Here is a 109,840-nt window from a genome sequence, read left to right as displayed (position 1 = left end):
ATGTACCCATCATGCCCCTGCGGAACCCGAAGGAAGTGACCGCCGGGGGGTGGAGCCCTATTCTGTCGCCGTGCGGCTCGCGGTCTTCGGGGACATTCACGGGAACCCTCCAGCACTCCGGGCCGCGCTGGCGGACATGCGGGCGCAGGGTGCGGAGGCCTTCGTCTGCCTGGGCGACGTGGCGCTGGGCGGAGCGTGGCCGCGCGAGTGCGTGGCGGAGGTGGCGGCGCTGGGCTGCCCGGTGGTGCGGGGAAACGCCGACCGGGCAATGCTGGAGCCGTCTGATTCCTCCACATCGCGCGACGTTCCCCATGAGTGGGCAGTTCAAGAGGTCGGAACCTGGAGCCGCGAGCAACTGACGGACGGCGACCGGGACATGCTGCGAACCTACCTGCCAACGAGCCGACTTCCCAGGCTTCTGTGCTTCCACGGCAGCCCGGAGCGGGACGACGAGGAGCTGACAGCCGAGACGCCCGCCGAGCGGCTGTGGGAGTTACGCGCCTCTCATGGGCGGCAGCCCACATGGGTCGGCGGCCACACCCACAAACCGCTTCTGCGGACCCTGGACGGCTGGACGCTCCTCAACCCCGGCAGCGTGGGCCTGCCCTTCGAACGGCGGAGCAAGTGGTATGTCAATGTCTCCCGGGCCGAATACCTCCTGCTCGATTGGACACTGCGGGGCTCTCAGCCCACCTTCCGTGCCGTCCCCTATGACGTGGAGGAGGTGCGGCGCGGCATCCTCGCCTCGGGCATACCCCACGCCGACTGGCTCGCCGCCGAGTGGGTGAGCGCCTGACCCCTGCTAGCCTGTCCCCCATGAGCGTCCACCTGAGTGCCGAGCCCGGCCAGATCGCCGAAACCGTCCTGCTGCCGGGCGACCCCCTGCGCGCCCGCCACATCGCCGAGACGTTCTTCGAGAATCCCGTCCAGCACAACACCGTGCGCGGGATGCTGGGCTACACCGGCACCTACAAGGGCCAGCGCGTCAGCGTGCAGGGCACGGGCATGGGCATTCCCAGCGCGATGATCTACGTCTCCGAACTCATCCGCGACTACGGCTGCCGGAAGCTGATCCGGGTGGGCACCTGCGGCTCCTACCAGGAGGGCGTGCATGTGCGCGACCTCGTGCTGGCACAGGCGGCCTGCACCGACTCGAACATCAACAACGTCCGCTTCGGGCCCCGCAACTTCGCCCCCATCGCCGACTTCGGCCTGCTGCTGCGGGCGTACCAGATTGCTCAGGAACGCGGCTTCACCACCCACGTCGGCAACGTCATGTCCACAGATTCCTTCTACCAGGACGACCCCCGGGGGTTCAGAGACTGGGCGTCTTTCGGTGTCCTCGCCGCCGAGATGGAGGCCGCCGGGCTCTACACCCTCGCCGCCCAGCACGGGGTGAGGGCCCTGACCGTCCTCACCGTCTCCGACCATCTCGTCACCCGCGAGGAGACGACCGCCGAGGAACGGCAGCAGACCTTCAACCAGATGATCGAGGTCGCGTTGGACGCCGCGCTGGGCGGGTAGCGCCGCCTCCTACCCGTCCTTCTGGACGACGCAGAAGCGGTTGCCGTCTGGGTCGGCCAGAACGACGTAGTCCGCGCCTTGCTCGTAGCGCCAGTCCACCTGCTCCGCACCGAGTCTCAGCAGGCGCTCGACCTCCGCCGCCTGGTCCGTGGCGTAGAGGTCGAGATGGTGCCGGGTGTGGTTGTGCGCCTCCGAGGAGACGAGCTTGAGGGCGAGTTGCGGCCCCTTCCCCTCCCGGGGAACCAGGATGGCCCAGTCCTCCTCCGGTTCGCGGAGTGGCCGGTAATCCAGGGCCTCCGACCAGAAACGGATGGCGCGCGGTTAAGCTGCTCGCGCGCCCCCTCACCCCGGCCCTCCCCCACCAGGGGAGAGGGAGAAATACTCTTGCTACACGCTGATCAGCCCCAACTGTACGCCCCTTGTCACCGCTCCGGCGCGGCTTTGCACGCCCAGTTTGGAGTACACGGCCTGGACGTGGAACTTGACGGTGCTCTCGCTGACGCCGAGTTCGCGGGCGGCGCGCTTGTTGCTCAGGCCCTCGGCGAGGAGGGCGAGCACGTCGCGCTCGCGGGGGGTAAGGGTGATGTCGGCGGGGGAGGGCCCCGGGTCGTCGGGCTCGTCCCGGGCGGGCAGGACTTCCTCGGGGGGAAGGGCGGCCAGGCCCGCCGCCGCCGCGAGCACGCCCGCGAGGAGTTCGGCGGGGGTGGCGTCGGTGCCCAGGGCCGCCCAGCCGCCCGGGGCCGCCTCGTGGAGCGTGCTCACCCAGGCCGGGGAGCCGAGGGCCACGACGCCCGCCACCCCCTCGACCTCCGCCGCCAGCGCCTCCGGGTCGGAGAGCCAGGGGTCGTCCACGACGAGCACGTCCGCCTCCGCGCCTTCCGCGAGGGTCAGCCCGAAGCCTTGCAGAAGGGCCGCCACCCCCGCCGCCAGCGCGGGCGAGCGCAGGGCCACGCGCACCGAGGGCAGGGGGGCGGAGAGCATACCGGATGGTAAGGGGGCGCCCGGCCTCAGCGTTCGCCGACCGTGAGCGTCACGTCGGTTTCCTCGCCGCCGCGCAGGACGCGGGCCGTGACGGTCTGCCCGGCGAGGTCCCGGACACGTTCCAGAAGCTCGCGCGGGTGGCGCACGCCCTCACCGTCCAGCGCGAGGAGGATGTCCCCTACCCGCATCCCGGCCTCCTGCGCGGGGCTGCCGTCCTCGACCTGCACGACAGTCAGACCCAGCCGTCCCCGCAGGCCGCCGCGCCCCCAGCGTCCGCGCCCACCGGGGCCCCGGCCCCCGAAGTCCCGCCCGCGCCCTTCCCGGCGCTCGCGGCCCCGGTCGTCCGGCTCACCCTCCTCCGGGTGCTGCTGGTCGGGCAGGTGCACGGGCTGGGTGGCGACCCCCAGGTAGCCGCGCGGTACCCGGCCGGTGGTGCCCAGGAGTTCGGTCACCCGCAGCGCGCGTTCGGCGGGAACGGCGAGCAGGGTGCCGCGCATCTCCCCCGCGTTCAGCACGCCGACCAGACCGCCCCGGGCGTCCACCAGGGCGCCTCCGCTCACACCCGCGAAGGGCGCCGCCCCGGTGGTGAGCCAGCCCCGGGAGAGGGCCGCGCGGTCGAGGAGGCCCAGGGTCGCCTGGACTCCGTGCGGCGGTCGCCCCACCCCGAGGAGCAGTTCGCCCACCCGCACCCCCGTGCCCGGCGTAAGGGGCGGCACGTTCAGCCCCGGCACCTTCAGCAGGGCGAGGTTGCTGCCCGGGTCGCGGCCCACGACCGTGCCCGTGAGGGTCCCGCCGTCCGGCGTGCGGACGCTGAGTTCGTCGGCGTGGAGCACGTGCGCGACCGTGAGGACCTGCTCGGGCCCGACGACCGTGCCGCTGATGGGCCGCGCCCCGTGGACGGTGACGATGCTGGCGGCGGCTTTCTCTACGGTGTCCGCCATCTGGTTGGAAAGTTCCTGAAAGGTTGTCATGCCCCCAGGGTGCGCTCCCGAGCGCAACTTCTCCTCAGGCGAACGGTGAGGGCCCCTCCCCCCCCGAACGGACAGGGGTCACGTTCCACTCCTCCCGGGTCAGCGCGTACCGCACGACCTCCACCACCTCGCCCCGGTACGGCTCGGGCTCGCCGCGCCCGGCCTCCCGGAAGCCCAGGCGGCGCATCAGGGCGTGCGAGCGGAGGTTGGGGGCGTACACCTGCGCGGTCACGGTCTTCAACCCCAGCGTTCCGAAAGCGCCCGCGAGCAGCAGCCGTCCCGCCTCCCGCCCCACCCCCCTGCCCCACAGCGCCCGCTCCCCGATCCCGATGCCGAACTGGCCCGAGGTGGGGGTTAGCTCCGCCAGGTCCACGTACCCGACGAACCGCCCGCCCACCTCCACCCCCAGCCGCAGGAAGTCCGGCCACGAGCCCGCCACGATGGGCCGCCAGTGGTCGCGGACCAGGCGCGGCGCGAGGCCCGGCGTCCATCCCGCCGCGAGGCAGAACTCGGGGTCGGCGGCCCAGCGCACGGCGGCCTCCTCGTCGCCGGGACGCAGGGGGCGGAGGGTGACCGTCAGGGCCACAGGCTCTCCAGAATCTCCGCCGCCGTGCCGTCCCACGCGAGATGAACGCCCTCGCCCGCCCAGAGGCTCAGAAACTCGGGACGGCCTGCCCGCGTGGCGGCGGAGCGCATCTCGCGGGTCAGCGCGTTCTGGAAGGGGTAGGGAAGGGGCCGTTCGACTTCCGCCGTCACCCGGTTGGCGAGGCCGCGCGCCGCCCTGCCGCTGAAGGCCCGGGTCAGGGTGGTGTCTCCCGGCCCCGCCGCCGCAAGTGCTGTCCGGTATGGGGCGGAGGTGCCCGCCTCGGCGGCCCGGAGAAAGACGGTGCCACACTGGGCGAGGCTGGCCCCTGCCCCCAGCGCCGCCCGCACCCCCGCCGCGTCCATCAGGCCGCCCGCCGCGATGACCGGGACCTGGACCGCGCCCACGACCGCCCGGGTCAGACTCAGCGTGTCCGCCAGTTCATCATGCCCCCACCCGCCCCGGTGCCCGCCCCCCGCGCCCCCCTGCGCGACCACCGCGTCCACCCCGTCCGCCGCGAGCGCGCGGGCCTCCTCCACCCCGGTCGCCGTGCCGACGGCGAGGATGCCCCTCTCCCGCAGGGCCGCGAGTTCCACTGCCCCCAGCCGCCCGAATACGAAGGAGAACGCGGCGGGACGCAGGTCCAGCACGACCCGGAACTGGGCAGCGAAGTCCTCCCGCACGCGCCCGGGGAGAGTGGGTGGTGGAAGGTCCAACTCCACATGGAGTGGCGCGAGTTCGGCGACCGCCGCCTCCACCTCGGACTCCGACACGTCGGGGAGGGGTTCGGGAATGAAGAGGTTGACCGCGAAGGGCCGATTCGTCCGCGCCCGCACCGCCGTGCCCGCCGCCGCGATCTGCCTCGGCGTCAGGTAGGCTGCGCCGAGGCTGCCCAGCCCGCCCGCCTCCGACACCGCCGCGACGAGTTCGGGGGTGGTCGGCCCCCCCGCCATGGGGGCCTGCACGACGGGGACGCGCAGGCCGAGCCGTTTCATCAAGCCGCTCACCCCGCCAGCTTAGCCGCACGCCTTAGCCTGTGGCCGTGACCCCGCCCGTTCACAGCGACTGGCCCCACGCCTGGACCGCCTTTCGCCGGGCGGCGTACGCGGGCAGCCCGCCGCCCCGCAGACAGTTCCTCCCCCGCGAGTTCCTGGAGCGCCTGCTCGCCGGGGCCGCCGAACGCCTGCCCCTGCTGGACGCTCCCCTCCTCGACTGGGCGCTGGCTGAGCGCGTCCACGACCCCGCCTATCTCGCCCGCTGGCGGCGCGGGGAGGTGACGCGGGCAGAGGAACGTGCCCTCGGCTTTCCCTGGAACCCGGCGGTCGTGGAGCGTGGTCTGGCGAGCAGCGGCGCCACCCTCGCCGCCACCCGGGACGCCCTGGCCCACGGCTTCGGCCTGAACCTCGGCGGCGGGACGCATCACGCCTACCGCGACCACGCGGAAGGCTTCTCCTTCCTCAACGACGTGGTGATCTGCGCGCGCTGGCTCCTGGGTGGCGGGCACGCCGCGCGCCTCCTGATCCTCGACCTCGACGTGCATCAGGGGAACGGCACGGCCTCGCTGCTCGCGGGCGAGGCGCGAACCCTGACCGTCAGCGTCCACGGGGCGAACAACTACCCTTTTCAAAAGGAGCGGAGTGATCTGGATGTGGCCCTGCCCGACGGGACCGGGGACGCCGCCTACCTCGCCGCGCTGGACGGTGAAGTCGCCCCCGCCGTGGCCGCCTTCCGCCCCGACTTCGCCTTCTACCTCGCGGGGGCGGACGTGCTGGAGGGAGATCAACTGGGGCGCCTCGCCCTCACGCCCGCCGGGGTGCGGGAGCGGGATGAGCGGGTGTTCCGCTGGGCTGCCCGGGCGTGCATTCCCCTCGTGACGGTCATGGCGGGCGGGTACAGCCGCGACCCGGAAAGGCTCATCGAGACGCGGTTGGGAACGCTGGACGCGCTGCTCGCGGCGTTCGGGCAACGGCGAGCGGTAGGCGGTATCATAGAGGGATGACGCTCCTCCTCCCGCCCCCGTAAGCGTGAGTCGCAGGTGCGCGCAGTCTTTCCCCCTTGTTTCGTCCGGGCCGCGCTCCTCCGCCGCCCGCAGGAGTCCCCACCATGACCACCCCTGAACTCATGAACGAGATCGCACGTCGCCGGACGTTCGCGATCATCTCCCACCCCGACGCGGGCAAGACCACCATCACCGAGAAGCTGCTCCTGTACGGAGGCGCCATCCAGGAGGCCGGGTCCGTCACCGCCAAGGAGGGCCGCTCGCACACGAGGTCCGACTGGATGAGCATCGAGCAGCAGCGCGGCATCTCTATCTCAAGCTCCGCGCTGACCTTCGAGTACGACGGGCGCCACATCAACCTCCTCGACACGCCGGGCCACCAGGACTTCTCGGAGGACACCTACCGGACGCTGACCGCCGCCGACTCCGCCCTGATGGTCCTCGACGCGGCGCGCGGGGTGCAGTCGCAGACGGAAAAGCTCTTCGCCGTGTGCCGCAACCGCCGTCTCCCCATCCTGACCTTCGTGAACAAGATGGACCGCCCGGCGCTCGACCCCTTCGACCTGCTCTCGCAGGTGGAGGGGACGCTCAAGATCACCGCCGTCCCCCTGACCTGGCCCATCGGCGACGGCCCCGACTTCAAGGGCGTGTACGACCTCCAGACCGGGCAGGTCCTCACCTTCGAGCGCACCTCGGGCGGCAAGCACCGCGCGCCCGTGCAGACGGCGGGCCTGAACGACCCCAAGCTCGTCGAACTCGTGGGGCCCGACCTCGCCGCCAAGCTGCGCGAGGACGTGGAACTCATCCAGGGCGCCATGCCCGAGTTCGATCCCGCCGACTTCCTGGCGGGCGAACTCACCCCCGTCTTCTTCGGCTCGGCGATGAACAACTTCGGGGTGGAGCACTTTTTGAGCAACTTCGTGGACCTCGCGCCGCCGCCCGGCCCGGTGGAGACGAACGTGGGCGAGCGTGACCCGGACGCGCCTTTTGCGGGTTTCGTCTTCAAGCTCCAGGCCAACATGAGCCGGGCACACCGCGACCGCACCGCCTTCATGCGGGTGATGAGCGGCCACTTCGAGCGCGGCATGGACGTGACCCACACCCGCACCGGGCGCAAGCTGCGGCTCTCCCAGGCGCACACCCTCTTCGCCCAGGACCGCGAGAAGGTGGAGGAGGCGTACCCGGGCGACATCGTGGGACTCGTCAACCCCGGCGTCTTCCAGATCGGCGACGTGGTGAGCGTGGACCCCAAGGTGCAGCTCCCCTCCTTCCCGCGCTTCACGCCGGAGACCTTCGCCACCATCAGCCTCAAGGACGTGGGCAAGCGCAAGGCGTTCATGAAGGGCCTGACCCAGCTCGCCGAGGAGGGCGTCGTGCAGGTCTTCTACCCGACGGACGGGGCGCGCGACCCGTACCTGGGGGCGGTCGGTCCCCTCCAGTTCGAGGTCTTTCAAGCCCGCCTCGCGGAGGAGTACGGGGTGGAGGTGGAGATGCACGTCACGTCCTACGGGCTTGTGCGCTGGCTCGCCGGGGACGCGGGGAGCGTGGCCCGCTTTGCCCGGCACGTGGAGGACGACCAGGGGCGCCCGGTGATGCTCTTCCGCAGCAGGTACGACCTCGAATACACCGCCGAGCAGCACCCGGAGATCGAGTTCCTGCCGCTGCCGAAGGACCTCACGCGGGTCTGAGGGCATGAACCTGGAACGGGTGCCGCCCGCCTTCTTCAGCCTGCCCGCCGTGAGTGCGGCGCTGAAGATGAACGTCCGGGACGTGACGGAGCTGAACCTGAGCCGCACGGCCCTCGGCTTTCAGGGGAGCGCCCAGGTCCGGGACAAGGGGCGGCTCTACCGCTCGACCTTCACCCTCAACCCGGCGGGCATCTTCACGGGGGGTGAGTGCGGGTGCGGGAGGAAGGGCTGCCCGCACCTCGCCCGCGCCCTGCTCAGCCCAGCCCTGGAACGCGAGTTGGAGCGGGTGGGGGGGACGGCGGCCCCGCCCCCGGAACAGGCTCCCGCCCCGCCGGACCTCCCCGACGAGGAGGTCCCCGCCGTCCCCCTCGCCAGCCCGCTGCGGCAGTGGTTGACGGCGGCCTCCGAGTTGACGGGGGAGGGGCCGGGCGAGCGGAGCCCCCTCACCCTCAGGTACGACCTCAGCGTCACCCTGCGGCCCCGCACGGCGCGCGAGACGCTGACCCTGAAGGTGCGGCGGGCGACCCGCGAACTCGAACGGAGGGCCCTGCACGCCCTCTCCGTCTTCCCCCTCCCGCACGCCCTGCGCTGGAACCGGGGTGAGGGGGACGGCCTGCCCCGCTTCGCCGCCCCCGACCGCGACGTGCTCACCGTCCTCGCCCTGGGCGGCGAGAGCGGCGTCGTGGGCGGGGACGAGGCGTGGTACCTGGGCGACCACCCGCTCACCGACACCCTGCTCGCTCGCCTGTTGGACACGGGCCGCCTGTACTGGAACGGGGCGGCGAGGCCCCTTGCCCCCGGCCCGGAGCGGCCCACCGTCCTCGGCTGGCAGATGGACGCGGGTGGGGTGCAGCGGCCCACGCTGAGCCTTCCGCCCGGCGTGCGTGTGCTGCCCGTCTCGCCGCGCTGGTACGTGGACGAACGGGCGACGGAACTGGGCCGGGTCACCTCCGCCCTGCCCGCCGCCCTGGAAAACGCCTTCCTGCACGTCCCGCCCGTGCCGCCCGCGCAGGCCGCTAGTTTTGCGGGGGCCCTGCGGGAGAGCTTCCCGGCGCTGGGGGACGCCCTGCCCTTACCCCAGCCCGTCCAGGTGCGGCGCGTGCCCGCCGAGTACCAGCCGCTCCTGACCCTGCGCGAGGAGCGGGTGACCGTGAGCCGCCGCAAGGGCTGGCGCACCCAGACGGAGGAGCGGGCCCTCGGCGTCGCCCATCTCACCCACCTCTACGACGGCGAGCCCCTGCCGGTCGAGCGGCAGAACTACGTGGACGGGGTGCTCTACCTGCGCGGGCGCGATCCCGCCGCCGAGAAGCGCAGCGCGGGGCAACTCACCCGCACGGGCCTGAAGCGCCTCCAGAGCCTCCAGCCGCGCGGCGACCATGTGGAGCACCCCGAGGCCGCCAGCCTCTACGCCTTCGCGGGCGAGGCCGACTGGCAACGCTTCCTGACCGCCGAGGTCCCGAAGCTGGAGGCCAGGGGTTTTCGGGTGGAGGTCGCCCCAGACTTCCCCTACCGCTACGTCGAGGTCGAGGACTGGTACGGCGAGGCCGGAGACGAGGGCGGCTGGTTCACCCTCGAACTCGGGGTGATCGTGGACGGGGAGCGCCTGAGCCTCATCCCCATCCTGGTCTCCCTAATCGCCGAACGCCCGGAACTGTTCACGCCCGAAGCTCTCGCCGCCCTGAAAGACGACGACGTGATCGCGGCCCGCCTCCCCGACGGACGCCGCCTCGCGCTCCCTGCCGGACGGGTGCGGGCGATCCTCAGCGTGCTCGTCGAACTCCATCTGCGTGAGCTGCCCGAGGGACCGCTGAAACTGCCCCTCCTCGACGCGGCCCGCCTTGCCGCCTTGGACGAGGCCTTGAATGCCCGCTGGCTGGGGGCCGACCGCCTGCTCGACCTCGGCCGCCGCCTGCGCTCCTTCCGGGGAGTGGCCGACGTTGAACCGCCCGAGGGGCTGAACGCCGAACTGCGCACCTACCAGCGCCAGGGCCTCTCCTGGCTGCAATTCCTGCGCGAGTACGACCTGGGGGGGATTCTGGCGGACGACATGGGGCTGGGGAAGACGCTCCAGACCCTCGCCCACCTTCAGACCGAGAAGGTCGCGGGACGCGCCGACCGCCCCAGCCTCGTGATCGCACCCACCAGCGTCCTCGGCAACTGGCGCGCGGAAGCGGCCCGCTTCACGCCGGGGCTGAGGGTGCTCACCCTGCACGGCCCGCACCGCAAGGAGGACTTCGGGCGCGTCCCCGACCACGACCTCGTGCTCAGCACCTACCCCCTGCTGCCGCGCGACATCGACTCGCTCCGGGAACACGACTTCCACCTCCTCGTTCTCGACGAGGCGCAGAACATCAAGAATCCCAGGAGCGCCGCCGCGAAGGCCGCCGGAGCCCTCAAAGCCCGCCACCGCCTCGCCCTCACCGGCACGCCCCTCGAAAATCACCTCGGCGAGCTGTGGTCACAGTTCAACTTCCTGACGCCGGGCCTGCTGTACGACGAGAAGACCTTCCGCGAGCTGTACCGCACACCCATCGAGAAGCAGGGGGACCGGGCGCGGCAGGTCGCCCTCGCCGCCCGGGTGAGGCCCTTCATCCTGCGGCGCGAGAAGCGGGATGTGGCCTCCGAACTCCCGCCCAAGACCGAGATCCCCGTGCGCGTCACCCTCGACGGCGACCAGCGCGACCTGTACGAGACGGTGCGGGTGACCATGCTCGAACGGGTGCGGGAAGAACTCGACGCCCGGGGCCTGGCCCGCTCCACCGTCGCCATCCTCGACGCCCTGCTCAAGCTGCGGCAGGCCGCCACCGATCCCCGCCTCGTAAGGCTGGACGCCGCCCGCAAGGTGAGGGGCAGCGCCAAGCTCGACTGGCTGACGGGAAACCTCCCGCAGATGGTCGAGGAGGGCCGCCGCGTCCTGATCTTCTCCCAGTTCGCCACCCTGCTCGGCCTGCTGGAGGACACCCTCGCCGACCTGGGCATCGGGTACGCCAAGCTGACCGGGCAGACGAAGAACCGGGCGGCGCAGATCGAACGCTTCCAGCGCGGCGAGGTGCCCGTCTTCCTGATCAGCCTGAAGGCGGGGGGCGTGGGCCTGAACCTCACCGCCGCCGACACCGTGGTCCACCTCGACCCGTGGTGGAACCCCGCCGCCGAGAATCAGGCCACCGACCGCGCCTACCGCATCGGGCAGGACAAACCTGTCTTCGTGTACAAGCTGATCGCGGCGGGCAGCGTGGAGGAGCGGATTCTCGACCTCCAGCAGAGGAAGGCCGCTCTCGCCCAGGGGGTGCTCGACGGCGGGCTGACAAGCGCGACCCAACTGACGACGGGCGACCTGGAGCGGCTGTTCGCGCCACTGGAGGAGGAAGCCGAGCCGGTCGGCCGAGGCGGGTGAGGGTTCGGTCAGAGGGGCTGAGTCATGCTGCGCGCGTGCGCTTCCTGCTTCCCCTCCTCCTTGCCTCCCTGTTTGGCGGCGCCCAGGCGGCCTCGACCTCCGCCCCACCCACCCCGGCAGGCTACGTCCTCTCCGGGATGCCGCTCGTCCACCAGACCTACAACGCCTGTGGCCCGGCGAGCATCACGCAGGTGCTGGGGTACTTCGGCATCAACGTCTCCCTCGCGGACGTGAGCCGCCTGACCCGTCCCACCGAGCGGTCCTACATGACGGCCCAGGCCATCGTGGACTTCGCGCCGAAGGTGGGGCTGGAGGCCCGGCTGTACCGGGGCGGCTCGCTCCAGACCGTGCGCGCGGCGGTTCGCGCCCGGTTGCCCCTCATCGCCCTGCAATCGCACGTCACCGCCACGGCGGTCATCCCCCACTGGCGGGTGGTGACCGGGTACGACGACGCCCGCGAGCAGGTCTACCTGATGGACCCCCTGCTGGGCTACGTCCTGATGAGTTACGCCGACTTCAACCGCGTCTGGGCCGACCACCGGGGGGAGTTCGCGGTGATGTACCCGCCGGGGTGGAGGGAGACGGTGCGGAAGGTGATCGGGTAGGCGGATTACCCCTGGGCGTTTCGAGTCGTCAGGGCCAGGAGCCGGTCTGCGACCTCTGCCACCGTCAGCGCCGACGTGTCCAACTCCAGGGTCGCCCGGTGCCGGAGCAGCGGTTCGACGAAACGGACGTGCTGGAGGATGCGGTCACGTTCCTCTGCGCTTTTACCGTAAGGGTTGTTCGTGCGGCCCTTGATGCGCTCCAGCATGACTTCGGGCAGGGCGCTCAGCAGGACGACGTGATCGAAGCGGTCGTAGAACTTTCCCTGGTTGGTCTTGCAGCCCGAGACGAAGAGGGGCGCCTCCCGGGGCTCGGAGAGGAGGTGCCACATCCTGTCCTCCCTCCACACCCAATCGGGCTCGGACGTTTCGCTGCCGACCTCATGCCCGACCGTCCACTCGCACCATTCGTCCGAGTCTGTGTCGATGGCAGTAAATCCGCGACGTGACAGCTCCTCGATCACGGAGGTCTTCCCCGTGCCGGACATCCCTGTGATCAGGATTCGCTTCACCCGGAGACTCCTCATCGCCCGTTCTCGTAGGCCCGTGCCGGAACAAACAGCTCGTGCCCCGTCCAGAAGGAGAATCGGACCCCGGCGGGCGTCCAGTTCACCCGGCTTTCCTGCCATTTCGGGCCGTCTTCCCCATACAGGTCGGGAAGCTCGGGCAGGCTGACGAAATGGCCGTAGCTCGGTGTCTGCGCGTCGCGCCCCAGGTACAGCCGCCAGCGGTGGAGGGAGCCCAGGAGCGCGGTGGGGCTCGGGCCGTCGTCCACGATCAGGGCGTGGTAGACATCACCCGGAGCGTCCCAGCGGGCCACGACGCGGTTTTTCGGTGCGAGCAGCACGGCGAGGAGGACGCAGGCGACGAGCAGCCCGGCCAGAAAACCCAGCCCCACCGCGAGCAGACCCCCGCCCCGGCGTCTCATTCCACGAACCGCCCCCCCTCCTGCACGGCTTCCCCGTCCAGGCTCAGCCGCCCGCCCGTCCGCAGGTCGGTGATGAGGTCCCAGTGGATCGCGCTTTTGTTCGTGCCGCCCGTCTCGGGGTAGGCGCGGCCCAGGGCGAGGTGGACGGTGCCGCCGATCTTCTCGTCGAAGAGGATGTTGCCGGTGGGCGTCTGGATGCCGTCGTTCGTGCCGATGCCGAGTTCCCCCAGCCGCCGCGCCCCGGGGTCGGTGGCGAGGGCCGCCCGCAGCACGTCCTCGCCCTCCTCCGCGCTCGCCTCCACGACCTCGCCCGCGCGGAAGACGAGCCGGGCCCCGCGCACCATCCGCCCGCCGTAGCCTGCTGGAATGGTGAAGGTGACCACGCCCTCCGCGCTGTCCTCAATCGGCCCGGTGAAGACCTCGCCGCTGGGCATGTTGCGCTTGCCGTCGCTGTTGGCCCAGGTCCGGCTTTCCACGCGCAGCGTGAGGTCGGTGCCCGGCGCCTCGATCCGCACCCGGTCGGCGCGGGTCAGCCGCTCGATCAGGCGGGCCTGCCGCTCGCGCACCTCGCCCCAGGCGGCCACCGGGTCGGGGCGGTCGAGGAACATCGCGCGCATGACGAAAGCGCCGAACTCCTCCCCGGTCATCCCCGCCTGGGAGGCGGCATGGGCGGTGGGGTAGAGGGTGAGGCTCCACTTCTTCCTCGCCCGGGCGGCAGCGATGGGGGCGCGGGCGGCGATCAGGCGGGCGAGCCCGGCGGCGTTCCCGTCGCTGCCCGGCTCCGGCGTCAGAATCCGCAGGCTGCCGTCGAGCGCCTCCACGTCCGCGAGGTCTGCCGGATGGATGTCGTCCAACACGTCATCCGGGGCGAAGGCCGCCAAGTCGTCGTCCTGGCCAGGGTAGTCGAGACGCACCACGGGCCGGGCACCGCGTCTCAGAACGGCCCGCGTCACCTCCCGCACGAGGGGGACGGCCTCGGTGCCCCCCGCGACGAGGAGCCGTTCGCCCGGGGCTGCCGTGAGGCAGTAGTCGGCGAGCAGGGCGGCGTGACGCTCGGGGTCGTACTGGAGGAGAGAACCCGCATCAGAGGTCTGCACGCGCCCGAGCGTACCACCGAGGCCGCCCGTTATCCTGGCCCGGACATGACGGCCGCGCCCAACTCCACAGAGCACAGCCCCCAGAAGCCCAGCCCCCCGAGGCTCGACCCGCTGAACACCGCCACCCTGACCATCACCTGCCCGGACCGGGGGGGAATCGTGGCCGCCGTCTCGCAGTTCCTGCACAACCACGGGGCGAATATCATCCACAGTGACCAGCACTCCACCGACCCCGCAGGCGGGATCTTCTTCATGCGGATGGAGTTCCATCTCGACGGCCTCGACCTCGCCCGTGGCCCCTTCGAGCGGGCCTTTTCCAGCGTCGTCGCCGAGCCCTTCGGGATGGACTGGCGCCTGAGCTACACCACCCAGCCCAAGCGCATGGCGATCCTGGTGAGCAAGTACGACCACTGCTTCCTCGACCTGCTGTGGCGCAAGCGGCGGGGGGAACTCAACGTCGACCTGCCCCTCGTCCTCTCCAACCACGAGGACCTGCGCCGGGACGCAGAGATGTTCGGCATCCCCTTCCACGTCGTGCCCGTGACGAAGGAGAACAAGGCGGAGGCGGAGGCCGAGCAGGTGCGACTCCTAAGGGAGGCCGACGTCGACTTCGCCGTCCTCGCCCGCTACATGCAGATTCTCTCGGGCGACTTCCTGAGCGGGTTCGGGCGCCCCGTCATCAACATCCACCATTCCTTCCTGCCCGCCTTTATCGGCGCCAACCCCTACCGCGCGGCCTTCAACCGGGGCGTCAAGCTGATCGGCGCGACGAGCCACTACGTCACCGAAGAACTCGACGCCGGGCCGATCATCGCCCAGGACGTGGTTCCCGTGACCCACCGCGAGACGCCCGACACCCTGATGCGCCTGGGCCGCGACGTGGAGCGCCAGGTCCTCGCCCGGGCGGTGAAGGCCCATGTCGAGGACCGGGTGCTGGTGTACGGGAACAAGACGGTGGTGTTCTGAAGCGGTTGACGCGGGAAGCACGGTCAGCCTGAGGGAGGCCAGGGGGCTCCTCTTCGTAACAGAGCTCTTTCGCCAAGCCTGACAGGACAAGCTTCTTGATGCTCTGACGGGCGTTACTTCAGGCTCTTCATCGCCTCGTCGAGCTGAGCGGCGTACTTGGGATACAGCGCCTTGGTCACGTTGGCGGTGACGAGGAGCGTCCTGTCCCCCTCCCGGGAGGCGCGCAGGTGATTGTAGATCGGCTGATCCAGGCCGTTCACCCAGAAGCGCAGCACGATCCAGTCCCGGTTCCCGACTCGTTCGATCCCGTGCCCCACCCAGCGCAGGCCTGGCGTCCCCTGCACCGACCGTTCCAGCGCAGCCCGCACGGGGGCCAGGTCGCCGGGCGGCAACTCGACGTTCCGCACGGCGAAGGCGATGTTGACCGCCCAGCTCGGGCCGGGGGTGGAGTAGACGTAGGCCGGGGGGGTGCCACCGCGCGAATACTTGAGGGCGATAACGTCCGGGGGCATGGGCACGAAGCCCGCTGGGAGGGCGAGGCTGACGCTCGTGCCGGGAACGGTGACGCGGGTATCTGTTGCCTGCGAGGCGAGGAGCAGGGCCAGGGCGCCGGGAAGCAACGGGTTCATGGCTGGACCTCGGGGAGGGGAGAGGCGGAATGAGGAGACGGCCCGTTCACTGTACGGGCAGAGTTCCCGGGCCGAGGCATTCCGGTCCAGACGGCCCCGGCCCGCCTCGGTTCGGCTAGTTCAACTCCCGCGCCTCCGTCGGCACGAAGCCCAGCAGCGCCTCCAGGCGGCCCTTGAGGGTCGGGGCCCCCAGCGCCTCCTCCCGCTGCTCGGGGGTGAGGGGGAGCAGGGCGGCGGCGAAGCTGGCGATCAGCAGGGGGGCCTCGGGGGCGTTGTCGAGGATCGCCTCGGCATTGTCGGGGTAGAGACGCACCACACCCGACAGCAGGTGCCGGGCGAGGGCGTCCACGGCAGACTCCTCCAGGGGACCGGGCTCCAGGGGCGCGAGGGCCACGTCGGCGCTGAGGTAGGTGTGAGACAGGTCGAAGTCCTGCACGGTGAAACGTTCGCCGCCCACGACCAGGATGCTGCTCGTGCCGTCCTCGTGGCGCTGGGCGCGGGTGACGTGCGCCAGCGTCCCCACCCGCGACACCCGCTGGTGGAAGGGAAGGGGCGAGGCCTCGCTCGACCAGCGGATGCGGACGATCCCGAAAGGCTCCCCGTTTTCCAGCACGCGGGCGAGCAACTCCCGGTAGCGGGGCTCGAACACGTACAGCGGCAGCACCTGTCCCGGAAACAGGACCAGGTTGGGAAGGGGAAAGAGGGGCACCTGCATCTCAGTTCCCATGCTGCGCCCATCCGGGAAAGCCGAACTAGGCGCGGATCACAGAAGCTCGACTACAAGCGCAAATTCCCGCCTCCTCGACCATCAACCCCGGACGCGGGACCGGCGCTCAACTTTCTGAGCGGTCCTCCGAGTCGGCGGTGGTCACGGCGCGCGGTCGGCGTTTGACCCGCTTCGGGGCGGGAGGTGGGGGCGCCCCCCACTCCGCCAGTTGCTCCATTGTGACCCCCAGCGCCAGGAGGTGGGCGCTGTCCTGCGGGGTCAGCCCCGCCGTGGGCAGGAGGTCGGGCCGCCTTGAGAGCGTCCGCGCCAGGGCCTGCCCCCGCCGCCAGGCGGCCACCGCGCCGTGGTGGCCGCCCTTCAGGACCTCCGGCACGCCCTGCCCGCTCCACTCGGGGGGCCGGGTGTATTCCGGGTAGTCCAGCAGCCCGCTCGAAAAGGAGTCGGCCCGGTGCGAGTCCTCGTCGCCCAGCACTCCGGGCCGCAGCCGCGCGACCGCCTCCAGCACACAGGCGGCCGCCGCCTCGCCCCCCATGGTCACGAAGTCGCCGATGCTCAGCTCGCGCGTGACGAGCCCCTCCACCCGCGCGTCGAAGCCCTCGTAGCGCCCGCACAGGAAGGCGAGGTGCGTCCTGGTCGAGAGTTCCTCCGCCGTCCGCTGGGTGAACCGCTCCCCGGCGGGCGTGAAGAGGATCACCTCGTCGGCGGGGGGGAGGCTGCTCAAAGCCCGCTCCGCCACGTCCACCCGGATCACCATGCCCGCGCCGCCGCCGTAGGGCGTGTCGTCCACCTTCGCGTGCCTGTTCCCCGCGAAGTCGCGCATGTTCACGAGGTTCACGTGGATCAGCCCCCGCGCCGCCGCCTTGCCCAGAATCGCCTCCGAGGCGAAGGGCGCGAGCAGTTCGGGAAAGAGGGTGAGGAAGGAGAAGGTCAGCATGGGAGGGAATGGAGGCTCAGCGTGCCTCCTCCGCCCCCTCCCCCAGCAGTCCCCCCGGCGCGTCCTCAGTGAGGGCGATGGCGGCGGGCCTGCCCGTCTCCCCCGATTGCACGACCACGTACGGCGCCTGCAAGGGCACGAAGTCCTCCCCCCGTTCGTGCGTGACGACGAGGAGGTCCTGGTGCCCGCCGTCCGTCACGTCCCGCACCTCGCCCAGCCGCGCGCCGTCCGCCCCCAGCACCGGGAGGCCGCGCAACTCGTGGTAGTAGTAGCTCCCCTCCTCCAACTCGGGCAGGTCGCTGTCGGCGGCGAAGACGTTGAGGTCCCGCAGCGCCTCCGCCCCCTCGCGCGTGGTGACTCCGGCGAGGTGCAGGGCCACGCCGGGCGGGACGGACTCGGCCCGGCGCACCCGCAACCAGCCCCGGCCCTCCACCCACACACGGGGCAGGTCCAGAAGTTGCGCGGGGTCGCCCAGCACGTATACCTTGACCCCGCCCTGAACGCCGTGCGGGCCCAGGAAGTACCCCAGGCGGGTGGTGTCTTCCGGCGCGGTCACGACTTGCGCGGCGCGTCGAGGTCCACGTTCACGCGCTCGCGGGGGTCACTCGCCGCGCGCACGAGGGTACGGATGGCCTGGATCACGCGCCCCTGCCGCCCGATCAGCCGCCCCTCCTCGCCGGGCCCGACGCGCACGATCACGGTCGGCCCGCGCTTGGAGGCGCGCACCAGCGAGGGCTGGTCCACCACGCTCTGCGCCAGAAAGAGCGTCAGTTCCACGGGGTCGGTCTTCATGGGGCGCATTGTAGAGGGTGAGTGGTGCGTGGTTAGTGGTGAGTGGGGGCCGGAAGCCAGAGCTTCAGGCTCCCGCCTCGCTTTCCCCACTGACCACGTACCACTTCCCACTCACCAAAAAAGAGGCCCCCGCAGGAGCCCCTTTCTCGTTTGTGTGGTCGCCTCAGCCGAGCTTGACGCCCTGCGACTTGAGCAGGCGGCGGGCGGTGTCGGTGGGCTGGGCGCCCTGGGCGAGCCAGTAGGCGGCGCGCTCGGCGTCGATCTTCAGGTAGGTCTCGGTCCTCTTGCGGGGGTCGTAGTGACCCAGGCTCTCGATGTAGCCACCGTCGCGAGGACGGCGGGAGTCCGCGACCACGATGCGGTAGTGGGGGTTGTGGGTAGAGCCGAAACGGGACAGGCGAATCTTGACCATGTTGGGAAGTACCTCTGGAGGCCAGGCCTCGGGTTGGGGTGGTGAGGGTGGTCTCCCGCCTAGGTCGCGGGGATCATGCGCCCGCAGCAGCCAACCGGAAGCGCACCGAAGGAGAGTATCAGAGAAGAGGGGGGAGGGGCAAGGGGGTATGGTGGCCGGGTGTTTGAAGTCGAGACCATTCGCTTCGCGTCGGGCCGTAGGCTTGAGAACCTCAACCTCAAGAATGCAAAGGAAGTCCTTGAGGCCATCCAACCAGTGGGTGACCTGCCTGTCTTTTACACTGTCGAGCATGTAAAAGGCCGTGTAAGTCTCGGCTGCTTTAAGGTTTGGTTCAGCGGTAGTCGAGCTTTGGTGAGACTCCATGAGCATGGGGAGCATTACGTGACCGACCCTGCCCTCCTAACCGTGCAAGCCGATGAGGTTGTTTTCGATGACGATACAGAGGTTTTTACCCGGAGGTGGAGTGAAACGGTAACGCGCGGACAAGCGCAAGCTGCCTTCAGCCATTGGCTGGCGACTGGTGGTCGGCTTGAAAGCCTTGCTTGGTCGTAGGTTTGAACGGAGGTAGATAGCTCTTGCGCTTTTCCCTCAAAACGGCGGCGCCACCGGCCTCCGGCTCCCCCCGCTCACGCTGTTGACCTGAAAGGCCATCCGCCCCGGCCCGAAGATGGGGCTGCCGCCCACCGAGCCGAGGGGGGTGCCGCGCGCGACCCGTTCGCCGACGCCGACCCGGGAGTCTTGCAGGCCGAAGTAGGCGGTGACGGTGGGGCCGTGGTCGAGCAGGACGACCCAGCCCAGGCTGGCGTAGTAGGTCGTGGCGATCACGTTGCCGTCGAGGGCGGCGACGGCGGGGGTGCCGTCGGGGGCACCGAGGACCACCCACTGCGCCCCGTTCGCCCCGTAGGGCTGGGTGACACTCCCCCCGGGGAGGGGAAAGCCGACCGGGCCACCGCTCAGGGGCAGGGGAGAAAGCTGCCGCTCGACCTGCGCCGCCTCCTGCTGCACCTGGCTCTGACGCTGGCTGAGGGCCGCCTGCTCGCTGCGGAGTTGCGCTTCCCGCTGGCGCTGGGCGGCGAGGGCGGCTTCGCGTGCCGCCTGCGCTCTTGCCTCGGCCTGCGCGCGGGCACGGGCTTCGGCCTCGGCCTGGGCGCGCTCCCGGGCGAGGCGGGCTTGCCGCTCCTGCTCGGCGCGGAGGCGGGCCAGGCGCAACGCCTCCTGCCGGGCGCGTTCCTGGGCCTCGCGGATGCGGCGCAACTCGGCCTCGCGGCGCTGTCGTTCTTCCTCCAGGCGGCGGCGGCGCTCGGCCTCCAGCCGGACACGTTCCCTCACCACGGCGCCCACCAGCCCGTCGATGGTCCGGGCGGTGAGCGCCTGCTCGGCCTGCGTCTGCGCGGCGAGGGTGCGCTGACTCCGCTCGCTGCGGCGCAGGGAGGCGAGCAGGGTTTGCTGCTCGGCGCGGCGGTCGCGCAACTCCTCCAGCCGGGCGAGGCGCTGGGTTTGCAGCCCCTGGAGGGTTGCCGCCTGCTGCCGTTCCTGCGCCTGCTGCGCCGTGAGCGTCTGCACCGCTCCCCGCAGCGTCTCGATCACCTCGACGTTGTGCTGCCCGGCGAGGTTGGCGTACCGCAGCCGGATCAGGAGGTCCGAGAGGTTGGCCGACTGCGAGAGAAGCTGGAGATACCGCCCGCTCCGTTCGCGGTAGAGGGCGCCCAGCAGTCCGCGCACGTCCCCCTGGAGGCGGACCACCCGCTTCTCGGTGAGGTCGCGCTGGGCCGTCGTGTCGGCGAGTTGCCGCTCGGCGAGGGCCACCCGCGCGGCCAGGGTCGCCGCCTGGTTCTCCAGGTCGGCAACGTTTCCCGCCAGCGCGTCGAGCCGGGCGAGGGTCTGCCGCTGCTGCGCCGTCAAGTTCTCGATGTTCGCGCGCAGGCGTTCGAGTTCCTGGCGCTGCCCGGTGCTGAGTTGCCGCTGCTGCCCCAACTCGCGCTGCAAGCTCTCCAGCCGCTCGCTCGTCGTCTGGGCGCCCGCCAGCAGGGCCGCCGAGAGGAGCGTGGGCAGGACCCAGCGGCGCCTCATTCGAGTTCCCGCAGGTAGCGGCGGGACGCGAAGAGGCTGCCGAAAAAGCCGATGACGACGCCCAGCCCCCCCACCGCCCCCAGGATGGGGAGCAGCGTGGGCAGGTCGCGCACGACGGGAAAGACGGGCGCGAACAGCCCCACCCGCTCGGCGAGTTCGAGGTACGTCGGCGTCAGCAGCGCCAGGGCGAGCGCCGACGCCGTGACCCCCAGGATCAGCCCCTCGATGACGTGCGGCATCCGGATGAAGCCGCGCGTCGCTCCGAGGAGCCGCATCACGCTGATCTCTTGCCGCCGGGCGTACATGGCGACCCGCACGGCGTTGAGGATGTTGAATAAGGTCCCGAGCAGCAGCAGCCCCACGAGCGCGTACCCCGCCCCGCGCACGGCGGTCAGGGTCCGCACCGTCTGGTCCACGTACCCGGCCCCGTACTCCACGTCCTCCACCCCGGCGAGGGTCTCGACCGCCCGGGCGACGGCGCGCGAGTCCTCCACCCGGGAGACTCGCATCCGCAGCGTGTCGGGGAAGGGGTTCCCGGCGAGTTCGGCAGCGTCGCGCGCGTACGGGTAGTCGCGCGTCATCTCGCCGAGCACCTGTTCACTCGTGACGAGGGTCGCTTCGCGCACCTGGGGCAGCGCCCTCACCTGGGTCAGGAGCCTTTGCCCGTCCGCCCCGTCCCGCAGGAAGGCCGCCACCTCCACCTGCGATTCGAGCTGCGCGAGGGTCCGGTTCACGTTCAGGGTGAGGAGCAGCACGAAGCCCAGCATCAGCAGCGTGAGGGTCATCGTCATCAGCGTGGCGAAGGTCGCCGTGAGGTTCCCGCGCATGGCGAGGAGGGCCTGGCGGAGGTGGTAGGTCACGCCCTGCCTCCACGGTGCGGTGCCCTCACAGCGCGTAGCCCCCGTAGGGATCGTCCCGCACCAGCTTCCCCTTGCGCAGGGTCAGCGTGCGGTGGCGGAAGGTCTCCACGAGTTCGCGGGCGTGTGTGGCGACGATGACGGTCGTTCCCCGCAGGTTGACGTTCTGGAGGACCTTGAGCACCTCGCGCCCGTTCTCGGGGTCGAGGTTGCCGGTGGGCTCGTCGGCCAGCAGCAGGGGCGGGTCGCTCACGATGGCGCGGGCGATGGCGACGCGCTGCTGCTCGCCCTGGGAGAGCTGGAGGGGGAGGGCGTGCTTCTTGTGCTCCAGGCCCACGGTCCGCAGGGCCGCGTTCACCCGGGCGGGCCACTCGCGTTGCGGTACGCCCGTGACCCGCAGGGTGAAGGCCACGTTGTCCTGGGTGTTCAGGTGTTCCAGCAGCAGGTTTTCCTGGAAGACGGTGCCGATACGGCGGCGCAGCAGGGCGGTGCGGCGGCCCCGGTAGCGGGTCAGCGGCTCGCCGACGACCCGGATTTCGCCCCGGGTGGGCAGGGCCCGCTTGAGCACCAGATTCATGAAGCTGCTCTTGCCCGCCCCCGAGTGGCCGACGAGGTACACGAACTCCCCCTTGCCCACCGACATGGTCAGGTCGTCGAGTGCGAGGGTGCGGGTCACCGGGTACTCCAGGGTCACGTTGCGGAACTCGATCATGCCCGCCTCGCTTGGGGGGCGGTCCGGGGGCAGAGCAGGGGGAACGGTCGCGTCATGCTCGCGGCCCAGGATAGCCCAGAGGGTTCAGGAAACCATGAAGAGTCCCTCATGACGGCGGCCCCCGGCAGGGGGAAGCGGGCTGGTGACAAGAGACTCAAACTTCCATCACCCGCCCGCCCTATCTTGTTCCGGTGAACCGCAAACGCATGACGCTCGTGGCCGGGGCGCTCGCCGCCACCGCCGCCGTGGGATACGCCCAGCTCGGCGGCTATACCGAATCGGAACTGACGAAGTCCAAGACGGGCCAGGCGCTCCTTCAGGTGCTGGGCGGCCTCGACCGCTTCTATCTCTACAAGGTGGACGACGAGAAGGTGCTGCGCGGCGCGATCAACGGGGCGCTCGGCAGCCTGGACGACGAGTTCACATACTACTCCGAGCCCGCTGACAACGCCATCGACGCCGAGAACCTCGCCGGGGAGTTCTACGGCATCGGGGTGACGCTGGTGGGCGCCAACCCCGACGGCACGGGCGGCAAGGTGGACAACGTCTTCAAGGGCGGGGCCGCCGCGAATGCCGGAGTGCAGATCGGCGACGTGTTCGTGAAGATCGGCGACACCGAGGTCCTGACGAGCAAGCTCAACGAGATCGTGCGCCTCGTGCGCGGCCAGCGGGGCACCACCGTGGGCGTGACCTTTGCTCGGAACGGCAAGCCGTACACCGTGAAGATGGAGCGCCAGCCCGTGACGGTGGTCAGCGTCGAGAAGACGGTGCTGCCGGGAAATATCGGCTATATCGCCCTGAACACCTTCTACAACGAGAAGGTGATCGAGCAGTTCAACGCGGCGGTCGCCGACATGAAGAAGCGGAACGTGCAAAAGCTCATCCTCGACCTGCGCGACAACGGCGGCGGGCTGCTGAACGCGGGCACCGACGTGGCCGACCAGTTCCTCCCGAAGGGCACCATCGTCAGCCTGCGCGACCGCAGCGGCCGCACCGAGGTCTATGACCCCGCCACCACGAGCGCCAGCGACTACACGGGCAAGCTCGTCGTCCTCGTGAACAAGAACAGCGCTTCGGCGAGTGAGGTCGTCGCGGGCGCCCTCCAGGACACCAAGCGCGCGAGCATCGTGGGTGAGCAGACCTTCGGCAAGGGCGTGGCGCAGCTTCCCTTCGAGACGGCGGACGGCGGCAAGGTCGCCATCGTGAACAGCGAGTGGCTGACGCCGGGGGGCCGCCAGATCCACAAGAAGGGCATCACGCCCGACGTGGTGGTGAAAGACACCCGTTACACCACGCCCCTGAACTTCAGCGGCAGCGGCCTGACGGCGGGCGCGAAGCTCACCGTGACGGTGGACGGCAAGCCCGTGACCGTGACCGCCGACAAGGACGGCAAGTTCACCTACACCGCCGAGGTCAAGCGCCCCACCCGCTCGACCACCCAGGGCGAGGCCGTGGTGGACACCCAGGGCGACGCGATCCTGAAGAAGGGGATCGAGCTGCTTCAGTAAGCGGTCAACTTTCAGCAGTCGGCAGGGCGCCTCCGCGACACAGAGGCGCCCTCTTCGTTCTGGGATCAGGTGGGGTCGGCGGAGGCCATCCGGGGCACGTCCGTCCGCCACAGCCACAGCCAGGCGGTGAGCCCGATCAGCCCCGCCGCGAGCAGGGCGGTCTGGGTTCCGTACCGCTGTCCCACCAGCCCGCCGATCAATGCGCCGAGCGGCACCACCCCTCCGGCGAAGAAGCGCACGCTGGCGTGCATCCGGCCCTGCAACTCACGCGGGGTGATCGCCTGGCGCAGGCTGACATGTCCCACCGAGAACACCACAGCCCCGAATCCGAAGAGCAGACGGGCCAGGATCAGGCCGGGAATGGCGAAGGGCCCGAACGCCCCCGACACCGGCACCAGCAGGAGTCCCACGCCCGCGACGAGCGCGGCCCCGAGGGCGGCACGCCCCAACCCCAGCCGGGCGGCGACCCACCCGGAGAGCAGGGCGCCCAGCAGGAATCCCACGTTGCCGCCCATGTACACCAGGCCGATCTGGGCCGGGGTCAACCCCAGATCACGGCTGAGGTGCAGGACCAGCAGGGCGTCCAGCAGGCCCTGGGCGAGATTGAGGGTGCTCGCACACAGCACCAGCGGACGGATGAGCGGGTGAGACCAGACGTACCCCAGGCCCTCCCGCAGCCCCGTCAGAAGCGGTCCCGAGGTCTGCCGGGGAGTCACGTGTTCGGCGGTGCGGAGACCACCCAGGAGGACGGCCGAGGCCACGAAGGTCAGGATGTTCAGCCATACCGCCGCGAGGCTGCCGACCACCCCGATCAGCAGCCCTCCCAGGCCGGGGCCGAGCACCTCCGCCCCCGAGCGCGAGGTTTCGAGTTTGCTGTTGGCGTCGGTCAGGGCCGCCCGGGGCACCACGTCGGGCAGGAGGGCCTGGTACGCGACGTTGAAAAAGACGCTCAGGGTTCCGACCACGAAGGCCACGGCGTACAGCAGTTCCAGGCGCAGGACCCCGGCGAGGGCGGCCAGTGGGATGAAGAGGAGGGCAGCGGCACGAAGGAGGTCGGCCCACACCAGGACGGGTCGCCTGGGACGGCGGTCGATCCAGACGCCCGCCACGAGGCTCAGCAGCAGCAGGGGCGCGGTCTCGAAGGCGACGAGCAGCCCCATCTGCGCGGGGGTCGCCCTCAGGGTGACGGCGGCGATGAGCGGGAGGGCGAGCAGGGCGACCTGCTGGCCCAGGACGGAGAGGGTCTCGGCGGCCCACAGGCGGTTGAAGGCGGGCACGCGGGTCGCGCGTGTCTCGGCGTAGTTCATGTGAACTCCGGTCACAGGCCAGTTCCCCACGAGGACGTGGGGGAACACAGGGAGAAGAGGATGGAGCTTTCCCTGATCTGCCGGTTACGGGGGAGAGACGGTCATGAACGTGCCGTCACTGTAGCAGCCCCGCAGGGCGGAGCGTCTTTCAGTCCCACTCCCACTCCCGCCAGTCGCTGGGCCTCGCCTCGCGGCTGGCCGCTTTCTTGGCCTTCGCCGCGTTGGGGGTCGGATACCAGGGGTAGGTGGCGGCCAACGCCCCGTGCAGGCGGTCCAGCAGCAGGGCGCGCAGGGTCGCCTCCTCGGTCGCCGTGACTTTGCCGATCTCGCCCGTCAGGCGGGTGAGGGTGGCCTCCAGCCCGGAGAGGTGTGGCTCGCGGGCGAGGCGCACGGCCCCCTTGCGCAGCGGCTCGGGGTGGATGACGGGGGTGTAGGTCTCGGCGGCCGAGCGCAGGAGGGCGGCGCGTTCGGCCTGACGGGTCTCCCGGCGGCGCTCGGCCCGCTCGCGGGCGTCGGCGGCGCGGGCCTGGGCGACGAGGAAACTTTCGTCGCGCTCGGCCTCCACCACCCGTTCCTCGCGGTAGAGCTTGACGGGTGGGAGGCGGCGTCGGCCCATCTTGAGGCCGTTCTCGCGCTTGGCGTCGTGCTCTCCCAGGAATTTCTCGATGAGTCGCGGCGTCCACCCGCGCTCCTTGAGGTCCTGGGTCGCCAGGAAGCCGGGTGGGTTGAGGGGCGGCGGGCCCTTGGGCCTGGGGGACTTGTGCGGGCTCATGGTCGGGGTGGGGACGGGAGGCGGCGGGGGACCCTCACCCCCTTACCCTAGCGTCCCCGCCCGAGCCCTCCACTCGCTCCGCAGCAGGTCGAGGCGGACGCTGTCGTAGCGCCTCCCGTCCACCACCCGCGCTTCCCGCACCCGCATACATTCCCGGAAGCCCACCCGCCGCGCCGCCCCGATCATGCGCTCGTTGCCGCCCCAGGTCGTGACCGTGACGACGTGCGCGTCCGTCCAGGTGAAGGTGTCGGCCACCCAGCGCGCGAGAGCCCGCGTGCCCACCCCGCCGCCCCAGTGCCGGGGGTCGTAGATCAGGATGCCCAGGTCCCACCAGCCGCCGCCCCCCGGGGACTCCTCCGAGCGGTTGACCATGCCCACGCACTCGCCGTTCAGGTCGATGACCTGCTCGTCGGGGTCGGGGGGCGTCTGGGCGAGGTGGTCCACGTACGCCCGCATGGTCTCGGTCGTGGTCTCGGCGTGGAAGTAGGGCGCGTCCCAGCGGCGCCACTCGGCCCCGGGGTCGGTGAGCCAGCGGGTGAGGACCGGCAGGTCCCGGAGTTGGCGGTCACGCAGGATGACGTGGGAGGAGTCGGCGAACATCGGGCCCACCATGCCACAGTCCGGCGGGCCACGGGTTCGGGCCGGGCTCCCCCGCCCTCCTGTACCCCGTGCGCCATGCCCGCGCGTCTCTCCCGCCTCGCCTGGTCGCCCGCGTTCCTCGCGCTCCCCGCCGTTCTCACGCCCGCCCTCGCCGCCAGTGGGCCCGCCATGACCGTCACCATCCCGAACGACTCCCTCTAAGGGCGCGACCTGCGCGGACGGCTACGCTCCTCTCGCCCGGCTGCGTGACCTCGTGGGCGCGGGCGGCCTGATCGCCGTGGGCAGCCCCGAGGTGGACCCGGGAACCCGCTGGCCCGCCGTGAACGACAAGGACAAGCCCCTCCCGGCGGAAGGCAGCGGTGAGATAAGGGCTAGCCGCAGCGGAAGGGGATCGGGATCGGCCCGCAGCAGCACACGCCCCGCACGCGCGGCCCGTCCGTCCCGAGGGCGAGGGGCGAGCCGCCGCGCAGGAGGCGGTGGGCCGCCCGGCACTCCCCGAAGCGGGCGGCGATACGGGCCCGTCCCCCGGACAGGCCGTCCTCGCGCACGATGCGGGCCACCGCCGCCGAGCACGACTCGCCGCCGTGGAGCGCCGCGTGCGCGCAGCGGAAGCCCTTGCAGGGCGAGAGGAGGCGCCGGTAGAGGCCGATCCCGGACAGGGTGAGACGGTCGAGCGGAGTCATGCCCCACCGTAACGGGTGGGCGGCGCCGGGAAGGGGTGGCTCAAACGACGGTGAAGCCGGGAGCGCCCGGTCTCAGGTCAGGTCGAGGACGAGGTGCCTGTACCGTTCGCCTGCCACCACCCGCTCCCCGACGGCCCGGTAGCCGTGCCGCTCGTAGAGGCGCGCCGCCCGGTTCTCTGCCCCGGCGAGCAGGCCGACGCGCGGAAGGCTCAGGTCGCGCGCCCGCGCCGCCACCGTGCCCAGCAGCAGACCGCCCACCCCCCGTCCCCGTGCTCCCTGCGCCACCGCCAGCGTGTCGAGGTACAGCTCGCCCGGCGTGGCCTCGGGGTCGATGCGGTCCGGGAGGCCCAGGGCCCGCAGCCGCTCGTGGAAGGGGGCGTCCAGCGCCTCCGCCTCCGAGCCGGGGTACGCGACGGCCAGCCCCAGCGGCCCGCCCGGTCCCTCGGCGATCAGCGTGTTCCTGTGGCTCAGGCGGTTTCCGGCCAGCGGAAAGAAGCCCAGCAGCACCCGCGCCGCCTCGGTGTCCGACGCCGCGCCCGTGAGGGCGAGCCCGATCCTCCCGACCGTCGCCTGGACGAGCGGCACCGCGAAGGCCGCGTCGAAGGGGCGGGCGGGGCGGATGTGGACGGGCTGGGTCATCCTGAAAGCAGGATACGGGGCGGCGAACGGTGAAGGACCGCTCAGCACACCCGGTCGGCAGGGCCCATCCCGCTGGCCTACGGTGACTCCATGCCCCTGAAACCGGACCTGCCCCTCCCCGAATCCGAGTCCCGCCGCGTGGGCTTCGCCATCGTCGGCCTCGGGCAGCTCAGCGCGGAGGAACTCATCCCCGCCGCCCGGACGAGCAGGCACGCGGCCATCGCCGCCCTCGTCACCGACGACGAGGAGAAGGGCCGCGCCTACGCCCGCGCCCTCGACCTCACGGACGGGGACGTGTACCCGTACGAGCGTTTCGAGGACCTGAAAGGCCGCGAGGACGTGGAGGCCGTCTACATCGTGCTGCCCAACAGCCTCCACCGCGAGTACGTGGAGCGGGCGGCGCGGATGGGCAAGCATGTCCTGTGCGAGAAGCCCCTGTCGGTGAACGCGGGGGAGGCGCAGGCGATGGTGGACGCCTGTAAGGCCGCGAACGTCCTGCTGATGACCGCCTACCGCTGCCAGTACACGCCGTACCACTGGGCGGCGCGCGAGGCGGTGCAGGGCGGGCGGCTCGGCAGGGTCAAGCTCCTCGACTCCATCCACGGGCAGTCGGAGGACGACCCGGAGGCGTGGCGCATGAAGCAGAGGCTTGCGGGCGGCGGCCCCCTCCCCGACGTGGGCATCTACAGCCTGAACACCGTGCGCTTCGTCCTCGGCACCGAGCCCGAGTGGGTCTTCGCCACCCTGCACCAGCCGAAAGATGATCCCCGCTTCCGGGAGGTCGAGGAGTCGGTGAGCTTCGTGCTGGGCTTCCCGGAGGGCGTCGTCGCCAACTGCCTCACGAGCTACGGCGTCCACAAGACCGCCACCCTGCGCGTGCTCGGCGAGGAGGGCACGGTGCTGATGGACCCCGCCTTCACGTACCAGGGCCTGAGCCTGACCATTTCGGACGGGCAGGGCGACTTTCAACCGGGGCTCCCCGACGAGGACCAGTTCGGGCTGGAGTTCGACCACTTCGCCCAGCGGGTGCGCGACGGCCGTGTTCCCTGGACCCCCGGCGAGGAGGGCGTGCAGGACCACCGCATCATGGACGCGATTTACGAGAGCGCGAGGACCGGCCAGGTGGTGCGCCTCCAGCCCGCGCCGGGGCGGGACGTGTTCCGGGGAGAGAAACCTGAGGCGGCGAGTCAGTAGGCGGGTGGGGCGGTGGACGTGCTGTGGCGTGGCGTGGACTCGCGCGGGGAGAGTCTGGAGCACCTGCGGCTGGGCGCCTCGCGGGCGCGGGGCACGGTGATCGGGCGGGCGGGCGCCGGGGTCTTCACCCTGGGGTACGTGGTGGAGATCGACCCCGACGGGCATCCCCGCCTGACGACCCTGCGGGTGGTGGACGGCCCCACCCTCCAGTTGCGGCGGAGCTGGGACGGCGGCTGGAGCGACGATCACGGGCGACCCCTCCCCGAACTGACAGGCTGCACCGACGTGGACATTCAGGCCACGCCCTTCACGAATACCCTGCCCCTGCGCCGCCTGAACCTGCCCGTGGGGGCGGGAGCGGTGGTCCTCGCCGCGTGGGTGGGGGTGCCGGAGCTGGGGGTGCGGGCGGTCCCGCAACGCTACACCCGCCTCGCCGAGCACACGTACCGCTACGAGAACCTGGAGAGCGGGTACGCGGTGGAGATCACGGTGGACGCGCAGGGGCTCGTCACCCGCTACCCGGGGGCCTTCGAGAGAGTGGGGCCTGGGCAGCAGTCTTAAGGGAGGCGCAAGCCGCGACCCCGCCGAACCCGCGTCATCGCCTACAGCCGCGCTCTCCCTCCCCCCGGCAGAATGCCCGTCATGCTGCCGGGAGCGGAGGACGTGTGCATCGTCGGGGGTGGCCCGGCGGGCATGATCCTGGCCCTGCTCCTCGCGCGCCAGGGCATCCCCGTCACCGTGCTGGAGGCGGCCCGCGACTTCGAGCGCTCCTTCCGGGGCGACACCCTCCACCCGGCGATCATGGAACTCCTCGCGGGGCTGGGCCTCGCCGCGCCCCTGCTGCGCCTGGCCCACACCCGCGCCCACCGCGCCCGCTTCATCACGCCCGCGCGTACCCAGGTCATCGCCGACTTCTCGCGCCTGCGCACGCCCTACCCCTACCTGACCGTCATGGCCCAGTCCCGCTTCCTGACCTTCCTCGCCGGGGAGCTGGGGCGGTATCCGCACGCCCGGGTCGTCATGGGCGCCCGGGTCGAGGGGCTGCTGGAGGAGGGCGGTCGGGTGACGGGGGTGCGCTACCGGCAGGGCGGCACGCTGCAAGACCTCCCCGCCCGGCTTACCGTGGGGGCCGACGGGCGCTTTTCCAAGGTGCGGGCGCTCTCGGGCCTCTCCCTGCGGCGCCTCTCGCCGGGGCAGGACGTGCTGTGGTTCGCCCTGCCGCGCAGGGAGGACGACCCCGGCGGCAGCATCGACCTCCACCTCGGCGGCCCCCACTGCATCGTCACCACCGACCACGGCGAGCGCTGGCAGGTGGGGTACTCCATCCGCAAGGACAGCTACGCCCAGGCCCGGGAGCGCGGCGTCGGCCCTATCCGGCAGGCCGTCGCCGAGACGATCCCCTGGCTCGCCGACCGGGTGGGACTGCTGACCGAGTGGGCACAGCTCCACCTCCTCGCGGTCGAGGTGGCGCGCGTCCGGCGCTGGTGGCGGCCCGGTCTGCTTCTGATCGGGGACGCCGCGCATCCCATCTCGCCCATCGGCGGCATGGGGATCAACATGGCGGTGCAGGACGCGGTGGCGGCGGCGAACGTGCTGTGCGGGCCGTTGCGGGCAGGAAGGGTGCGGCCCCGGCACCTCGCGCGGGTGCAGCGGGAGCGCGCGTGGCAGATCGCCGTGCTTCAGGGTCAGCAGGTGATCCAGGAGCGCGAGGTCGTGGGGGTGCACGCCGGGGCCCAGCTCCACGTCCCCACCACCCTGATCCGGGTGCTGCACGGCCTGCCCGGCCTGCGCCGCCTGCCCGGGTACGTGACGGCGTATGGGCTGAGGCCGGTGCGGCTGCACCCGCGCTGGGCAGTGGAGCGGGTGTGAGGACGTGCTCTGGAGGAGCCGCGACGCGTCCTGTTCCCCGCCCTCTAGAACAATCGGTAGGACCCGATCACGCTGAGCTGCTCGGCCGTGGGGGCCTCCGCCAGCCAACTCCGAAGACCCTGCTGAAAGGCCTGGAACTCGGGGATGGACGGCAGAGGATTCTCGTTGGGCTGTTCCAGGGCCAGGAGGATGACGTAGGTGGTGCCGCCGGGGAGCCGGGACGAGGCGTAACGAACGCCTCCCGGCTGCCGCTCCTCCAGGACCGAGAACATGGCCCTGGCTGCCGCTTCCAGGTCGTGCACGCTCTCCGGCTTCACCGTGGCGCGAATCATCGTGACGTTCATGGGACCTCCTGTGGATGTGCCCGGCCTACCACGCCTGTCCGGCCACCTGACGCGTGGTGACGTTGAGCCGGTTCCAGACGTTGATCGAGCCGATGGCGAGCACAATGGAGGCGAGCGCCCGCTCGTCGTGGTGCCGGGCCGCCTCGTGCCAGATGGCGTCCGGCACCGGGTCGGAGGTGTCGGCCAGGCGGGTCGCCGCCTCGGTCAGCGCCAGCGCCGCACGCTCGGCCTCAGTGAAGTACGGCGCGTCGCGCCACGCGGCGACCGCGAAGATGCGCTCGTCTGATTCCCCTGCCGCCTTGAGGTCCCGGGCATGTCCGGCCACGCACACGCTGCACCCGTTGATCTGGCTCGCCCGCAGGTTGATCAGGTCCCGGAGTCCAGCCGGAATGCCGTGCTGTGCGGCCTTCGACAGGTCAATCAGGGCCTGCATGGCGCCGGGAACGCTGAGCGCCGGGTTTTTCATCCGCTCCTGCATGGTGACCTCCTGGGTCGGGAAGGGGACGGCGTTGACCGTGGCTCGGGGCGGTAGCCCGGAACCCGTTGAAGTGGTGGAGGCGGTTCCTGAGATCGCCGGGGGGGGCGGCGTTACCCGGCCCCGCCACCCGGCACGGTAAGAAGGCGTTCGAGGTTGCCCGTGAACCGCTGCCAGGCCCGCGTGGCGCCGTGAAAGTTGGGCTGGTCCTGGGGTCGGAAGCCCGACTGCTCCATCCTGAGCAGGACTCCCCCGGGGGTGGGCGTGAGCGTCCACGTGACGACGGTTCTCAGGCCGTCCGCCGCCGCGCCAGAGGTGTTCCAACGGTAGACGAGGCGCCGACACGGCTCCACGACCAGCACTTCGCCCTCGGTCACGCCGTTCCAGTGGGGAACAGGGTCGGCGCGCAGGGTGAAGCGGTGGCCCACCACTGGCCGGAAGTCTCCGGGCATCAGCCACTGCCCGAGCAGCCGTTCGTCCGTCAGAGCCCGCCAGACCTTCTCGGGCGGGTGGTCCAGGTAACGCTCGACCACGATGGAGCGGGCGCCCGCCACGGGTGCCGTCACGGTTCCATCCTGTCCAGCACCCCTTCCAGCCGGTCGAAGCGGTCGCGCCAGAACGCGCCGTACAGGCCGATCCAATCGACGAGGGGCGCCAGCCCCTGAACCTCCGCCGTGTAGTGCACCGTCCGGCCCTCGGGGCGGTCCCGGACCAGCCCCGCCTGCTTGAGCACGCTGAGGTGCTTGGACACCGCCGCCTGGGAGATGCCCGCGCGCTCGGTCAGGGCCCGAACATTCTGCTCGCCGTCGCGGACGAGGTGCTCGAAGATGCCCCGTCTCGTCGGGTCAGCCAGGCTGCGAAACACCTCGTTCGGCGCGTTGGGCAGATTCGATTGATAGCTCATAGGTTATTTATAACCAGTTAGCTATGATTCTGCAAGGGCTCCCATCCAAGAAGCGAGCGGGCAGTCTTCCCAGGTTGAAGAGGAAGTCTCAGCTCGCCCCGAAGCTGAACGCCTCCCCCTCCGCGTCCACCGCCACCGCGCCTCCGTCCTTGAGCCGCCCGAACAGCAATTCGTCGGCCAGCGGACGCTTTACCCGCTCCTCGATGACGCGGGCGAGGGGACGGGCGCCCATCTGCGGGTCGTACCCCAGTCTGGCGAGCAGGGCGCGGGCGGCGGGCGTGACCGTCAGCGAGACGCCCCGCTCTCCCAGTTGCGTCTCCAACTGCCGCAGGAACTTGTCCACCACGTTTCCCATCACCTCGGGCGCCAGGGGGCGGAAGTGGATCACCGCGTCGAGGCGGTTGCGGAATTCCGGCGTGAAGGTGCGCTTGACGGCCTCGGCCTCCTCGCCCGCGCGGCCCTCCCGCGAGAAGCCCAGGGCGGGACGGCTCGCGTCGGCGGCCCCCGCGTTCGTGGTGAAAATGAGGATCAGGCCGCGCCCGTCCACCTTCTTGCCGGTGTGGTCGGTCAGGGTGCCGTGGTCCATCAGTTGCAGGAAGAGGTTGTACACGTCCGGGTGCGCCTTCTCGATCTCGTCGAGGAGGACGACCGCGTGCGGGTTCTTCGCCACCGCGTCTGTCAGCAGCCCGCCCTGGTCGAAGCCCACGTAGCCGGGAGGGGCGCCGATCAGCCGCGCGACTGTGTGCGCCTCCTGGTACTCGCTCATGTCGAAGCGGGCGAGGTGGATGCCGAGCCGGTCGGCGAGCGCGCGGGCAAGTTCGGTCTTGCCCACCCCCGTCGGCCCGGCGAAGAGGAAGGCTCCCTGCGGCCTCACGGGATCGCGCAGCCCCGCCCGGGCGAGCTTCACCGCGCTGGCGACCGCGTTCACGGCGGCGCCTTGCCCGAAGACCCGGGCCTTCAGGTCCGTCTCCAGCGTGGCGAGCGAGCCGACCTCCTCGGCCTTCACCGTGCCCACGGGCACGCGGGCCATGCGGGCGACCGTCGCCTCGATGTCCGTCTCGCCGATCTCGCCGCCCGTCCCGGTGGACGAGCGCGCCGCCCCCGCCTCGTCGATCACGTCGATGGCCTTGTCGGGCAGAAAGCGGTCGCGCAGGTGCCGGGCAGAGAGGCGCACGGCGGCGTCGAGCGCCCCATCGGTGTACGTGACCCCGTGGTGGGAGGCGTACCCGGGTGCGAGGCCTTGCAGGATGGCGAGAGCGTCCTCCTCGGACGGCTCGGGCACCTCGACGGTCTGGAAGCGGCGCCACAGGGCGCGGTCCTTCTCCAGGTAACGCACCTCGGCGGGCGTCGTCGCCCCCAGCACCCGCAGCCGTCCCCGGGCCAGGGCGGGCTTGAGCAGGTTCGCCGCGTCCACGCTGCCCCCCTCGGTCGCTCCCGCCCCCACCAGCGTGTGCAACTCGTCGATGAAGAGGACGGCGTTCTGCCCGTCGAGCGCGGCAAGGACGGCTTTTAGCCGCTGCTCGAAGTCGCCCCGGTAGCGTGTCCCGGCGAGGAGGGCGCCGAGGTCGAGGGCGTAGACCGACGCTCCCTTCAGGAAGCCCGGCGCCTCCCCGTCCGCCACCCGCTGCGCCAGCCCCTCGGCGAGGGCGGTCTTGCCGACGCCCGGCTCACCCACGAGGACGGGGTTGTTCTTCACCCGGCGGGCGAGGATGTGGACGACGCGCTCCAGCTCCACCTCGCGCCCGATCACCGGGTCGAACTCTCCGGCCCGCGCCCCGGCGGTGAGGTCGGTCGCGTAGGCTTCGAGGGGATTTTGTGCGGTCTCCGTCCCCTCCGCGCCCGGCTCTCCCTCGGTGCCCGGAGTGTGCCGCTCGCGCTCGCGGCCCGCCACCTTCGCCGTGCCGTGGGAGACGTAGCCCAGCACGTCGAGCCGGGTGACGCCCTGCGCCTCGAGGGCCGCGCGGGCGGGCGAGTCCTCCTCTTCGAGCAGTTCGACGAGGACCCGCGCCCCGTCCGCCGTCTGGTGCCCCTTGCCGCTCGCGTGGAGTTGCAGCACGGCACCCTGCACGACCCGGTGAACTCCCAGGGTGAAGTCCGACTCACTGCCCGGCACGGACTCGTACTCGGCGAGCACGGCCTCCAGGTCGCCCCGCAGCCGCTCCACGTCGGTGCCCAGGGCGAGCAACGCCTCGCGCGCCTCGGGGTCGTGGGTCAGCGCCAGCAGGAGGTGTTCGAGGGTGACGTACTCGTGCCCGGCCTCGCGCGCGTAGTCCGCCGCCCGCCCGATGGTGACTTGCAGGTGGTCTCCGATCATTTCCGTTCCCTCACTCGCCCGGCTCCGGCTCGGCGACGGCCATCAGGGGGTGGCCCTCGCGCCGCGCGTGGGCGGTCACCTGGGCGACCTTCGTCTCGGCCACGTCGCGGGTGTAGACGCCCGCCACCCCCTGCCCCTTGTGGTGGACGGCGAGCATGATGAGTTCGGCCTCCGCCCCCGACTTGCGAAAGTAGCGCGTCAGCACCCGCACCACGAAATCCATCGGCGTGTAGTCGTCGTTGAGCAGCAGCACGCGGTAGAGCCGGGGCCGCCCGGTCTGCTGCCCCGTCTCCGTGCGTTCCAGCGTCCCCGTGCGCCCATCCGTCTCGTTGTCCCGGCGCGTCATGGGGGGAGTCTACCCGCGTGCAGGGGAAAGGGGCGCGGTGAACGTCACGGTCGGCGGAAAATCACCTCGTCCAAGCCCACGGGAGCATAAAAAGGACCCCCCGGAAGGGAGGCCCTCACCGGGGTCAGCCCGCCTCAGAGGTTGCGCTTGGCGTCCTGCACGGTGTTCTTCGTGTCGGCCTTGGCGTCCTGCGCCGTGCCCTTGACGTCCGCCTTCACGTCGTTCGCGGTGCGCCCGGCGTCTTTCTTGAGGTCCTGGGCCGCGCCCTGAACCTTGTTCGCCGCGCTCTGAGCGCCCGCCTTGGCGTCCTGCGCCGCGTCCTTGACCTCGACCGTCGCGCCGCTCACGGCCGCCTGGGCGTCGACCTTGGCCTGCTGGGCGGAGGTGGGAACGGTGGCGGCGCTCTGCTCGCCCATCCTCAGGTCCTGGGTGACCTGCTGAAGGTGGCCCGCGTTGCCCTGGTTCCCGCCCGCCGCCTGCTGAGCGTCCGCCCCCACCTGCTGGGCCCCCTGCTGCACGTCGGACTTCACGTTCTGCGCGGTCGCCTTGGCGCCCTGGGCGAGATCCTGAGCCTTGTCCTGGGCCTGGCCCGCCGCCTGCCGCACGTCGGACTTGACATTTTGGGCGGCGTCCTTCGCGCCTGCCACCACGTCCTGCGCCTTGCTCTGGGCCTGCTCGGCGGCCTGGCGGGCAGCGTCGCGGGCGTCCCCGGCGGCGTTGCTCACCTCGCCCTTCACGTCCTGCGCCTCGCGCCCGGCGGTGGCGGCCACGTCCCCCGCCGCGTCCCCTGCCTGCCCGGCGACCTCCGCCACGGCGGCCTTCACGTCCTCGGCGACCTGCTTGGCCCGGTCCACCCCGGCCTGGGTGCCCCCGGTGGAGGCGGCCTGCCCGACCTCGCCCGCCTTCTCGGCGATGACCTGACCCGCGCTGACAGCGGCGTCCTTGGTCTTCTCCCAACCCTGGGCGACGCTCTCGCCCACATTCTCGGCGGCGTCCTTGAGGCCCAGCTCGCCGAGCTTCTGGTCGAGGGCCCGGCGGCTTTGCTCGCGGCTGAGGTAGTACGCGCCCGCGCCGATGAGTGCCCCCAGCAGCAGCAGGCGTTTCAGGGGGAAGTGGCGTTCGTTGATTTCGGACATAGAAGTCAGCCTAGTCGGGCCCATGTGGGGGCGGATGAGGTGCCGTTCAGGCCGGATTCACGGCCCTTTCGCCGCCTCAAGGAGCCCTAGCCGACCCGCCAGCCCGTCGGCGAGCAGCCATTCCTCGGGCTCCTCGGTGCCCTGCACGCGCACGAGGACGCAGCCCCGGTCGAGGTAGAAGGCGACGATCCTCGCCCACGCCTCCTCCTCGTTTCCGGCCTCCTCCTCGATGTCGGCGAGGGTGCCCCACACATCGCCGTCCACCTCCGCGCTGCGCAGGGCCTCCGCGTGGCCGCTGAGCACGTAGGCGTCCACCTCCTCCTCGGGGGGGTACTCGGCTCCCGGCACCCGCCGATGAAGCTGGTCGTCCCGCTCGTACAGGCCCGCCAGAAACGCCTCCCACTGCGCCTGGGTCAGCTCTATCGTCCCCCCGCCCGTCTCGCCGCTCATGCCCGGCAGTGTAAGGCTCGCGCCCGAGGTGGGAGCGGGCCTTTGCCAAAACTTCACGCGCTGGAACGCACCCGTGAGGCCCAGCCCCTACACTGGGGCCAGTATGCCGAGCCTTTCCCCCAAGACCCTGCGGGGCGCCCTGATCCTCCTCGCCACCCTCGCCCTGTGCCTCGCCGCGCTGGCGTTCCTGAGTCATGCCGGGGCGCAGTCGGGGGGCGGTTTCGGGGGAAGCGCGGGGGGCGGGGGCGGCTCGGTGGGGGGCGGCGGGTACAGCGGCGGGGGTGGGTATTCCGGGGGAGGCTACTCCGGCGGCTTTCCGGGGGGCGGGTACAGCAGCGGCCCCGTCATCATCGGGGGAGGGGGCCCGGTCATCGTCGGCGGGGGCGGCGGGTACGGCTACGGGGGCGGGGGAGGTTTCGGGCTGGTGGGGTTGATCGTCTTCGGGCTGGTGATCTTCACCGTCGTCGGCTTCATGCGACGCAGCCTGGGCGGGGGAGGCGGGGCGCAGACCCTCGGCGGCGGGGGCCTGGGCAGCCTCAGCGGCACCGCGCAGGCCGTGAGCGTGCAGATCCTGATGGCCGAAGGGGACGAGGTCAAGCGCGCCCTGCAACGGGTGGCCCAGAGCGGCGACCCCGACACGAACGAGGGCCTCGCGCGGATGCTTCAGGAGGCCGCCCTCGTCGCCCTGCGCCACCCCGAACGCTGGGTGTACGGCAACGTCGAGCGTGCCCAGGGCTCCGCGAGCGCCGCCGACAGTCAGGTGGGCGCCTGGGCGACGGAGGCCCGCGCCGCCTTCACCGAGCAGACCACGAGCAACTACCAGAACCGGGACGTGAACACCGGCTTCGAGCACCGCAGCGATTACGCCTTCAAGGGGGACACGGGCGACCTCTACCTCGCCGTCACCATCGCCGTCGCCGCCCACGCCCTCGCCTCGCTCCCGCCCGCAGGCGTGACGACCGCCGGGGAGGCCCGCGCCGCCCTGAGTGCCATCAGCGCCGTGAGCCCCGGCGACCTGATCCGCGCCGAGGTCGTGTGGAGCCCCGACGCGCCCGGCGAGTTCCTGAGCGAGGACGAGGCGATCCAGAAGTACCCGAAGCTCACGAAGCTGTGAGTGGGAAGTGGGCAGTGGTGAGTGGGGGCGAGAGCGAGGGCTTTCGCTCCTCTTTTTCCACCAGCCACGTCCCACGAACCACGCACCGCCCCCGTAACTCCCCACCCGGTTCCTTGCGCCCCCACACGCGATCATGCCCCCCGATGTCCCGCCGCCGTCCCGAGACCAACTGGCCCCCGCCCCCCGCCGAGCCGGAGCGCTGCGGGCTGTGCGGGCGCGAGACTCCCGTGCTGACGGCACATCACCTCGTCCCGAAGTCGCAGGGGCGACGGCAGGGGGTCAAGATTCACGAGCTGCCCACCGTGCCGCTGTGCCCCGCCTGCCACAAGTTCCTGCACCGCACCTTCTCGAACGCGGAACTGGCCGGGGAGTACAACAGTGTGGACGCCCTGCTCGCCCACGAGGACGTGCGGCGCTTCGTGGCGTGGGTTCGCAGGCAGCCCGCCACGAAGGGCGTGCGGGTGCGGTAGGGTTGGGAGAGTCGCGTCAGGTCGAGTCGGCGGCGATGCGCGCGGCCACCTCACGCACGAAACGCACCGTCTCCCCGAAGTGGTCCTGATCGGGTGTCTGTGTCCCGCCCCCGTACCACCAGCCGAGCGCCCAGTCGATAAGTGGAGCCCACTCCGGCAGCCGTTCCCGGGCCCACAGTCCCGCCTGCCGCTTGGAGAGTTGCTCCCCCTGGACCGTCGTGTAGAGCGCCCGGCACAGCGTCATCACCGCGTAGGCCTGCCCGCCGGTGTGGTGCATCTCGGTCACCCACTCCGGCCAGGCGCCCGCGTGTCCCCGGATGCCCGCCACGAACTCCGCCCGCGTGATCTCGGGCAGCACCTCGCGCGGCGACGGACCGATGAGCGTCACTCCATGCCGCGCCATGTACCAGTTCACGAGGTAGTGCGGCCCGGCTTCCAGCAAATGCAGCGGCTCCCCCGGGCTGATTCGCAGCATCGTTCCGGGCTCGGTTCGGAAGGTCCGCAAGGAGGCCAGCGGCACGTAATCGACCTCGACGCGGTCGTTCCACGCCGGGAAGTCCGAGGCGAGACGGGCGTGCATCCGGCCCAGCCTTTCCACATCCCCCTCGCCGACTTCAGACGAGAGGACCGCGAGCAGGTCCACGTCGCTGCGCGCGGGGTCGAAGTCGCCCATTACCAGCGAGCCGTAGAGGGACAGGCCGACGAGTCGGTCGCCCAGAGCGTGCCGGATGTCCTCACCCAGGCGGCTCAGCAGCGCACCGACCCCGGCGTTCGGCAGTGGCAGCATGGCGAGAGGGTAACGGAAAAGGGCGCGGCGCTCACCCTTCCGACCCCGCCCCTTGGTCTTTCCCTTATGTTGTGGGCGTGAACGGGGGGCGAAAGGTGTTGCTGTACGGCTTGGGGCGAAGCGGGCGGGGGGTGGCGCGCTTTCTGGCGCGGGAGGGACTGACGGCCGAGTGGCATGACGCGCGCCCGCCTGCCGAGGACGAGGCGCTGATGCGTGAGCTGGGCTTCGGGCGGGGGGACGTGGCGGGCACCTACGGGACGGTGGTGGCCGCCCCCGGTGTGCCCATCGACCACCCCGACCTGCTCGCGCTGGCGGGTCGCGGTGCGGAGATCATCGGGGAGGTGGTTCTCGCCGCCCGCCGTCGCCCGCACCTGCCCCTCGTCGGCGTCACAGGCACGGCGGGCAAGGGGGGCACGACCGTCCTGATCGCCCACCTGCTCAGGGCGTGCGGGCTGAACGCGCGCGAGGGCGGCAACATCGACCCTCCCCTCCTCGACGTGGTGGACGGGGCGGAGGTGGCCGTCGTCGAGCTGTCGAGCTTCCAACTGGAGCGGGTGCCCGGCCTGCGCCTGCCCGTCGCGGTGATCACCAACCTGGGGGTGGACCACCTCGACCGCCACCGCACGGTGGAGGCGTACCACGCGGCCAAACTCAACATCACGGCGGGGCAGCAGGAGGAGGACGTGCTCGTGCTCCCGGAGGGGCTGAACGTGCCCACCCACGCCGCCGTGCGGACCTTCACCCCCGACCGGATCGCCCTGGCGGATGGCCGCGAAGTGCTGCCCACCCCCGACCTCCCCGAGGGGATTCACCCCGCCAACGCCGCCGCCGCCGTCCTCGCCGCCGAGGCTCTGCTGGAGCGGCTGGGCCGCGCGCCCGACGTGGGGACGCTCGCCGGGGCCCTGCGCACCGCCCGCCCGGTCGCGGGCCGTTTCGAGACGGTCGCGCGGCTCGGGGACGTGCGCTTCGTCGAGGACTCCATCGCCACCCGGACGCTCGCGGTGGAGGCCGCCCTCACGCGGGCCACTCCCCCAATTGCCTGGCTCGTCGGGGGGCGCGACAAGGGGGCCGACCTCGCTCCCCTTCGGGCGGCGGCGCGGGGACGTGTGACGCGGGTGGTCGCCTTCGGGGAGGACGGGGAAGGGCTCGCCCAATCTCTCAGTCTCCCCTTCGACCTCCTGCCCTTCGAGCCGGGAATGGACGGCGACGAGGTGATGCGGCGGGCCGCCGCCCTGGGCCTCGCCGCGCTGGGGGGACCGGGCGGGCGGGGCACGGTGCTCCTCGCGCCGGTCGGCACGAGCTTCGACTTGTTCCGCGACTACAAGGCGCGCGGGGAGAGCTTCGCGCGGGCGGCGCGGGAACTCGCCGCCGAGAAGGTGGGAGCATGAGCACCCAACTGGTGATCGCGCAGATTCTGCTCCTCACGCTGGGGCTGCTGGGGGTGGCGACGGCCCGCCCCGACCTGATCGTGGACCACGGGAGCAAGGCATTGATCGCGCTGGGCCTGACCTTTCTGGTGGCGCGGCTGCGGCCGGGAGTCTTCTTGCGGCTGGCGACGCCCTTCTGGCTCTTTACCCTGGCGCTGCTGATCCTGACCCTCTTCATCGGGCAGGGCACCGAGACGAGCCCGGGCACGAAACGCTGGCTGGAATTGGGGCCGGTGCGCTTCCAGCCGTCCGAATTGGCGAAACTGGGGCTGGTGCTGCAACTCGCGTCCTTCTTCTCGCGCCGGGGAGTACAGCACAAGCTCATCAGCGCGACCCTGATGATCGTGTGCACGACGGCGCTCGTCCTCCTCGAACCCGACCTGGGGACAAGCGTGCTGATGTTCGGCCTGGGCATCATCCTGATGTACGCGGCCGGAGTGCGGATCACCAACATCACGGGCTTCCTGCTCGCGCTGGGGCTGGTCGCCATTCCCTTCGCGGGGCGCTACCTGGAGACCCACCCGTACATCCTCGAACGCTTCTTCGGACACGTGAACCGCGCCGAGAACCTGGAGGTCGGCCTCGACCAGATCGGCATGGCGCACCGCGACCTGAGTTTCGGCGGGCTGTGGGGCCTGGGCCCCGACGGCCCCCGCTACTGGTACTTCGCCGCGCACACAGACATGGTGGTCGCCTCGGTGGGCTTCTCGTCGGGCCTGCTGGGCGTCACCATGCTCCTGTTCGCGTACTGGCTGATCGTCTCCACCTCCCTCCAGGTCTCGCAGCTCGCCGCCCGCGTGCGCCCGATGACTCCCCAGATTCACGGGGCGACCATCCTGGCGACCGGCGCGATGTTCATGGTGGTCGGCCAGGCCTTCGTGAACCTCGCCGTCGCGGCGGGCATCTTCCCGGTGACGGGCGTGCCCCTGCCCCTCGTGAGCTACGGCTTCTCCTCCATGCTCACCATGAGTCTCGCCCTGGGCGTCATCCACAGCGCCATGCGCGAGGTGCGGCGCCACCTGCCCGCCGGTGAGGAGGGGGCCGATCTGGTGGCGACGCCTGCGGATTGAGGCGGGGCAACAGGTCGGGGGGCGGGGGAGCGGTAGCCCTCGCCTTCGTTACGGGAGGACAGGGGAAAGCCCCCGGATCAGGGCGTCCAGCCCCCGCTCGAAGCCGCCCCGGGGGCCGCTCAACCCGAACCCCCCGCTGCGTTCGAGCTGGACGTAGCCGTGCAAAAAGGCCCAGTACGCGACGGCGGCGCCCGTGTCGTCCGGCTGGCCGGTCACCGCGCCGACGAGGTGCAGGACGTGGTTCCACAGGTCCTTACCCGGGCCGGGTCCGGCGGGTGCAGGGGCACGCGGGGCGAGCATCAGCCCGTAGAGGTGCGGGTGAGCCCGCGCGTAGTCAAGGTAAGCGTGGGCGGCGGCGCCCAGGGCCTCCCCGGGGGGCAGGTCTCGGCTGGCCTCCCTCAACGCGCCGTGCAGCGCGAGGGCCGCGTGGTCCTCCAGCGCCGCGACCAGGGCCGCCCGGTCGGGATAGTGCCGGTAGAGGCTGCTGGGGCGAACGCTGAGCCGCTCGGCCAGCGCCCGCATGTTCAGTGCCCCGTCCCCCCCGCCTTCAAGGAGGTCGAGGGCCGCCTGAAAGATCGCCTCGGGGGTGAGCTTCGCCGGGTAGACCATAGCGAACAGTGTACGTCTTGACGGAAGTGACGTGAAAGCGTACGCTGTTCACCGTCAAGGCGAACGTCTTTCGTTTTGAGGAGGAGTCACCCATGCGACACACCCGACAAGGCTCGCACCTGCACCAGCTCACCCGCTTCGGCCTCGTCAACGCGTACCTGGTAGAGGAGACGGACGGGCTGACCCTGGTGGACACGGGAGTCGCCGGAAGTGCGCCCGCTTTCCTGAAGGCCGCGCAGACCCTCGGACAGCCCATCCGACGCATCGTCCTGACGCACGCCCACGTGGACCACACCGGGAGCCTGGACGCGCTGCACGCGGCGTTGCCTGACGTGCCCGTCCTCCTCTCTGCCCGGGACGCCCGGCTGCTGCGGGGCGAACGGCAGCTCGACCCGGGGGAGCCTCAGGTTCCCCTGCGTGGCGGCCTCCAACCCAGCGCCGTTCCGGTGGAGCCGCTGCGGGACGGTGATGAGGTCGGGAGCCTGCGGGTGGTCGCCGCGCCCGGCCACACCCCCGGCCAGATCGCCCTCCTCGACACGCGCGACGGCACCCTGATCGCGGGGGACTCCTACCACACCGTCGGGGGCGTGACGGTCGTCAGCGAGCGCCGCTGGTTCTTCCCCTTCCCGGCCTTCGCCACCTGGCACGCGCCGACGGCCGTCACGAGCGCCCGCCGCCTCGCCGACCTGACTCCGACGCGCCTCGCTCCCGGTCACGGGCGGGTGGTCGAAAATCCCCTCTCCGCCATGCGGGGCGCCCTGGCCCGGGCGGGAGCGTGAGGGGCTAGCGTTGGTCGGGGTACAGCCACCCGCGCAGCAGACGCGACAGCAACGGCAACACCGGCCAGTTCAGAAAGACGGTCGCCAGCAGCGCCGAGGGCAGGATGGCGGCCCACCACGGCCAGCCCTGCACGAGCGGGCGACACAGCAGGGTGAACAGCAGGATGAGGGGATACACGCCCACGAAGCCCAGCAGCACGTTCTTCCAGAAGGGCGGCGCGGCGGCGGGCCGGGCCGGGCGGTCGAACCACGCCTCCAGCCCCACCGACTCGCGGTAATCGACCTCGCCCGCAGTGAACTCGGGCAGCCTGCGGAGCGCCGACGCGTACTCGGGCGACGCCCGCCAGACGCCCAGGGCCTCCGGCGAGGCGAAGCGCACCAGCGTCACGTACTCGGCCAGATTCCCGCCCTGCCCCCGCAGCACGTGAACGCCCACGAACCCCGGCTGCCGCGCGAGCCGCTCGTGGAGGTCGGCCGCCCAGGCCTCGTACTCCCGCACCCGTGAGGAACGCACGAACTCCGTCACGACCAGCGTCACACCGTCGCGGGCGGGCGGGTGGGCGGCGTCGGGGGCGGGTGGAGGCTCGGCCATCGGGACGGCACTCTAGCGCAGCGAAGGGAACACGTCCGGGCGGCGGTCAGGACGGAAAGCGGAAGGCAGAGGGCGTCCGGGAAGCCTTCGCCCTCTGCCTTCTGCCCTCCGCCCCTAGCTGCTGTGCAGCACGTTCATAATGTCGCCGTCCTGCATCACGTACTCCTTGCCCTCGGTGCGGACCCAGCCCTTCGCCTTGGCGCCCGCCCAGCCGCCCGCCTCCACCATCTTCTGCCACTCGATGACTTCCGCGCGGATAAAGCCCCGCTCCAGGTCCGAGTGGATCTCCCCGGCGGCCTCGGGCGCCTTCTCGCCCCGGCGGATCGTCCAGGCGCGGACCTCCTTCTCGCCCGAGGTGATGAAGGTGATCAGCCCCAGCGTCTCGTACCCCACCTTCACCAGTTGGTCGAGGCCGCTCTCCTGCACGCCGAGGTCATGGAGAAACTCACGCGCCTCGTCCTCGGGCATCTCGGCGAGTTCGCCCTCGATCTGGGCGCTGATCTTCACGACCCGGGCACCCTCCCGCTCGGCGTACTCGCGCACCCGGCGCACGGCATCATTGTCCTCCTGAAGCTCGTCCTCGCCCACGTTCGCCACGTAGATCACGGGCTTGGTGGTGATCAGGCCGAAATCCCTGGGGATGGGAGAGTCGTACGTCCCGGCGCGGGCGGGTTTGCCCTCGCCCAGCACGGCCAGAATCTGCTCGGCGAGGGCGGCCTGCTCCCGCGCGTCCTTGTCGTTCCCCTTAGCCTTCTTCTGGAGGTTGACGAGCCGCTTTTCCAGCCCGGCCATGTCCGCGAGGATGAGTTCGGTGTTGATCGTCTCGATGTCGTCGACGGGGTCTACCCGGCCTGCCACGTGGATCACGTTGGGGTCCGTAAAGCAGCGCACCACGTGGGCGATGGCGTCCGCCTCGCGGATGTTCGCCAGGAATTGATTGCCCAGGCCCTCGCCCTGCGAGGCTCCCTTCACCAGCCCGGCGATGTCCACGAACTCGACGTAGGTGGGGATGACGGGCGGCACGCGGTCCCCCTTGGTGAAGACCTTCGCCAGGGCCGGAAGGCGCTCGTCGGGCACGGGCACCCGGCCCACGTTGGGCTCGATGGTGGCGAAAGGATAGTTGGCGGCGAGCGCCCCGGCCCGCGTGATGGCGTTGAACAGCGTGCTTTTGCCGACGTTCGGCAGACCGACGATTCCGATGGCTAGTCCCACAGTTGACCTCTTCCCCGCGTCAGGCGCGGCAACCCTGACAGTTTAGGGGATGGGGTGGGGAAGACGGTGGGGATGCTACGCTCGCCCGCGTGACCCGCCCCGCCCCGCTCGCCTTCGTCACCGCCCAGCCGGTGTGGCGGCGCTTTCTCCTCCTCGTCTTCGGCCTCTTCCTGTACGGCCTGAGCCTGCGTCTGATGCTCGACGCGCGGGTGGGTCTGGCCCCCTGGGAGGTGCTGCACCTCGGCGTGACCCGGCACCTGCCCCTCAGCATCGGTATGGTCAGCATCCTGACGGGCGTGCTGATCGTCGCCTTCACGGCGCTGCGGCTGCGCGAGCCCATCGGCCCGGGAACGGTCGTCAACGTCCTCCTGATCGGCCTGTTCCTCGACGTGCTGGGGCCGCTCGTGCCCGACCCGGTGGCGTTGCCGGGGCGCTGGGCTCAGTTTCTCCTCGGGGTGGCGCTGCTGGGGCTCGCCACCGGGACCTACGTCGCCGCCGGGCTGGGCGCCGGGCCGCGCGATGGCCTGATCCTGGGCCTGAGCCGGGTGACGGGCTGGGAAGTGGCCCGGGTCCGCACCGGGATCGAACTCGCCGTGCTCGCCGTGGGGTGGGCGCTCGGCGGCCTGGTGGGCTGGGGCACTCTCGTCTTCGCGCTCGGCAGCGGCCCGGCGATGGCGGCGGGCCTCGCGCTGTTCGGGCTGAAACGGGGTCGCCCCCCCGAGGCCCGGAACGGGACAGGCTGAACGAATTCGGAAGACCGCCGGACCCAGGTCACAGACTGACCGCTTAACGTCGAAGGGACACCGCACCCCAGGAGGTTCCACCCATGAGCGATCAGCCCGAATCTTCCACCCCGCCCGAATCCCCCGACCGACCCGTAAACCGCCGCGACACCCTGCGCCTGCTGGGGGCGGCGGGGCTGGTGACGGCCGCCGCTCCCCTCGCCCGCGCGCAGAACGCGGCCCCGGCGCAGGCGACGCCCGCCCCCACGGCACCCATGAACGGCAACGGCTTCTACCGCCAGCGGGTCGGTGACCTGACGCTCTACGTCGTCAGCGACGGCACCGCCCCGCTCCCCGCCGTGCTGCCGACCTGGGGGGCGAATCCCGACCGGCAGGCGGAGTTCGCCGCCACGCTGGCCGAGTACGGGGTGCCCGCCACGAACACGGTGAACCACTTCAACCCCGTGGTGATCGAGACGGGCCGCAACCGCGTGCTCATCGACACCGGGCGCGGCGGGACGGGCGGGCAACTCCTCGCCAACCTGCGCCGGGCGGGGATCGACCCCTCGGGCATCGACACGGTGTTCATCACCCACGGGCACGGCGACCACATCGGCGGCCTGACCACGGGCGGGCAGCCCACCTTTCCGGGGGCGAGGCACGTCATGGGGGCGGCCGAGTTCGGGTTCTGGACCACCCAGGCGAACCCCAACGCCGCCGTGCAGGCCAACCTGATCGGCCTGCGCGACCGCTTCACCCTGATTCAGCCGGGCGACGAGATCGTCTCCGGCCTCACCGCCGTCGCCTCGCCGGGGCACACCCTGAACCACCTCGCGGTGCGCGGCGGAAGCGGGAACGAGGGGCTGATGGTCTTCGGGGACGCCGCCGGGCACTTCCTGCTCAGCCTGCGGCACCGGGGCGCCTACGTCTCCTTCGACACCGACGGCCCCCTCGCCGCCCGCACCCGCCAGCGCCTCTTCGATCAGGTGGTCGAGGACAAGATGTGGGTGACGGGCTACCACTTCCCCTTCCCCGCCCTCGGGCACGTCCGCCGGATCGTCGCCGGGAACTACGAGTTCGAGCCGACGGTCTGGCAGTGGAGTTGAGCGAGGTCTGACGAGAGGAGGGCGCGGGCGAGGAAGGAGGGCCCGCACCCTTCCCTTCTATCGGCCCCGGGTCTGTGGGCCCGGTGAAACGCCCACCCTCGCCCCCGCGCTACCCTGGTTCCATGACGGCCCCTCTGACCCTCAGCGAGGGCGGCAGCCTGTACGACCGCATAGGCCCGGACGCGCTGGCCGCCCTCGTCCGGCGGTTCTACGCCCGCGTGGCCGCCGACCCCGACCTCACGCCCATCTTCCCGGCGGACCTCACGCTCACCGCCGAGAAGCAGTACGCCTTCCTGACCGGCTTTCTGGGCGGCCCGCCCCTCTACCACGAGCGGTTCGGGCACCCCCGCCTGCGCGCCCGGCACCTCCCGCACGAGATCACGCCCACCCGGGCCCGCGCGTGGCTGGGGTGCATGAACGCCGCCCTGCGCGAGACGCCCGAGATCGGGGAGGCCGACGCCCGCGAGCTGTACGCGGCCCTGGCGCGGGTGGCGGCGCACATGGTGAACACGCCCGAGCCGGGCCGGGAGGGACAGGGCTGACGGCGAGCCTCCGACCGGACCTGGACAATTCTTTTCAATTGACTAGCACAGCCTGGGGCCTGCGGGGAGCGGCTTTTCTACACTGCGGGAATGACACAACCCCAGCGCAGCATCGACGACCTCCGCTCGGAAGTCGACCAGATCAACCGTGAACTCCTCACCCTGCTCTCCCGCCGGGGCGAGGTCGTCGCGCAGATCGGCCACGCCAAGACGAGCGAGGGCCGCCCGCACCACTACGACCCCGCCCGCGAGGAGCAGCAGCTCAAGGAGCTGGAGGCGCTGAACCCCGGCCCCTTCACGGCGGCGGCGGTCAAGGCGATCTTCAAGGAGATCTTCAAGGCGAGCCTCGCGCTGGAGGAGAGCAACGACAAGAAGCAGCTCCTCGTCTCGCGCAAGGTCAAGTTCGAGGACACCGTGCTCGACATTGACGGGGTGCGCGTGGGCGGCGACGCCCCGCCCGTCATCGTGGCCGGGCCGTGCTCCATCGAGTCCGAGGAGCAGATGGACACCACCGCCCGCTTCCTCGCCGCCCGGGGCGTCAAGATTCTGCGCGGCGGCGCCTACAAACCCCGCACCAGCCCCTACGGCTTCCAGGGCATGGGCGTGGACGGGTTGATCATCGGCGGGCGGGCGGCGCGCGACAACGGGATGCTCTTCGTCACCGAGGTGATGGACACCCGCGACGTGGAGGTCGTGGCCGAGCACGCCGACATCCTTCAGGTCGGCGCTCGGAACATGCACAACTTCGCCCTGCTGCGCGAGGTGGGCCGCTCCCGCCGTCCGGTGCTCCTCAAGCGCGGGCTCTCCGCCACCATCGAGGAATGGCTCTACGCCGCCGAGTACATCCTCTCGGAGGGCAACAACGAGGTCATCCTCTGCGAGCGCGGCATCCGCACCTTCGAGAAGTGGACGCGCAACACCCTCGACCTCTCGGCGGTGGCCCTCGCCAAGCAGGAGACGCACCTTCCCGTCATCGTGGACGTGACCCACGCCGCCGGGCGCCGCGACCTGCTGATTCCCCTCGCCAAGGCGGCCCTCGCAGTGGGCGCCGACGGCATCCACGTCGAGGTCCACCCCAGCCCCGCCACGGCGCTCAGCGACAATGAGCAGCAGCTCGACTTTGCCGGGTACGAGCGGTTCATGGACGCGCTGGCCCCCATGCTCAGGCAACCCGTCGGGGTGTAAGCAGAGCTGGAGGAGGCCGGGCTGCTCGCGGGCGGCCCGGTCTTTCTTGTCCGGGCCGAACGGGTCGCCCTGCCCGTCGGCCCGTTGCCCCTTTCCAACCCCCGTAGGATGACGACATGACTGGGGAAGCTCACGACGGGATGCTGTTCGGCCCACCACCGCAGGCACTCGAACGGCTGCTCGACGAGGGAAGCGCCTTCGTGCCGCCCGGCCGCGCCCTGGACGGCCTGAGCGCCGAGCTGGCCTGCCGCCGGGTGGAGGGTGCACCTCATACGGTCGCCGAGATCGTCGCTCACCTGCACTTCTGGCAGTCGTACACGCGGGCGCTGGCGCGGGGTGAGCGGCCCGCCCTGCCTGGACACGCCACTGAGGGCTGGCCCGTAGCGGGTACGGACGACTGGGACGCCTTACGTCGCGCCTTCCTGGAGGGGCTTGCCGAGATCAAACGTGTGGCGCGGGAGGAGGACCTGTCGCGCCCGGTGCGGGGGCGCGAGACGCTGGGCTACGAGCTGACGCTCCACGCCCTTCACAACGCCGTCCACCTCGGTCAGGTGATCTTGCTGCGCCGGATGCTGGGCGCCTGGCCGCCTCCCGGCGGGGGTGACACCTGGTAGACCGTCACCCGGGCCGACTTTTCCGAAGCCTGAGGCTCCGGGCTCGCCTGCTCCCGTGCGGGCCACTCCGGGATAACAGGGGTTGAAAAGGGGCCGACGGGGCGCCTCAACACCCGTGCGCCACCCGCAGCCGCTCCTGGGCCTCCTCCGGGCATTCGAGCGGGAAGGTGTGGAGTTCCAGCACCTCGCCCCGCTCCTCGCGGGTGAGGCTCAGGGCGGTGACGGTGAAGGCGTCCACCGGGGGGGTCAGCCGTTTCACCTCATCCCACAGCTCCTCCTCGGCGCAGGACAGGATGCCCAGGCCCAGGGTGAGGTGCGGCGTGTAGTCCGGGCCGTCGTGGGGCGCGCGGCTCGACGGCCCCACGCTCAGGGCCAGGGCGTGCAGGCGCGCCAGGGCGGGGCTGAGTTCGCATTCCAGAAAGATGACGTGCGGCAGGCGCTTCCAGCCCTTGATGCGGACCTCGAACGCCTCCTGCCCGCGCAGCACGTCCCGGAAGGCGGCGACGAGTTCGGGGCCACCCAGATCGGTCCGGAAGGGGGCGCGGAGGTTGAGGTGCGGCAGCCCGAAGCCGCGCACGCCCAGCCGCTCCTGGGTGCGCCTGAGCCAGGTGTCGAGGACCTCGGGGGGCCACGCGACCAGGCTGTGGAGGGCCTGGGACGCGGGGGGCGCCGGGGCCAGAGCGGGCGGGGGGAGGGTCAAGGGCCGATCCGGTAGCGGCAGGTGCCCTGGCCGCAGGCGATGCGGGTATCGCGCGTGACGGGCACGCCGAGCACGTTCACGAACATGTCGAGTTCGCTCGCGCACAGCTCCCCGTACTGCCGCGCGACCGTCAGATTCGGGCAGTTGCGCTCGACGATGTACCACGTTCCCTCCGCCCCGGGCTCGACCACCGCGTCGAACCCCGTTCCACACAGCCGCTCCGCCAGATGCCGTACCCGCTCCTCCAGGGGGAGGTCGTCCGGCACCTCGGACCGCAAGCCCACCGCTACCTCCGCGCTGCGGGCGCCCAGCACCTGCATCACCGCCCCCTCCCCGAACAGCCCCTCCACGTGGCGCAGCACGTCCACGCACAGGGTCGAGTACGTTTTCGGGAAGGCCGCCTCGCCCCGCTCGGTGAGCCCGAAGACGTGCTGGGGCCGCCCGCGCCCGCCGGGCCGCTCGGTGCGCGCCTCGATCAGCCCCTGCTCCTGGAGGTCTTGCACGTGGCGCCGCGCGGCGGGCACGCTGACCGAGAGCCCCGAGGCGAGGGCCTGGGCGGTCAGCGTGCCGTGCCGCTTGAGGAGTTCGAGGACCCGCTGCTTGGTCCGCTCGGGCTGGGCGGACGCGGGCGCGGCTGGCAGGGTCGCGGCCGTCATCTCAGACCACCGGCAGTTGCTCGGGAAGGGAACTCAGGGTCTGCACGCTCACCCGGCCCGCGAGGTTGCGCGCGACCTGCCGCATGGCCTGCGCGGCGGGCGAGTCCGGGTGCGAGAGCACGGCGGGAATGCCCAGGTCCGCGTCCTGCCGCACCTCCACGTCGAGGGGCACCTCGCCCAGCAGGGGCAGACCGCCGAGCTTGCGCGAGCCCCCCCGCCCGAAGATGTCGTAGGTCAGGCCCGTGTCGGGCGCCACGAAGTAACTCATGTTCTCCACCACCCCCAGCACCGGGACCGACGCCTTGCGGAACATGTCCAGCGCCCGCGCCGCGTCGATCAGCGCCACGTCCTGCGGCGTGGTGACGAGCACGGCGCCCGTGACCTGGACCGTCTGCGTGAGCGAGAGCTGCACGTCCCCGGTGCCGGGCGGCAGGTCCACGATCAGGTAGTCGAGTTCACCCCACGCCGCGTCCTTGAGAAACTGCTGGATCGCCGAGTGCAGCATCGGCCCGCGCCACACCAGCGCCTGCCCGGCGGGCGAGAGGTTCGCCATGCTGATGAAGCGAATCCCGTGCGCCTCGATGGGCAGCATCTTGCGCTCGGCGTTCGCGGTGATCCGCGCCCCGCCCTGGCCCAGCATGTGCGCCACGCTGGGGCCGTACACGTCCGCGTCCATCAGCCCGACCCGCGCTCCCTCCACGGCCAGACTCGCCGCGAGGTTCACCGCCACGCTGCTCTTGCCCACGCCGCCCTTGCCGCTGCCCACCAGGATGACGTGCTTGACGCCGGGCAGGGCGGGCTGCGCGGGCGGGCGCACCATCGCCCCGAAGGTGACGTTCACGTCCTCGATGCCGGGGACGGCGAGCACTGCCGCGCGCACGTCGCCCTCGATCTTGCCCTTGAGGGGACAGGCGGGGGTCGTCAGATTGACCTTCACGTGCGCCACGCCGCCCTCGACCTCCGCGCGCTCGATCATGCCCAGCGACACCAGGTCCCGGTGCAGCTCCGGGTCGTTCACGGTCTTCAGGGCATCCCACAGGGCTTCACGCATACCCCGCATTAGTAGCGCGTCGGGGGGGGAGGGGGCAAGACACGGCCTCACAGTGGTCTCAGGACACGATTGCCCCTCCCTTCCCGCCGCGCCCGCCCCCGTGATACACTTCCCCAGTTTGCCTCCCCAGGGGGCGAGTTTTCGCGCAAGAGGTCGGCGGGGTGCCGGGGAGAAAGGGCCCCATGTCCCCCGACGCGAGAAGGAGAGCACAGAGATGAAGCGTACCTATCAGCCCAACGTCCGCAAGCGGGCCAAGACCCACGGCTTCCGCGCCCGCATGAAGACCAAGGCGGGCCGCAACGTCCTCGCGCGTCGCCGCGCCAAGGGCCGCCACCGCCTCACCGTCAGCGACGAGTAACCGTCGCCGCCAGGAGCGGGCCATCGCCCAGCCAGACCCCGCCAGCGCCACCGACACGCGGCCCCGCCGTCCGGTGGCGCTGACCTCATTGAAGGGGGACCGCGAGTTCCGGCGGGTGCGCCAGCACGGCCTCGTCCTGCGCGACCCCCTCTTCACCCTGCGGGTCACCGATTATCGCCCCCGGCACGGTGAGGCGTGGCGTCCGCGCGCCATCATCGGGATCGTGGTGCCCAAGAAGACCCTGTCCCGCGCGGTGGACCGCAACCGCGCCCGCCGCCGTGTACGCGAGGCGTTGCGGACGCTCCCCGGTGGTCTACCTCCCTGCCGCGCGATTCTGCTGCCCAATCCCGGCGTCCTCAGTGCCCCCTTCCCGGAGTTGCAGGCCGCCCTCGCCCGGGTGCTCGCGGGGGTGCCGGGCCGGGTGAAGCGGGGCGGGGGGAAGGGACAGAAGATAGCCCCGGGAGGTTCATCATGAGTCTCGCTGCCAGAGGACTCGTGCGGGTCGTGAGGAGCTACCAGCGGCACCTCTCGCCGCGCAAACCGGCGCCGACCTGCCGCTTCACCCCCACCTGCTCTCAGTATGCTGTGGAGGCCATCGAGCGGCACGGCGCCCTGAGAGGCGGCTGGCTCGCCGCGTGGCGCGTGATGCGCTGCAATCCCCTCGTACCGGGCGGCTTCGATCCCGTTCCGGCCCGCTTTCCGCAAGGCAGAAAGACAACTCCATGAAGACCAAAACCCTCCTTCCCCTCACGGCCCTCGGTGCCCTGCTCCTCACGGGGTGCGGCCAGACGGGCCCCCTCCCCACCTTCGGCAAGGCGATCACGCCCGAGTGGATTCGCGCCGACTTCGACGGGCGACCCGGCGACGAATTCATTGCCACCAGCAACCTTCAGGACGTGGTGTTCAACCGGCGCGGCGAGGTCATCGGCTGGTACGTCAAGGGCTACGCGGGCACCCCTTACATCAAGCGCCGGGCGGACGGCACCTACGACTTCAGCGCTCTGCAAAACCAGCGCGGCATCGTGAATATGGTGGCCGGGCGCCGCGCGCTCGCCGTCGTGGGGGAGGGACTGGGCCCCGACCAGAACGCGCAGGTCACGACTCCCACGCTCACCCAGAACCTCGCGCAGAACCGTCAGGACGCTGTCTTCCGCTATACCCAGAACGGCGCCACCGTCACCAAGACGGTCACCCTGCACCCTCGCAACTTCAAGGTGGACGTGCGGACGAGCGTCCAGAACGGGCCGGAGAACTACAACATGCTGTTCCCCGGCCTGGGGCGGGCGGGCAACCCCCGGGTTCAGGCCGTTCCCGTCGGTGGGCAGCCTGCCGCCGTGCAGGGCAGCGGCACGTTGAGCGTCCGGAACATCCAGTACGCCGCCCTTCAGGAAAACCCCAGCCAGATTGCCCACGCGCTGATCGTCCGCCCACAGGGGGGCACGACGGCGAGCGCGACGCTCACGGGCGGCGGGCCGAATCAGGCCCTGGTCAGTGTGGGGCTCCAAGGCGACAGCAACCTGGAGGTCTACGGCGGCAAGAACGAACTGATCCACCTGTACCAGAGCGGCTACCTGAGCCTGCCCGGCCTGTTCAATCCCAACATCTTCGGGCGCATCAGCCTCCTGATCGTGCGGCTGATGGAGGGGCTCTACAGCTTCGTGGGGAACTGGGGCCTGGTGATCATGCTGCTCACCATTCTCCTGCGGCTGGTCATGTGGCCGCTGATGCAGGCGCAGGGCCGCACGACGGCGCGGATGCAGGTCATGCAGCCCAAGATCAAGGAGATCCAGGAGAAGTACAAGGAACGCAAGGACGCGGACTCCCAGCGGGCCATGCAATCGGAGATGCAGCAGCTCTACCGCGACTACAACTTCAACCCGGCGGGGTGCTTCTCCACCTTCCTGCCCTTCCCGGTCCTGATCGCCCTGTGGTCCACCATCCGCAACTTCGAGTTCGACTCGGGCTTCCTGTGGTTGCCGGACCTGGCGATCCCCGATCCCTTCTACATCCTGGCGCTCGTGTACCTGATCGTGAACATCGGGCAGCTCTACGTGATGACGCGCAAGAACCCGGACATGTTCCGGCAGCAGGCCTTCATCTACATCATCTTCCTGTACTTCGCGCTGACCTTCCCGGCGGGCGTGACGATCTACATCATCCTCTCGACCCTGATCGGCATCGGCCAGCAGATCCTGATCAACAAGCAGGTCGAAAAGGAGACGGCCACCATCGGGCAGAGCGTGCAGAAGGCGCCGCCGCGCCCTGCTGCCAAGGCCGCGAAGACCATCGGGGCGCCGAAGAAGTAAAGGGGTCCGCGAGAGGCCGCCCTGCCGGATGGTGGGGTGGTTTTTTGGGGCTTGTGGCTCGTCGCCCGTGGCTTGTGGAGAAGAGGGGGCCTCCTCCACGAGCGACCCGCCACACGCTACAGGCCCGGCTCCAGCCTCCCCCACGCCCGCAAGGTCAGCAGCGCCTCCAGCGTCCGCACGCTGCGCCAGTCCTGCTCCGCCTGCGGCCACACCTCCGGGAACTGCCCGCCCCAGGACCAGTTCGGGCCCCAACTGCCGTCCTCCGCCTGCGATGTAAGCAGGTGGGTGAGGGCCGCCGCGAGGGGTTCTGTGACGGCGCGGGCCAGGGGGGAGGCGGGCGTGGGGGCGACGTCGAGCGGGTTCAGGCCGTGTTCGGCAAAGTCGTGGGGGTCGCGTTGGACCCGGCCCGGCAGCACCTCGTCGAGGTAGTCCAGCACAGGGGCCCGGTGGAGTTCGGGCACCTCGGGCTCCTGGGCGAAGACGGACGCGACGACGTGCCCGTTCACGTCGCCCGGTTCCAGGCCCGCCAGGATGTCGTCGCGCGTTTCCACGGTCAGGAGGGCCAGCAGCCCCTCCGGCAGCACGTCGGGCGTCAGCCCTGGCCAGCGGTGGAGACGGGCCACGATCCCGGCGCGGGGGTTGACCCGGAAGCCCCCGAAGGTCGCCTCAAGCTGCCCTTCTTTCCCCTGGTTCCACCACGGCGCGTGCGGGGCGGCCTCCGCCTCGGGGGGCAGGAAGGGCCAGACAGTGCCGTGCGGGTCCGCCCGAAGCTGGGAGCGCAGCCACGTCACCGCCCCCCGCAGCAGGGGTTCCTCGGCCCCCACGTTCAGGCTGTGCAGCACCTCCAGCGCGACCGAGGTCGCCAGCACGCTGCTCCCCGGCGCCCGCACATCCGGCTCCAGCGCGTGCCCGAAGCCGCCGTCGGGGTTGCGGTAGGCGCGCAGGGCGTCCAGCACCTCGCCCACCGCGCCGCCCTCGAAGTCGTGGCGGAAACGGGCCTGTTCGAGGGGACGGCCCCGGTCGAGCAGGAAGGCGCGGGCGCGGGCGAACGCTTCCGGGGACAGGCGGGCGTCAGCGAGCGGGGTCATGGGGGGAAGCCTAACACCGGGGCCGCTTCGGCGTCAGCGCGGGAGCCGCAGCGTTTCCCGCCCGGAGAAGTGTCGACAGTGTCGATGGGGGCCGGGTGACCGAAGCGTCCTCGTCGATCCAGTGCAATCGGCCTTCCGGGCAGGCGGGTGTCTGGTCGTGACCATGCCGTGAAGGAGAGCGACCACGGCAATTCTCTGGCAGGATGGACGCGGGACAGGGCGCGGTACAGGACGAGCCCCGCCGGCTTTCCGACACGTCCGGCTCCAGATGGCCGCCGAGGCCGTTCCAGAGGAGGAGACGCGCTTCCCTGCTGGCACAGGGTGGGTGGCAGGGGAGACGCCCAGCCCGAGAGGTTACGTCAACTCGGCGATGACCCCGAGAAGTGCGGCGTGCACGAAGGTCTGGGGGAAGTTCCCCAGGAGCGCGCCGGAAGCGGGGTCGGCCTCCTCCGCGATCAGTCCGAGGTCGTTGGCGTACTCCAGCACGGTCTCCAGCATCTGACGGGCCCGCCCCGGGTCGAGGGCCGTCCAGTAGAGCGCCACCCACAGGGTCCCGGCCAGGAAGGCGCCCTCGCCCGTGTCCTTCTCCCGCAGGGCCCGCCAGTACAGCCCTTCGCGGCACCACTCGCGCTCCAGCACCCGCAGGGTCGCCCGCATCTCGGGGGCGTCCGGCGCGCAGTACCCCCAGGCGGGATACAGCGCCGCCACCACGTCCACGGTCTCCTCGCCTGCCACTGCCGCGAAGGCGCCCTCGCTCGTCAGGCCGTGGGCGGCGACCCAGGCGCGGATGTCCCCGGCGACCGCCCGCCAGCGTTCCCCGGTCGCCGGGTCGGGGTGAAGCCCCGCGAGGCGCTCCAGGCCCACCGCGCCGAGCACCTTGCTCGACAGGTAGGGAAGGCGTTCTTCCTCCTCCCAGATGCCGTTGTCGGGGTCCTGCCAGTGCCCGCAGAGGTACTCGGCGACGGGCCCGAGAACGGACCAGTGCTCTTCCAGCTCGGCCCAGCCGTACAGCCCCGCGCTCGCCAGCAGGATGTTGCCGTACACGTCGAGCTGCACCTGCGAGACGGCGGTGTTCCCGATCCGCACCGGGCGGCTCTCCCGGTACCCGGCGAGCGGCAACTCCTCCACGTCCGGCGCGTCCTTGCCGCACACCGTCGCCAGCGGGGGGAGGGGGCGCTCCAGGTCCCGGCCGGAGGCGGAGCGGCACACGAAGTCGAGGAAGCCGCGCCCCAGCGTGCCCTTCTGTCCCGGGCTGAGCAGGGAAAGGGCCCGCACGATCATGCCCGAGTCGCGGAACCACACGTAGCGGTAGTCGTAGTTGCGCCCCGCGCCGATCACCTCCGGCAGGGAGGTTGTCGCCGCGCTGATCACGCTCCCCGTCTCCTCGAAGGTCAGGAGCCGCAGGGCGCGCAGCGAGCCGCGCACCGCCTCCTCGTAGGGGCCGCTGTAGGACGTCTCTGCCGCAACGCCGCGCCACGCGGTCAGGGTCGTGTCGAGCCACGCCTCCGGGTTGGCCGTCCCCGCCGGGCGGTCCCCCAGCAGTGCCCAGCCCGACTCACCCGCCGGGATGCTCAGCCTCACCGCGCCCCCCTCCACGTCGAGCGGGTGCGAGGCGCTGAGCCAGCAGTCCCCGTCGATCCGCACCGCGTCGCCGCCCCGCGTCAGCCGGGGAGGGCGCCGGGCGTAGTCGGGGGCCGGTGTCAGGACGAGCGTCGCGCCCGCCGGGCCCCGCACCAGGCGGCACACCCCGCGCGGCACCTGCGGCCCGTACGGCATGAAGTCCACCAGCGTGACCTCCCCGGCCGGGGTGGCTACCCGCGTCTCCAGCACACCGCTGTCCCCCAGGTAGGCGCGGCGCAGTGGAGTCACCTCGCCCTCCACCCTCCACTCGCCGCCCCGCCCCGGATCGAGCAGGCCCGCCAGCAGGGAGGGGGCGTCGAACCGGCCCGGGCAGTACCACACCACGCTCCCGGCGCGGGTCACGAGCGCGGCGGTGCGGCGGTCCCCGACGATCCCGAGGTCGCGGATGCTGGGCTGTTGAGTCATGCTGTCAGGGTAGGGAGTTCCCCACTGCGCCCCCCGGCTGGGTAAACCTCACCGACAAGCGAGGTGAGAGGGTCCTCATCCCGGGTGTCCGGGCTCAGAGCGAGGCGAGCGCCGCTCGCGCCCGGACATAGCCGGGACGCAGCCGCACCGCCTCGCGGTAGGCGGCCTTCGCCCCCGCCGGGCGGCCCAGCGCACCCAGCGCGCGGCCCCGCCAGTACAGGGCCTCCTCGTGGGCGGGCGCGTCGCGCAGCACGGCGTTTGTCAGGCGCAGCACGTCCGCGTACCGCCCCGTGCGTGTGTACGCCTCCAGCGGCCCGAAGGTGTACCACATCGCCCGCCACGGCAGCCCGCCCGCCACGCGCACCGGGCGGGTGGGGTCGAGGGACGGGTCGGCTTTCGCCGCGAACGCCTCGTCGAACGCCCGCGCCGCGCCCCGCGCGTCCCCCAGGGCGAGCTTCGCCTGACCCAGGTTCAGCCAGCCCACCGCGTCCTGCCGCCGCTCGGCCTCGGCCAGGGCCACCCGCAGCGCCTCCTGCTTCTCGGCCGAAGGGTCCGCGCGGAAGCCCAGCAGTTCCCGCACCTCCCCGGCCTGTTCGGGGGGCGAGACGACCAGGAAGGTCCGCCCGAAGGACCGCCACAGCTCGTCGAAGCGGGCGTAGGGCATGGTCAGCGGCCCCATGTACGAGTCGAGCGCGCTGAAGGCGCCCTTCGTGTCGTCGTACCCGGTGAGCAGGCGGTAGTGCCCCATCCCCCCGCTGTCATGCGTGATGAACCACGTCTCCACGATCACCGGATACCCCGCCGCCAGGAAGCGTTTGAGCAACGCGCGGTCGCCGTTCATGGCGAGGTGGACGTTCATCCCCTGCGACCGGGCGAACGCGGCCAGTTCCTCGGGCGAGACGTTCACGTCCCCCCGGTTGGGCTTGAGGCGCGGGGCGATGTCGTACTGGTCGAGCCTGCCCCCCCAGCGGCTCAGCGCCATGCCCACCGTCACGGGACCACAGTTATTCAGCCGCTGGTACTCGTGCCGGACCCCGGAAACGCGGGCGGAGGCGGGCAGGGGCGGGGGCGGTGGGGGCGTGACCACCTCGGGTTCGGGGACTGGGGGAGTGGCCTCCTGCGCGGGGGGTTCGACCACGGCGGGCATATGCGCCTCGACCTCCGCCTGGACCGGGGCGGGCGACGCCGTCACCGGCCCGGTCCCCCCGGGCTGAAGGCGGCTCGCGCCGAAGACGGTCGCGCCCACGAGCAGGCCAGCGGTCAGCAGCAGGGTGGGGAGGAGGGGGGCACGCATCCTTCCCATCCTTGACAAGCTTCATGATTTCTGCTTGAGGCGGAAACGTGGAGAGAGCGCCAATCGGAGGTGGTCATCGGGAGCTGGAGGCGCCGCGCGGTCTCTTCCCCCTCACCCTCAGTACCCCATCACCTCCCGGATCGCCCGCGCCACCCGCACTGGACTTGGGCGGTACACGTCCTCGACCGAGGTGAAGGGCGGGTAGGGGGCGTCGAAGCCCGTGACCCGCCTGATGGGCGCCCGCAGGAAGTCGATGGCCTCCTCGGCGATGGTCGCGCTGATTTCGCTGTGGAAGCCGTTCGTGCGCGGCGCCTCGCTGACGACGACGGCGCGGCCCGTCTTGCGGACGGAGGCGAGGACGGTCTCGGTGTCCAGCGGCACCAGGGTCCGCAGGTCGATCACCTCGACGCCGATGCCGTGAGGGCGGGCGGCCTCGGCGGCCTTTTGCGCCACCTCGACCATGCCGCCGTAACAGATCACCGTCACGTCGTCCCCCTGCGTCACCACGCGGGCCTGTCCGAGCGGAACCGTGTAATGCCCCTCCGGCACCTCCCCCTTGACACTGCGGTAGAGCTTGATCGCTTCCAGGAAGAACACCGGGTCCGGGTCCTGAATAGCGGCGAGGAGCAGGCCCTTGGCGTCGGCGGGCGTGGAGGGGATCACGACCTTCACGCCGGGGGTGTGGGCGAGGATCGCCTCGGGGCTGTCCGCGTGCTGCTCGGGCGTGTGGACGCCGCCGCCGTAGGGCGCGCGGATGACCATCGGCAGGTGGTAGCGGCCCCGGGTGCGGTGGCGGTAGCGCCCGAGGTGCGAGAGAACCTGATCGAGCGCCGGGTACAGGAAGCCCGCGAACTGAATCTCCGCGACGGGTTTCAGACCCGCCAGCCCCATCCCGATGCCCATGCCCACGATCCCCGCCTCCGCGAGCGGCGTGTCGAACACCCGCTCCGCCCCGAAGCGGGCTTGCAGGCCGTCCGTCGCCCGGAAGACCCCGCCCATCACGCCCACGTCCTCCCCGAAGACGTGGACCGTCTCGTCCGCCTCCAGCGCGAGGGCGAGCGCGTCGTTGATGGCGGCGACCATCGTCATGGTTTTCGTCGGGGTGGCGGTGGCGGTCATGCGGGAACCTCGGGGGGCGGGAAGTGGGAAGTGGTCAGTGGTGAGTGGGTGCGGGAGCTGTGTGTTCCTTGGTGAGAAGGGGGGGAAGAAGAGGCTGGGAAGCAACGGAGGGAGAGCAGGCTCCCTCCACTGACCACTTTCCACTCACCACTCATGGGCGCAGCCCCCCTCACGTCCCCTCCTCCGCCTCGATCTGGGCCCGCTGGCGACGAAGCTGCGGGGTCGGCTCGGCGAAGACGTGGTCGAGGATTTCGGCGGGGGTGGGTTCGGGGTAGCCGTCGGCCTCCTTCAGGGCCGCCTCGAACTCCGCCTCGATCTCGCGGGTGAGCGCGGCGTCGGCGTCCTCGGTGAGCAGGCCCTCGCCGAGGAGGTGGGTCCGCAGGCGCAGGATCGGGTCCTTTTCCGCCCAGCCGAGGTTGTCGGCGTCGGTGCGGTAACGGCTGGGATCGTCGGCGAGGGTGTGGGGCTTGACGCGGTAGGTGACGGTCTCGATGAGGGTAGGGCCTCCACCGTCGCGGGCGCGCGTCACCGCCCCTCTGGTCACGACGTACGTGGCGAGCACGTCGTTGCCGTCCACCCGGACGCCGGGGATGCCGTAGCCGTCGGCGCGGCGGGCGAGGTTCACGGCGCGGGTCTGGGTGCGGGTAGGCACGCTGATCGCCCAGCCGTTGTTCTGGAGGATGAAGACGCAGGGGACAGTCAGCGCCCCCGCGAAGTTCAGCGCCTCGTGGAAGTCGCCCTCGCTGCTGCCCCCGTCACCGATGTAGGCGAGCGCCACGTTGCGGGTGCCCTTGCGCTTCTCGGCGAGCGCCGCGCCGACGGCGTGCGGGTACTGGGTGGCGATGGGGATGTAGAAGGGCAAGACCTTGAGGTCCTGCGGCATCGCCCAGCCGTGCGGGCTCGTGCGCCAGTACGCGAGGGTCTGCGCGACCGGGAGGCCGTGGGTGAGCGCGGCGCCCGTGTCGCGGTAGGTGGGAAAGAGCCAGTCGCCGGGGCCCAGCGCCGCCGCCGTGCCGACCTGGCTCGCCTCCATGCCCCCGTAGGGTGGAAAGACACCCAGCCGCCCGGTGCGGTAGAGCACCCAGGCGCGCTCGTCGAAGTGGCGGATGCGGCGCATGTGGCGGTAGAGCCGCAACCGCGTGTCGGGGTCGGGCAGGGCGTCCGGTTGTGTGGCCGTGCCGTCCGGCGCGAGAAGCTGGAAGGGCTCTTGCTCGCCGCCTGCCGGGAAGGTGGGGGTTGGGGGTGCGGTGTCGGGTGAGGTCATGGGGCCTCCACGGGTGGTCTGCGTCACGTCGGCGTGCGGCGCCCGTCCGGCATCTGGCCCGGACGTGGGATGGACGCGGCAGCGGCGTGAGACACGGCGGGAACGGGGAGAGGTGCGGAGGGTGGGCGGGCCACCCGAAGGGGGAGGCGTCCAGCGTAGCAGACGCCTCCTGAACCGGGCCTCCCGGCGCGTACACTGCCCCCATGCGACGCGCGCTCCTGACGCTGACGGCCCTCTCCCTCCTGCTCGGCACGGCCCGGGCCGATCACCAGCAGGACAACCTGCGCGCCCTCACGAGCGCCGACCTGTGCCCGCCCGTCTCCTACGTGGCCGTCGACAACGAGGAACAGCAGGACCTCGCCGTGGCGCTCGACGAGCAGCTCGACAAGTACGCCACCCTGTACGGTGTGCTCTACGGCGACCCCAAGACCTGCACGGTCGACCAGATCTTCACCCTGGACGCCTTCAAGGCCCGCGACGGCCGGATGCTCTACGCGCTCGACCTCACCGTGAGGTCGGCCAAACCCGCGCGGCTCACCCTGGGCACCCACACCTTCGACGCGAAGTTCCTCGAACTGTGGTCCACCTCGGGGTACGGCAGCGTCGCTGGCCAGGGCGACCTCGCCGACACGGCCGTGGACAGCGTGCGCGAGTACTACGAGGAACTCGCCCTCGCCTGGAAGGCCACCCACAAGAAGTAGCGCGTCCGGCCAAAGGGCACGCCGCCCCGGGATGAGGAGGGGGCGGCGTGCGGGGCCGGGGGGCTCAGCGGTGGGTGACCTTCACCTCGAAGCGGTTCCGCTGCTGCCGGACCTCCAGGGTCACGCGCTCCGGCCCCCGGCGGAACTCGCCGCGCAGGCGCCGACCGTTTCCGTTCCGGCGCACCTCGACCTGGCGGTAGCCCTGCTGGCGCAGGCGGGCGGCGTATTCCGCGTACACGTCGTCCACGCGGGCCTGACGCTCGAAGGAGGTCTGCCAGTCACGGTCAAAGGACCCCGGGGCGGGCCGGGTGGGCGCGGGGCGCAAGGGCGGGACGGACGGGGCGGGGGCCGGACGCACCGGAACGGGCTGCGCCGCCGCCTGCGCCACCACGTTGTAGGACGCCGTGTCGCTCACCCAACCGCTCTGGTCTACCGGGGTCACGACGATGCTCAGGGCCTGCGCGAGCCGGTCCTGGCCCTGCACGTTCACGGTGGCAAACGAGTTCTGCCCCGCCCCCCAGGAGGCAATCTGATCGAGGTTCAGCGGCGTGCGGCTCGCCAGCGCAAGCACCTTGTTCAGGCCGTAGGGCGTGGCGATGTCGAAGGTGAAGGGGTCGCCCGCGTCCGGGAAGACCTTCGTCGTGTTCGCCTTCAGGAAGTTGCCCCCGCTGTGGTAGCGGTTGGGCAGGATCAGGTCCACGTTCCCGCCCGGATCGACGTTGAAGAGGTACACGTAGGCGTCCTGGTTCACGCTCGTGAAGAGCCGGATGTGGTCGCCGGGGGCGTAGTTCGCCCCCCCATTCCCGCCCGGCGTGCGGTCGGTCCAGACCCTCACGCTCAGCGAGGTGGGCACCGGGTTCACGATGATGCTCTGCGCGCTGATCTTCGGGGCAGCCCCCGCCGTGCCGGGCCCCGCCAGGCCGAGCAGGGGGGCGAGGAGGCCGAGGGTCAACCGGAGGGGGGTGGGTCTCATGCCCCGACTGTGCCGGGAACACTTGACGGGCGGCTGACCTCGCGCCGGGGCGACTCCTTCGGCCTGCTCATCTGGGATTCATGCCAACGACCAGACCACCGCAGACGGGGCCGGGCCGGGCGCACTAGACTCTGCCCGTGTCCCCACAACTTCGCGCCCTGCTCTCGCTGGCGGCGCTCGCCTCCGGGCTGGCGCTCGGCGTGCGGCAGGCCCAGGACGACTCCGGCTTTCGCCCCTTCACCTACTTCCGCGCCGGGCGCCCGCTGCCCCCCGCCCGGCCGGGCGAGCGCGTCCTGCTGACCCTGGAGGGGGGGCCGCGCACCTGGCGGCTCACACGCGCCCAGCTTCTGGCCCTGCCCACCGTCCGCTACGCGACCGAGCACGCGCAACTGCGCCGCACCTTCACCTACGAGGGGGTGCCGCTGCGCAACCTCGCCGCACTCGGTGGCTTCTCGGGGCGGGACCTGCGGGTCTACGCGTCGAACGGCTTCGTGACCACCCTGCGCGCGTCCGACTACATGGCGGCGCCCATCATGCTCGCGCACACGGCGAACGGCAAACGCATCCCGGTCCTCGAAAAGGGCCCCCTCACGGTGGTGCTGCCGAACGACCCGGCCCGCTTTCCGGCCAGGCTGTACGGGGCCGCGTGGGTGTGGTTCGCCGAGCGCGTCACGCCCGCCCCGTGACCCCCGCCCCCGCCGCCCACCGCGTGCCCCGGGCCGTCATGCTGCGCGAGGGGATTCTCGCCGTGCTGCCCGCCCTGCTCACCGTGGGGTTGCTGCTGCTCGCCACCCAGCCCGCCTACCACACCCTGCTCCAGGGCGGGAACGGCTGGTCCCCCTACGCCTACCAGGGGCTCGCTCAGGACGTGCAGGCGTATCAGGTGGCCCGGCTCGACCCCAGCCTGAGCGACGAGGAACGGCGCGACATCCGCGACCGCGCGCTGTCGAGCGCCCAGACTCCCGCCCAGTTCAAGGCCCTGGACGTGGTGGAGGGCTACGGCGACGCCCGGCTCGCGGAGGTCGAGCGTCTGCTGCGCGAGGACACCTCCGCCTCGGTGGCCGCCGCCGCCCGCGAGGCCATCGGGCTGGGCGCTCAGGCGGCGAGCTACACGGGGCAGACGCGGGCCGCCTCCCTGCGCGCCCTGGGAGACATGCGCCGCGCGCTGATCTTCACGGCCTTCGCCACCGGTTTGCTGAGCATGCTCCTGACCCTTCGGGCCCTGCTGCTGTGGCGCGCCGAGCGCGACCGCCGCGCCCACCGCGAGGCCCGGCAGCGTGAGGCCCTCAGCCTCGCCAGCCACGAGCTGCGCCGCCCCCTCCAGGCCCTGATGCTCGCCAGCGACCTGTTGCGGCACGCCGAGACGCCCGAGCAGCGCCAGCACCTCCTCGCCCTGATCGAGGACAGCGCCACCCAGCTCGCCAGCCGCGCCGACCTGACCCGCCTGAACGACCTGTACCTCGACGTGACCCTGCGCGTCAGCCGCGTGGACCTGCGCCCCCTGGTGGCCCGCCTCGCGGGGAGCCGGGTGAGCGTCCACCTGCCGGGAGAGCCCGTGGCCTGGCCCGTGGACCCCAACCGGGTGCGCCAGATCGTCGAGAACCTCGTCGAGAACGCCCTGAAGTACACCCCCGGCCCGGTCGAGGTTACCCTGGGGATGGGGGCCCGGGGACCCCAGATCAGCGTGCGGGACCACGGTCCCGGCCTGTCCCCCGAGCTGCGCGAGCGTGTCTTCCTCCCCTACGAGCGGGGACCGCGCGGCCTCGCGGACGGGCAGGGGCTGGGCCTCTCCCTGGTGCGCCGCTACGCCCGCGCCCACGGCGGCGACGTGTGCCTGCAAGACGCCCCGGGGGGCGGCACCGTCGCCCGCGTCACCCTGGGCGAGCCCCCCCTGGTGGACGTGGGCGAGGGGCGCGGCTGAGCCCCCCCTCCCCGTCCCTACTGCCCCTCCTCGGGCGTGGCAAAGACCTGCGTCCAGTAGCGCAGGTACGGCGATTCCGGGCGGTTCACGTACGACACGCCGAGGCGGGTGAAGTCACCCATGATGTTGCGGCAGTGGCCGGGGCTGTGCAGCCACCCGGCAACGACCTCCTCCGGGGTCTGCTGCCCGGCGGCGATGTTCTCGGCGGTTGCCCGGGCCTCGAACCCGGCCGCCTGCACACGCAGCCACGGGGTACTGCCGTCCACCGGGCTGTGGTGGTCGAAGTAGCCGTGCAGCGCCATCCCCGCCGACTGGGCGAGGGCGGCCACCTCCAGCCTCGGGTCGCGGGTCAGGGGGGGGAGCGTTGGGCCGCCCTCTTTCAGGGTGGCGCAGTTCCAGCCGCGCGAGCGAGCTTGATTGGTCAGGCGCAGCACCTCGGTCTCGAAGGGCACGCTGCCCGCCAGCGGGGCCATCTGGAAAGGCACGCTGTCGGTGAGCGGTCCGCTTTCCCCGGTCAGGCGCAAGGCCGCGCGGTGCTCGCCCGCCGCGACCTCGACGGGGCCGGTCCCCACCGGGCGGCCATCCAGGGTGAAGTCTGGCTCACTCGGCCGGTACACCACGCTGCCCGCCGCGCTCAGGCGCACCTCGCCCCGGCCCAGCAGCACGACCAGCCCGGCCTGCTCGGGGCCGCCACTGCGTACCTCGACCTGACCGCTGGCCGTGGAGCGCACCCGCCCGCGCGAGTCCAGCAACTGCGCCTCCAGGGTGTACGTCCCCGGGCGGTAGTACGTGTGCGTCACGCGGCTGCCGCTCCCCATGCCGCCGTCCCCGAAGTCCCACCTCACGCGGTACTCGGCGGGCGCCTGCGCCGTAAAGGACACCGTGAGCGGCGCACGCTGCTCCTCGTTCATCGTGAAGCCCACCCGGAACTGCACGGGCTGCGCCGCACACGACCCCATCACCCACGGCACACCCGCCAGCAGCAGCGCCAGTGTCTTCCCACGTAGCCAACCTCGCGTCACCCGCCCAGGCTAGCGGGTGCCACGGCCAGCACGCGGTGAGAGAGGCCACGTGGAGAAGCGGTCGGCCGTCAGTCTTCAGCCATCAGCAGGAGAAGTCCATTCCGGGCCTCTTGCTGACAGCTGACCGCCGATGGCTGACCCCTCCCTCAGTGCACGTCCGCCTCGTTCGCCAGCAGCTCCGCGAGTTGCTCCTTGGCGCGGAAGACGCGGCTTTTCGCCGTGCCCACCGCCACCCCCTGAATCTGGGCGATCTCGTCGTAGGGCAAGTCCTCGACAAAGCGCAGCACGACGGCCTCGCGGTACTCCTCGGGCAGCCGCATCAGGGCGCGCTGCACCCGGTCCTGGGCGTCGGCGCTCTCGGCGGCCTGGACCGGGGAGCGCGCGGCGCTCGTCACCTCGAAGCCCACGTCCTCGCGCGCCTCCTCCAGGCTGAAGCGTTGAAGCTGCTTGCGGCGGTGCGACTCGATCTGGGTGTTGCGCGCGACCTGATACAGCCACGGCAGCACCCGCTCGCCCGGGCGGAAGGTGCGGATGCTTCTCCACGCCCGGTAGAAGACCTCCTGGGTGAGGTCCAGGGCGTCCTCGGCGTTGCCCTCCAGGCGGTAGAGGTAGGCGTACATGCGGCCCTCGTACGCGCTCACGAAGTCGTACCACGCGGCCTCCTCCCCGGCGGTGAGGCGGGCGAGCAGCTCGGGCGTGAGGATGTCTGGGACCTCGGTCACGTTCCGCACACCATACCGCCTGATGAGGCCGTGAAGTCCCCCAAAAGAAGTCAGCAAGATGGCGGAGGCTAAGCTGCCCCTCGCCGTGCTCCCCGACACGCTCTCCACCGCCCCCCTCGCCAGCGCCCTGCGGCCCCTCCTGCCCGACCTCGGCGTCGGTGCGCTGCTGGGCTTCGCCACCGGGCTCGCCCTCAGGAAGCTCGGGAGGTTCGTCCTCGTCGCGCTGGGGCTGCTCTTTCTCACCCTGCAACTCCTCGCCTCCCTCGACCTCGTCACCGTCAACTGGCTCCGCGTCCAGGCCCTCGCCGAGCCGTGGCTGCACCAGGGGGGCGAGGCGGGGGCCGAGTGGCTGGGCCGGATGCTGACGGCGCGGTTGCCCTTTGCGGGGGCGTTCACGGCGGGGTTGCTGGTGGGGCTTAGAGCGCGGGGGTGAGGCGGGTCTGATGGTGTGGGGAGCAGCAGAAAAAGTCCTTCCCCCTTGAGGGGGGAGGTTAGGAGGGGGTGAGTGGGCAGAGCGTCGGGGGCCGATGGGAATGCCCAGGCAGCCGCACTCCAGGCGCGCTGGTGGGCGTTGGCGTTTTCCCCCCTCCCAGCCTCCCCCACAAGGGGGGAGGAGTTATCTGCGCCTAAGCCACCGGCGCCACCGTGTCCGTGTGAATCTGCCGCGAGCCCTCGCCGCCCTGCCCCTTCAGGAGCGGCATGACGAGTTCACCGAAGCGACGCGCCTCCTCCAGGTGCGGGTAGCCGCTGAAGATGAAGGAGGAAAAGCCCATCGCCTCGTACCGCCGAATCTTGGCCGCCACCCCCTCGGGGCTGCCGATCAAGGCGACGCCCACACCGCTGCGGGCCATGCCGACCCCTGCCCAGAGGTTCGGCTCCACGAGCAGGTTGCCCTCCTCCAGCCCGCGCAGCATCTCGATCTGGCGCAGTTGGCCCACGCCGTCCACATGCTTGTAGCTCTCCACGAAGGCCCGGCGCACCTCGGGGTCCACCCGCGAGATGAGGCGTTCGGCGGCCTGCCACGCCTCCTCTTCGGTCTCGCGCACGATGACGTGCGTCCGCAGGCCGTAACGGAGGGCGCGGCCCGTCTCCGCCTCCAGCGCCCGCATCTGGCCCATGCGCTCCGCCAGCATGTCCTCCCGCTCGCCCCACATCAGGTACACGTCGGCAAGGTCGGCAGCGATGCGCTGGGCGACGGGTGAGGCGCCCCCAAAGTAGATCGGGATGGGCTGCACGGGCGGCGGGTCCAGCACCGCGTTCTCGAAGGCGAAGAGATCCGAGCGGTAACTGACGGGCGGCGGCTGGGTCCAGAGCTGGCGCAGGATCGTCATGAACTCGCGCGTCCGCTCGTACCGCTGGGCGTGCGGCTCGAAGTCGCCGTACATCGCGTTCTCGGCGGGGCTGCTTCCCGTCACGATGTTCACCCGCACCCTCCCGGGAAAGAGGTTTTGCGCCGTGGCGAGCATTTTCGCGTACATCGCCGGGTGGAACATGCCGGGCCGCACAGCGATCAGCAGGCCGGGGTCCGTCTGCGCCGTCCGTGCCAGGGCCGCCACCGCCGCCGTGTAGTTCTCGTGCTCGGAGTGGTAATTCGTCGCCGTCAGCAGCGCCGTAAACCCCGCCTCGCCCGCCGTCGTGATCAGGCTGGAGATGTAGGGCAGCGTGGGCCTGCGCGGCGGCTTCTCCCTGGTGCCGATAAACTCGCCGTCGCGGGAGAGCTGGAGGAACCAGAGGAATTCGGATTGGGAAGGTTGGGTCATAGGAGCCTCTCTAGCGAGCGGGTTCTGATGCTTTTCTCCCTCTCCCCTCGTGGGAGAGGGCCGGGGTGAGGGGGCGTGTGACCACCTTCAGCGCCTGCAAGATGGCTTGCCTCGTCTACTGGCCGCGCCGCAGGTCGTGCCCGTTCACCCCCTCCCAGCCTCCCCCCTCAAGGGGGAGGGGCAAAAATGCAAAAGCTTGGGCAATTTTGCTCCCTCCTCACGCCTTCACCCCCCCCGCCGTCAGCCCCGCCACGAACCGCTTCTGGAATATGGCGATCAGGACGACGATGGGCACGACCGCGATCACGACTGCCGCGCTGATCAGCGGCCACGGGAACGCGAACTCCCCCTGGTACAGCGTCACGCCGACCGACACGGTGCGCATGTTGAGCCGCGTGTTGAAGCTCAGCGCCAGCAGGAACTCGTTCCACGAGTTGACGAAGACGAGGAGCGCCGCCGTCACCACGCCGGGCAGGCTCAGCGGCAGCACGATACGGGTCATCGCGCCGATGCGGGTGGAGCCGTCCACCATCGCCGCCGATTCGAGGTCACGTGGGATGGCGCTGAAAAAGGCGACGAGCGTGAGGACGGCGACCGGGAGACTCAGCGCCGCGTAGGGGAGGATCAGGGCGGGATAGGTGTTCAGCAGGTTCGCGCTCCGCATCAGCCGGAAGAGCGGCACGAGCAGGCTGACGACGGGCAGCATGGAAAAGGCGACGACGAGGGTCAGCAGCAGCCCCCGCGCTCGAATCTCCAGCCGCGCCAGCGCGTAGGCGGCAGGAACGGCGACGACCACGCACAGCAGGGTGCTGAGCAGGCTGACGATCAGCGAGTTCATGAAGAAGGTGCCGAACGGCTGCTCGGAGAACACCCGCGCGTAGTTGGCGATGTCGGGCTGGGAGGGGAGGTACTGCACTGGGAACTTCTGGAGTTCCCCCTCGTTCTTCAAGCTGGTCAGCAGCATCCACACGAGGGGGAAGAAGCCACCGAAGACGAGCAGGGCGAGCCCGAGGCCACGTCCAAGTCGTTCGCCCGTGTTCAGGCGGGGAGCCTGTTCGTCCACCTCAGCCCTCCCCGCCGCGCACGAAGCGCACGTAGACGAGGGTGACGGCGAGGCTCACCCCGAAGAGGGCCACGGAGAGCGCCGCCGCGTACCCGAAGTCCAGAAATTCGATGCTCGTGCGGTAGATGTAGACGCCTAGGGTTTCGAGAAGCCCCTGCGCCGGAGCCTGCTGAATGAAGGTGTACGGGATGTCGAACACCTGCACGGCGCTGATCGCCCGGAAGATAAAGGCCACCGCGAGACTCGGCCCCAGCAGCGGCAGGATCACCCGCCAGAAGGTCTGCACCCGGGTCGCCCCGTCCACGTCCGCCGCCTCCGTGAGTTCGCGTGGAATGCCCTGGAGGCCGCCCAGCACGATCAGGGCGACGAAGGAACTCGTCTTCCAGACAATCGTGACCACCATCGCCACGACCGCCAGCCCCGGCGTGGAGAGCCAGCGCAGGGGTTCGTTGATGATTCCCGCCCGCACCAGCACGTCATTGATCACCCCGTACTGCCCGTTGAACAGCCAGGCGAAGATCAATCCGGTGATGACGGGCGGCATCGCCCACGGCAGCAGCAGGGCCACCCGCGCCAGCCCCCGCACTCGACTGGGCGTGTGGGCCAGCAGCGCCATCGGGATGCCCACGAGGAAGGAGCCCCCCACCGTCAGCACCCCGAAGAAGAGGGTGTTGCGCAGGGCGGCCAGGAAGCGCGGGTCCTGAATCATCTGCACGTACTGCTTGAAACCGACGAAGGGTGTGCCCGCCCACGGCTCGGTCAGCTTGTTGACGAACAGGCTGTCGCGGAAGGTCGTGAGCATGGGGAAGAGCAGCACGCCGCACAGCAGCAGGGCGGCGGGGGCGAGGAGCAGGGCGGCGAGGGGGCCGTCCCCCCTCACCTGGCGGCGCGTCCGGGCGACGGGGGGCTTGCTGAGCTTTCCGGCCTCACTGCGCAAGGCAAGACCTCACTTCAGCACGCCATCGAGGTCGCGCTGCATGTCCTTCAGGGCGGCGTCCACCGTCTTGCTGCCCGCCACCGCCGCCGACACGTTGTTGCGGACGATCTCCGAGACGCGCGGGTAAGCGGGCGACACGGGCCGGGGCCGCGCGCCGGTCACGATGCGGTACAGGTCCTTGAAGTGCGGGTTGGCGGCGAGGACGGCGCGGTCGTTGTAGAGGCTGGCGCGCACGGGGAGGTACGCGCCCTTGACCGCCAGCTCGCGCTGCACGTCGGCGCTCGCCATGAACTGCACGAGCTTCGCGGCGACCGCCTTGTTCTTGCTGTAGGCGCTGATCGCCCACTCCCAGCCGCCGGTGCAGGTCGCGCTGGGGTTCTTGCCGAAGGCGGGGAGCGGCGCCACGCCCACGTCGCCCTTCACCCTGGTGGGCTGCGGGCTGTTCCCCTGGAAGTGCGCCCAGGCGTAGCTCCAGTTCAGGCCGAACAGGACGTTCCCCGCCTGGAACTGCTGGCGCGAGTCGTCGGTCTTCATCTCGGAGCTGGCGGCAGGAGCAAGTTTGGTCTTCACGGCGTTCACCAGGAAGCCCAGGCCCTGCCGCCCTGCCGGACTGTCCACCACCTGCGCGTTGCCGCCCGCGCCCCATAGCGTCTCCAGGAAGTTGCAGACCGTGCCCTCGATGGGCGCCCCCTGGAAGTTCAGGCCCTGGAGGTTCCCGCCCTCCGCCTTCTGGATACGCGCGGCGGTGGCGGCGAGTTCGTCCCAGGTGCGCGGCACCTTCGCCCCGTACTTGGCGAGGAGGTCCTTGCGGTAGTACAGGAACTGCGCGTCCGTGAAGGCGGGCATCGCGTAGAGCTTGCCGCCCACGGTCGCGGCATTGATCGGCCCCTTCAGGAAGGCGCGCAGGTAGGCGTCCTTGCTCGGGAGGTAGGCGTCCAGTGGCTCGGCCCACCCGGCGGTGGCGAAGGTCGCGGTCCGCACCACGTCGATCAGGAACACGTCGAGGCTGGGGTCCCGGGCGGCAAGCACGGTCGTGAGGTACTGGTTCTGCGCCTCGCTCGTCGCGCCGCCCGTCTCGATCTTGACCACGACGTTCGGGTTCTGCCGCTCAAAGCGGTCGAAGATGGGCTGGAAGATCTCGGGGCGCTGCTGGCTGCCCATGAACACGGTCAGGGTGGTGGGCGCGGCGCTGGCGGCTCCGGCGAGGGCGAGGAGGGCGGTCAGGGTGAGGCGGGTGCGCATGGAAGAACCTCCGGTGGGGTGGGCCTGGGCCCGGCGTGGAAAGACGACCGACTTGATCAACCTTGGGGGACGGTGAGGCCGCCCCGGGGTGCGGGGGTCGGGCTGTGGCAGGCGGTTCCCCCAGAGTAGAGCGTGACTGCCCCGCGCTCCAACTCCCGTCTGCCTCCGGGCTCAGAGGTACGCCAGCGACCACTCCGCCTGCCCGTGCCTCGCCCCGGCTTCGAGCAGGGCGAGACCGCCAGGCGCGGTGTCCCGGCGGAGGGGAAGCCCGGCGGCCAGCGCCTCGAACTCCTCCAGGGGCCGTTTGGCCGGGGCGTGGACCACCTCCGCGACGGCGCCCTCCCGCACCTCGTACACCGCCCCATACACCTGCCCGCGCCGGGCGCCCTGGGCCACGGCGACCCGGCCCCCAGGCACCTCCCCCCCCGGGCCGCGCACCAGCCCCTCCAGGGTGGACACGCCGAGAACGGGCACATTCCACACGCGGCCCAACCCCAGCGCGTAGCTCGCGCCCACCCGCACGCCCGTGTACGAACCCGGTCCGGTGCCGATCACGATTCGCTCCGCCCGGAAGGGCAGCCCGGCCTCCCCGAAGAGCGAGCGAGTGGCGTCCGCGAGGCGTTCGGCGTGCGCGCGGCCCACCTCCTCGGAGAAGTGCCGCTCTCCCCCCGGCCACCTCACGGCCAGGGTCAGGAAGGGCGTGGCGGTGTCCAGGGCGAGGGTGACGGAGGGGGCGCCGGGCATCGCGGGCATTCTAGGCCCGGCCGCTTTGTCACCCCTCCAGGAACGTGCGGTTTGCCTCGATCAGGCCCGGCCCGGCCCGGTGGTATGGTGATCGCATCATGACGAACATCGCCAAGGGGCTCGAAGGCGTGCTCTTCACAGAGAGCAGACTTACCTTCATCAACGGGACGGAGGGCATCCTCACGCACCTGGGCATTCCGATCCAGGAGTGGGCGGAGAGCAGCTCCTTCGAGGAACTGTCCCTCGCCCTGCTCGACGGCAAGCTCCCCACGGGCGCCGAGCTTGCGGCCTTCGACGCCGAACTCAGGGCGAACCGCGCCCTGACCCCGCAACTCCTGGAGGTCATCGCCGCGATGCCCCGGGGCGTCCACCCCATGCAGGCGCTGCGCACCGCCGTCTCGTACCTCGGCCTGCTCGACCCTCAGGCGGAGGAGACGACGGAAGAGGCCCGCCGCGCGATATCGGTGCGGATGATCGCCCAGTTCGCCACCGTGATCGCGGCGATCCACCGGGCACAGCAGGGCCAGGAGGCAGTGGCTCCCCGGCAGGACCTCACCCACGCCGGGAACTTCCTGTACATGCTGACGGGCAGGGAGCCCAGCCCCGAGCAGGCCCGGCTCTTCGACATCGCCCTCGTGCTGCACGCCGACCACGGCATGAACGCGAGCACCTTCACGGCGATTGCCACGAGCAGCACCCTCAGCGACATGTACTCCTGCATCACGTCGGCCATCGGGGCGCTCAAGGGCCCGCTGCACGGCGGCGCCAACGAGGCCGTTATGGACATGCTCGACGAGATCGGCACGCCCGACAAGGCCGCCGAGTACATCACCGGCAAGCTCGACCGCAAGGAAAAGATCATGGGCGTGGGGCACCGCGTCTACAAGTACTTCGACCCGCGCTCCCGGGTGCTGCGCGACTACGCCGAACACGTCGCCAACAAGGAGGGCAAGAGCCGCTACTACCAGATTCTCGAAACCATCGAGAAGACGGTGGTGGACCGTCTCGGCTCCAAGGGCATCTACCCCAACGTGGACTTCTACTCGGGCACGGTGTACTCCGACCTGGGCATCGAGAAGGAGTACTTCACCCCGATCTTCGCCCTGGCCCGCATCAGCGGCTGGTGCGCCTCGGTGATCGAGTACACGCGCGACAACCGCCTGCTGCGCCCCGACGCGGTGTACACGGGCGCGAGCGACCAGCATTACGTGCCCATCGAGCAGCGCGGCGAGCAGGAGTTGCAGCGGGCTGAAGGCTGAAGGCAGGGGGCAAGAAGCGAAGGGCCGGAGCGATCATGCCCCGGCCCTTGCCTTTTGCGCTGGGTGCTCTCCGCCTGGCTCCTACGCGCTCATCCCCTTGCTCCCGTGCAGCGTCCGCTCCACCGCCTCGGTGACCTCGGCCTCGAAGCGGCGCAGGTGCTCGCGCAGCCGCTCCAGCTCGCCTGCGCCGAGGTCGCGCAGCCACAGCACGGCGCGGCCCAGCACGGCAAAAGTGAGGGGAGCGTCGTCGTCCGTGTCCTCGTCGTCCACGGGGTCGAGGTTCAGCGAGCCGTAGTCGAGGCCCTGGTTCATCAGGTTCATGCCCATCAGGATGTCGGGCAGCGAGTCCTCCTCGACGTACAGGTCGAGGTCGAGGTGCAGCCGCACGATCACGCCGCCCCGGTGGTCCGCGTCGGCAAATAAGGCCACCCGGCTTTCCCCATTGCGGACAAGCGCGCCGTCCTCGACCGTCTCGACGGCCATGCCGCTCGCCTGGAGCGCCCGCACGATGCGCTGAAGTTCCGTCATGCGGGCGAGTATAGAGCGGACCTTGAGGGGCAAAACGGCGGGGCGGCACCTTGGGAGGGAGTGGCCCCCGTTGCCCTCACCCGTGGTACACCCACGCCCCGCCCTGCCACGTCCGCGCCAGTTGCCCCAGCAGGTGCAGGTGCTCGGCGTGCGCCAGCGTCTCGGCGAGGGCGAAGCGGCGCCCGGCGGTGTTCAGGTCGCGGGGGAACATGGCGAGGCTCAGGCGGTAGGCGTCGCGGGGCTCGTTCTTCGCCTCCTCGCGGATGAAGTCGAGCCGCTCGTGGTGGTGCCCCCGCAGTTGTCGGGCGCGGGCCTGCACCCCCTCCATCACCGGGCCGTGGTGCCCGACGACCGCCCGGGCGGGGTTGAGCGCCTCCAGCTTGCCGAGCGTCTGGAGGTAGTCGCCCAGCGGATCGGGCCGGGTGTAGGCGTAGAGCCCCACGTTCGGGCTGATGCGCGGCAGGATGGCGTCTCCGGCGATCAGCACGCTCTCCTGCTCGTTCCACAGCCCCAGGTGCCCGTCCGCGTGGCCGGGAAGCCACAGCACCTCCCACTCCTGACCTGCCAGGGAGATGTGCTGGCCCTCGCGCAACGGCTGGACGCGGCTCGCCGGGTGGACGCGCGCCTTGCCCCGGCGGCTGTCGAGTTCGAGAGTCGCCAGCAGTTCGGGGGGTAGGCCGTGATCCGCCATGTGTTTGATGTGGCCGGGCAGCCACTCCTCCCACAGGTGCCAGTACCGCTCGCCGCGCCCGATCTCCACGTCGAGCATCTGCACCGCCGCGCCGCTGCGCTCCTCCACCACGCCCGCCAGCCCGTAGTGGTCGGGGTGGTGGTGCGTCACGATCACCCGCTCCACGTCCGGCCAGTGCAGGCCGAACGCGCTCAAACCGTCCTCGATGGCCTGCCGCGCCTCCGGCGTGTCGAGCGCCGTGTCGATCAGGGTGACGGGGCCCTGCCGGGGCGCGTCGATCAGGACCGTCACCGTTTTCATGGGGTAGGGGATGGGCACCTGGAGGGCGTGCAGGGTGCCGACCACGGGGGTCAGGGCAGGGGCGGAGGCGGTCATGGGAGGAGGCTACCACCGGCCCCGGCCTGGAGGACGCCTACCCCAGGGTCAGCGGCTCGGCCCTCACTCCGCCTGTTCCGTCCGGATGCAGCCACGCGCACGCCACCGGCAGCGAGAAGCGGCGCGGGCCGACCGAGCCGGGATTCAGGTACGTCACGCCGCCCCGCTCCTCCAGCCTCGGCCGGTGGGTGTGCCCGCTGACCACCACCCGGATGCCCGCCGCCTCGGGGGACAGGTCGAGGTCGTTCAGGTCGTGCAGGAGGTAAATGCCGACCCCCTCAAGCTCGACGAGCAGCGTTTCCGGCAACTCGGAGAGGGGCGGCACGCGGTCCACGTTTCCCCGCACCGCATGGACGGGACCGGGGGCGGCCTCCCACAAAGCCGCCAACACCTCCGCCCTGCCCACGTCGCCCGCGTGCAGCACGGCGTCCGCCCCCCGCACCAGGGCCAGCACCTCCGGGCGCAGCAGGCCGTGGGTGTCGGAGAGGATGAGGACGCGCATGGGGGGAGTCTAGAGGGTGAGTGGTTCGTGGTCATTGGTGAGTGGAAAAAGAAAGGCCGACGCCCGGGCTCCAGCCTCCCGTCCCCACCGACCACTTCCTACTCACCACTGACCAAGAAAAACGCCCCCCGGCGAGGAGGGCGCGTGAGGCAAGGAGGCGACGTTTACAGACGGCGCTGGATCGCCTGGAGGCTGGGGCTGTCGGCCCAGGCCTGGCCCTGCTGCACGTAGCGGCGGGCGGTGTCGCGGTCGCCGCGCTGGAGGGCGATGTAGGCGAGCTTGGCGGCGCTGAGCGACGCGAGCTGCTTTTCCTGATCCGTCAGGTTGCCCAGGCGGCTCCAGGCGTTGTAGGCGTTGATCCACCACTGGGTCTTGGTGTAGAGCTGCGCGAGGTACGCCTGGTAGTCGCGGTTGGTGGCCTCCTGGTTCGCCGCGTAGAAGGCGTGGGTCACGGAGGCCTTCCAGAGGGTGCGGTCGAAGAAGGGCACCGGGTAGGCCACGTCCGCCTGCACCGCGAGTTCCTGGGCGCGGGTGAAGTTCTCGGTCGCGCTCAGGGTGGTGGGGTCGACCTCACTGGCGGGCGCGGCGGTCGTGCTCTGGGTCGTCGTGCCCGTCTGGGTCGTGCTCGTGTCGGTGGTCGCGGGCGCAGTGGTGTCGGTCTGCGTGGTGCTGGTATCGGTCTGGGTGGTGCTCGTGTCGGTCTGGGTCGTGGTGTCGGTCGACGGCGTCGTGGTGTCCTGCGCGGCAGCGAGGCCAGCGAGCGCGAACGCGGTCAGCATGAGAATCTTTTTCATAGCGACTCGCATCTTAAGACGCTAGCCTGGCGAGCGTCCACCGACCCCCTTGCCCTGTAAAGGGCCCGTAAAGGGACTGTAAAGGAGCTTACCTTCACATGAGGAAAACCCTCTCACTCACTCTCGTCCTGCTCCCCCTCACCGTTTCCGCCGCCCTCGCCCAGCCTGCCGGGACGGCGCCGCAGGTCACCCCGCTGGGCGACCTCAAGGTGGTGTCGAGCGTCGCCGTCACCGAGGGCGGCGACCTGATCTTCGTGGGCTCCGACGCCCATGTCCACCGCACCGACGCGGGCGGCACCGAGCAATGGAACTTCGCGGTCGGCGACCTGGGCCGCGCCCACCCGGTCGTGACCCCGCAGGGCACCGTGATCGCCGCCTCGTACGACGATCAGGTGTACGCCCTCGACCCCACGGGCAAGCTGCTGTGGAAGACCAAGCTCGACGGCGACCTCTTTGCCAGCCCCGCCCTGCGCCCCGACGGCAGCGTGATCGTCGCCACGGCGGGGGGCACCGTGTACGCGCTCTCGCCTCAGGGCCAGATCGTCTGGACCTTCAAGGTGGGCTCACCCGTGTTCAGCAGCCCGGCGGTCGCGGCGGACGGCACGATCTACTTCGGCGGGCAGAACAACTCGCTCCACGCCCTGACCCCCGACGGCAGGCTGAAGTGGGCCTTTCGCGCCGGGTCGACCGTCTTCAGCAGCCCCGCGCTCGACGCCCAGGGCAACGTCTACTTCGGCTCCAGCGACCGCCGCGTGTACTCGGTCGCCCCCGACGGCAAGCTGCGCTGGGTGCGCCCGACCGGCCTCTTCGTGAACGCCAGCCCCATCGTGACGAGCGGGAACCTCGTGGTCGTCGGCAGCTACGACGGCAACGTGTACGCGGTGAAGACGAGCGGCGAGGACGCCTGGGTCTACCCGGCGGGAGCCCCGGTCGCCGCGTCCGCCGCCGAACTCAGCGACGGGACGCTGGTGGTGGGTGACCTGAACGGCACCGTCCACGCCGTCGGCCCCACCGGGCAGGGCCTGTGGAAGATCGAGACCGGCAAGAAGATCGACACGCCCATCGCCGTGAGCGACCAGGGCACCCTGTACTTCTCGGGGGAGGGCGGGGCCCTCAGCGCCATCCAGAAGCAGCGCCCCCTCGCCGACGGCCCCTGGACGAGCTTCCGCAACGTGCCGACCGGGTGGGGCCGGATGCTGACGGCCACCGAGGCCGGGGCCCGCACCGCCGCCAAGCGGGCCGCCGCGACCGCCGTGCTCGCCGGGGGGCCCGCGCGTCCGGGCACGCCCACCCCTATTCCGCCCACTCCGGTGAGTCCGCCCACGCCGCCCGCCCCCGTGACCCCGCCGCCTGCGCCCACCCTCACGCCCGAGCAGTACGCGCAGGCGGCCGTGCGGAGTGCCCGCACCCTCGACGGCCAGGTGTATCTGCCTCTGCGGGAGCTGACGGGCGCCCTGGGCACCCCGATCCGGCTTCTGACCCCGCGCACCGCGACGCTGACGCTGCCCCTGGGAAGCGGCGTTCAGGCCGCGCTGTCGGGCGTGCCCGTGCCCGTGCGTTACGTGAACCGCGCGCCCTTCGTGCCGCTCGCCGCGCTGGCCGAGTTGCCCGGCGTCACGCTCGCCGCCCGCCGCGCCGCCGGGGTGGCCGTCACTCTCGCGGGGCGCACCGTCACCCTGCCCCTGAACGTGCCCGCGCTCACCCCCCTGCGCGGACAGCCGGAGTACCCGGCGCTGATTCGCCGGGGAGGCTGAGGGAGGCGGGGCCGCGTTCCCGGCCTGGACGCGGCCCCTCGCCTGCGAACCTGGGATCGCCCGAGGTCGGGCGACGAAGAAACCCGCCGTGACAGGCGGGCTTCTTCTTGTCCTGGTGGTGGGGGACAGCCTGAACCTGGCAGCCGGGTTCAGGCCGTCAGGGGCTTCGAGCGCGTGTCCTTCCAGATGCCGCGACTTCCAACCTGAAGGGTCCCGGCGCGGGGCGGGGGCCTGGGAGCGGAAAGGGGACGTGTGGGTCCGGCGGGACGGAGGGGGAGGGGGGTTGACACGGGGAGCCTCAACGGTAGGTGTCCACGAACGCGGCAACGTCGAGCGTGCCCGCGCCGAGTTTCGTCTTGAAGATCGGGTCGAGGTTGGCCCTGGCCGTGGCGCACAGGTCGGTGACCAGACGGGCGGGGCTGGAGGGGCCCGCCGACAGCGCCAGGGCCAGCGCTCCCGCCACGGCGGGAGCGGCGAAGGAGGTCCCGGTCGCGCGGACCAGCCGGTTGTCGGGGAAGGTGGTGAGCACCTCCTCGCCGGGAGCGGTCAGGCTCATGTTGACGCCGTAGCTCGTGAAGTCCGACTTGTACAGCCCCGGGCTCACGCTGCCCACCGCCAGCAACCCGCTGTCTGCCGGAAAGGTGGCGCTGTTCACCTTCCGGGCGGGGTAGACCATGCCCTCCGTTCCGCTGTTGCCGCTGGAGGTCACCACGAGCACCCCCTGGGCGAGGGCCCCGGCGATGGCCGTGTTCAGGGCGGTGGAGTCGGTGGTGGAGCCCAGCGAGAGGTTGACCACCTTCGCGCCGCTGGCGACGGCCCGGTCGAGGGCCTGCACCACCCGCGACATGGGGGCGCTGCCATCGGGGCTCAGCACCCGCAGGGGCAGGACCTTCGCGTTCGGGGCGACCTGCAAGACGATGCCCGTCACGGCGGTGCCGTGCCCGTACTTGCCGTCGCCGAGGAGGGCGTGTTCCTCCTGTGGCAGCGCGTCCCCGTCCACGAAGTCCCACCCGGCGGCGGCGTCGACTCGGCCCTGGAGCAGAGGGTGGTTCAGGTCCACGCCGGTGTCGAGCACGGCGACCTTCACGCCCTGACCCCGCTCGGGAACGAGCTGCTGGGCCTGCGGCAGCCCGAGGGCGTTCCAGTACGCGACGGCGCGGTTCCAGTCGGTTTCGGGCAGGATGTTCGCGCCCGCCGCCCAGCCCGTGATCCCCGCCGCCCAGCCGGTGATCCCGCCCGCCCAGCCCGTGAGCCCCAGCCCGTCCGCCCGGGGGTCGCTCGGCGCGCTGAGGACCACGTCGGCCTCGAACTGCACCGAACTGACGCCCAGGGTCCGCAGGCTCTGGCTGTTCAGGCGTGCTCCGGCCGCCCGGCCGTCCTGCCCGGTCACCGAGAGGATGGCGTACCCGCCCGCCGGGTTGAAGCTCAGCATCCGTGCTCCCGGCATCGCGCCTTGGAGCGCGTCGCGAGTCACCGACGATTCGATCCGCAGGGTGGCGATCTGGTCAGCCCCGCCCGTCGCTGCGGCTTCGCCCTCCGTGGGAACAGGCGCCCGCGTGCCACACGAGGTGATCGCCAGAGTGGTCACCACCAGCGCGAGACAGGATAGGGTTCGGGCTTTGATCTGCATGGGCAATCCTCCTTGAGCCGGGCGATGGGCTCCCCGGGCCCACGTCTTCACTGAGGAAAGTCTGGGCGCAGTGTGTGACTCCCCCGTGACTCCCCGGCAGTGCGGTCACGCCCCCCAGCGGGTGGTCCTGACCCGCCTACGAACCCCCTTCCGGGCCCACGGTCTGGCCTGGCTGTTCACAGAACTGTCATATGGAGGGTCAGCCGGAAGCCAAAGCCCCGTACCCAGGCGCCCGCGTTTACCCGGCTACGACGCGCCGGGGGAGGAACCGAGCCCCCTCAGGACGGACCGGCGCAGACCCTGTCCCGACCGGAATGCTTGGCCTGGTAGAGCCGCTCGTCGGCGACCGAGATCAGCCGCTCGTGGTTGGGCACCTGCGCGGCGGCGGCGACGCCGATGGAGAGGGTGACCCTCAGGTGGGGGTGAATCCGCGACCAGTCGAAGGCGTGGACGAGTTCCCGGACCCGCTCGCAGAGGCGCTGGCCGTGGCTCAGCTCGGTGCCGGGGAACACCAGCAGGAATTCCTCCCCGCCGTAGCGGCCGACGGCGTCCGTGGGCCGCACCGCCTCCCGGAACAGCCCCGCGATGGTGCGCAGCACCTGATCCCCGACGAGGTGGGAAAACCGGTCGTTGATCCCCTTGAAGTGGTCCACGTCGGCCATCGCCACGCACAGCGGCCGCCCCTGGACCCGGCTCTGGAGGAACTCGTGTTGCAGCAGGCCCTCGATGTGGCGGCGGTTGAACAGCCCGGTGAGGCCGTCTTCGGACAGTTGCCGCTCCAGCAGCCGGGACTGCTCCTCCAGCATGTTCACCAGATTGCTCTTTTCGCTGTTGACCCGCTCCAGCGCCTCGTTCGCGCTCGCCAGCTCGATGGTCCTCAGGCGGTAGATCCGCGCCTCGGCCTTCGCCCGCTCCACGTCGAGCTGCGTCATCAGGGCGCGGGTCCTCAGCGCCACCTTGTCGTCGAACAGCTCACGCTCGACCTCGTGGTGGCGGCGGTACAGCTCGAAGGCCTCCTGGTGGCGGCCTTGCAGGGCACACAGCTCGGAAAGCCCCAGGTAGACCTGCATTTGCAGGTCGCGCACCTCCAGTTCCCGCGCCTGCGCGAGCGCCGTCTCGTACGACCGGCGGGCCTGGGCGAGGTCCCCGGCCCGGTGGAGGACGCCGCCCAGCTCGAAGTGGTGCCAGGCCGCGTGGGAGGCCAGGCCCTCCGCCCCGGCGTCCCCGATGGCGCGCGTGAGCAGGGCCTTGCCCATCTCCAGGTCCCCGAGGCGGGCCGCCGCCTTGCCTGCGGTCGCCAGCGCGAGGTTCATGACCGGGAGGTGGCGCGACTGCTCGGCGGCGTCCACGGCGGCCTGCGCCGAGCGGGAGGCCAGCTCGATCTCCCCCCGGTCGAAGGCGATGTTCGCCTGGGTGTTGAGCGCCTGGGCCTGCGCGCCCAGTTCCCCCAGCGTGCGGTAGAGGGCCAGGCTTTCCTCGACGAGTTGCCGGGCCTTGTCGAGGTCGCGGGCCTGGTAGCTCAGTTTCGCGAGGTTGTGCAGGCAGTGGGCCTCCCGCAACCGGTCGCCCTCCTCGCGCGCGATCCGCAGCACGACGGCGAGGTGGTCGGTGGCCTTTTCGGGGTCGTTCAGGCTGTTGTACACGCCCGCGATCAGGTTGGCGCAGTCCGCCTGGAGGAGCCGGTCGCCCGTCAGCACGGCGAGGTCGAGCCCCTGCGAGAGGTGGCCCAGCGCCTCCTCGTACGCGCCCTCCACGAACCGGTAAAAGCCCAGGGTGCGGGAGGCGGCGCCCAGCATCCCCTCGTTCGCCGCCGCGCGGGCGAGTTCCAACGCCCGTTCGGCGAGCCCCGCGCCGGTCTTCGGGTCGCTTTGCCGGATGGCCCACGCCCGCTCCAGCAGCTCCTGGCCCTCCTGGTGTTCCGGGGAGAGGGGGGCGGGCCGGGGGACCTGGACGGGGGGCAGGGCCCGGGGCGAGAGCAAGGGGGCGAGCGACGTCTGGTTGCTGGCGACGAGCGCGAACAGCCGGTCCACGATCTCCGCGTCGAACTGCACCCCCGCGAGGCGCCGAATCTCGGCCAGCGCGTCCTCCACCGGCCAGGCCTCCTTGTAGGGCCGCTCGCTCGTGAGGGCGTCGAAGACGTCGGCGACCGCCACGATCCGCCCGGTGACGGGGATGGCCGTGCCGCTGAGCCCGCGCGGGTAGCCGCTGCCGTCCCAACGCTCGTGGTGCGTCAGGGCGATCTCCTCGGCCATGCGCAGCAGTTTCGACGTGCTGCCCTCCAGCACCTTGGCCCCGATGACCGTGTGCAGCTTCATGCGCTCGAACTCCTCGGGGGTGTAGCGCCCGTCCTTGAGCAACACGTCGTCGCCCACCCCGATCTTGCCGATGTCGTGCAGCCGCGCCGCCCAGCGCAGCAGGTCCACCTCCTCGGGCGGGAGGCCCAGCGTCTGCGCGAGCCACGCGCTGAGTTCCCCCACCCGGCGGGTGTGCTGCCCGGTGCGGTCGTCGCGGTACTCGGCGGCCATGCCGAGCCGGGTCACGATCTCGATCTGCACGGCCTCCAGCTCGGCGCTGCGCACCCGCACGATCTCCTCGGCCTGCAACCGGGCGTGCTGGGAGGCGTCCCCGATTTGCCGGTACACCTCGGCCTCGCGCCGGGCCCGCTCCGCCTCGAAGCGGGCCGTCAGCGACCGGGCCTGCCGCTCGCTCTCCTCGGTAAAGAGCCGGCGCTCCAGGTCCCGGAAGGCGCGCAGGTGCGGGTACGCCTCGCCCTCGCGCCCCAGCGCCTCCAGCCCGGTAAAGAGCGTCTCCAGGATCGTGAGCCGGGAGGCGTGCAGCTCGTGGGCCGAGGCCAGGTCGAGGGCTGCGCGCAGGCTGGCCCCGGCGGCGTCCGCCTCTCCCCGCCGGAAGCCCAGCCGCCCCAGGCTGAGCAGGGCGCCCACCCGGCCCTGCACGTCCCCGGCCTCCTCGGCCCAGAACAGCGACTGGCGAAACATCGTCTCCGCCCCTGCCCCGTTCCCGCGCTCCAGGTGCACCTGCCCCAGGTCGTCGTACAGGTCGGTGAGGTGCTGGGTGAGGCTGTGCCGCCGCGCCCGCTCGATGGCGCGCAGCAGGGTCTCGGTCGCCCGGTCATGGTCGCCGAGGTCCTTGGCGGCCAGCCCCAGCATCCCCAGGGCGCCCAGCTCCGTCTCCAGGTCGCCGCAGCACCGCGCGGTCTCCAGGCCGGTCTCCAGGAAAGGGAGGGCCTGCGCGGCCTGGCCGAGCGTGAGGAAGGTGTGGCCGATATTCACGCTGCACGCCGCGCGCAGCTCACCCGGCACCTCCAGGTACTGCTCGCCGAGCTGCTGGCACTGGTACAGCGCCGCGAGCGCCTCGGCGTGCGCTCCCAGGTTCGACCACAGCATCCCGATGTTGTTCAGGCACTCCGCCTGTCCCACCCGGTCGCCGTCCCGGGCCCGCAGCTCCACCTCGCGCCCCTGCGCCTCGACCGCCGCGTGAAATTGCCCGCAACGCTGGGCGGCGGCGGCGAGCAGGGAGAGGGCCTGCATCTCCCGGGCGTCCTCGCCCGCGCCCCGCGCCGCCGCCGCGTAGGCCCGGGCCGCCTCCACGAGGTCGGCGTCGTGTCCCCCGGCGATGAGTGCCGCGCAGCGGGCCGCGTGCCCGGCGAGGTCGGTGCCCCCCGGAAGGGGCGCGGACGTCCCCGCCGGGGCCCCTTCCGGGAGGGCCGGGTCATCCCTGCGGGGCACGGGGCCTCCCTTCGTGCGGGGCGCCGGGCAGCCCGGGCGCGAGGCGGTCGAGGGCCAGCCTCAGCAGGTCCGAGGTGGTGTGGGCGTCCTCCGGGCAGCTCACCTGCGAGGTGCACAGCTCCAGCGGGAAGGGGGCGTGGCGCGCCAGTCCCGCCAGCACGGGACGCAGCCGCTCCCGCCAGCCCTCCAGGGCCTGCGCGGGGGTGGGGGCCGCCTGCGGGGGAAAGCGCAGCAGCACCGCGAAGGTCGCGCCGTTGAGCCGGTAGACCCGGTCCTCGGCCCGGCGCGTCTCACGCAGCGTGGCGGCGAGTCTCAGGATCATGTCGTTGCCACCCGCGTAGCCTACCGTGGCGTTCAGCGAGCGGATATTGGCGATCTCCACGAGGGCCAGGCCGAACCCCGTCCCGTGCCGGGCGCTGTAGGCCACCTCGCCCGTGAGGTCGGCGAGGAACGCCTGGCGGTTGCCCAGCCCGGTGTCCTCGTCGGTCAGGGCGGCGGCTTCCAGCGCCTCCAGGTACAGCAGGCGCGAGAGCGTCAGCGTGACCGACCCCACGGCGGTGGGCAGCAGCGGGCTCGCCTCGCCCGGTCCCGGCGGACGCCCCGCCTCGTCGAAGGGGTGGAGGGTGACCTCCTCGCCGCCCGCCTCCAGGTGAAGGGGCAGGTCCGCCGGGTGCCCGGGGTCGGGGAGCGTGCCCGGCGTGCCGTCCGCCCGGAAGCAGGCGGGCGCCCCGCCGCGACCCGGCAGCCACGCCGCGCAGGCGTTCGTGCCCGCCAGCCGGGCGAGCACCGGGAGGCTGACCGCGAGCAGCCCGGCGACGCCACGGGCGCGCTCCAGCCGCCGCGACAGTTCATTCAGGGTCTCGTGCTCGGCCCCCGCCCGCGCGAGGGCCTCGGTGCGGCGCTGCACCCGCCGTTCGAGTTCGGCGTTCAGGGCCTGCAACTCCTGCTGGGCCCGCACGCGCTCCCCCGTCTCCAGGCATAGCCGCAGGGCCGAGTTCACCAGGGCGGCCACGGCCTCGAGCTGGGCGCGGGCCCCGGCGTCCCAGACGGTGCCGGGTTCCGCCAGGGCGGCCAGGGTCGCCCAGTGCCCCACCCCCGGCCCCACGAGGGGCAACAGGGCGGCGGCCCGGGGACGCGCCCACCCGCCCACCCCGAGGTAGACCGGGCCGGTCGCCTCCGGGACGGGGAGGGCGCCCCAGTCGGCGCGGTCGTCCCCGCACGCCTCCTGGACTTCCCAGCCCGCGCCCGCGCCCGCCGACGGCGCCCTCAGCACGGCCACGGCGGTCACGCGCAGGGAGCGGGCCAGGACCGCCTGGACCTCGCTCAGCACGGCCCGGGGTGTGCTCGCCCCCAGGACCCGGCGCCCCAGGTCGAGGAGGGTGCGGGCGTCGGCCGAGAGGTGCGCGAAGTGGGGCAGGGCCTGCCGCCCGTCGGGCCGCTCCGGGCGGCGATACCCACCGCCGCGCACCGTCTCGATCACGTCCTCCCGGAGTTTGCGGCGGATGCGCTTCACGTACACGTCCACGATCCGGTCGTCTCCCTCGAAGGACACGCCCCAGACCCGCTCCACGATCTCCGCGCGGCTGAAGAGCCGCCCCCGGTGGCGCGACAGCAGGTCGAACAGGGCCTGCTCGCGGGCGGTCAGGGCTCCGGGAGTGCCCAGCCGGCCGCGCCCGCTCACGTCGGCCTCCGGGAGGGAAGCCGGGTCGGGTGTCGGGGATGGAAGGGGAGGAGAGGTTCGTGGCATAGCGGCGTGTGGGCAGTTCCCCAGGGCTCAGCGGCCCCCCGGGAAGAGGAGCGGATGTGAAGTTCACCTCACCCGGGTATCTTGTCAGCCGTCCACTTACAGACTTCTCTCAGACCTCCCCCGGCGCTTCCCCCACCGCATGAAGGGTGGGGCCGCTCTCCAGACACGACGAAAACGAAAGACCCGCACCGATAGTGCGGGCTTTTCCCTGGTGGAGTCGAGGGGGATCGAACCCCTGACCTCGTCATTGCGAACGACGCGCTCTCCCAGCTGAGCTACGACCCCGTTCCCTTGCCCCCGAAGCGGGCGAGAAGGAATTTAGCATGGGTCTTTCCACCCTGCAAGGGGGCCGGTGTGGACGCCGTCACCTCGCCCTGGGGGGTCCGGGGGGTACACTCCGCCCCATGACGAGCCTGACCCCCGAGGCCACGCCCACCGAAGTTCTCGGCCAGCCCGGCGCGGGTGAGCAGGGGGGCCGCTTCGCCTACAAGTTCGGGCAGGAGGGCATCACCTTCGACGACGTGCTGCTGCTGCCCCGCCACTCCACGGTCCTCCCGCACGAGGTCAACGTGGAGGCGCAGCTCACCCGCCGGGTGCGGCTCAACATCCCCTTCGTCTCGGCGGCGATGGACACGGTGACCGAGACCGCGATGGCCGTGGCGATGGCGCGCGAGGGCGGGATCGGCGTGATTCACAAGAACATGTCCGTGGACGCCCAGGCCGAGATGGTCCGCAAGGTCAAGCGGTCGGAGAGCGGCATGATCGTCGATCCCATCACCCTGCCCCCCCACGCGACGGTCGGGGACGCCGAGCGGTTGATGGGCGAGTACCGGATCAGCGGCGTGCCGATCACCGACCCGGTGGGCAGGCTCCTCGGCATCATCACCAACCGCGACCTGCGTTTCGTGGAGGACTCCTCAACGCTGGTCCAGGACGTGATGACGCGCGAGAACCTCGTTACCGTGCCCGTCGGCACCACGCTGGAGGAGGCGCAGGAGATTTTCAAGCGCCACCGCATCGAGAAGCTGCTCGTGACGGGCGAGGGGGGCTTCCTGAAGGGCCTGATCACCATCAAGGACCTCACCAAGCGGGTGAAGTACCCGCGCGCCGCGAAGGACCACCTCGGCCGCCTGCGGGTCGCCGCCGCCATCGGCGTGGGGGCCGACCTGATGGACCGCGCCGGGGCCCTCGTCGCCGCCGGGGCCGACGTGCTCGTCCTCGACAGCGCGCACGGCCACAGCCAGGGCATCCTGAACGCGCTGACAAGGGTGAAGGATCATTTCGATGTGGACGTCATGGCGGGGAATATTGCGACGCGGGCGGGAGCGAAGGATTTGATCGCGGCGGGGGCGGACGCGGTGAAGGTGGGCATCGGGCCGGGGTGCTTCGCCGCCGGGACTCGCGTGTTGATGGCAGGCGGGTATTACAAGAACATCGAGGACGTGAAGGTCGGCGACTGGGTGCTCAACATGCACGGACAGCCGGTGACGGTGGTGAACTCGTGGTGTACCGGCATCCGTGAGGTGATTGCGGTGCGGCACGTCCACGCCCCCCGTGAGACGCTGGTGACTCCAGATCACCGCTACTGGGTGGGCGACCTCAGCACCGTGAGCGCCGCAAGCGTGACAGCCGAGGGATACGCCTCCTCGCTCTCCCGACCCACACGTCTTGGTGAAAGCAAGCTCAGGTGGAAGGCCGTCGGCGAGGCGCAGGGCGACGTGTTCCTGCTGCCCCGCCAGCTCCACTTCGAGCTGCCCGACTCGCTGGAGATCAATCTGGGGAACTTCGCCGTCCGGCGGGGGCAGCTTGAGCGGCGATATCAGACGCAGATTCGGGAGAGCTACGATCTCGGTTACCTGTTCGGCACTTTCTTAGGGGACGGCCACGCCTTCATCAACCACAACGGCAGCGAGACCCGCACGGGTTCGGAGATCGGGCGGGTGTCCTGGTACTTCTCACACGAGGAACGGGAGATCGCCGACAAGCTGGCCGCGTGTGTCGAGCAGGTGACGGGCGTGCGGCCGACGCTCAAGGTGGACGGCAACCTCATCAACGTTTACCTGTATTCCCTCCCCTGGGCCCGACTCCTCTCTCAGTTTGGCAAGCGGGAGCACAAGACATTGCCCCATGCCTACCTGGCGAAGAACCCCGAGTACCTGCGCGGCCTCAAAGACGGCCTGATCGACAGCGACGGCTATATTGCCGCCGACGGTCGCCACTGCTTCGTGAACACCTCGCGCGAGTTGCTGGAACTCTTCGGGCTGCTGTGCCACCTCACGGAGGGCAGCCTGCCCAACATGTACGTCGAACCCGGCAACCTCGGCGGCCTTCAAGGGGTCAAGGACGAGATGTTGGACTCCTACCGCGCCCGTCTCAACGTCTCGCACGCCGCCCGGCAGCTTCCCGACTACAGCGTCGTCAAGCCCCTGTCCCGACGCGACTTGACCCTCAGCCTGCCCGTCTACGACATCGAGGTGGACTGCCCGACTCACAGCTTCATCGCCGACAACGCGGTCGTCCACAACAGCATCTGTACCACCCGCGTCGTCACCGGCGTCGGCGTCCCCCAGATCACCGCCATCTTCGAGGCCTCCGGTGTCGCGCTGGAGGCGGGCGTCCCCGTCATCGCCGACGGCGGCATCAAGCAGACGGGCGACGTGCCCAAGGCCATCGCCGCCGGGGCGAGCGCGGTGATGATGGGCTCCATGCTCGCGGGCACCGACGAGGCCCCCGGCGAGGTTGTGCTGCGTGACGGGCGCCGTTACAAGAGCTACCGGGGCATGGGCTCCCTCGGCGCGATGGACCAGGGATCGAGCGACCGCTACTTCCAGTCGGGCAGCCGCAAATTCGTCCCCGAGGGCATCGAGGGCATCATCGCCTCCCGGGGCAAGGCGGGTGAGGTGCTGTACCAGTTCGTCGGCGGCCTGAGAAGCAGCATGGGCTACTGCGGCTCCCCCGACCTGGAGACCCTGCAAGGCACCGCCCAGTTCGTCCGCATCACGGGCGCCAGCCTGATCGAGAGCCACCCCCACGGGGTCACGATCACGAAGGAGGCGCCGAACTACGGGGGGAAGTAGGCGTCTCGCGGTGCGTGACTGGGCAGCGGCCGTGCCCACTCCCGGCTGTGCGCCCCCCAGCAAACATGTCGGAGGCTGACGGCAATCCGCTCTACCCTTCGTCTATGGCCGAAATCTTGTTCTTCCACCACGCGCAGGGTCAGACGCCGGGCTTCCTCGCCCTCGCCGAGGAGTGGCGGCGGGCCGGGCACGTGGTGCACACGCCCGACCTCTACCACGGCCAGAGCTTCGACACCCTGGAAGCGGGCCTCGCCTATGCCCGGGAAATCGGGTTCGACCATATTCTTGAAGCGGGCGTGCGTGCGGCGGACGACTTGCCCTCCGAGCTGACCTACGCCGGGCTGTCGCTGGGGGTGATGCCCGCGCAGAAGCTGGCCCAGACCCGCCCCGGGGCGCGGGGGGCCCTGCTGGTTCACGCCTGTCTGCCGGTCTCAGAATTCGGCGACCAGTGGCCTGCGGACGTTCCCGTCCAGATTCACGCGATGGAAGCCGACCCCTCCTTCGAAGAGGACGCGGAGGCAGCCCGGTCGCTCGTCGAGTCGGTGCGTGGGGCGGAGTTGTTCCTGTATCCGGGGAATCAACACCTGTTCACGGACCGCAGTCTGCCCGCGTATGACGCCGGAGCCACCGCACTCCTCCTGCAACGTGTGGAGGCCTTTCTCGCAGGGCACTGATGACCCCGCCCTTTCCCGGGCGCTGTTCACGGCCGGTGGGCCACTACCGCCCGGGGGAGCCGGGACGTGGGCGGGACCCCGCTGCGTACTGCGTCCCAATCCCCACACCCCACCGCCCCCACCCCTTACCCTGGTTCCCGTGAAGCGACTCCTCACCGCCCCCCGCGAGCCCGTCAACGCCCTCACCCACTGGGGCGGGGCGCTGGCGGCCTTAATCGTGCTGGGGCCGCTGCTGTGGTGGGCCTCGGCGCGGGGGCTGAGCGTGTGGCCCTTCCTCGTCTTCGGACTGAGCATGGTGGGGCTGTACGCCGCCTCGGCGAGCTACCACTCCTTCCGGGGAGGCGAGCGGGGCCTCCTGTGGCTGCGCAAGCTCGACCACGCGGGCATCTTCCTCCTCATCGCGGGAAGTTACACGCCGGTCGCGTACTACGGGCTGGAAGGAGTGTGGCGCGTCGGTGTGCTCGGTGTGATCTGGGGGATCGCCCTGACGGGTATCGTCCTCAAGCTCGTCACCATGCGGCTGCCGCGCTGGGTGAGCACGCTGCTGTACCTGGGGATGGGGTGGATCGCCCTCGGGCTGCTGCCGCAACTCGCGCGCAACCTGCCGCCCGCCGCGCTCGTCTGGCTGGCGGTGGGGGGCGTGCTGTACTCCATCGGCGCCGTCATCTACGGGACGAGGCGCTGGAATCCGCGCCCCGGCTTCGGATTCCACGAAATCTGGCACCTGTTCGTGCTGGGCGGCACGGGTGCCCACGTGGCGATGATGTTCCACCTGCGGTGAGAAACGAAAAAGGAAGGAAAGGAAAAGCCCCGGTTCATCGCCGGGGTCTTTCATGTCCGTTGTGGTCTCAGCGGAGCCCGACCACGCCGAAAACCCACGCCTGCACGGTGCGGATGATGTTTCCGATAGGCCCCTGCGCGATGAAGATAAACAGCATCACGATCACGAAACTGAAGGGCTGAGCCTCGAACTGGGCGAGGCTGCGGCCCAGCGACGGCACGAGCGCGCCGATAATCCGGCTGCCGTCGAGCAGCGGGATGGGAATGAGGTTGAAGACGGCGAGCACGACGTTGATGCTCAGCACGTACGACAGGACCGTGAACGTGAACTGGCTGGGCGGCAAGAAGCGCAGCAGCAATCCCGCGACGAGGGCGATCAGCAGGTTGCTGATGGGTCCCGCCGCCGACACCCAGAGCGTGCCCCAGCGCCCCAGGTTGCGCGGGTTGATGGGCACGGGCCGCGCGAAGCCGAAGCCCGCGATCAAGAGGAGCAGGGTGCCGAAGGGGTCGAGGTGCTTGACGGGATTGAGGGTCACGCGCCCGAAGCGCCGGGGGGTGGGATCGCCGAGGCGGTCGGCGGTGTAGGCGTGCGCGAACTCGTGGACGGTCAGGGACAGCACGAGCGCCGCCGCGATGATCACGAACTGAAGGGGGTTCGTGGTCAGGAGACTTAGCAACATATGGGGCGCATTGTACGGGGGAGAGCCGCCGGGCACGGGATGACCCCTTACCGAGGCCGGGCTCACCTCATCTGCTTGAGGAACCTGTCGAGCGGCGGGGCGGTGATCAGGGTGGAGTGCCCAGGTAGGCGGCAAGGGCCGCCCGCTCCTCGTCCCGCGAGTGGACCTTCCCCGCCTGGCGCAGGACGGCGAGGTGGGCGAGGGCCGCTCCCACCGCTGGGCCCGGCGAGACGCCGAGCGTCACCACGTCCCGCCCGGTCAGGACCGGGTACGCCTCCGGGCGGAGCAGAGCGCGCAGCACGCCCTCGGGTGTCCGGGGCGCGGCCGGGGCATCCCCCAGGGCGCGGGCGAGGAGGGCGCCCGGCTTTTCCCCCAGGCCCAGACGGGCGGCGAGTGCGGCGGGGTCGGGGTCGGCCGAGAGGAGGGCGGCCCCGTATACCTGGGGGGAGACGAGCTGGCCCGCGTCCTGCCGGGCGTCCAGGGCCTCCAGCCGTTCGAGGGCTCCCGGGGGCAGCAACGCCCCGGCCCCCCACCCCTCCAGGGCGCGGGCGGCGAGGCCCGGCCTGGGTTCGCCCAGCAGCAGGCGCAGTTCGGCGTGCAGGCGGGGCGTCCGCCCGGCCATGCCCAGCGCGTCCGGCACCTGTCGCAAGAGTTGTGGGTGTGCCACCAGCCCCAGCCGCCCGGCAAGCCGCGCCCCCCGCACGAGACGGCTGGCGTCCTCGTGGAGGGAGCGGGGGTGGAGGGGCCGTAGAACCCGCTCCCGCAGGTCCTCCAGGCCGCCCATCTCGTCGAGCAGGGTGACCCTCCCGTCGGGCCCGACCACCAGCGCGAGCGCGTTCAGCCCGAAGTCGCGCCGCCGCAGGTCGTCCGCCAACGTGCCGGGCTCGGGCACCGGGTTCTCCCCCGGCACCGGGTACCTCTCCCACCGCGCCCGCACGAGGTCGGCGCGCCGCCCGCCCGGCAGCGTCACGGTCGCGTTGCCGAAGGCCGGGTGGACGAGGTGGGGGAGACCCGTCGCGGCGGCGAGGCTTCCGGCGTCCGCCCCCTCGACCACCACGTCGAGGTCGAGGGGCGTTTCCCCCAGCAGGGCATCCCGCACCGCCCCGCCGACGAGGGCGACCCGGGCCCCCCCGCCCGCCCGCCGCGCGAGGTCCGTGAGCCACGCGCGGTCCTCCGCCTGCACCCGCTCCCACGCCCGGGCCGCCAGGTCGCCGTCTCCTGCCCCCGTCGCCGCGAGGCCCTCTCGTTTCATGGCGGTCATTATCCGCGCCGCCCAGGAGGGCTAACCTTGAGGCTATGTCCACGCTCGACGCCGCCCGACGAGACCTCACGCGGGTCCTCGGTTCGTACCTGGAGGGCGGGCGCCCCGACGGCGTCTTCCACCTCGCGCCGGGCGGGCCGGGCAGCACCCCCGCACTCGCCGACCTCGACGTGCCCGAACTGCACCTGGACCTGCTGCCGGAACCTCCTACCGAGGTGCAAAGGGCCGCGCTCGCCACGCTCGGGTACGTGCCGGGCGAGCGGGAGGACGTGTGGACCCACCCGGGCGGCTGGCGCCTCGTGCTGTGCGACCACGGGACGGGCTGGCGGGCCGGGCAGACGGCGCTGCGGGCCCTGCTGCTGGGAGGCGGGAAGGCCGCCGCCCGCTACCGGACGGTGTTTCTCGCCCGGGGAAGGGAGGAGGCGGACGCGGCCCTGCTCGCCGAGGCGCTCGCCCACCACGCCCGCACGGTGGGCTTCGCCCCCGCCAAGCACATTTCACGGGCCCTGAGCACCCTCCCCGACCTGCCCTGGATGGTGGCGGGTGGCCTGGCCCTCGACCTGCACCTCGGCGGACTCACCCGCCCGCACGACGACGTGGACGTGGTGATTCCCCGCCCCGCCCAGGTGAATGTGCGCGACGCGCTCCTGGCCGGGGGCTGGCGCCTCGACGCCTGCGGGCCGGGCGGTTATCGGCCCTGGACGGCGCCACTCGACCCGCCCCACCATCAGGTCCACGCCCGTCACCCGGAGTTGCCGGACGTGCTCATGCTCGACCTGCTGCTCACCGGCCTGGGGGACGGCCTCTGGCACTACCGCCGCGACCCGCGCGTGACCCTGCCGCTCGCCGAGGCTCGGCAGTTCGGGCCAGAGAACCTGCCCTACCTCGCGCCCCAGGCCGTCCTCCTCTTCAAGGGCGGCCACGCCGGGCGCGACCCGAGGGGCAAGGACGCCCGCGACTTCGACCGTGTCCTGCCCACCCTGACGCGAGCCGCCCGGGACTGGCTCGCCGGGGCGCTGAACGTCACGGCGCCGGGTCACCCGTGGCTGGGGCGGCTTTGAGACTGGACGATGAGGGACGAGCTGTACTCGTCACCCCTCACCCCGGCCCTCTCTGCCGCGCAGCTTTGCAAGTCCCGCAAGGGGAGCGGGAGAACGAGACCTCGTGTAGGACTGTGTTCTTCCCAACTGCATGTCAGGCATCTTGAGGGGATGAACGGGCCGGACGTGGGAACATAGGTCCTCACCCAGCCTCTCCCGCTGGCACTTTCAGGCGTCAAAAGAAGAGGGACACGGGCCAACCTCTCCCGTGTCCTCTCAAGAATCAGCCTGATTCAGGCGGCCCTTACGCCTGCGCCCGCTCCGCAGGTGCGTCGAGGGTGGCGATCTCGGCGGGGGTCATCTGGTAGTGCTCGCCGCACCAGTGGCAGACGATCTCCTGACCGCCCTCCTCGATCATCTCCAGCCGCTCGCCGGGGGCGAAGAACTTCAGGCTGCCGAGGGCCTTTTCGCGCGAGCAGCGGCACTGGAAGCGGGCGGGCTGCGCCTCGGCGGACAGCGTCAGGTCCAGGCCCTCGGCGGCGGCCTGCATGGTCTCCAGCAGGCTGCCCCGGCGCAGGCTGTCGGTGAACTGGCCGATGGAGCGGACGTTCGCCTCCAGCCGGGCCAGCGTCTCGTCGCTGACCCCGGGCATCGCCTGCACGAGCAGGCCACCCGCGCGGGCCACCCGGCCCCCCTCCTCGTACACCCCGAGCAGGACGGCGTTGGGAATCTGCTCCGACACGCCCAGGTAGGTGCTCACGTCCTCGGCGATCTCGCCGCTCACGAGTTCCACGCTGCCGGTGTAGGGCTCGCCGTTGTCGAGGAGGCGGGTGACCGCCAGTTCACCCTCGGTGCCGACGATGCCGCTCACGTCGAGCTTGCCGTCTGAGACGCGGATGGGGAGGTCGGCCCCGGGCTCGCGCACGTAGCCGCGCACCAACCCGTCCGCACTCCCCTCGGCGACGATCCAGCCCACGCTGCCGCCGCCTTGGATGCGGACGGTTACGCGGCTGTCGGGCTTCTTGCCCAGTACCACGGCAAGCAGAGCCGAGGCGGCGAGCGTGCGCCCCAGCGCGGCGGTCGCCGTCTTGCTGAGGTGATGGCGCAGCCGGGCCTCCTCGACGAGGGCGGTCGCGTCGATGCCAACAAGGCGCAAGGTCCCGCCCGCCGCCGTGCCGCGCAGCAGGAAAGAGTTTGGGTGGGCGTTCGAAGTCATTAGGAAACTTTACAAGAGCACGCTCAAGTCGGCTGTGGGAGGGCTCGCATTCAGGTCTGTCCCCACGACGGTTTCGCCAGACCCCGGACGGCCGAGCTTCTGGCGTGAGGGGATACTGGACGGACGCCGCTCACTTTTTGTGAGCTTCACACCCTCTGATTTCTGGCTGTCGATCCTGCTCATGAATCTTGAACGGAACTGGGGAGAGGACTCACAAGGGGAGCCTACCCTAACGCATCAAGTCCGTCCAAGCGGGCGGACCCTGCCACAAAATCCCCGCTCGGACCGTGCTTTCCGCTACACGAGCGCCCCAGGAGCCACCATGAAGAAATCCCTCCCCCTTCGTGCCGCCGCCCTCGCCACCCTCGCGCTGGCGCTCGCGGCGTGCGACAACCGCAACGCGAACAACAATAATACGGGCGGTGGCAACACGACGGCCAGCGGCGGCACCACGTCCCCGGCGGGGGGCGCGAGCGGGACCCTCGTCGTGCAGGAGAGCGCCGACATCCCGACCCTCGACCCCGGCACGACCTACGACACGGGGAGCGGGCAGGCTGTGGAGAACCTTTACGAGACGCTGGTGACGTACCAGGGCAACAGCCTCTCCGAACTGGGGCCCCTGCTCGCCACCGAATGGACCACGGGCCAGGGCGGGCGCGAGTACCGCTTCACCCTGCGCGAGGGCGTGAAGTTCCACTCGGGCAACGACTTCAAGTGCGCCGACGCCGAGTACACCTTCCGCCGTAACCTCGTGACGAACACCAGTTCGAGCGGCAACTGGTTCCTGTCGGAGAGCCTGCTGGGCACCGGAAGCAACGCGAACGACGATAAGTCGATCACCTGGGAGCGGATCACGAACGCGGTGAAGTGCGACGGCGAGACGCTGGTCTTCACCCTGCCCAAGGCCGATCCCGCCTTCCTCTCCAAGCTCGCGTACACCGGCCAGAGCATCGTGGACAGCGCACACGCCAAGAAGATCGGCGAGTGGGACGGCACCGAGGCGACCTGGAAGGCGGCGGTGGGCAAGGACCTCACCGGCAGCCCCCTCTCCCAGAACCCCAGCGGCACGGGCGCGTACCGCTTCCTGAGCAAGAACTCGAACGCCTTTACCGCCGAGGCCTTTGGCGACTACTGGGGCGACAAGGCGAAGATCAAGAACGTCGTCATCCAGATCGTGCCCGAGCAGGCCGCGCGCCAGCAGGCCTTCTTGCGCGGGGACGCGGACCTGATCGAGACGGGCGGGCGGCCCATCGTGGAGGCGCAGCTTCGCGGCAAGCCGGGCGTCGCCATCCTCGACGACCTGCCCGACATCAGCGCCTTCGGCATCTTTATGAACCAGGACATCAAGGGCGAAGGCCGCCTGGGCAGCGGCAAGCTCGACGGGCAGGGCATCCCGGCGAACTTCTTCAGCGACGTGAACGTGCGCAAGGGCTTCGTCTCGGCCTTCGACGTGCCCACCTACATCAAGCAGGTGCAGAGCGGCAAGGGCGAGCCGCGCAACTTCCTCCTCCCCGACTCTTTCCCGGGCTACGACCAGGACCTAGCTGCGCCCAAGTTCGATCTCGACGCCGCCCGCGAGGCCTTCCAGAAGGCGTGGAACGGGCAGGTGTGGAAAAACGGCTTCACCGTCAACGCGACCTACCGCGCCGGGAGCGTGCCCGCCCAGACCGCGATGGAACTGCTCAAGCAGAACATCGAGTCGCTGAACCCCAAGTTCAAGGTGAACATCCAGGGCAAGCAGTGGAGTGAAATTCTTCAGGACGGCGACCAGGGCAAGGAAATCCTGATCATGACCGGCTGGGCGCCCGACTACGCCGACCCCGACAACTTCGTCCATACGATGTACTCCTCGGAGGGCTTCTACCACCCCCGCGCGAACTTCACCGACCCGCAGCTCGACGCCTGGGTGCAGGAGGCCCGCACGACCACCGACACCGAGCGCCGCAACGAGCTGTATTCGCAGATCGCCAAGCGGGCCCAGGACCAGGCCTACTACATCCTGATGCCCAGCAATCCCGGCATCCTCGCCTACCGCGACAACCTCCAGGGCATCGGCAAGGACACCTTCAACCCCATGCTCGCCTTCCGCACGGGCACGCTCTGGAAGGACCTCAGCAAGTCGTAAGCTACAAGTTTCTTCTGGGCCGCATTCCGACGTGGATGCGGCTCCTTTCGTCTGCCCGCGCGGGTATCCTGACGCCATGCTCGACAGCGAAAGCCCCACCGCCCACGGGCGGCCCATCACGCTGCTCCTGGTGGACGACCACCCCGTCGTGCGCAAGGGCACCCGCGAACTGCTGGAGAATGAAACCGATCTGCGGGTGCTGGGAGAGGCCGACAGCGGCGAGGACGCCATCCAGAAAGCCCGAGCCCTGCAACCCGACGTGATCCTGATGGACGTGTCCATGCCGGGCATGAACGGCATCGAGGCCACGCGCATCATCAAGGCCGAGCGCCCCACCGTCGGCGTTCTGGTGCTGACGAGCTACGACGATGACGCCTACGTCTTCGCGCTGCTGGAGGCGGGGGCCGCCGGGTATCTCCTCAAGAACGCCAGCGAGGACGACCTGCTGGGCGCGGTGCGGGCGGTGGCGGCGGGGGAGAGTGCGCTTCACCCCTCCGTCGCCCGCAAGGTGCTCGAACGGTTCAGCGCCCAGCAGACGCCCACGCCGCCCGAGGATGCGCTCAGCCCCCGGGAATTGGAAGTCCTGCGCGTGGCGGCGACGGGCCGCACGAACAAGGAGATTGCCCGGGACCTCGACATCAGCCCGCGCACGGTGCAGGTTCACCTCGCCAACATCTTTTCCAAACTGGGGGTGGGGAGCCGGACGGAGGCGGTGCTGTACGGGATCAAGCGGGGGTGGATCGATCCCAAGACGTTGTAGGAGGGGCAGGGCGTCTTGCTCCGTTTACCCCCACCCCCCAGCCCCCTACCCCCAGGGGGGGCAGGGGGAGCGGCGCTGCGCTGGGCAAGGGCACACGGGCGGCGTGAGTGGGCGAGTCTTTCTGAACGCAATGTTTGATCTTGCTGCGTCCCATCTATGTGCCCACCGTCTCGCTGCGCGAGCCGACGTGGTCGTGGGCCAGGGGCGTTGATGCGGTGTGCTCCTGTTCGGCGTCCGGGGAGACGTTTTGAAAAGCGCAAAAGCTTCAGCTTCTTTTCTCCCTCCCCCCTTGCGGGTGACTCGTAGAGCTGCGAAGCAGAGGGTCGGGGTGAGGAGGCGTGTGACCAACGCCCCTCCCCTTCGCCGCCCACCACCCCATCTTTTTGCCCCTCCCCCTTGAGGGGGGAGGCTGGGAGGGGGTGACCGAAGCACCCACCAGCGCCCCTCGGCGCCCAACCCGCCAAACCTCTACCATCTGCTCAACCCCCCGCACCCCCTCCTTCCCCATGACCCTGCCCCCCTTCCCCCCCGATCTCGGCGCCGTGCCCACCGTGCGGGCGTTCGGCGCCGCCCTGGCCCAGTTCGCCTGCCGGACGGTGCGGGCGCACGGCGTTCAGGTCTGGGCCGTGGTGGGGGGGTCGCTCGGCGTGGTGGGGGAGGAGGGCCGGGGGCTGGGGCTGAGTGACGGGACGCTGGCGGCCCGGTCGCTGGCACAGGGGGAGACGTTGGAGGAGGGGATGCTCGCCTGCGTGCCCTTCGGGGGCGGGGTGCTCGAATTCGTGGGGGCGGACCCGGCGGGGGTAGAGGTCATGGCCGGGCTGACGCCGCTCCTGACGCTGGCGCTGGAGGGGGTGCAGGCGCGGGAGGCGCGGCGGGGGCAGGGGCGCGTCGCGGAGACAGTGGAGCGGCTGGTGCGGCGGCTGGGGGGCAGCCTCGACCTCGCCGAGGTGCTCACCGCGACCGCCGAGAGCGCCGCGCTCGCGCTGGGCTTCGGGCGGGCCTTCGTGGGCCTGTTCAGCGAACTCGGCGAGGACGGGGCGCGAACTGGGGAGGTGTTCACGTACGGCTTCGATCCGTCCTTTACGGGAGGGATCGGGGTGGGGCCGGTGTCGCTCGGGCGGCTCACCGGGCGCGGCGAGGTCATCCTCTTTGAAAAGGCGCGGGACGCGGGCACCCCGCTAGGCGCCGGGCTGGCCGAACTCGACCCCGAGGTCGCCCTGATCGCGCCCCTGACCGCCCGGGGCCGCCCGCTGGGGTTGCTGTACGTGGACAGCCGCTCGCCGGGAGCCCGCGTGACCGAGGACGACACCCGGCTCGTGCTCGCGCTCGCCGAGCAGGCGTCCCTCGCCATCGACAACGCGCGGCTCTACGGCATCGAGACCCGCAAGCGCGAGGCCGCCGAGGCGCTGCGGGAGGCGGGGGCGGCGCTGGCGGGCAGCCTGCACCTCAGCGACACGCTGGAGCGGATTCTGGAGCAGGCCACCGCCCTCTTCGGCACCGACGCGGCGGGCGTGTACGAGCTGCAACCCGACGGGCGCACCCTCTCGATCCGCAGCGCGGTCGGGCTGCCCAGCGAATACGTCCTGCGCGTGCGGGCCAAGGTGGGGGCGGGCGTGACCGGGCGGGCCGTCGAGCGCCGCGCTCTGGTCACCGCCGTGGACCTGAACACCGCGCACCTCGGCGGGGGAAGCCGCTACACCCGGCAACTCCTCGCGCAGGGCCGCTACCCGTACCGGGGCGTCATCGGGCTGCCGCTGGGCACGCGGGCGGGCGTGTTCGGGGCCCTCACCCTGTACTGGAAGGCTCCCCTGCCCCTCGACGCGGACGACCTCGCCCTGACCGAGGTGTTCGCCGCGCAGGCCAGCCTCGCCATCGAGAACGCCCGGCTGTACGAGGAGGAGCTGCGCCGCGAGCGCGAGGCCGCCGTGCTGCTGAACGTGGGGCGCCTGCTCGGCGAGGACCAGAGCGACCGCGCGCTGTCCGAGGCCGCCCGGCTCGCCACCCTGGCGCTGAATGCCGGGCGCGGTTTGATCGCCCTGACCGGGGGGGAGACGGGCGAGGTCTCGCGCTGCGCGGGCTTCAATCTGCCCCCGCTCGCGCCCGCCGACCTCGCGGGGCTGCTCGCGCAGGTCGGGCGCGGTCCCCGGCCCCTGACTCGCCGCCACGCCCTGCCCGGCGCCGGGAGCGCCCTGATCGTGCCCCTGCGCGGCGGGGCGGGGGGCGACACGGTGCTCGGCTTCCTCTACGCCGACGACCCCGGCGCGGAGGCCCCCAGCGACCGGGTGCTGGGGCTCGCCCGCAGCGTCGCCGACCAGATGGCCCTGACCCTGACCCGCGAGCGGCTGCTCGCCGCCCTCGCGCGGGAGGAGGCCCGCTACCGCCAGCTCGCGGAGGGCGCCCACGACCTGATCCTGAGCGCGGACCCCTCGGGCACGGTGACCTACGCGAACCCGGCCGCCACCCGGCTCCTCGCCCCGCTGACCGGGCCGCTCGTCGGGGCCTCGCTGCTGGGTCTCGCCACGCCCGCCACCCGCCCCGCCCTGCAAGCCGCCTGGGAGGCCGCGCACACCCAGCCCGGCGGGGGCCGCGCGGAGATCGAGGTGGCGGGCTACCGGCTGGAGGTCCGCCTCAGCGCCGTGCGGCCGGGGGGCGTCCTCCACGGGGTCCTCACCGTCGCCCGCGACCTGTCGGAACTCCAGACGCTCGCCGACGAGATCCAGCGGCGGGGGCAGGCGCTGGAGGCCGCCACCAGCCGCACCCTGGAACTGAGAAGCTACCTCACTCTCTTTACCCAGGCGCAGGAGGAGGAGAGGCGCCGCATCAGCCGCGAACTCCACGACGACACGGCCCAGGTCCTCGTCGCCACCACCCGGCGCGTCGCCCGCCTCGCCCGCGAATTGGGGGGCGAGCACCGCGCCCGCGCCGACGACATCCTGGGGGACCTGGGCGCCGCCATCGAGAGCGTGCGCCGCTTCGCCCGCAACCTGCGCCCCAGCGTCCTCGACGACCTCGGCCTGCTTCCAGCCCTCGAATGGCTGGTGTCGCAGGCGCAGACGGACGCCCGGCTGGAGATCAGTGGGGCCGAGCGGCGGCTGCCCCCCGCCCTCGAACTCACCGTGTTCCGGCTGGCGCAAGAAGCCCTGACCAACGTGGACAAGCACGCCCGCGCCCGCACGGCCGCCATCCGCGTCGCCTTCGAGGAGGACGGGGTGCGCGTGGCGGTCAGCGACGACGGCCAGGGCTTCACGCCGGGTCAGGCCCAGGCCCGCGCGCAGGAGGGCCACCTGGGCCTCATCGGCCTGCGCGAGCGCGTGACCCTCGCCGGGGGAGAGCTGGAGGTGGACAGCGAGCCGGGCCGGGGAACCACGCTGAGGTTCCGGCTGCCGGGGTGAGGCAGAGTGCTCCTTTGCCCGTACAATGCCGCTATCTCTTTGGGAGCCGACCTCTGTGATCCGTTGACCCACCTCTTCAGCGAGAACCCGTCCCTCACTCTGGTGAGCGGTCCTTCTTTCCGACTGCCGAGGTGTCAACATGGCTGTTCCCCGAGCGTACCTGGAGAAAATCCGGTCGGTCTATCCCGGCCTGTCCCTGAACACGTTGGACTTCAACCAGGATGGGATGGTCAACGATGTCGTCGTTGTCAACGGCGAGGTGGTCTGCCGCTTCGGCAAGCATCCGTGGGCCGCTGAAGCTCTCCGGCAGGAGGCGCGCGTTCTGGCCCTGGCCCGTGAGTACACGTCCATGCGCACGCCAGAGTTCGAGCACCTGGAGCCGGAGTTCGTCACCTACCGGTTCCTCCCCGGTGAGCCCCTGACCCGCAACCTGCTTCTGTGGCTCTCCCCGGAAGCCCGCCGGGCTGTCCTGGCCGACCTCGTGACCTTTCTGCGGCAGATGCACCACATCCCCCGTGCGGCGGTCGAGGCGGCGGGTCTTCAGGCCTCGGACGCCTTTCGAACACGTGAGGACTGGTCGGCGTTGCTGGCTCAGGCCGAGGAGCACCTGTTCCCGCTCCTGATGCGCCATCAGCGCGCGTGGCTTCTCGGCCACTTCGCTCCGGTCCTGGAGGACACTCTGGACCTGAACCCCACGCCCCGGCTGATCCACGGTGACTTGGGTGTGTACCACGTGCTCTTCGACCCCGACGCCCGGCGGCTTGCAGGCGTCATCGACTTCGGAACGGCGGGCCTGGGTGACCCCGCCACCGACCTGGCGGTGTTGCTGAGCAATTACGGGGAATCTCTGGTCGGCGAAGTCCTCCCCGCCTATCCAGAGCTGACCGACCACCTCGACCGCGCCCGGTTCTGGGCGGGCACACTGGAGGTGCAGTGGGCGCTGGCCGGTCTCGTCCACGGTGACCGGGCCCTCGCTCTGGCCCACCTCGGCGGGGCACGCGATGTGCTGCCTCTCGGTCGCTAGGGCCGCGTGTCCAGGTCCGTCCCGAACTGCCGGTTCATGAACACCGCGAGTTCCCGGGCGAAGCGTTGATGTGCCAAGTTGCTCGGGTGCACGCCGTCGAGGCTGAAGGACCTCCCAAAGGGGGACGCCGCCGTGGGAATCAGGGGTCGCCCCGGCAGCGTGTCGAGCACCCGCGTCACGTCGAAGACGGGCACCCCGCGCGCGGCGGCGATCTCGCGGATGGCGGCGTTGTACCCCTCCACGATCCGCTGCGACTGCGCGTACTCGGCGGCGGTCAGCGCCTCGGGGGCGTTGCAGGAGAGGGGGGCCGCCTTGCTGGCGCGGCCCACGATGACGCTGCCGAAATACACGTCCTGCCCCCGGCAACTGTCGTCCACCACCCCCACGAGGCGGAGTTGCCGCACCGGGATCAGGGCGGGCACCCGCGTCACGTCCGGCACCGTCATCAGGACGAGGGAGCGGACGCCCCCCGCCAGCAGCCGGTCCACCAACGTCGCGTAGTCGGCCCGGAAGCTCTCCAGCGGCGTGGCCTGGTCGGGCCGCCCGCGCAGGGTGGGCAGCAGCACATCGTTGTTGCCGATCCAGAGGGTGACGAAGAGGGGACGGCGGGCCAGCGCCGCCTCCAGTTGAGTGGTGCCGGGGCCCAGGATCGCCCGGTAAAGGTCGGCGTCGTACAGTTGCGGGTCGGGGTCGGTGACCCGCGTGTCGGTGCTGCGGAGCACGTCGCCCACCTTGGCGCCCGGCACCGCCACGACCGGGGACACGGCGCCCGGCTGGCGGAGCGTGCAGTTCTTCGTTCCCGTCACGCCCACCGGGGGAGGACAGCCGGGGTCCTGCACCTCCGGCATGGGCACGTCCAGCCCGGCCCGCTCGCCCAGCAGCCGGGGGTAGGCTGACCGCTGCGACTCGGCGGTCAGCCCGCCCGACTGGAACCCGGCGGTGATGCTGTCGCCCATCGCCACGTAGCGGGTGAACGGGGCGGCGTCCGGGCGCGGGGTGTGAGCCGTCTGCCTGGGGGCGCAGGCCGCAAGCAGGAGCAGGGCGAGGGGCAGGAGTCGCTTCATGACACCACCTTGGTCGGGATGAGGGGCCGGGTAGACCCATCCGGAGTGGAAGTCTGCCGTGTCGGTTCCGCGTCTTCCCGCAGAGGTTACCCTGCCCGGCGCCCCCCGACTACACCCACGCAGACACCTGCCACGGCGCAGGGCGCGGGAGTGCCATATCCCACGCCCTTCGCTCCGTTCATCCCGGCCTTACAGCGCCAGGTACGCCTCCCTGACCTTCGGGTCTGCCAGCAGCGCCGCCCCCGTCCCCGTGTTCACCACCTGCCCGTTTTCGAGGACGTAGGCGCGGCCCGCGAGCCTCAGACTCAGCCCCACGTTCTGCTCGACGAGCAGGATGCTCACGCCCTCCTGGTTCACGGCCTTCAGGGCCTCGAACACTGTCTGGGTCATCAGCGGCGAGAGGCCCAGGGAGGGCTCGTCCACCACGAGGACGCTCGGGCGGGCCATCAGGGCGCGGCCCACCGCGACCATCTGCTGCTCGCCCCCCGAGAGAGTGCCCGCGAGTTGTCCCTGCCGTTCACGCAGGCGGGGAAAGAGGGTATAGACGTGCTCCAGCGTCTGAGGCTGCGCGGCGCGGGCCTCGGAACGCATCGCCGCCCGGCGAGGCGCGGGACAACGCCGTCCTCGTCTGCCACTACTACACGGGCACGTCCCAGGCGGCGGGGATGGGGGCGGACGGGGTGCCCGGCTGGTGGGACTCCCTGATCGGGCCGGGGCGCGCGGTGGACACGGACCGCTTCTTCGTGGTGGCGATGAACACCCTCTCGAACGTGCAGGTCCTCGACCCCCGGGTGGTGACGACCGGGCCGGACACCGAGCACCCGCAGGGCGGCGCGTGGGGAGGACGTTTTCCGGCGTGGACCTTCGCCGACCTGCACGCCCTGCAACTCGCGCTGCTGCGGCGCCTGGGGGCAGAGAACTGGCAGGCGGTCGTCGGCCCCAGCCTGGGGGGAATGCAGGCGCTCCAGTGGGCGGCCCGGTCGCCGGACCTCGCGCCCCGGGTGGCCGCCGTCGCCACCAGCCCGTGCGCGGGGCCTTCGGGCCGCTGCTGCGCGACGTGGCCGCCTAGGGGGGACTCACGGGGGCGCTGCGGCTGATCTCCCTGTTCGGGCTGGGGGAGACGCGCTGGAGCGCACCTTCCGGGAGGCCGACTTCGAGGCGTACCTCAGAACGCGGGCGGGGACGGCCAGCCTCGCCCACATCCTCGACCTCGCGCGGGTGGTGGAGACGCACGACCTGAACGAGGTCGCGCCCCGTCCCGACCTCTTCGCCCGCTGGCGGGACGCGGGGCTGCGTCTGCTGACCGTGAACGTCCGGGGAGACCTCTTCTTCCCGGCGGCGGAGATGCGGGCGTTCGCGGGGGCGAGCCGGGCGGCGGGCGTGGCCCACACCCACCTGGAGTTCGACTCGGCGCACGGGCACCTGGGCTGCGTGGCGGACACGGCGCCCTTCGCGCCCCTGCTGCGCGGGCTGCTGGAGGACACGCTGCCCACCGTGCCCCTCCCGCCCGAACCGCTCGGTGCCGGGGACGTGGCCCATGCCTGACGGAGAGCAAACCCTCGTCGCCCTGCACAGCAATTTCGCGTCGGCGGCGTGGTGGGAGAAATTGATCGCCCACCCCCCGGCGGGCTGGCGCGTCCTCGCCCCCGACCTGCCGGGCTTCGCGGGGACCGGGCACGAGGGCGAGGTCAGCGTCGGGGCGTACGCGGACTGGCTCGGCGGCTGGCTCATAGATCAGGGCGTCACGCGGCCCGTGGTGCTGGGGCACAGCCTGGGCGGGGCGGTCGCGCTGGAGTTCGCCGCGCGTGACCCGAACGCCCTCTCCGGTCTGGTCCTCGCCGCGAGCGCGCCCCTGACCGGCCTCGTCACGCCTGAGGAGAACTACCCCGTGCTGGAGTTGCTGCGGGCGAACGCGGGCCTACGCGAGGTGAGCCTGGGGGCGCTCTTCCCCTCCGCCCGGCCCGCCAACTTCGCGCGGCTGGTGGAGGACGCCGGGCGGATGGCGGGAACGCACTACGCCGGGAACGCCCGCGCCCTCGCCTGCCGGAGCGTGGACCCCGCGCGCCTGGCCGGGCTGCCCGTCCTCGTGCTCGGCGGGGCGCTCGACACGCTCGTCACCCCCGAGATGGTGCGGGTGCAGGCGGCGGCGCTGGGCCGGGAGGCGATCATCCTGGACGGGCGCGGCCACGGCTTCCCGCAGGAGGACCCGCAGGCCTTCCGCGCCCACTTGGGCGCCTTTCTGGAGACTTTGCTGGGGAGCGGCCTTACAGTGGAGACTCGATGAACAAGGTGTATGCGAGCGCCGCCGAGGCGCTGAGGGACGTGGTGCAGGACGGCCAGACCGTCGCCGTGGGAGGCTTCGGCCTCTGCGGCATCCCCGAACAACTCATCCTCGCCCTGCGTGACAGCGGCGTGAAGGAGTTGACGGCGGTCAGCAACAACGCGGGCGTGGACGACTGGGGCCTGGGACTGCTCCTCCAGACCCGCCAGATACGCCGGATGATCTCCTCCTACGTCGGCGAGAACAAGGAGTTCGAGCGCCAGTACCTCGCCGGGGAACTCGAACTGGAGTTCACCCCCCAGGGCACCCTTGCCGAGCGGATGCGCGCGGGGGGCGCGGGTATCCCCGGCTTCTACACTAGGACGGGTGTGGGGACACTGGTCGCCGAGGGCAAGGAACACAAGGAGTTCGACGGCGAGACGTACATTCTGGAGCGCGGCATCGTCGCCGACCTCGCCCTCGTCAAGGCGTGGAAGGCCGACAGGGCCGGGAACCTCGTGTACCGCAAGACCGCCCGCAACTTCAACCCGGTGGCCGCCACTTGCGGCAGGGTCACCGTGGCCGAGGTCGAGGAACTGGTGGAGATCGGGGAACTCGACCCCGACGAGGTGGACACGCCCGGCATCTTCGTGCAGCGGGTGGTCCTCAATGCAACGCCGGAAAAGCGTATCGAGCAGCGCACCACGCGGAAGGCGGAGACGTCTGCCTCCAGCGCCGCCGGAGAGGAGGTCTGACATGCCCTGGACGAGGGACGAGATGGCTCGCCGCGCCGCGCGGGAGTTGCAGGACGGCTATTACGTGAACCTGGGCATCGGCCTGCCCACCCTGGTCGCCAACCACATCCCCGAGGGGGTGAGCGTGTGGCTCCAGTCCGAAAACGGCCTGCTGGGCATCGGCCCCTTCCCGACCGAGGAGGAGGTGGACCCCGACCTCATCAACGCGGGCAAGCAGACCGTCACGGCGTTGCCCGGCGCGAGTTTCTTCTCCAGCGCCGACTCCTTCGCCATGATCCGGGGCGGGCATGTCAACCTCGCGATCCTGGGCGCGATGCAGGTCTCGGAGCGGGGCGACCTGGCGAACTGGATGATCCCCGGCAAGATGGTGAAGGGGATGGGCGGGGCGATGGACCTCGTGGCGGGGGTGCAGCGCGTGGTGGTGTTGATGGAGCACGTGGCGAAGGGGGACGCGCACAAGATTCTGCGCGAGTGCAGCCTGCCGCTGACCGGCAAGGGCGTGGTGGACCGCATCATCACCGACCTCGGCGTGCTCGACGTGACGCCGGAGGGGTTGAGGGTGATCGAACTCGCCCCCGGTGTGACGTTTGAAGAGATGAGGACCAAGACGGGGGCGGAGCTTCGGGAGTAACCCTGTCATCCCTGTGGTCCTTGCGTTCGTTGTCCGGGGGAGGTCGTATGCGGGCTCGCGGGTCTCGGGCTGGCGGCGTGCCTCTCCGGGGTGCTGGCGGCGCTGAGCCTGGGCTTTTCCAGGGACGCGCCGCTCCCCAGGGATGCCGGAAGGAGACTCATCGCTTTGGCAGGGTTCAGCCTGCTCGTCTGCGCCCTGGTCCTCCGGTGGCTGGGCCGCAGGCTGAACCGGGCCGCGCAGGCCGGGGAACGTCACTGAGGGCTACTCCCTGACCGGCGAGGGCGAGGCGGACCTCACCTTCGCCACCACGGGCCCGTCCGGTTTGAGGGTCACCCCCGCCACCAGCCCCGTCGGCCCGCCCCCCGGCACCTCCAGGGTGAACTCCCGCAGCACCAGCCCGGCGATGATCGCGGCCTCCATCAGGGCCAGGTGGTTGCCGATGCACATCCGCGCCCCCGCCCCGAAGGGCATGAAGGCCTCCGGCGTGCGTTCCCTGCCGAGCCACCGCCCGGGCCTGAAGGCGTCCGGCTCGGGCCAGTACCGCGCGCCCCGGTGCAGCAGGAAGATGTTGACGCTGACGTTGGTCCCCTCGGGGAGGGGCACGCCCGCCACCGTGACGGGCCCGGTCGCCTGCCGGGGGACGAGCCACGCCGGGGGGTACAGCCGCAACGTCTCCTGGATGCAGGCGCCCAGCAGCGGGAGGTTCCGCGCGTCGGCGGCGGTGGGGGAGCGGTCCCCCAGCCTCTCCCGCGCCTCGGCCTGCACCCGCTCCCGCAATTCCGGGTGGCGGGACAGGGCCAGGAACAGGAAGGTCAGCAGCGTGGCGGTGGTCTCGTGCCCGGCCAGGAAGAGGGTCATCACCTCGTCGCGCAGCTCATGATCGGTCAGGCCGCCCCGGCCCTCCTCGTCGCGGGCCGAGAGGAGCATTCCCAGCAGGTCATTGCCCTCGGCGCCCGAGGCGCGGCGCTCGCGAATGATGCGGTGGACCAGGGCGTCGAGGGCCCGCGCCGCCGCCTTCTCCCGCCAGAGGGACGGGGTGGGCAGCCGCCAGTCCACGGGCGACCGCACCCGGTTCGTCGTGCTCGTCAGGAGGGGCGGCAGTTCGCGCTCGACCACGCGCAGGTCACGTTCGTCGAGCGCCGCGCCGAACAGCACCGCCGCCACCGCCCGCAGGGCGACGCGCAGCATCTCGGAGGCCACGTCGACCGGTTCGCCCGACCGCGCGGCGGCCTCCAGACGCGCGAGCAGGGGCTGGGTCGCCCGCGCGATCTCCTCCGCCATCCCCTCCAAGGCTGAGCGGTGGAAGGCGGGCTGCATCAGGCGGCGGTGACCGCGCCACACCTCGCCCTCGGCGGTGAGCAGCCCGCTCCCCAGAAAGTCCTCCATCTTCTGGATGCCGCGCCCCTTGCGGAAGCTGCCCGCCTTCGTCACGAGGACCTCGCGCGCGGCCGCCGGTTCCGCCACCACGAGCACGTCGCGCGGCCCGAAGCGCAGGCGGAACACGTCGCCGTACGCGGCGCGGCTGTGCCGCAAAAAGGCCAGGGCGTCGCGCCGCAGTTCGGGGAGGTTGCCGAGCGGCCCGTGTCCGCGTGGGCCGTCCGGCCAGCCGTTGAGTTGTGTGACTTGACCGACCGTTGAAACGGTGGTCTTCTCAGGCGACGGCATGACTTCCACCGTTCTCGCCTGATGGCAAGGCCCTTGCCAGGATGTTCTTCGCCGCGTTCCAATCGGCATGGTCTTCATGCCCACAGGAGACGCACCTGAACACCTCACCCAATCGGTTCTCCCGGCACGTATGCCCGCACCTGTTGCAGCGTTGCGAGGTGTATTGAGGAGCAACCGGGACCACTTTCCGGCCAGCACTCTCAGCCTTGCCGGAAAGGATTTGAAAGAACGATGCCCAACCCACATCCGAAATGCTCCGGGCGAAGTTGCTTTGCACCATGTTGGAGACCCTGAGGTCTTCGTGGGCAATCAGGTCGTGTTCGCGGACAAGCTTCCGGGCGGTTTTGTGGTGGAAGTCCTGCCGCTGGCGGCGAATCTTCCGGTGGGTCTTGGCGACCATCTGAACGGACTTCCGCCGCCGGTTGCTCCCCTTCCTGCGGCGAGCCGTCGTGCGCTGCTGAACGCGCAGCTTCTTGAGGAACTTCCCCAGGTGACGGGGGTTCTCCACAAACTCCCCGTCTGAGGTGATGGCAAAATAGCGCGTTCCCACGTCCACCCCGACGACACTTGCAGTCGCAGGAAGCGGATTCACCGGGACTTCGCAGGTGTAGACCGCGTACCACTGATCCACATCCAGCACGATTTGCAGCGTCTTTGGCACCCCTTCCAGCGGACGATGAAACTTGCACCTTACCGCGCCGATTTTGGGGATATTGATGCGCCGCCCTTCGTCTACAGGTTTGCCAGGGCTCAGCCACTGGCCCTTTTTCTTGTCCCAGACCTCCTTGAACTTGAAGGAGTTCCAACGCTGCCGGGGTTTGAAGCGGGGGAATCCGCCCTTTTCGCCCCGTTTCACGCGGGCAAAGAAACTCTTGTACGCCCTGTCCAGCCTGTCTAGCGCGTCTTGCAGGACGTGGCTGTAGACCCCGGCGTACTCCGGGCATTCCGCTTTGAGCGCCGTGATTTCCTTCTGCTGGTCGTAGGCCGTGACCGTCTTGCCCTGCTTCTTGTACGCGCTGATTCGCTGTTCCAGGCCCGCGTTGTACAGGGCGCGGGTGAGGCGCAACGTCTCAAACATCGCCGCTTCCTGCGCTGTGGTGGGGTACAGGCGAAATCTGAACACCCGGATGGTGGTACTGTCTGACATGCGAAGCGGCTCCTATCCGCTTGGCCACGCTCCCAGCGGTTCCCGCCGCGTGGGGGCATTGCCCATTGAGCCTACCACAGCACAGGGAGCTTCGGCTTGGCCGTCCTGCGGACGACGTGCCGCTAGACCCACCCCTGAAGGACTGATCGTTACCCACAACTCGGTCACACTGTGGCATGGAGACCCAATGGCTTGATCCCTACCTCTGGGCTGAACAGCAGTGGGGTACCCTCCGCCTGGGTGACCCTCGCCGAACACGACGCGCGGTTCAGCTTGGAACGGCACTGGCGGCCTGTCCAGAGGGCTCACTTCCGCAACAATGCGGCACCTGGGCCGAACTCAAAGCCGCCTATCGGCTCTTGGAAGGATCAACACTCGACCACCCGTCGGTCTGTGCTGCCCACTGGCAGCACACCCGAGCACAGGCCCAGCGGTCCGCTGGGCCTGTGCTCTTTATCCAGGACACCACCACACTGGACTTCAGTGCCCATCCCGCTACCGTCGGCTTGGGGCACATCGGGGACACGCACGGGCAGGGCCTGATGATGCATACCGCCTTGACGGTCACGACCCAAGACACCGTTCCTCAGATTCTCGGAGTGGCGTGGCAACAGACGTGGGCTCGTACGACGGTCAATAAGGGTCATGAAACGCGCGCAGAGCGTGCAAAACGTCGTACGGAGTACGACGTCTGGGCTGAAACGGTGCAAGCGATTGGATCGGCACCTCCAGACTGCACTTGGGTGAGTGTGGGGGACCGAGGCAGCGACGTGTTCAGCTCTCTGCGCATTGCTCGACAACTCGACTGGCACGTGCTGATTCGCTTGGCCCAGAATCGGTGCGTCCGCACCGCCCAGGGAGATGACAAAGTCCTGGACTGGATGCGCCGCCATCCCCCGGTAGCGATGATCTCGCTCTCACGCCCAGCCGAGCAGGGGCGGCCCAAACGGGAAGTCGTCTTGGGTGTGGCCTACGATGTGGGGTGGCTGCGCGCTCCCAGAACTGGAGCCGAGCGCCATCATCCGGCTCAGCAGGTGTGGTGCGTTCGCGCGTACGAGCTGCAAACGGGAGGCCAGGAGTTGGAATGGGTACTGCTGAGCACCTTGCCGGTCATCACCATCGAGCAAGCCTTGGAACAGTGGAATGACCCCCCAGGAGCGGACCAGGAGGCAAGGCACTTCGCCCCCGTCAGCCCGTAGGCTGACGGCACCGAAGGAGCCCCTATGCCCGGACGCACCCACAGCCGTGAGTTCAAGCTCGACATTGTGAACCAGGTCAACGGGGGTCAAAAGACGACTGCCCAGCTCTGCCGGGAGCATGCCCTCTCACCCAGCCTCATTCACCGGTGGCGGAAGGAGGTCGAGGCCCGAGGGGAAGCGGCCTTCACCGACCAGGCCAAACCCGACCAGTCGTTGGAACAACGTATTGCCGAGCTGGAGCGGTTCTGCGGGCAGTTGTCGCTGGAGAACACGATCCTGAAAAAGTCGTTGGCGACGTACCGCTCGAAAGGAGGCACCAAATGATTCAGGATGCGCGGAGCGCGCATCCTGAGGTGTCGGTACGTCGCCTGTGTGAGCTGCATGGGGTCAGCCGCTCGTGGTTCTACAAACAGGAGGGCCGGGAGGAGGTAGACGTCGACCAGGCGCTGGTGAGCGACATC

The 109,840-nt window shown here is 70.9% G+C and carries 114 protein-coding genes, 1 tRNA gene and 1 pseudogene (2 of these 116 only partly in view); 50 read left to right on the top strand and 66 right to left on the bottom strand.

What is annotated here, in order from left to right:
* Window positions 1-2, bottom strand: partial view of a low temperature requirement protein A gene (locus tag DAETH_RS10610; RefSeq protein ID WP_264774869.1) — a 2-nt sliver only. The gene continues 1,168 nt to the left of window position 1, outside the view; only 2 of the gene's 1,170 nt are visible here; only part of the start codon is in view: it crosses the left edge, with 2 bases visible at window positions 1-2; the stop codon falls past the left edge of the window.
* A 68-nt stretch (window positions 3-70) separates the two neighbouring features.
* Between DAETH_RS10610 and DAETH_RS10605 the strand changes: the two genes are divergently transcribed.
* Both DAETH_RS10605 and deoD read left to right on the top strand, forming a co-directional pair.
* Complete coding sequence (locus tag DAETH_RS10605) at window positions 71-796, top strand: metallophosphoesterase family protein (protein ID WP_264774868.1); 726 nt, start codon at window positions 71-73, stop codon at window positions 794-796.
* Window positions 797-816: 20 nt separating this feature from the next.
* A complete protein-coding gene (gene deoD / locus DAETH_RS10600) occupies window positions 817-1,524 on the top strand; it encodes a purine-nucleoside phosphorylase (RefSeq protein WP_264774867.1) in 708 nt (235 codons plus the stop codon).
* Window positions 1,525-1,533: 9 nt separating this feature from the next.
* On the opposite strand, the gene DAETH_RS10595 is transcribed toward deoD, so the two are convergent.
* The 5 genes from DAETH_RS10595 to DAETH_RS10575 all read right to left on the bottom strand — a co-directional run bounded on the left by DAETH_RS10595 (window position 1,534) and on the right by DAETH_RS10575 (window position 5,066).
* On the bottom strand, window positions 1,534-1,836 hold the full coding sequence (locus DAETH_RS10595; protein WP_264777430.1) for a VOC family protein: 303 nt from the start codon (window positions 1,834-1,836) through the stop codon (window positions 1,534-1,536).
* Window positions 1,837-1,911: 75 nt separating this feature from the next.
* Window positions 1,912-2,505: a helix-turn-helix transcriptional regulator gene (locus DAETH_RS10590; protein ID WP_264774866.1), complete on the bottom strand. Its 594-nt coding sequence runs from the start codon at window positions 2,503-2,505 to the stop codon at window positions 1,912-1,914.
* Between the two features lie 26 nt (window positions 2,506-2,531).
* Complete coding sequence (locus tag DAETH_RS10585; protein ID WP_264774865.1) at window positions 2,532-3,476, bottom strand: S1C family serine protease; 945 nt, start codon at window positions 3,474-3,476, stop codon at window positions 2,532-2,534.
* Window positions 3,477-3,510: 34 nt separating this feature from the next.
* The gene (locus DAETH_RS10580; RefSeq protein ID WP_319993711.1) at window positions 3,511-4,062 is read right to left on the bottom strand and encodes a GNAT family N-acetyltransferase; all 552 of its coding nucleotides are present in this window, start codon (window positions 4,060-4,062) and stop codon (window positions 3,511-3,513) included.
* A complete protein-coding gene (locus DAETH_RS10575) occupies window positions 4,053-5,066 on the bottom strand; it encodes an NAD(P)H-dependent flavin oxidoreductase (protein WP_264774864.1) in 1,014 nt (337 codons plus the stop codon). Before DAETH_RS10575 ends, DAETH_RS10580 begins: the two co-directional genes overlap by 10 nt.
* Before the next feature lie 35 nt (window positions 5,067-5,101).
* Between DAETH_RS10575 and DAETH_RS10570 the strand changes: the two genes are divergently transcribed.
* The 4 genes from DAETH_RS10570 to DAETH_RS10555 all read left to right on the top strand — a co-directional run bounded on the left by DAETH_RS10570 (window position 5,102) and on the right by DAETH_RS10555 (window position 11,745).
* Window positions 5,102-6,058 carry a histone deacetylase family protein gene (locus DAETH_RS10570; RefSeq protein WP_264774863.1) on the top strand — a complete coding sequence of 319 codons (957 nt, stop codon included), beginning with the start codon at window positions 5,102-5,104 and terminating at the stop codon, window positions 6,056-6,058.
* 104 nt (window positions 6,059-6,162) lie between these two features.
* On the top strand, window positions 6,163-7,746 hold the full coding sequence (locus tag DAETH_RS10565) for a peptide chain release factor 3 (protein ID WP_264774862.1): 1,584 nt from the start codon (window positions 6,163-6,165) through the stop codon (window positions 7,744-7,746).
* A 4-nt stretch (window positions 7,747-7,750) separates the two neighbouring features.
* Window positions 7,751-11,140: a DEAD/DEAH box helicase gene (locus DAETH_RS10560; RefSeq protein ID WP_264774861.1), complete on the top strand. Its 3,390-nt coding sequence runs from the start codon at window positions 7,751-7,753 to the stop codon at window positions 11,138-11,140.
* Between the two features lie 35 nt (window positions 11,141-11,175).
* Window positions 11,176-11,745 carry a C39 family peptidase gene (locus DAETH_RS10555; protein WP_264774860.1) on the top strand — a complete coding sequence of 190 codons (570 nt, stop codon included), beginning with the start codon at window positions 11,176-11,178 and terminating at the stop codon, window positions 11,743-11,745.
* Window positions 11,746-11,750: 5 nt separating this feature from the next.
* On the opposite strand, the gene DAETH_RS10550 is transcribed toward DAETH_RS10555, so the two are convergent.
* From DAETH_RS10550 to DAETH_RS10540, 3 genes are read right to left on the bottom strand one after another with little or no spacing between them, the layout of a single operon-like run.
* On the bottom strand, window positions 11,751-12,254 hold the full coding sequence (locus DAETH_RS10550) for an AAA family ATPase (protein WP_264774859.1): 504 nt from the start codon (window positions 12,252-12,254) through the stop codon (window positions 11,751-11,753).
* An 11-nt stretch (window positions 12,255-12,265) separates the two neighbouring features.
* Window positions 12,266-12,670, bottom strand: coding sequence for a hypothetical protein (locus DAETH_RS10545; RefSeq protein ID WP_264774858.1), 405 nt, complete (start codon window positions 12,668-12,670; stop codon window positions 12,266-12,268).
* On the bottom strand, window positions 12,667-13,767 hold the full coding sequence (locus DAETH_RS10540; RefSeq protein WP_264774857.1) for an aminopeptidase: 1,101 nt from the start codon (window positions 13,765-13,767) through the stop codon (window positions 12,667-12,669). Before DAETH_RS10540 ends, DAETH_RS10545 begins: the two co-directional genes overlap by 4 nt.
* A gap of 45 nt (window positions 13,768-13,812) precedes the next feature.
* Between DAETH_RS10540 and purU the strand changes: the two genes are divergently transcribed.
* Complete coding sequence (purU, locus tag DAETH_RS10535; protein WP_264774856.1) at window positions 13,813-14,733, top strand: formyltetrahydrofolate deformylase; 921 nt, start codon at window positions 13,813-13,815, stop codon at window positions 14,731-14,733.
* A 113-nt stretch (window positions 14,734-14,846) separates the two neighbouring features.
* Here purU and DAETH_RS10530 read toward each other — a convergent pair whose 3' ends face one another.
* The 6 genes from DAETH_RS10530 to rpsP form a co-directional block, all read right to left on the bottom strand.
* Window positions 14,847-15,362 (bottom strand): hypothetical protein, encoded by a 516-nt coding sequence (locus tag DAETH_RS10530; RefSeq protein WP_264774855.1) that lies wholly within the window; start codon window positions 15,360-15,362, stop codon window positions 14,847-14,849.
* Between the two features lie 115 nt (window positions 15,363-15,477).
* Window positions 15,478-16,089, bottom strand: coding sequence for an LON peptidase substrate-binding domain-containing protein (locus DAETH_RS10525; protein ID WP_264774854.1), 612 nt, complete (start codon window positions 16,087-16,089; stop codon window positions 15,478-15,480).
* A gap of 106 nt (window positions 16,090-16,195) precedes the next feature.
* Entirely contained in the window at window positions 16,196-17,023 is an 828-nt protein-coding gene (gene trmD, locus DAETH_RS10520; RefSeq protein ID WP_264774853.1) for a tRNA (guanosine(37)-N1)-methyltransferase TrmD, read from the bottom strand.
* Between the two features lie 16 nt (window positions 17,024-17,039).
* Entirely contained in the window at window positions 17,040-17,579 is a 540-nt protein-coding gene (gene rimM / locus DAETH_RS10515) for a ribosome maturation factor RimM (RefSeq protein ID WP_264774852.1), read from the bottom strand.
* Complete coding sequence (locus DAETH_RS10510; protein ID WP_216323202.1) at window positions 17,576-17,815, bottom strand: KH domain-containing protein; 240 nt, start codon at window positions 17,813-17,815, stop codon at window positions 17,576-17,578. The genes rimM and DAETH_RS10510 overlap by 4 nt, the downstream gene beginning before the upstream one ends.
* Before the next feature lie 163 nt (window positions 17,816-17,978).
* Window positions 17,979-18,227 (bottom strand): 30S ribosomal protein S16, encoded by a 249-nt coding sequence (rpsP, locus tag DAETH_RS10505; protein WP_264774851.1) that lies wholly within the window; start codon window positions 18,225-18,227, stop codon window positions 17,979-17,981.
* Window positions 18,228-18,386: 159 nt separating this feature from the next.
* Between rpsP and DAETH_RS10500 the strand changes: the two genes are divergently transcribed.
* Complete coding sequence (locus DAETH_RS10500) at window positions 18,387-18,779, top strand: hypothetical protein (RefSeq protein ID WP_264774850.1); 393 nt, start codon at window positions 18,387-18,389, stop codon at window positions 18,777-18,779.
* A gap of 36 nt (window positions 18,780-18,815) precedes the next feature.
* On the opposite strand, the gene DAETH_RS10495 is transcribed toward DAETH_RS10500, so the two are convergent.
* Genes DAETH_RS10495 through ftsE form a run of 3 tightly spaced genes read right to left on the bottom strand, consistent with a single transcriptional unit; the run spans window position 18,816 to window position 21,866 of the window.
* Window positions 18,816-20,297, bottom strand: a complete 1,482-nt coding sequence (locus DAETH_RS10495) for a murein hydrolase activator EnvC family protein (protein ID WP_264774849.1) — start codon at window positions 20,295-20,297, stop codon at window positions 18,816-18,818.
* Window positions 20,294-21,157, bottom strand: coding sequence for a cell division protein FtsX (locus DAETH_RS10490; protein ID WP_264774848.1), 864 nt, complete (start codon window positions 21,155-21,157; stop codon window positions 20,294-20,296). Before DAETH_RS10490 ends, DAETH_RS10495 begins: the two co-directional genes overlap by 4 nt.
* Before the next feature lie 25 nt (window positions 21,158-21,182).
* On the bottom strand, window positions 21,183-21,866 hold the full coding sequence (gene ftsE / locus DAETH_RS10485; RefSeq protein ID WP_264774847.1) for a cell division ATP-binding protein FtsE: 684 nt from the start codon (window positions 21,864-21,866) through the stop codon (window positions 21,183-21,185).
* A gap of 191 nt (window positions 21,867-22,057) precedes the next feature.
* Between ftsE and DAETH_RS10480 the strand changes: the two genes are divergently transcribed.
* Entirely contained in the window at window positions 22,058-23,374 is a 1,317-nt protein-coding gene (locus tag DAETH_RS10480; protein WP_264774846.1) for a S41 family peptidase, read from the top strand.
* A 65-nt stretch (window positions 23,375-23,439) separates the two neighbouring features.
* On the opposite strand, the gene DAETH_RS10475 is transcribed toward DAETH_RS10480, so the two are convergent.
* The 3 genes from DAETH_RS10475 to DAETH_RS10465 all read right to left on the bottom strand — a co-directional run bounded on the left by DAETH_RS10475 (window position 23,440) and on the right by DAETH_RS10465 (window position 26,053).
* Window positions 23,440-24,681 carry an MFS transporter gene (locus DAETH_RS10475; RefSeq protein ID WP_264774845.1) on the bottom strand — a complete coding sequence of 414 codons (1,242 nt, stop codon included), beginning with the start codon at window positions 24,679-24,681 and terminating at the stop codon, window positions 23,440-23,442.
* Between the two features lie 148 nt (window positions 24,682-24,829).
* Window positions 24,830-25,453, bottom strand: a complete 624-nt coding sequence (locus DAETH_RS10470) for a hypothetical protein (protein WP_264774844.1) — start codon at window positions 25,451-25,453, stop codon at window positions 24,830-24,832.
* Window positions 25,454-25,495: 42 nt separating this feature from the next.
* Complete coding sequence (locus tag DAETH_RS10465; protein WP_264774843.1) at window positions 25,496-26,053, bottom strand: GNAT family N-acetyltransferase; 558 nt, start codon at window positions 26,051-26,053, stop codon at window positions 25,496-25,498.
* Between the two features lie 75 nt (window positions 26,054-26,128).
* On the opposite strand from DAETH_RS10465, the gene DAETH_RS10460 reads away from it, so the two are divergent.
* A complete protein-coding gene (locus DAETH_RS10460) occupies window positions 26,129-26,254 on the top strand; it encodes a hypothetical protein (RefSeq protein ID WP_264774842.1) in 126 nt (41 codons plus the stop codon).
* Window positions 26,255-26,424: 170 nt separating this feature from the next.
* On the opposite strand, the gene yidD (DAETH_RS10455) is transcribed toward DAETH_RS10460, so the two are convergent.
* On the bottom strand, window positions 26,425-26,736 hold the full coding sequence (gene yidD / locus DAETH_RS10455; protein ID WP_264774841.1) for a membrane protein insertion efficiency factor YidD: 312 nt from the start codon (window positions 26,734-26,736) through the stop codon (window positions 26,425-26,427).
* A 72-nt stretch (window positions 26,737-26,808) separates the two neighbouring features.
* Window positions 26,809-27,375: a GNAT family N-acetyltransferase gene (locus DAETH_RS10450; protein WP_264774840.1), complete on the bottom strand. Its 567-nt coding sequence runs from the start codon at window positions 27,373-27,375 to the stop codon at window positions 26,809-26,811.
* A 90-nt stretch (window positions 27,376-27,465) separates the two neighbouring features.
* On the opposite strand from DAETH_RS10450, the gene DAETH_RS10445 reads away from it, so the two are divergent.
* The 3 genes from DAETH_RS10445 (at window position 27,466) to DAETH_RS10435 (ending at window position 30,438) form a co-directional block, all read left to right on the top strand.
* Complete coding sequence (locus DAETH_RS10445; protein ID WP_264774839.1) at window positions 27,466-28,569, top strand: Gfo/Idh/MocA family protein; 1,104 nt, start codon at window positions 27,466-27,468, stop codon at window positions 28,567-28,569.
* 12 nt (window positions 28,570-28,581) lie between these two features.
* Complete coding sequence (locus tag DAETH_RS10440; RefSeq protein ID WP_264774838.1) at window positions 28,582-29,130, top strand: putative glycolipid-binding domain-containing protein; 549 nt, start codon at window positions 28,582-28,584, stop codon at window positions 29,128-29,130.
* 81 nt (window positions 29,131-29,211) lie between these two features.
* Window positions 29,212-30,438, top strand: a complete 1,227-nt coding sequence (locus DAETH_RS10435) for an FAD-dependent oxidoreductase (RefSeq protein WP_264774837.1) — start codon at window positions 29,212-29,214, stop codon at window positions 30,436-30,438.
* 44 nt (window positions 30,439-30,482) lie between these two features.
* On the opposite strand, the gene DAETH_RS10430 is transcribed toward DAETH_RS10435, so the two are convergent.
* The 8 genes from DAETH_RS10430 to DAETH_RS10395 all read right to left on the bottom strand — a co-directional run bounded on the left by DAETH_RS10430 (window position 30,483) and on the right by DAETH_RS10395 (window position 36,407).
* Window positions 30,483-30,782 carry a hypothetical protein gene (locus DAETH_RS10430; RefSeq protein ID WP_264774836.1) on the bottom strand — a complete coding sequence of 100 codons (300 nt, stop codon included), beginning with the start codon at window positions 30,780-30,782 and terminating at the stop codon, window positions 30,483-30,485.
* A 25-nt stretch (window positions 30,783-30,807) separates the two neighbouring features.
* Window positions 30,808-31,260, bottom strand: coding sequence for a carboxymuconolactone decarboxylase family protein (locus DAETH_RS10425; RefSeq protein ID WP_264774835.1), 453 nt, complete (start codon window positions 31,258-31,260; stop codon window positions 30,808-30,810).
* Between the two features lie 110 nt (window positions 31,261-31,370).
* Window positions 31,371-31,823: an SRPBCC family protein gene (locus DAETH_RS10420; RefSeq protein WP_264774834.1), complete on the bottom strand. Its 453-nt coding sequence runs from the start codon at window positions 31,821-31,823 to the stop codon at window positions 31,371-31,373.
* Window positions 31,820-32,161 carry an ArsR/SmtB family transcription factor gene (locus tag DAETH_RS10415; RefSeq protein ID WP_264774833.1) on the bottom strand — a complete coding sequence of 114 codons (342 nt, stop codon included), beginning with the start codon at window positions 32,159-32,161 and terminating at the stop codon, window positions 31,820-31,822. The genes DAETH_RS10420 and DAETH_RS10415 overlap by 4 nt, the downstream gene beginning before the upstream one ends.
* 88 nt (window positions 32,162-32,249) lie before the next feature.
* Complete coding sequence (locus DAETH_RS10410) at window positions 32,250-34,475, bottom strand: ATP-dependent Clp protease ATP-binding subunit (protein ID WP_264774832.1); 2,226 nt, start codon at window positions 34,473-34,475, stop codon at window positions 32,250-32,252.
* A gap of 10 nt (window positions 34,476-34,485) precedes the next feature.
* Window positions 34,486-34,821, bottom strand: a complete 336-nt coding sequence (clpS, locus tag DAETH_RS10405) for an ATP-dependent Clp protease adapter ClpS (protein ID WP_264774831.1) — start codon at window positions 34,819-34,821, stop codon at window positions 34,486-34,488.
* Between the two features lie 134 nt (window positions 34,822-34,955).
* Entirely contained in the window at window positions 34,956-35,957 is a 1,002-nt protein-coding gene (locus DAETH_RS10400) for a YtxH domain-containing protein (protein ID WP_264774830.1), read from the bottom strand.
* Between the two features lie 57 nt (window positions 35,958-36,014).
* The gene (locus DAETH_RS10395) at window positions 36,015-36,407 is read right to left on the bottom strand and encodes a hypothetical protein (RefSeq protein ID WP_264774829.1); all 393 of its coding nucleotides are present in this window, start codon (window positions 36,405-36,407) and stop codon (window positions 36,015-36,017) included.
* 103 nt (window positions 36,408-36,510) lie between these two features.
* Between DAETH_RS10395 and DAETH_RS10390 the strand changes: the two genes are divergently transcribed.
* Window positions 36,511-37,521 (top strand): DUF1517 domain-containing protein, encoded by a 1,011-nt coding sequence (locus DAETH_RS10390; RefSeq protein WP_264774828.1) that lies wholly within the window; start codon window positions 36,511-36,513, stop codon window positions 37,519-37,521.
* A 143-nt stretch (window positions 37,522-37,664) separates the two neighbouring features.
* Window positions 37,665-37,991: an HNH endonuclease gene (locus DAETH_RS10385; RefSeq protein ID WP_264774827.1), complete on the top strand. Its 327-nt coding sequence runs from the start codon at window positions 37,665-37,667 to the stop codon at window positions 37,989-37,991.
* Between the two features lie 16 nt (window positions 37,992-38,007).
* Here DAETH_RS10385 and DAETH_RS10380 read toward each other — a convergent pair whose 3' ends face one another.
* Entirely contained in the window at window positions 38,008-38,778 is a 771-nt protein-coding gene (locus DAETH_RS10380; protein ID WP_264774826.1) for an aminoglycoside adenylyltransferase domain-containing protein, read from the bottom strand.
* A 77-nt stretch (window positions 38,779-38,855) separates the two neighbouring features.
* On the opposite strand from DAETH_RS10380, the gene murD reads away from it, so the two are divergent.
* Together murD and DAETH_RS10370 are read left to right on the top strand one after the other, a co-directional pair.
* Window positions 38,856-40,166, top strand: a complete 1,311-nt coding sequence (gene murD, locus DAETH_RS10375) for a UDP-N-acetylmuramoyl-L-alanine--D-glutamate ligase (protein ID WP_264774825.1) — start codon at window positions 38,856-38,858, stop codon at window positions 40,164-40,166.
* Window positions 40,163-41,275, top strand: coding sequence for an FtsW/RodA/SpoVE family cell cycle protein (locus DAETH_RS10370; RefSeq protein ID WP_264774824.1), 1,113 nt, complete (start codon window positions 40,163-40,165; stop codon window positions 41,273-41,275). The genes murD and DAETH_RS10370 overlap by 4 nt, the downstream gene beginning before the upstream one ends.
* A 48-nt stretch (window positions 41,276-41,323) precedes the next feature.
* Here DAETH_RS10370 and DAETH_RS10365 read toward each other — a convergent pair whose 3' ends face one another.
* Window positions 41,324-41,884 (bottom strand): TetR/AcrR family transcriptional regulator, encoded by a 561-nt coding sequence (locus tag DAETH_RS10365; protein ID WP_264774823.1) that lies wholly within the window; start codon window positions 41,882-41,884, stop codon window positions 41,324-41,326.
* A gap of 92 nt (window positions 41,885-41,976) precedes the next feature.
* Here DAETH_RS10365 and DAETH_RS10360 point away from each other — a divergent pair, with 92 nt between their 5' ends.
* Window positions 41,977-42,663 (top strand): MBL fold metallo-hydrolase, encoded by a 687-nt coding sequence (locus tag DAETH_RS10360; protein ID WP_264774822.1) that lies wholly within the window; start codon window positions 41,977-41,979, stop codon window positions 42,661-42,663.
* A gap of 4 nt (window positions 42,664-42,667) precedes the next feature.
* Here the strand turns inward: DAETH_RS10360 and DAETH_RS10355 are convergent, their stop codons facing one another.
* On the bottom strand, window positions 42,668-43,255 hold the full coding sequence (locus DAETH_RS10355) for an antibiotic biosynthesis monooxygenase (protein ID WP_264774821.1): 588 nt from the start codon (window positions 43,253-43,255) through the stop codon (window positions 42,668-42,670).
* A gap of 114 nt (window positions 43,256-43,369) precedes the next feature.
* Window positions 43,370-44,467, bottom strand: a complete 1,098-nt coding sequence (gene ychF, locus DAETH_RS10350; RefSeq protein ID WP_264774820.1) for a redox-regulated ATPase YchF — start codon at window positions 44,465-44,467, stop codon at window positions 43,370-43,372.
* Window positions 44,468-44,556: 89 nt separating this feature from the next.
* On the opposite strand from ychF, the gene DAETH_RS10345 reads away from it, so the two are divergent.
* The 5 genes from DAETH_RS10345 (at window position 44,557) to DAETH_RS10325 (ending at window position 48,636) form a co-directional block, all read left to right on the top strand.
* Window positions 44,557-45,210: a YczE/YyaS/YitT family protein gene (locus DAETH_RS10345; protein WP_264774819.1), complete on the top strand. Its 654-nt coding sequence runs from the start codon at window positions 44,557-44,559 to the stop codon at window positions 45,208-45,210.
* A gap of 83 nt (window positions 45,211-45,293) precedes the next feature.
* Window positions 45,294-46,295, top strand: a complete 1,002-nt coding sequence (locus DAETH_RS10340; RefSeq protein WP_264774818.1) for an MBL fold metallo-hydrolase — start codon at window positions 45,294-45,296, stop codon at window positions 46,293-46,295.
* A gap of 122 nt (window positions 46,296-46,417) precedes the next feature.
* Window positions 46,418-46,837, top strand: coding sequence for a globin domain-containing protein (locus tag DAETH_RS10335; protein WP_264774817.1), 420 nt, complete (start codon window positions 46,418-46,420; stop codon window positions 46,835-46,837).
* Between the two features lie 90 nt (window positions 46,838-46,927).
* Complete coding sequence (locus tag DAETH_RS10330; RefSeq protein ID WP_264774816.1) at window positions 46,928-48,022, top strand: bifunctional 3-deoxy-7-phosphoheptulonate synthase/chorismate mutase; 1,095 nt, start codon at window positions 46,928-46,930, stop codon at window positions 48,020-48,022.
* A 116-nt stretch (window positions 48,023-48,138) separates the two neighbouring features.
* Window positions 48,139-48,636, top strand: coding sequence for a DinB family protein (locus DAETH_RS10325; protein ID WP_264774815.1), 498 nt, complete (start codon window positions 48,139-48,141; stop codon window positions 48,634-48,636).
* Between the two features lie 106 nt (window positions 48,637-48,742).
* On the opposite strand, the gene DAETH_RS10320 is transcribed toward DAETH_RS10325, so the two are convergent.
* Genes DAETH_RS10320 through DAETH_RS10310 form a run of 3 tightly spaced genes read right to left on the bottom strand, consistent with a single transcriptional unit; the run spans window position 48,743 to window position 51,043 of the window.
* A complete protein-coding gene (locus tag DAETH_RS10320) occupies window positions 48,743-49,336 on the bottom strand; it encodes a 2'-5' RNA ligase family protein (protein ID WP_264774814.1) in 594 nt (197 codons plus the stop codon).
* The gene (locus DAETH_RS10315) at window positions 49,333-49,992 is read right to left on the bottom strand and encodes a helix-turn-helix transcriptional regulator (protein ID WP_264774813.1); all 660 of its coding nucleotides are present in this window, start codon (window positions 49,990-49,992) and stop codon (window positions 49,333-49,335) included. Before DAETH_RS10315 ends, DAETH_RS10320 begins: the two co-directional genes overlap by 4 nt.
* A 1-nt stretch (window position 49,993) precedes the next feature.
* The gene (locus tag DAETH_RS10310) at window positions 49,994-51,043 is read right to left on the bottom strand and encodes an Mrp/NBP35 family ATP-binding protein (protein ID WP_264774812.1); all 1,050 of its coding nucleotides are present in this window, start codon (window positions 51,041-51,043) and stop codon (window positions 49,994-49,996) included.
* Between the two features lie 214 nt (window positions 51,044-51,257).
* On the opposite strand from DAETH_RS10310, the gene rpmH reads away from it, so the two are divergent.
* The 4 genes from rpmH (at window position 51,258) to yidC (ending at window position 53,707) form a co-directional block, all read left to right on the top strand.
* Window positions 51,258-51,401: a 50S ribosomal protein L34 gene (gene rpmH, locus DAETH_RS10305; protein WP_011530697.1), complete on the top strand. Its 144-nt coding sequence runs from the start codon at window positions 51,258-51,260 to the stop codon at window positions 51,399-51,401.
* A gap of 88 nt (window positions 51,402-51,489) precedes the next feature.
* On the top strand, window positions 51,490-51,876 hold the full coding sequence (rnpA, locus tag DAETH_RS10300; protein WP_264777428.1) for a ribonuclease P protein component: 387 nt from the start codon (window positions 51,490-51,492) through the stop codon (window positions 51,874-51,876).
* Window positions 51,873-52,127 carry a membrane protein insertion efficiency factor YidD gene (gene yidD, locus DAETH_RS10295; protein WP_264774811.1) on the top strand — a complete coding sequence of 85 codons (255 nt, stop codon included), beginning with the start codon at window positions 51,873-51,875 and terminating at the stop codon, window positions 52,125-52,127. The genes rnpA and yidD (DAETH_RS10295) overlap by 4 nt, the downstream gene beginning before the upstream one ends.
* Complete coding sequence (gene yidC, locus DAETH_RS10290; RefSeq protein ID WP_264774810.1) at window positions 52,124-53,707, top strand: YidC/Oxa1 family membrane protein insertase; 1,584 nt, start codon at window positions 52,124-52,126, stop codon at window positions 53,705-53,707. The genes yidD (DAETH_RS10295) and yidC overlap by 4 nt, the downstream gene beginning before the upstream one ends.
* A 116-nt stretch (window positions 53,708-53,823) precedes the next feature.
* Here yidC and DAETH_RS10285 read toward each other — a convergent pair whose 3' ends face one another.
* The 5 genes from DAETH_RS10285 to pdhA all read right to left on the bottom strand — a co-directional run bounded on the left by DAETH_RS10285 (window position 53,824) and on the right by pdhA (window position 60,518).
* A complete protein-coding gene (locus tag DAETH_RS10285; RefSeq protein WP_264774809.1) occupies window positions 53,824-54,795 on the bottom strand; it encodes a hypothetical protein in 972 nt (323 codons plus the stop codon).
* 354 nt (window positions 54,796-55,149) lie between these two features.
* A complete protein-coding gene (locus DAETH_RS10280) occupies window positions 55,150-56,841 on the bottom strand; it encodes a glycoside hydrolase family 15 protein (RefSeq protein ID WP_264774808.1) in 1,692 nt (563 codons plus the stop codon).
* Window positions 56,842-56,935: 94 nt separating this feature from the next.
* Complete coding sequence (locus DAETH_RS10275; RefSeq protein WP_264774807.1) at window positions 56,936-58,135, bottom strand: C39 family peptidase; 1,200 nt, start codon at window positions 58,133-58,135, stop codon at window positions 56,936-56,938.
* Between the two features lie 117 nt (window positions 58,136-58,252).
* Entirely contained in the window at window positions 58,253-59,254 is a 1,002-nt protein-coding gene (locus tag DAETH_RS10270) for an alpha-ketoacid dehydrogenase subunit beta (RefSeq protein WP_264774806.1), read from the bottom strand.
* Window positions 59,255-59,423: 169 nt separating this feature from the next.
* Window positions 59,424-60,518 (bottom strand): pyruvate dehydrogenase (acetyl-transferring) E1 component subunit alpha, encoded by a 1,095-nt coding sequence (gene pdhA / locus DAETH_RS10265; protein ID WP_264774805.1) that lies wholly within the window; start codon window positions 60,516-60,518, stop codon window positions 59,424-59,426.
* 203 nt (window positions 60,519-60,721) lie between these two features.
* Here pdhA and DAETH_RS10260 point away from each other — a divergent pair, with 203 nt between their 5' ends.
* Window positions 60,722-61,219 carry a hypothetical protein gene (locus DAETH_RS10260; RefSeq protein WP_264774804.1) on the top strand — a complete coding sequence of 166 codons (498 nt, stop codon included), beginning with the start codon at window positions 60,722-60,724 and terminating at the stop codon, window positions 61,217-61,219.
* Between the two features lie 64 nt (window positions 61,220-61,283).
* On the opposite strand, the gene DAETH_RS10255 is transcribed toward DAETH_RS10260, so the two are convergent.
* Window positions 61,284-62,192: a DUF4384 domain-containing protein gene (locus DAETH_RS10255; protein WP_264774803.1), complete on the bottom strand. Its 909-nt coding sequence runs from the start codon at window positions 62,190-62,192 to the stop codon at window positions 61,284-61,286.
* A 137-nt stretch (window positions 62,193-62,329) separates the two neighbouring features.
* Between DAETH_RS10255 and DAETH_RS10250 the strand changes: the two genes are divergently transcribed.
* Together DAETH_RS10250 and DAETH_RS10245 are read left to right on the top strand one after the other, a co-directional pair.
* On the top strand, window positions 62,330-62,878 hold the full coding sequence (locus tag DAETH_RS10250) for a hypothetical protein (RefSeq protein ID WP_264774802.1): 549 nt from the start codon (window positions 62,330-62,332) through the stop codon (window positions 62,876-62,878).
* Window positions 62,875-64,113, top strand: a complete 1,239-nt coding sequence (locus tag DAETH_RS10245; protein WP_264774801.1) for a sensor histidine kinase — start codon at window positions 62,875-62,877, stop codon at window positions 64,111-64,113. The genes DAETH_RS10250 and DAETH_RS10245 overlap by 4 nt, the downstream gene beginning before the upstream one ends.
* A 17-nt stretch (window positions 64,114-64,130) precedes the next feature.
* Here DAETH_RS10245 and DAETH_RS10240 read toward each other — a convergent pair whose 3' ends face one another.
* A complete protein-coding gene (locus DAETH_RS10240; RefSeq protein WP_264774800.1) occupies window positions 64,131-65,135 on the bottom strand; it encodes a CAP domain-containing protein in 1,005 nt (334 codons plus the stop codon).
* 146 nt (window positions 65,136-65,281) lie between these two features.
* Window positions 65,282-65,857 (bottom strand): RNA polymerase sigma factor, encoded by a 576-nt coding sequence (locus tag DAETH_RS10235; protein ID WP_264774799.1) that lies wholly within the window; start codon window positions 65,855-65,857, stop codon window positions 65,282-65,284.
* 58 nt (window positions 65,858-65,915) lie between these two features.
* Between DAETH_RS10235 and DAETH_RS10230 the strand changes: the two genes are divergently transcribed.
* Window positions 65,916-66,290 carry an FUN14 domain-containing protein gene (locus DAETH_RS10230; protein ID WP_264774798.1) on the top strand — a complete coding sequence of 125 codons (375 nt, stop codon included), beginning with the start codon at window positions 65,916-65,918 and terminating at the stop codon, window positions 66,288-66,290.
* A gap of 193 nt (window positions 66,291-66,483) precedes the next feature.
* On the opposite strand, the gene DAETH_RS10225 is transcribed toward DAETH_RS10230, so the two are convergent.
* The 5 genes from DAETH_RS10225 to tsaB form a co-directional block, all read right to left on the bottom strand.
* Window positions 66,484-67,617, bottom strand: coding sequence for an LLM class flavin-dependent oxidoreductase (locus DAETH_RS10225; RefSeq protein ID WP_264774797.1), 1,134 nt, complete (start codon window positions 67,615-67,617; stop codon window positions 66,484-66,486).
* A 217-nt stretch (window positions 67,618-67,834) separates the two neighbouring features.
* Window positions 67,835-68,680, bottom strand: coding sequence for a carbohydrate ABC transporter permease (locus DAETH_RS10220; RefSeq protein WP_264774796.1), 846 nt, complete (start codon window positions 68,678-68,680; stop codon window positions 67,835-67,837).
* A 1-nt stretch (window position 68,681) separates the two neighbouring features.
* Window positions 68,682-69,617: a carbohydrate ABC transporter permease gene (locus DAETH_RS10215; protein ID WP_264774795.1), complete on the bottom strand. Its 936-nt coding sequence runs from the start codon at window positions 69,615-69,617 to the stop codon at window positions 68,682-68,684.
* A gap of 9 nt (window positions 69,618-69,626) precedes the next feature.
* The gene (locus DAETH_RS10210) at window positions 69,627-70,859 is read right to left on the bottom strand and encodes an ABC transporter substrate-binding protein (protein WP_264774794.1); all 1,233 of its coding nucleotides are present in this window, start codon (window positions 70,857-70,859) and stop codon (window positions 69,627-69,629) included.
* A gap of 171 nt (window positions 70,860-71,030) precedes the next feature.
* Window positions 71,031-71,603, bottom strand: coding sequence for a tRNA (adenosine(37)-N6)-threonylcarbamoyltransferase complex dimerization subunit type 1 TsaB (gene tsaB, locus DAETH_RS10205; protein ID WP_264774793.1), 573 nt, complete (start codon window positions 71,601-71,603; stop codon window positions 71,031-71,033).
* 98 nt (window positions 71,604-71,701) lie between these two features.
* On the opposite strand from tsaB, the gene DAETH_RS10200 reads away from it, so the two are divergent.
* The gene (locus DAETH_RS10200) at window positions 71,702-72,862 is read left to right on the top strand and encodes a citrate/2-methylcitrate synthase (protein WP_264774792.1); all 1,161 of its coding nucleotides are present in this window, start codon (window positions 71,702-71,704) and stop codon (window positions 72,860-72,862) included.
* Window positions 72,863-72,943: 81 nt separating this feature from the next.
* Here DAETH_RS10200 and DAETH_RS10195 read toward each other — a convergent pair whose 3' ends face one another.
* The 4 genes from DAETH_RS10195 to DAETH_RS10180 form a co-directional block, all read right to left on the bottom strand.
* The gene (locus DAETH_RS10195; RefSeq protein ID WP_264774791.1) at window positions 72,944-73,390 is read right to left on the bottom strand and encodes a hypothetical protein; all 447 of its coding nucleotides are present in this window, start codon (window positions 73,388-73,390) and stop codon (window positions 72,944-72,946) included.
* 76 nt (window positions 73,391-73,466) lie between these two features.
* Entirely contained in the window at window positions 73,467-74,456 is a 990-nt protein-coding gene (locus tag DAETH_RS10190) for an MBL fold metallo-hydrolase (RefSeq protein ID WP_264774790.1), read from the bottom strand.
* 37 nt (window positions 74,457-74,493) lie between these two features.
* On the bottom strand, window positions 74,494-74,958 hold the full coding sequence (locus DAETH_RS10185; protein WP_264774789.1) for a metallophosphoesterase family protein: 465 nt from the start codon (window positions 74,956-74,958) through the stop codon (window positions 74,494-74,496).
* A gap of 164 nt (window positions 74,959-75,122) precedes the next feature.
* Window positions 75,123-75,752, bottom strand: coding sequence for a hypothetical protein (locus DAETH_RS10180; RefSeq protein ID WP_264774788.1), 630 nt, complete (start codon window positions 75,750-75,752; stop codon window positions 75,123-75,125).
* 98 nt (window positions 75,753-75,850) lie between these two features.
* Between DAETH_RS10180 and DAETH_RS10175 the strand changes: the two genes are divergently transcribed.
* A complete protein-coding gene (locus DAETH_RS10175) occupies window positions 75,851-77,506 on the top strand; it encodes an outer membrane protein assembly factor BamB family protein (RefSeq protein WP_264774787.1) in 1,656 nt (551 codons plus the stop codon).
* A 298-nt stretch (window positions 77,507-77,804) separates the two neighbouring features.
* On the opposite strand, the gene DAETH_RS10170 is transcribed toward DAETH_RS10175, so the two are convergent.
* The 4 genes from DAETH_RS10170 to DAETH_RS10155 form a co-directional block, all read right to left on the bottom strand.
* Window positions 77,805-79,136: a S8 family serine peptidase gene (locus tag DAETH_RS10170; protein ID WP_264774786.1), complete on the bottom strand. Its 1,332-nt coding sequence runs from the start codon at window positions 79,134-79,136 to the stop codon at window positions 77,805-77,807.
* A gap of 278 nt (window positions 79,137-79,414) precedes the next feature.
* The gene (locus DAETH_RS10165; protein WP_264774785.1) at window positions 79,415-82,882 is read right to left on the bottom strand and encodes a diguanylate cyclase; all 3,468 of its coding nucleotides are present in this window, start codon (window positions 82,880-82,882) and stop codon (window positions 79,415-79,417) included.
* Window positions 82,866-84,563 carry a winged helix-turn-helix domain-containing protein gene (locus DAETH_RS10160; protein ID WP_264774784.1) on the bottom strand — a complete coding sequence of 566 codons (1,698 nt, stop codon included), beginning with the start codon at window positions 84,561-84,563 and terminating at the stop codon, window positions 82,866-82,868. Before DAETH_RS10160 ends, DAETH_RS10165 begins: the two co-directional genes overlap by 17 nt.
* Window positions 84,564-84,838: 275 nt before the next feature.
* Window positions 84,839-84,914 (bottom strand) — tRNA-Ala (locus tag DAETH_RS10155).
* Between the two features lie 119 nt (window positions 84,915-85,033).
* On the opposite strand from DAETH_RS10155, the gene DAETH_RS10150 reads away from it, so the two are divergent.
* The 3 genes from DAETH_RS10150 to trhA all read left to right on the top strand — a co-directional run bounded on the left by DAETH_RS10150 (window position 85,034) and on the right by trhA (window position 89,161).
* Window positions 85,034-87,706: an IMP dehydrogenase gene (locus DAETH_RS10150; protein WP_264774783.1), complete on the top strand. Its 2,673-nt coding sequence runs from the start codon at window positions 85,034-85,036 to the stop codon at window positions 87,704-87,706.
* A gap of 104 nt (window positions 87,707-87,810) precedes the next feature.
* Window positions 87,811-88,380 carry a dienelactone hydrolase family protein gene (locus DAETH_RS10145; RefSeq protein ID WP_264774782.1) on the top strand — a complete coding sequence of 190 codons (570 nt, stop codon included), beginning with the start codon at window positions 87,811-87,813 and terminating at the stop codon, window positions 88,378-88,380.
* Window positions 88,381-88,519: 139 nt separating this feature from the next.
* Window positions 88,520-89,161 carry a PAQR family membrane homeostasis protein TrhA gene (gene trhA, locus DAETH_RS10140; protein ID WP_264774781.1) on the top strand — a complete coding sequence of 214 codons (642 nt, stop codon included), beginning with the start codon at window positions 88,520-88,522 and terminating at the stop codon, window positions 89,159-89,161.
* A 67-nt stretch (window positions 89,162-89,228) separates the two neighbouring features.
* Here the strand turns inward: trhA and DAETH_RS10135 are convergent, their stop codons facing one another.
* Window positions 89,229-89,840, bottom strand: coding sequence for a site-2 protease family protein (locus DAETH_RS10135; RefSeq protein ID WP_264774780.1), 612 nt, complete (start codon window positions 89,838-89,840; stop codon window positions 89,229-89,231).
* A gap of 106 nt (window positions 89,841-89,946) precedes the next feature.
* Window positions 89,947-91,092, bottom strand: a complete 1,146-nt coding sequence (locus tag DAETH_RS10130; protein WP_264774779.1) for a tRNA nucleotidyltransferase/poly(A) polymerase family protein — start codon at window positions 91,090-91,092, stop codon at window positions 89,947-89,949.
* Between the two features lie 44 nt (window positions 91,093-91,136).
* Here DAETH_RS10130 and DAETH_RS10125 point away from each other — a divergent pair, with 44 nt between their 5' ends.
* Window positions 91,137-92,162, top strand: a complete 1,026-nt coding sequence (locus DAETH_RS10125) for a nucleotidyltransferase domain-containing protein (RefSeq protein WP_264774778.1) — start codon at window positions 91,137-91,139, stop codon at window positions 92,160-92,162.
* Between the two features lie 283 nt (window positions 92,163-92,445).
* On the opposite strand, the gene hslO is transcribed toward DAETH_RS10125, so the two are convergent.
* On the bottom strand, window positions 92,446-93,357 hold the full coding sequence (gene hslO / locus DAETH_RS10120) for an Hsp33 family molecular chaperone HslO (protein ID WP_264774777.1): 912 nt from the start codon (window positions 93,355-93,357) through the stop codon (window positions 92,446-92,448).
* Window positions 93,358-93,679: 322 nt separating this feature from the next.
* Here hslO and DAETH_RS10115 point away from each other — a divergent pair, with 322 nt between their 5' ends.
* From DAETH_RS10115 to DAETH_RS10100, 4 genes are all read left to right on the top strand, one after another.
* Entirely contained in the window at window positions 93,680-95,482 is a 1,803-nt protein-coding gene (locus DAETH_RS10115) for an ABC transporter substrate-binding protein (protein ID WP_264774776.1), read from the top strand.
* Between the two features lie 76 nt (window positions 95,483-95,558).
* On the top strand, window positions 95,559-96,242 hold the full coding sequence (locus DAETH_RS10110; RefSeq protein ID WP_264774775.1) for a response regulator: 684 nt from the start codon (window positions 95,559-95,561) through the stop codon (window positions 96,240-96,242).
* A 506-nt stretch (window positions 96,243-96,748) separates the two neighbouring features.
* The gene (locus DAETH_RS10105; RefSeq protein ID WP_264774774.1) at window positions 96,749-99,634 is read left to right on the top strand and encodes a sensor histidine kinase; all 2,886 of its coding nucleotides are present in this window, start codon (window positions 96,749-96,751) and stop codon (window positions 99,632-99,634) included.
* Window positions 99,635-99,773: 139 nt separating this feature from the next.
* On the top strand, window positions 99,774-100,658 hold the full coding sequence (locus DAETH_RS10100) for a phosphotransferase family protein (RefSeq protein ID WP_264774773.1): 885 nt from the start codon (window positions 99,774-99,776) through the stop codon (window positions 100,656-100,658).
* Here DAETH_RS10100 and DAETH_RS10095 read toward each other — a convergent pair.
* Together DAETH_RS10095 and DAETH_RS10090 are read right to left on the bottom strand one after the other, a co-directional pair.
* Window positions 100,655-101,722 (bottom strand): GDSL-type esterase/lipase family protein, encoded by a 1,068-nt coding sequence (locus tag DAETH_RS10095; protein WP_264774772.1) that lies wholly within the window; start codon window positions 101,720-101,722, stop codon window positions 100,655-100,657. The genes DAETH_RS10100 and DAETH_RS10095 overlap by 4 nt on opposite strands.
* Before the next feature lie 189 nt (window positions 101,723-101,911).
* A complete protein-coding gene (locus tag DAETH_RS10090; protein ID WP_264774771.1) occupies window positions 101,912-102,313 on the bottom strand; it encodes an ABC transporter ATP-binding protein in 402 nt (133 codons plus the stop codon).
* Window positions 102,314-102,387: 74 nt separating this feature from the next.
* Here DAETH_RS10090 and DAETH_RS10085 point away from each other — a divergent pair, with 74 nt between their 5' ends.
* From DAETH_RS10085 to DAETH_RS10065, 5 genes are all read left to right on the top strand, one after another.
* Window positions 102,388-102,819, top strand: coding sequence for an alpha/beta fold hydrolase (locus DAETH_RS10085; protein ID WP_264774770.1), 432 nt, complete (start codon window positions 102,388-102,390; stop codon window positions 102,817-102,819).
* A gap of 121 nt (window positions 102,820-102,940) precedes the next feature.
* Window positions 102,941-103,267 (top strand): hypothetical protein, encoded by a 327-nt coding sequence (locus tag DAETH_RS10080; RefSeq protein ID WP_264774769.1) that lies wholly within the window; start codon window positions 102,941-102,943, stop codon window positions 103,265-103,267.
* Complete coding sequence (locus tag DAETH_RS10075; protein ID WP_264774768.1) at window positions 103,260-104,006, top strand: alpha/beta fold hydrolase; 747 nt, start codon at window positions 103,260-103,262, stop codon at window positions 104,004-104,006. Before DAETH_RS10080 ends, DAETH_RS10075 begins: the two co-directional genes overlap by 8 nt.
* Window positions 104,003-104,737, top strand: coding sequence for a CoA transferase subunit A (locus DAETH_RS10070; protein ID WP_264774767.1), 735 nt, complete (start codon window positions 104,003-104,005; stop codon window positions 104,735-104,737). Before DAETH_RS10075 ends, DAETH_RS10070 begins: the two co-directional genes overlap by 4 nt.
* 1 nt (window position 104,738) lies before the next feature.
* Window positions 104,739-105,368: a CoA transferase subunit B gene (locus DAETH_RS10065; RefSeq protein WP_264774766.1), complete on the top strand. Its 630-nt coding sequence runs from the start codon at window positions 104,739-104,741 to the stop codon at window positions 105,366-105,368.
* A gap of 261 nt (window positions 105,369-105,629) precedes the next feature.
* On the opposite strand, the gene DAETH_RS10060 is transcribed toward DAETH_RS10065, so the two are convergent.
* Together DAETH_RS10060 and DAETH_RS10055 are read right to left on the bottom strand one after the other, a co-directional pair.
* Window positions 105,630-107,033, bottom strand: a complete 1,404-nt coding sequence (locus DAETH_RS10060; protein ID WP_264774765.1) for a cytochrome P450 — start codon at window positions 107,031-107,033, stop codon at window positions 105,630-105,632.
* Window positions 107,020-108,180 carry an RNA-guided endonuclease InsQ/TnpB family protein gene (locus DAETH_RS10055; protein WP_264774764.1) on the bottom strand — a complete coding sequence of 387 codons (1,161 nt, stop codon included), beginning with the start codon at window positions 108,178-108,180 and terminating at the stop codon, window positions 107,020-107,022. Before DAETH_RS10055 ends, DAETH_RS10060 begins: the two co-directional genes overlap by 14 nt.
* A 176-nt stretch (window positions 108,181-108,356) precedes the next feature.
* Here DAETH_RS10055 and DAETH_RS24655 point away from each other — a divergent pair.
* From DAETH_RS24655 to DAETH_RS10040, 4 genes and pseudogenes are all read left to right on the top strand, one after another.
* A pseudogene (locus DAETH_RS24655) lies at window positions 108,357-108,533 on the top strand (IS4/Tn5 family transposase DNA-binding protein); the annotation flags it as partial.
* A 417-nt stretch (window positions 108,534-108,950) separates the two neighbouring features.
* Window positions 108,951-109,379 carry a hypothetical protein gene (locus DAETH_RS10050; RefSeq protein WP_264774763.1) on the top strand — a complete coding sequence of 143 codons (429 nt, stop codon included), beginning with the start codon at window positions 108,951-108,953 and terminating at the stop codon, window positions 109,377-109,379.
* Between the two features lie 24 nt (window positions 109,380-109,403).
* Window positions 109,404-109,703, top strand: a complete 300-nt coding sequence (locus tag DAETH_RS10045) for a transposase (protein WP_264774762.1) — start codon at window positions 109,404-109,406, stop codon at window positions 109,701-109,703.
* Window positions 109,700-109,840, top strand: the beginning of a protein-coding gene (locus tag DAETH_RS10040; protein WP_264774761.1) for an IS3 family transposase. It continues 507 nt past the right edge of the window; 141 of the gene's 648 nt are visible here — the first part of the coding sequence; the start codon lies at window positions 109,700-109,702; the stop codon falls past the right edge of the window. Before DAETH_RS10045 ends, DAETH_RS10040 begins: the two co-directional genes overlap by 4 nt.

It is taken from the genome of Deinococcus aetherius (assembly GCF_025997855.1).
GTDB lineage: Bacteria > Deinococcota > Deinococci > Deinococcales > Deinococcaceae > Deinococcus > Deinococcus aetherius.
This window is presented reverse-complemented; position numbering and strand designations above follow the sequence as displayed.

Coding starts and splice junctions, on each gene's coding strand:
- DAETH_RS10560 (WP_264774861.1), top strand. CDS start 7,751: ATGAACCTGGAACGGGTGCCGCCCGCCTTCTTCAGCCTGCCCGCCGTG.
- DAETH_RS10200 (WP_264774792.1), top strand. CDS start 71,702: ATGACGAACATCGCCAAGGGGCTCGAAGGCGTGCTCTTCACAGAGAGC.
- DAETH_RS10195 (WP_264774791.1), bottom strand. CDS start 73,390: ATGACGGAACTTCAGCGCATCGTGCGGGCGCTCCAGGCGAGCGGCATG.
- DAETH_RS10585 (WP_264774865.1), bottom strand. CDS start 3,476: ATGACAACCTTTCAGGAACTTTCCAACCAGATGGCGGACACCGTAGAG.
- DAETH_RS10275 (WP_264774807.1), bottom strand. CDS start 58,135: ATGCGTGCCCCCCTCCTCCCCACCCTGCTGCTGACCGCTGGCCTGCTC.
- DAETH_RS10465 (WP_264774843.1), bottom strand. CDS start 26,053: ATGTTCGCCGACTCCTCCCACGTCATCCTGCGTGACCGCCAACTCCGG.
- DAETH_RS10055 (WP_264774764.1), bottom strand. CDS start 108,180: ATGTCAGACAGTACCACCATCCGGGTGTTCAGATTTCGCCTGTACCCC.
- DAETH_RS10370 (WP_264774824.1), top strand. CDS start 40,163: ATGAGCACCCAACTGGTGATCGCGCAGATTCTGCTCCTCACGCTGGGG.
- DAETH_RS10270 (WP_264774806.1), bottom strand. CDS start 59,254: ATGACCGCCACCGCCACCCCGACGAAAACCATGACGATGGTCGCCGCC.
- DAETH_RS10110 (WP_264774775.1), top strand. CDS start 95,559: ATGCTCGACAGCGAAAGCCCCACCGCCCACGGGCGGCCCATCACGCTG.
- DAETH_RS10135 (WP_264774780.1), bottom strand. CDS start 89,840: ATGTTGCTAAGTCTCCTGACCACGAACCCCCTTCAGTTCGTGATCATC.
- DAETH_RS10425 (WP_264774835.1), bottom strand. CDS start 31,260: ATGCAGGAGCGGATGAAAAACCCGGCGCTCAGCGTTCCCGGCGCCATG.
- DAETH_RS10260 (WP_264774804.1), top strand. CDS start 60,722: ATGCGACGCGCGCTCCTGACGCTGACGGCCCTCTCCCTCCTGCTCGGC.
- DAETH_RS10285 (WP_264774809.1), bottom strand. CDS start 54,795: ATGACCCCGCTCGCTGACGCCCGCCTGTCCCCGGAAGCGTTCGCCCGC.
- tsaB (WP_264774793.1), bottom strand. CDS start 71,603: ATGCCCGGCGCCCCCTCCGTCACCCTCGCCCTGGACACCGCCACGCCC.
- hslO (WP_264774777.1), bottom strand. CDS start 93,357: ATGACTTCGAACGCCCACCCAAACTCTTTCCTGCTGCGCGGCACGGCG.
- DAETH_RS10210 (WP_264774794.1), bottom strand. CDS start 70,859: ATGCGCACCCGCCTCACCCTGACCGCCCTCCTCGCCCTCGCCGGAGCC.
- yidD (WP_264774841.1), bottom strand. CDS start 26,736: ATGACTCCGCTCGACCGTCTCACCCTGTCCGGGATCGGCCTCTACCGG.
- DAETH_RS10355 (WP_264774821.1), bottom strand. CDS start 43,255: ATGGCCGAGCCTCCACCCGCCCCCGACGCCGCCCACCCGCCCGCCCGC.
- DAETH_RS10445 (WP_264774839.1), top strand. CDS start 27,466: ATGCCCCTGAAACCGGACCTGCCCCTCCCCGAATCCGAGTCCCGCCGC.
- DAETH_RS10390 (WP_264774828.1), top strand. CDS start 36,511: ATGCCGAGCCTTTCCCCCAAGACCCTGCGGGGCGCCCTGATCCTCCTC.
- rpsP (WP_264774851.1), bottom strand. CDS start 18,227: ATGGTCAAGATTCGCCTGTCCCGTTTCGGCTCTACCCACAACCCCCAC.
- DAETH_RS10280 (WP_264774808.1), bottom strand. CDS start 56,841: ATGACTCAACAGCCCAGCATCCGCGACCTCGGGATCGTCGGGGACCGC.
- DAETH_RS10400 (WP_264774830.1), bottom strand. CDS start 35,957: ATGTCCGAAATCAACGAACGCCACTTCCCCCTGAAACGCCTGCTGCTG.
- DAETH_RS10115 (WP_264774776.1), top strand. CDS start 93,680: ATGAAGAAATCCCTCCCCCTTCGTGCCGCCGCCCTCGCCACCCTCGCG.
- DAETH_RS10100 (WP_264774773.1), top strand. CDS start 99,774: ATGGCTGTTCCCCGAGCGTACCTGGAGAAAATCCGGTCGGTCTATCCC.
- DAETH_RS10230 (WP_264774798.1), top strand. CDS start 65,916: ATGGCGGAGGCTAAGCTGCCCCTCGCCGTGCTCCCCGACACGCTCTCC.
- purU (WP_264774856.1), top strand. CDS start 13,813: ATGACGGCCGCGCCCAACTCCACAGAGCACAGCCCCCAGAAGCCCAGC.
- DAETH_RS10475 (WP_264774845.1), bottom strand. CDS start 24,681: ATGAACTACGCCGAGACACGCGCGACCCGCGTGCCCGCCTTCAACCGC.
- DAETH_RS10170 (WP_264774786.1), bottom strand. CDS start 79,136: ATGCAGATCAAAGCCCGAACCCTATCCTGTCTCGCGCTGGTGGTGACC.
- DAETH_RS10365 (WP_264774823.1), bottom strand. CDS start 41,884: ATGGTCTACCCGGCGAAGCTCACCCCCGAGGCGATCTTTCAGGCGGCC.
- DAETH_RS10430 (WP_264774836.1), bottom strand. CDS start 30,782: ATGAACGTCACGATGATTCGCGCCACGGTGAAGCCGGAGAGCGTGCAC.
- DAETH_RS10190 (WP_264774790.1), bottom strand. CDS start 74,456: ATGACCGCCTCCGCCCCTGCCCTGACCCCCGTGGTCGGCACCCTGCAC.
- DAETH_RS10565 (WP_264774862.1), top strand. CDS start 6,163: ATGACCACCCCTGAACTCATGAACGAGATCGCACGTCGCCGGACGTTC.
- DAETH_RS10105 (WP_264774774.1), top strand. CDS start 96,749: ATGACCCTGCCCCCCTTCCCCCCCGATCTCGGCGCCGTGCCCACCGTG.
- DAETH_RS10510 (WP_216323202.1), bottom strand. CDS start 17,815: ATGAAGACCGACCCCGTGGAACTGACGCTCTTTCTGGCGCAGAGCGTG.
- deoD (WP_264774867.1), top strand. CDS start 817: ATGAGCGTCCACCTGAGTGCCGAGCCCGGCCAGATCGCCGAAACCGTC.
- DAETH_RS10495 (WP_264774849.1), bottom strand. CDS start 20,297: ATGAGGCGCCGCTGGGTCCTGCCCACGCTCCTCTCGGCGGCCCTGCTG.
- DAETH_RS10360 (WP_264774822.1), top strand. CDS start 41,977: ATGCGACACACCCGACAAGGCTCGCACCTGCACCAGCTCACCCGCTTC.
- DAETH_RS10045 (WP_264774762.1), top strand. CDS start 109,404: ATGCCCGGACGCACCCACAGCCGTGAGTTCAAGCTCGACATTGTGAAC.
- clpS (WP_264774831.1), bottom strand. CDS start 34,821: ATGACGCGCCGGGACAACGAGACGGATGGGCGCACGGGGACGCTGGAA.
- DAETH_RS10180 (WP_264774788.1), bottom strand. CDS start 75,752: ATGAAAAAGATTCTCATGCTGACCGCGTTCGCGCTCGCTGGCCTCGCT.
- DAETH_RS10335 (WP_264774817.1), top strand. CDS start 46,418: ATGACGGCCCCTCTGACCCTCAGCGAGGGCGGCAGCCTGTACGACCGC.
- DAETH_RS10095 (WP_264774772.1), bottom strand. CDS start 101,722: ATGAAGCGACTCCTGCCCCTCGCCCTGCTCCTGCTTGCGGCCTGCGCC.
- DAETH_RS10125 (WP_264774778.1), top strand. CDS start 91,137: ATGTCCACGCTCGACGCCGCCCGACGAGACCTCACGCGGGTCCTCGGT.
- DAETH_RS10410 (WP_264774832.1), bottom strand. CDS start 34,475: ATGATCGGAGACCACCTGCAAGTCACCATCGGGCGGGCGGCGGACTAC.
- yidC (WP_264774810.1), top strand. CDS start 52,124: ATGAAGACCAAAACCCTCCTTCCCCTCACGGCCCTCGGTGCCCTGCTC.
- DAETH_RS10325 (WP_264774815.1), top strand. CDS start 48,139: ATGACTGGGGAAGCTCACGACGGGATGCTGTTCGGCCCACCACCGCAG.
- ftsE (WP_264774847.1), bottom strand. CDS start 21,866: ATGATCGAGTTCCGCAACGTGACCCTGGAGTACCCGGTGACCCGCACC.
- DAETH_RS10450 (WP_264774840.1), bottom strand. CDS start 27,375: ATGACCCAGCCCGTCCACATCCGCCCCGCCCGCCCCTTCGACGCGGCC.
- DAETH_RS10090 (WP_264774771.1), bottom strand. CDS start 102,313: ATGCGTTCCGAGGCCCGCGCCGCGCAGCCTCAGACGCTGGAGCACGTC.
- DAETH_RS10070 (WP_264774767.1), top strand. CDS start 104,003: ATGAACAAGGTGTATGCGAGCGCCGCCGAGGCGCTGAGGGACGTGGTG.
- DAETH_RS10185 (WP_264774789.1), bottom strand. CDS start 74,958: ATGCGCGTCCTCATCCTCTCCGACACCCACGGCCTGCTGCGCCCGGAG.
- DAETH_RS10065 (WP_264774766.1), top strand. CDS start 104,739: ATGCCCTGGACGAGGGACGAGATGGCTCGCCGCGCCGCGCGGGAGTTG.
- DAETH_RS10460 (WP_264774842.1), top strand. CDS start 26,129: ATGCCCGCGCGTCTCTCCCGCCTCGCCTGGTCGCCCGCGTTCCTCGCG.
- DAETH_RS10435 (WP_264774837.1), top strand. CDS start 29,212: ATGCTGCCGGGAGCGGAGGACGTGTGCATCGTCGGGGGTGGCCCGGCG.
- DAETH_RS10330 (WP_264774816.1), top strand. CDS start 46,928: ATGACACAACCCCAGCGCAGCATCGACGACCTCCGCTCGGAAGTCGAC.
- DAETH_RS10380 (WP_264774826.1), bottom strand. CDS start 38,778: ATGCTGCCACTGCCGAACGCCGGGGTCGGTGCGCTGCTGAGCCGCCTG.
- pdhA (WP_264774805.1), bottom strand. CDS start 60,518: ATGACCTCACCCGACACCGCACCCCCAACCCCCACCTTCCCGGCAGGC.
- DAETH_RS10075 (WP_264774768.1), top strand. CDS start 103,260: ATGCCTGACGGAGAGCAAACCCTCGTCGCCCTGCACAGCAATTTCGCG.
- yidD (WP_264774811.1), top strand. CDS start 51,873: ATGAGTCTCGCTGCCAGAGGACTCGTGCGGGTCGTGAGGAGCTACCAG.
- DAETH_RS10310 (WP_264774812.1), bottom strand. CDS start 51,043: ATGCGTGAAGCCCTGTGGGATGCCCTGAAGACCGTGAACGACCCGGAG.
- DAETH_RS10525 (WP_264774854.1), bottom strand. CDS start 16,089: ATGGGAACTGAGATGCAGGTGCCCCTCTTTCCCCTTCCCAACCTGGTC.
- DAETH_RS10225 (WP_264774797.1), bottom strand. CDS start 67,617: ATGACCCAACCTTCCCAATCCGAATTCCTCTGGTTCCTCCAGCTCTCC.
- DAETH_RS10085 (WP_264774770.1), top strand. CDS start 102,388: ATGGGGGCGGACGGGGTGCCCGGCTGGTGGGACTCCCTGATCGGGCCG.
- DAETH_RS10395 (WP_264774829.1), bottom strand. CDS start 36,407: ATGAGCGGCGAGACGGGCGGGGGGACGATAGAGCTGACCCAGGCGCAG.
- DAETH_RS10470 (WP_264774844.1), bottom strand. CDS start 25,453: ATGAGCCCGCACAAGTCCCCCAGGCCCAAGGGCCCGCCGCCCCTCAAC.
- DAETH_RS10530 (WP_264774855.1), bottom strand. CDS start 15,362: ATGAACCCGTTGCTTCCCGGCGCCCTGGCCCTGCTCCTCGCCTCGCAG.
- DAETH_RS10175 (WP_264774787.1), top strand. CDS start 75,851: ATGAGGAAAACCCTCTCACTCACTCTCGTCCTGCTCCCCCTCACCGTT.
- DAETH_RS10145 (WP_264774782.1), top strand. CDS start 87,811: ATGGCCGAAATCTTGTTCTTCCACCACGCGCAGGGTCAGACGCCGGGC.
- DAETH_RS10150 (WP_264774783.1), top strand. CDS start 85,034: ATGACGAGCCTGACCCCCGAGGCCACGCCCACCGAAGTTCTCGGCCAG.
- DAETH_RS10340 (WP_264774818.1), top strand. CDS start 45,294: ATGAGCGATCAGCCCGAATCTTCCACCCCGCCCGAATCCCCCGACCGA.
- trmD (WP_264774853.1), bottom strand. CDS start 17,023: ATGCTGACCTTCTCCTTCCTCACCCTCTTTCCCGAACTGCTCGCGCCC.
- DAETH_RS10130 (WP_264774779.1), bottom strand. CDS start 91,092: ATGAAACGAGAGGGCCTCGCGGCGACGGGGGCAGGAGACGGCGACCTG.
- DAETH_RS10060 (WP_264774765.1), bottom strand. CDS start 107,033: ATGCCGTCGCCTGAGAAGACCACCGTTTCAACGGTCGGTCAAGTCACA.
- DAETH_RS10255 (WP_264774803.1), bottom strand. CDS start 62,192: ATGAGACCCACCCCCCTCCGGTTGACCCTCGGCCTCCTCGCCCCCCTG.
- DAETH_RS10545 (WP_264774858.1), bottom strand. CDS start 12,670: ATGAGACGCCGGGGCGGGGGTCTGCTCGCGGTGGGGCTGGGTTTTCTG.
- DAETH_RS10590 (WP_264774866.1), bottom strand. CDS start 2,505: ATGCTCTCCGCCCCCCTGCCCTCGGTGCGCGTGGCCCTGCGCTCGCCC.
- rpmH (WP_011530697.1), top strand. CDS start 51,258: ATGAAGCGTACCTATCAGCCCAACGTCCGCAAGCGGGCCAAGACCCAC.
- DAETH_RS10415 (WP_264774833.1), bottom strand. CDS start 32,161: ATGAGCTATCAATCGAATCTGCCCAACGCGCCGAACGAGGTGTTTCGC.
- DAETH_RS10385 (WP_264774827.1), top strand. CDS start 37,665: ATGTCCCGCCGCCGTCCCGAGACCAACTGGCCCCCGCCCCCCGCCGAG.
- DAETH_RS10315 (WP_264774813.1), bottom strand. CDS start 49,992: ATGACGGCCGCGACCCTGCCAGCCGCGCCCGCGTCCGCCCAGCCCGAG.